105 protein-coding genes and 9 pseudogenes (1 of these 114 cut by a window edge) are annotated in these 105,282 nt (G+C 59.5%); 66 read left to right on the top strand and 48 right to left on the bottom strand.

Annotated elements, in window-relative coordinates; translation table 11 throughout:
- Positions 1–590: 590 nt before the first annotated feature.
- Entirely contained in the window at positions 591–1,400 is an 810-nt protein-coding gene (locus P1L41_RS18495; protein WP_419181092.1) for an alpha/beta fold hydrolase, read from the top strand.
- 292 nt (positions 1,401–1,692) lie between these two features.
- Here the strand turns inward: P1L41_RS18495 and P1L41_RS18485 are convergent, their stop codons facing one another.
- The 3 genes and pseudogenes from P1L41_RS18485 to P1L41_RS18475 form a co-directional block, all read right to left on the bottom strand.
- Positions 1,693–2,379, bottom strand: coding sequence for a PKD domain-containing protein (locus P1L41_RS18485; protein ID WP_276298627.1), 687 nt, complete (start codon positions 2,377–2,379; stop codon positions 1,693–1,695).
- 133 nt (positions 2,380–2,512) lie between these two features.
- Positions 2,513–3,217: pseudogene (locus P1L41_RS18480) on the bottom strand (PEGA domain-containing protein); the annotation flags it as partial.
- A gap of 154 nt (positions 3,218–3,371) precedes the next feature.
- Complete coding sequence (locus P1L41_RS18475) at positions 3,372–3,923, bottom strand: hypothetical protein (protein ID WP_276298625.1); 552 nt, start codon at positions 3,921–3,923, stop codon at positions 3,372–3,374.
- A 602-nt stretch (positions 3,924–4,525) separates the two neighbouring features.
- Between P1L41_RS18475 and P1L41_RS18470 the strand changes: the two genes are divergently transcribed.
- Positions 4,526–5,170: a DUF8071 domain-containing protein gene (locus P1L41_RS18470; protein ID WP_276298624.1), complete on the top strand. Its 645-nt coding sequence runs from the start codon at positions 4,526–4,528 to the stop codon at positions 5,168–5,170.
- A 327-nt stretch (positions 5,171–5,497) separates the two neighbouring features.
- On the opposite strand, the gene P1L41_RS18465 is transcribed toward P1L41_RS18470, so the two are convergent.
- A complete protein-coding gene (locus P1L41_RS18465) occupies positions 5,498–5,749 on the bottom strand; it encodes a hypothetical protein (RefSeq protein ID WP_276298623.1) in 252 nt (83 codons plus the stop codon).
- Between the two features lie 238 nt (positions 5,750–5,987).
- Between P1L41_RS18465 and P1L41_RS18460 the strand changes: the two genes are divergently transcribed.
- Complete coding sequence (locus P1L41_RS18460) at positions 5,988–7,892, top strand: ABC transporter ATP-binding protein (RefSeq protein ID WP_276298622.1); 1,905 nt, start codon at positions 5,988–5,990, stop codon at positions 7,890–7,892.
- A 232-nt stretch (positions 7,893–8,124) separates the two neighbouring features.
- Here P1L41_RS18460 and P1L41_RS18455 read toward each other — a convergent pair whose 3' ends face one another.
- Positions 8,125–8,871, bottom strand: coding sequence for an IclR family transcriptional regulator (locus tag P1L41_RS18455; RefSeq protein WP_276298621.1), 747 nt, complete (start codon positions 8,869–8,871; stop codon positions 8,125–8,127).
- Positions 8,872–8,983: 112 nt separating this feature from the next.
- On the opposite strand from P1L41_RS18455, the gene P1L41_RS18450 reads away from it, so the two are divergent.
- Together P1L41_RS18450 and P1L41_RS18445 are read left to right on the top strand one after the other, a co-directional pair.
- On the top strand, positions 8,984–10,069 hold the full coding sequence (locus tag P1L41_RS18450) for a zinc-dependent alcohol dehydrogenase (RefSeq protein ID WP_276298620.1): 1,086 nt from the start codon (positions 8,984–8,986) through the stop codon (positions 10,067–10,069).
- A gap of 2 nt (positions 10,070–10,071) precedes the next feature.
- Complete coding sequence (locus P1L41_RS18445; protein WP_276298619.1) at positions 10,072–10,476, top strand: cupin domain-containing protein; 405 nt, start codon at positions 10,072–10,074, stop codon at positions 10,474–10,476.
- A gap of 43 nt (positions 10,477–10,519) precedes the next feature.
- Here P1L41_RS18445 and P1L41_RS18440 read toward each other — a convergent pair whose 3' ends face one another.
- Positions 10,520–11,311 carry an SDR family NAD(P)-dependent oxidoreductase gene (locus tag P1L41_RS18440; protein WP_276298618.1) on the bottom strand — a complete coding sequence of 264 codons (792 nt, stop codon included), beginning with the start codon at positions 11,309–11,311 and terminating at the stop codon, positions 10,520–10,522.
- Between the two features lie 481 nt (positions 11,312–11,792).
- Between P1L41_RS18440 and P1L41_RS18435 the strand changes: the two are divergent.
- The 3 genes and pseudogenes from P1L41_RS18435 (at position 11,793) to P1L41_RS18425 (ending at position 13,643) form a co-directional block, all read left to right on the top strand.
- Positions 11,793–12,389, top strand: a pseudogene (locus P1L41_RS18435) (DUF5789 family protein).
- A gap of 149 nt (positions 12,390–12,538) precedes the next feature.
- Complete coding sequence (locus P1L41_RS18430; RefSeq protein ID WP_276298617.1) at positions 12,539–13,012, top strand: DUF7992 family protein; 474 nt, start codon at positions 12,539–12,541, stop codon at positions 13,010–13,012.
- A 202-nt stretch (positions 13,013–13,214) separates the two neighbouring features.
- Positions 13,215–13,643 (top strand): CBS domain-containing protein, encoded by a 429-nt coding sequence (locus P1L41_RS18425; RefSeq protein WP_276298616.1) that lies wholly within the window; start codon positions 13,215–13,217, stop codon positions 13,641–13,643.
- A gap of 20 nt (positions 13,644–13,663) precedes the next feature.
- On the opposite strand, the gene P1L41_RS18420 is transcribed toward P1L41_RS18425, so the two are convergent.
- The 4 genes and pseudogenes from P1L41_RS18420 to P1L41_RS18410 all read right to left on the bottom strand — a co-directional run bounded on the left by P1L41_RS18420 (position 13,664) and on the right by P1L41_RS18410 (position 16,097).
- Positions 13,664–14,017, bottom strand: coding sequence for a DUF6713 family protein (locus tag P1L41_RS18420; RefSeq protein ID WP_276298615.1), 354 nt, complete (start codon positions 14,015–14,017; stop codon positions 13,664–13,666).
- 215 nt (positions 14,018–14,232) lie between these two features.
- Positions 14,233–14,699: pseudogene (locus P1L41_RS18415) on the bottom strand (GNAT family N-acetyltransferase).
- A gap of 701 nt (positions 14,700–15,400) precedes the next feature.
- Positions 15,401–15,607, bottom strand: a complete 207-nt coding sequence (locus P1L41_RS18725) for a HalOD1 output domain-containing protein (protein WP_379789209.1) — start codon at positions 15,605–15,607, stop codon at positions 15,401–15,403.
- Positions 15,608–15,737: 130 nt separating this feature from the next.
- Entirely contained in the window at positions 15,738–16,097 is a 360-nt protein-coding gene (locus tag P1L41_RS18410; protein WP_276298614.1) for a hypothetical protein, read from the bottom strand.
- Positions 16,098–16,317: 220 nt separating this feature from the next.
- Between P1L41_RS18410 and P1L41_RS18405 the strand changes: the two genes are divergently transcribed.
- Positions 16,318–17,067 carry a DUF7847 domain-containing protein gene (locus tag P1L41_RS18405; RefSeq protein ID WP_276298613.1) on the top strand — a complete coding sequence of 250 codons (750 nt, stop codon included), beginning with the start codon at positions 16,318–16,320 and terminating at the stop codon, positions 17,065–17,067.
- Between the two features lie 171 nt (positions 17,068–17,238).
- Here the strand turns inward: P1L41_RS18405 and P1L41_RS18400 are convergent, their stop codons facing one another.
- Positions 17,239–17,631 (bottom strand): RidA family protein, encoded by a 393-nt coding sequence (locus P1L41_RS18400; protein ID WP_276298612.1) that lies wholly within the window; start codon positions 17,629–17,631, stop codon positions 17,239–17,241.
- 443 nt (positions 17,632–18,074) lie between these two features.
- Here P1L41_RS18400 and P1L41_RS18395 point away from each other — a divergent pair, with 443 nt between their 5' ends.
- The 4 genes from P1L41_RS18395 to P1L41_RS18380 all read left to right on the top strand — a co-directional run bounded on the left by P1L41_RS18395 (position 18,075) and on the right by P1L41_RS18380 (position 22,974).
- The gene (locus tag P1L41_RS18395; protein WP_276298611.1) at positions 18,075–18,941 is read left to right on the top strand and encodes a CPBP family intramembrane glutamic endopeptidase; all 867 of its coding nucleotides are present in this window, start codon (positions 18,075–18,077) and stop codon (positions 18,939–18,941) included.
- A 410-nt stretch (positions 18,942–19,351) separates the two neighbouring features.
- Positions 19,352–20,119: a CPBP family intramembrane glutamic endopeptidase gene (locus tag P1L41_RS18390; RefSeq protein ID WP_276298610.1), complete on the top strand. Its 768-nt coding sequence runs from the start codon at positions 19,352–19,354 to the stop codon at positions 20,117–20,119.
- A 205-nt stretch (positions 20,120–20,324) separates the two neighbouring features.
- Entirely contained in the window at positions 20,325–21,260 is a 936-nt protein-coding gene (locus P1L41_RS18385; protein WP_276298609.1) for a CPBP family intramembrane glutamic endopeptidase, read from the top strand.
- A 163-nt stretch (positions 21,261–21,423) separates the two neighbouring features.
- Positions 21,424–22,974, top strand: a complete 1,551-nt coding sequence (locus P1L41_RS18380) for an SLC13 family permease (protein ID WP_276298608.1) — start codon at positions 21,424–21,426, stop codon at positions 22,972–22,974.
- Positions 22,975–23,491: 517 nt separating this feature from the next.
- Here P1L41_RS18380 and P1L41_RS18375 read toward each other — a convergent pair.
- Positions 23,492–24,138: pseudogene (locus P1L41_RS18375) on the bottom strand (cyclase family protein).
- Between the two features lie 312 nt (positions 24,139–24,450).
- Between P1L41_RS18375 and P1L41_RS18370 the strand changes: the two are divergent.
- Complete coding sequence (locus P1L41_RS18370) at positions 24,451–25,410, top strand: acetamidase/formamidase family protein (protein WP_276298607.1); 960 nt, start codon at positions 24,451–24,453, stop codon at positions 25,408–25,410.
- 413 nt (positions 25,411–25,823) lie between these two features.
- Here the strand turns inward: P1L41_RS18370 and P1L41_RS18365 are convergent, their stop codons facing one another.
- Positions 25,824–26,993, bottom strand: a complete 1,170-nt coding sequence (locus P1L41_RS18365; protein WP_379789294.1) for a CaiB/BaiF CoA transferase family protein — start codon at positions 26,991–26,993, stop codon at positions 25,824–25,826.
- A gap of 187 nt (positions 26,994–27,180) precedes the next feature.
- On the opposite strand from P1L41_RS18365, the gene P1L41_RS18360 reads away from it, so the two are divergent.
- A complete protein-coding gene (locus tag P1L41_RS18360; protein ID WP_276298605.1) occupies positions 27,181–28,644 on the top strand; it encodes an aldehyde dehydrogenase family protein in 1,464 nt (487 codons plus the stop codon).
- Between the two features lie 138 nt (positions 28,645–28,782).
- On the opposite strand, the gene P1L41_RS18355 is transcribed toward P1L41_RS18360, so the two are convergent.
- The gene (locus P1L41_RS18355; protein ID WP_379789292.1) at positions 28,783–29,829 is read right to left on the bottom strand and encodes a glycoside hydrolase family 88/105 protein; all 1,047 of its coding nucleotides are present in this window, start codon (positions 29,827–29,829) and stop codon (positions 28,783–28,785) included.
- 93 nt (positions 29,830–29,922) lie between these two features.
- On the bottom strand, positions 29,923–30,690 hold the full coding sequence (locus P1L41_RS18350; RefSeq protein WP_276298603.1) for an IclR family transcriptional regulator: 768 nt from the start codon (positions 30,688–30,690) through the stop codon (positions 29,923–29,925).
- A gap of 524 nt (positions 30,691–31,214) precedes the next feature.
- Between P1L41_RS18350 and P1L41_RS18345 the strand changes: the two genes are divergently transcribed.
- The 4 genes and pseudogenes from P1L41_RS18345 (at position 31,215) to P1L41_RS18715 (ending at position 35,979) form a co-directional block, all read left to right on the top strand.
- The gene (locus tag P1L41_RS18345) at positions 31,215–33,467 is read left to right on the top strand and encodes a GMC family oxidoreductase (RefSeq protein ID WP_276298602.1); all 2,253 of its coding nucleotides are present in this window, start codon (positions 31,215–31,217) and stop codon (positions 33,465–33,467) included.
- A gap of 76 nt (positions 33,468–33,543) precedes the next feature.
- Positions 33,544–34,311 carry an enoyl-CoA hydratase/isomerase family protein gene (locus P1L41_RS18340; protein WP_276298601.1) on the top strand — a complete coding sequence of 256 codons (768 nt, stop codon included), beginning with the start codon at positions 33,544–33,546 and terminating at the stop codon, positions 34,309–34,311.
- An 80-nt stretch (positions 34,312–34,391) separates the two neighbouring features.
- Positions 34,392–35,481, top strand: a pseudogene (locus tag P1L41_RS18720) (class I adenylate-forming enzyme family protein); the annotation flags it as partial.
- A 183-nt stretch (positions 35,482–35,664) separates the two neighbouring features.
- Complete coding sequence (locus tag P1L41_RS18715) at positions 35,665–35,979, top strand: AMP-binding enzyme (RefSeq protein ID WP_379789308.1); 315 nt, start codon at positions 35,665–35,667, stop codon at positions 35,977–35,979.
- A 266-nt stretch (positions 35,980–36,245) separates the two neighbouring features.
- On the opposite strand, the gene P1L41_RS18710 is transcribed toward P1L41_RS18715, so the two are convergent.
- Both P1L41_RS18710 and P1L41_RS18325 read right to left on the bottom strand, forming a co-directional pair.
- On the bottom strand, positions 36,246–36,644 hold the full coding sequence (locus P1L41_RS18710; RefSeq protein WP_379789198.1) for a DUF6498-containing protein: 399 nt from the start codon (positions 36,642–36,644) through the stop codon (positions 36,246–36,248).
- Positions 36,645–38,626: 1,982 nt separating this feature from the next.
- Positions 38,627–39,247 carry an alpha/beta hydrolase gene (locus P1L41_RS18325; RefSeq protein ID WP_276298599.1) on the bottom strand — a complete coding sequence of 207 codons (621 nt, stop codon included), beginning with the start codon at positions 39,245–39,247 and terminating at the stop codon, positions 38,627–38,629.
- 382 nt (positions 39,248–39,629) lie between these two features.
- Between P1L41_RS18325 and P1L41_RS18320 the strand changes: the two genes are divergently transcribed.
- The gene (locus P1L41_RS18320; protein WP_276298598.1) at positions 39,630–40,322 is read left to right on the top strand and encodes a CPBP family intramembrane glutamic endopeptidase; all 693 of its coding nucleotides are present in this window, start codon (positions 39,630–39,632) and stop codon (positions 40,320–40,322) included.
- A gap of 575 nt (positions 40,323–40,897) precedes the next feature.
- Here P1L41_RS18320 and P1L41_RS18315 read toward each other — a convergent pair.
- Together P1L41_RS18315 and P1L41_RS18310 are read right to left on the bottom strand one after the other, a co-directional pair.
- Entirely contained in the window at positions 40,898–41,470 is a 573-nt protein-coding gene (locus P1L41_RS18315) for a PH domain-containing protein (protein ID WP_276298597.1), read from the bottom strand.
- A gap of 5 nt (positions 41,471–41,475) precedes the next feature.
- The gene (locus tag P1L41_RS18310) at positions 41,476–42,048 is read right to left on the bottom strand and encodes a PH domain-containing protein (RefSeq protein ID WP_379789289.1); all 573 of its coding nucleotides are present in this window, start codon (positions 42,046–42,048) and stop codon (positions 41,476–41,478) included.
- Positions 42,049–42,513: 465 nt separating this feature from the next.
- Here P1L41_RS18310 and P1L41_RS18305 point away from each other — a divergent pair, with 465 nt between their 5' ends.
- The 9 genes from P1L41_RS18305 to P1L41_RS18265 all read left to right on the top strand — a co-directional run bounded on the left by P1L41_RS18305 (position 42,514) and on the right by P1L41_RS18265 (position 51,989).
- Entirely contained in the window at positions 42,514–43,062 is a 549-nt protein-coding gene (locus P1L41_RS18305; RefSeq protein WP_276298771.1) for a DUF998 domain-containing protein, read from the top strand.
- 109 nt (positions 43,063–43,171) lie between these two features.
- Entirely contained in the window at positions 43,172–43,693 is a 522-nt protein-coding gene (locus P1L41_RS18300; RefSeq protein WP_276298596.1) for a serine hydrolase domain-containing protein, read from the top strand.
- Positions 43,694–43,712: 19 nt separating this feature from the next.
- Positions 43,713–45,128, top strand: coding sequence for a serine hydrolase domain-containing protein (locus tag P1L41_RS18295; RefSeq protein WP_276298595.1), 1,416 nt, complete (start codon positions 43,713–43,715; stop codon positions 45,126–45,128).
- Positions 45,129–45,184: 56 nt separating this feature from the next.
- Entirely contained in the window at positions 45,185–46,069 is an 885-nt protein-coding gene (locus P1L41_RS18290) for a CPBP family intramembrane glutamic endopeptidase (protein WP_276298594.1), read from the top strand.
- A complete protein-coding gene (locus P1L41_RS18285; RefSeq protein WP_276298593.1) occupies positions 46,069–46,932 on the top strand; it encodes a CPBP family intramembrane glutamic endopeptidase in 864 nt (287 codons plus the stop codon). The genes P1L41_RS18290 and P1L41_RS18285 overlap by 1 nt, the downstream gene beginning before the upstream one ends.
- 206 nt (positions 46,933–47,138) lie before the next feature.
- A complete protein-coding gene (locus P1L41_RS18280) occupies positions 47,139–47,567 on the top strand; it encodes a universal stress protein (protein WP_276298592.1) in 429 nt (142 codons plus the stop codon).
- Positions 47,568–47,669: 102 nt separating this feature from the next.
- Positions 47,670–49,880 carry a heavy metal translocating P-type ATPase gene (locus P1L41_RS18275; protein ID WP_276298591.1) on the top strand — a complete coding sequence of 737 codons (2,211 nt, stop codon included), beginning with the start codon at positions 47,670–47,672 and terminating at the stop codon, positions 49,878–49,880.
- Between the two features lie 313 nt (positions 49,881–50,193).
- A complete protein-coding gene (locus P1L41_RS18270) occupies positions 50,194–50,955 on the top strand; it encodes a DUF4386 domain-containing protein (RefSeq protein WP_276298590.1) in 762 nt (253 codons plus the stop codon).
- Positions 50,956–51,068: 113 nt separating this feature from the next.
- Positions 51,069–51,989, top strand: a complete 921-nt coding sequence (locus tag P1L41_RS18265; RefSeq protein WP_276298589.1) for an NAD(P)-dependent alcohol dehydrogenase — start codon at positions 51,069–51,071, stop codon at positions 51,987–51,989.
- Positions 51,990–52,666: 677 nt separating this feature from the next.
- On the opposite strand, the gene P1L41_RS18260 is transcribed toward P1L41_RS18265, so the two are convergent.
- Positions 52,667–53,704 carry a halocyanin domain-containing protein gene (locus P1L41_RS18260; protein WP_276298588.1) on the bottom strand — a complete coding sequence of 346 codons (1,038 nt, stop codon included), beginning with the start codon at positions 53,702–53,704 and terminating at the stop codon, positions 52,667–52,669.
- Positions 53,705–53,806: 102 nt separating this feature from the next.
- Between P1L41_RS18260 and P1L41_RS18255 the strand changes: the two genes are divergently transcribed.
- The gene (locus tag P1L41_RS18255; RefSeq protein ID WP_276298587.1) at positions 53,807–54,175 is read left to right on the top strand and encodes an ArsR/SmtB family transcription factor; all 369 of its coding nucleotides are present in this window, start codon (positions 53,807–53,809) and stop codon (positions 54,173–54,175) included.
- On the top strand, positions 54,172–54,468 hold the full coding sequence (locus tag P1L41_RS18250) for a DUF7521 family protein (RefSeq protein ID WP_276298586.1): 297 nt from the start codon (positions 54,172–54,174) through the stop codon (positions 54,466–54,468). Before P1L41_RS18255 ends, P1L41_RS18250 begins: the two co-directional genes overlap by 4 nt.
- A 22-nt stretch (positions 54,469–54,490) precedes the next feature.
- Here P1L41_RS18250 and P1L41_RS18245 read toward each other — a convergent pair whose 3' ends face one another.
- Complete coding sequence (locus P1L41_RS18245) at positions 54,491–54,895, bottom strand: DUF5518 domain-containing protein (RefSeq protein ID WP_276298585.1); 405 nt, start codon at positions 54,893–54,895, stop codon at positions 54,491–54,493.
- 386 nt (positions 54,896–55,281) lie between these two features.
- Here P1L41_RS18245 and P1L41_RS18240 point away from each other — a divergent pair, with 386 nt between their 5' ends.
- A complete protein-coding gene (locus P1L41_RS18240; protein WP_276298584.1) occupies positions 55,282–55,734 on the top strand; it encodes a DUF5518 domain-containing protein in 453 nt (150 codons plus the stop codon).
- Between the two features lie 14 nt (positions 55,735–55,748).
- Here P1L41_RS18240 and P1L41_RS18235 read toward each other — a convergent pair whose 3' ends face one another.
- Together P1L41_RS18235 and P1L41_RS18230 are read right to left on the bottom strand one after the other, a co-directional pair.
- The gene (locus P1L41_RS18235; RefSeq protein WP_276298583.1) at positions 55,749–56,075 is read right to left on the bottom strand and encodes a DUF7521 family protein; all 327 of its coding nucleotides are present in this window, start codon (positions 56,073–56,075) and stop codon (positions 55,749–55,751) included.
- A 3-nt stretch (positions 56,076–56,078) separates the two neighbouring features.
- The gene (locus tag P1L41_RS18230) at positions 56,079–56,426 is read right to left on the bottom strand and encodes a helix-turn-helix domain-containing protein (RefSeq protein WP_276298582.1); all 348 of its coding nucleotides are present in this window, start codon (positions 56,424–56,426) and stop codon (positions 56,079–56,081) included.
- 102 nt (positions 56,427–56,528) lie between these two features.
- On the opposite strand from P1L41_RS18230, the gene P1L41_RS18225 reads away from it, so the two are divergent.
- From P1L41_RS18225 to P1L41_RS18205, 4 genes are all read left to right on the top strand, one after another.
- Positions 56,529–57,410, top strand: coding sequence for a CPBP family intramembrane glutamic endopeptidase (locus P1L41_RS18225; protein ID WP_276298581.1), 882 nt, complete (start codon positions 56,529–56,531; stop codon positions 57,408–57,410).
- Complete coding sequence (locus tag P1L41_RS18220; RefSeq protein ID WP_276298580.1) at positions 57,407–57,769, top strand: hypothetical protein; 363 nt, start codon at positions 57,407–57,409, stop codon at positions 57,767–57,769. Before P1L41_RS18225 ends, P1L41_RS18220 begins: the two co-directional genes overlap by 4 nt.
- Before the next feature lie 72 nt (positions 57,770–57,841).
- Positions 57,842–58,771, top strand: a complete 930-nt coding sequence (locus P1L41_RS18215) for a hypothetical protein (RefSeq protein WP_276298579.1) — start codon at positions 57,842–57,844, stop codon at positions 58,769–58,771.
- Between the two features lie 1,992 nt (positions 58,772–60,763).
- The gene (locus tag P1L41_RS18205; protein ID WP_276298578.1) at positions 60,764–61,315 is read left to right on the top strand and encodes a hypothetical protein; all 552 of its coding nucleotides are present in this window, start codon (positions 60,764–60,766) and stop codon (positions 61,313–61,315) included.
- Positions 61,316–61,327: 12 nt separating this feature from the next.
- On the opposite strand, the gene P1L41_RS18200 is transcribed toward P1L41_RS18205, so the two are convergent.
- On the bottom strand, positions 61,328–61,840 hold the full coding sequence (locus tag P1L41_RS18200; protein ID WP_276298577.1) for a GbsR/MarR family transcriptional regulator: 513 nt from the start codon (positions 61,838–61,840) through the stop codon (positions 61,328–61,330).
- A 142-nt stretch (positions 61,841–61,982) separates the two neighbouring features.
- Between P1L41_RS18200 and P1L41_RS18195 the strand changes: the two genes are divergently transcribed.
- The 3 genes from P1L41_RS18195 to P1L41_RS18185 all read left to right on the top strand — a co-directional run bounded on the left by P1L41_RS18195 (position 61,983) and on the right by P1L41_RS18185 (position 63,212).
- Positions 61,983–62,354 (top strand): ArsR/SmtB family transcription factor, encoded by a 372-nt coding sequence (locus tag P1L41_RS18195; RefSeq protein WP_276298576.1) that lies wholly within the window; start codon positions 61,983–61,985, stop codon positions 62,352–62,354.
- A gap of 232 nt (positions 62,355–62,586) precedes the next feature.
- Positions 62,587–62,949 (top strand): Ig-like domain-containing protein, encoded by a 363-nt coding sequence (locus P1L41_RS18190; RefSeq protein WP_276298575.1) that lies wholly within the window; start codon positions 62,587–62,589, stop codon positions 62,947–62,949.
- 20 nt (positions 62,950–62,969) lie between these two features.
- Positions 62,970–63,212: a DUF8028 family protein gene (locus tag P1L41_RS18185; protein ID WP_276298574.1), complete on the top strand. Its 243-nt coding sequence runs from the start codon at positions 62,970–62,972 to the stop codon at positions 63,210–63,212.
- A 107-nt stretch (positions 63,213–63,319) separates the two neighbouring features.
- Here P1L41_RS18185 and P1L41_RS18180 read toward each other — a convergent pair whose 3' ends face one another.
- From P1L41_RS18180 to P1L41_RS18170, 3 genes are all read right to left on the bottom strand, one after another.
- Positions 63,320–63,928, bottom strand: a complete 609-nt coding sequence (locus tag P1L41_RS18180) for a PH domain-containing protein (RefSeq protein WP_276298573.1) — start codon at positions 63,926–63,928, stop codon at positions 63,320–63,322.
- Positions 63,929–64,256: 328 nt separating this feature from the next.
- Entirely contained in the window at positions 64,257–64,514 is a 258-nt protein-coding gene (locus P1L41_RS18175) for a hypothetical protein (RefSeq protein WP_276298572.1), read from the bottom strand.
- Positions 64,515–64,846: 332 nt separating this feature from the next.
- Complete coding sequence (locus P1L41_RS18170) at positions 64,847–65,176, bottom strand: hypothetical protein (RefSeq protein WP_276298571.1); 330 nt, start codon at positions 65,174–65,176, stop codon at positions 64,847–64,849.
- Between the two features lie 217 nt (positions 65,177–65,393).
- Between P1L41_RS18170 and P1L41_RS18165 the strand changes: the two genes are divergently transcribed.
- The 3 genes from P1L41_RS18165 (at position 65,394) to P1L41_RS18155 (ending at position 68,503) form a co-directional block, all read left to right on the top strand.
- Entirely contained in the window at positions 65,394–66,152 is a 759-nt protein-coding gene (locus P1L41_RS18165; protein ID WP_276298570.1) for a hypothetical protein, read from the top strand.
- A gap of 451 nt (positions 66,153–66,603) precedes the next feature.
- Positions 66,604–67,611: a DUF7544 domain-containing protein gene (locus P1L41_RS18160; RefSeq protein ID WP_276298569.1), complete on the top strand. Its 1,008-nt coding sequence runs from the start codon at positions 66,604–66,606 to the stop codon at positions 67,609–67,611.
- Between the two features lie 91 nt (positions 67,612–67,702).
- Positions 67,703–68,503 carry a 2-oxo acid dehydrogenase subunit E2 gene (locus P1L41_RS18155; protein ID WP_276298568.1) on the top strand — a complete coding sequence of 267 codons (801 nt, stop codon included), beginning with the start codon at positions 67,703–67,705 and terminating at the stop codon, positions 68,501–68,503.
- Positions 68,504–69,304: 801 nt separating this feature from the next.
- Here the strand turns inward: P1L41_RS18155 and P1L41_RS18150 are convergent.
- Positions 69,305–70,171 carry a polymer-forming cytoskeletal protein gene (locus P1L41_RS18150; RefSeq protein WP_276298567.1) on the bottom strand — a complete coding sequence of 289 codons (867 nt, stop codon included), beginning with the start codon at positions 70,169–70,171 and terminating at the stop codon, positions 69,305–69,307.
- A complete protein-coding gene (locus tag P1L41_RS18145) occupies positions 70,168–71,469 on the bottom strand; it encodes an MFS transporter (protein ID WP_276298566.1) in 1,302 nt (433 codons plus the stop codon). Before P1L41_RS18145 ends, P1L41_RS18150 begins: the two co-directional genes overlap by 4 nt.
- A gap of 679 nt (positions 71,470–72,148) precedes the next feature.
- Between P1L41_RS18145 and P1L41_RS18780 the strand changes: the two are divergent.
- A pseudogene (locus P1L41_RS18780) lies at positions 72,149–72,565 on the top strand (response regulator); the annotation flags it as partial.
- Here P1L41_RS18780 and P1L41_RS18135 read toward each other — a convergent pair.
- From P1L41_RS18135 to P1L41_RS18115, 5 genes are all read right to left on the bottom strand, one after another.
- Entirely contained in the window at positions 72,519–72,725 is a 207-nt protein-coding gene (locus P1L41_RS18135; RefSeq protein ID WP_276298774.1) for a hypothetical protein, read from the bottom strand. The pseudogene P1L41_RS18780 and the gene P1L41_RS18135 sit on opposite strands and share 47 nt — an antisense overlap.
- Positions 72,726–72,953: 228 nt before the next feature.
- Positions 72,954–73,775, bottom strand: a complete 822-nt coding sequence (locus P1L41_RS18130) for an ABC transporter permease (RefSeq protein ID WP_276298565.1) — start codon at positions 73,773–73,775, stop codon at positions 72,954–72,956.
- A complete protein-coding gene (locus P1L41_RS18125; RefSeq protein WP_276298564.1) occupies positions 73,772–74,776 on the bottom strand; it encodes an ABC transporter ATP-binding protein in 1,005 nt (334 codons plus the stop codon). Before P1L41_RS18125 ends, P1L41_RS18130 begins: the two co-directional genes overlap by 4 nt.
- 2 nt (positions 74,777–74,778) lie before the next feature.
- Positions 74,779–74,973 (bottom strand): hypothetical protein, encoded by a 195-nt coding sequence (locus P1L41_RS18120; RefSeq protein WP_276298563.1) that lies wholly within the window; start codon positions 74,971–74,973, stop codon positions 74,779–74,781.
- 299 nt (positions 74,974–75,272) lie between these two features.
- Positions 75,273–75,536, bottom strand: a complete 264-nt coding sequence (locus tag P1L41_RS18115) for a hypothetical protein (protein WP_276298562.1) — start codon at positions 75,534–75,536, stop codon at positions 75,273–75,275.
- Positions 75,537–76,020: 484 nt separating this feature from the next.
- Here P1L41_RS18115 and P1L41_RS18110 point away from each other — a divergent pair, with 484 nt between their 5' ends.
- Positions 76,021–76,356 (top strand): hypothetical protein, encoded by a 336-nt coding sequence (locus tag P1L41_RS18110; protein WP_276298561.1) that lies wholly within the window; start codon positions 76,021–76,023, stop codon positions 76,354–76,356.
- A 159-nt stretch (positions 76,357–76,515) separates the two neighbouring features.
- Here the strand turns inward: P1L41_RS18110 and P1L41_RS18105 are convergent, their stop codons facing one another.
- Complete coding sequence (locus tag P1L41_RS18105; RefSeq protein WP_276298560.1) at positions 76,516–77,538, bottom strand: two-component system sensor histidine kinase NtrB; 1,023 nt, start codon at positions 77,536–77,538, stop codon at positions 76,516–76,518.
- A gap of 162 nt (positions 77,539–77,700) precedes the next feature.
- Between P1L41_RS18105 and P1L41_RS18100 the strand changes: the two genes are divergently transcribed.
- The 4 genes from P1L41_RS18100 (at position 77,701) to P1L41_RS18085 (ending at position 82,987) form a co-directional block, all read left to right on the top strand.
- On the top strand, positions 77,701–78,117 hold the full coding sequence (locus tag P1L41_RS18100; RefSeq protein ID WP_276298559.1) for a DUF7522 family protein: 417 nt from the start codon (positions 77,701–77,703) through the stop codon (positions 78,115–78,117).
- A gap of 1,061 nt (positions 78,118–79,178) precedes the next feature.
- A complete protein-coding gene (gene rhcE, locus P1L41_RS18095) occupies positions 79,179–80,210 on the top strand; it encodes a 2-keto-3-deoxy-L-rhamnonate dehydrogenase (RefSeq protein ID WP_276298558.1) in 1,032 nt (343 codons plus the stop codon).
- Between the two features lie 79 nt (positions 80,211–80,289).
- Complete coding sequence (locus P1L41_RS18090) at positions 80,290–80,805, top strand: LUD domain-containing protein (protein ID WP_276298557.1); 516 nt, start codon at positions 80,290–80,292, stop codon at positions 80,803–80,805.
- Positions 80,798–82,987: an LUD domain-containing protein gene (locus P1L41_RS18085; protein WP_276298556.1), complete on the top strand. Its 2,190-nt coding sequence runs from the start codon at positions 80,798–80,800 to the stop codon at positions 82,985–82,987. The genes P1L41_RS18090 and P1L41_RS18085 overlap by 8 nt, the downstream gene beginning before the upstream one ends.
- A gap of 150 nt (positions 82,988–83,137) precedes the next feature.
- Here the strand turns inward: P1L41_RS18085 and P1L41_RS18080 are convergent, their stop codons facing one another.
- A complete protein-coding gene (locus P1L41_RS18080; RefSeq protein WP_276298555.1) occupies positions 83,138–84,097 on the bottom strand; it encodes an LLM class flavin-dependent oxidoreductase in 960 nt (319 codons plus the stop codon).
- A 234-nt stretch (positions 84,098–84,331) separates the two neighbouring features.
- Between P1L41_RS18080 and P1L41_RS18075 the strand changes: the two genes are divergently transcribed.
- Positions 84,332–85,540: a CBS domain-containing protein gene (locus P1L41_RS18075; protein WP_276298554.1), complete on the top strand. Its 1,209-nt coding sequence runs from the start codon at positions 84,332–84,334 to the stop codon at positions 85,538–85,540.
- Between the two features lie 28 nt (positions 85,541–85,568).
- Here the strand turns inward: P1L41_RS18075 and P1L41_RS18070 are convergent, their stop codons facing one another.
- Positions 85,569–85,856, bottom strand: coding sequence for an amphi-Trp domain-containing protein (locus P1L41_RS18070; RefSeq protein ID WP_276298553.1), 288 nt, complete (start codon positions 85,854–85,856; stop codon positions 85,569–85,571).
- Between the two features lie 310 nt (positions 85,857–86,166).
- Positions 86,167–86,340 (bottom strand): HalOD1 output domain-containing protein, encoded by a 174-nt coding sequence (locus tag P1L41_RS18065; protein ID WP_276298552.1) that lies wholly within the window; start codon positions 86,338–86,340, stop codon positions 86,167–86,169.
- On the opposite strand from P1L41_RS18065, the pseudogene P1L41_RS18060 reads away from it, so the two are divergent.
- The 3 genes and pseudogenes from P1L41_RS18060 to P1L41_RS18050 all read left to right on the top strand — a co-directional run.
- Positions 86,281–86,958: pseudogene (locus P1L41_RS18060) on the top strand (ATP-binding protein); the annotation flags it as partial. The gene P1L41_RS18065 and the pseudogene P1L41_RS18060 sit on opposite strands and share 60 nt — an antisense overlap.
- The gene (locus P1L41_RS18055; RefSeq protein WP_276298551.1) at positions 86,955–87,839 is read left to right on the top strand and encodes a bifunctional DNA primase/polymerase; all 885 of its coding nucleotides are present in this window, start codon (positions 86,955–86,957) and stop codon (positions 87,837–87,839) included. The pseudogene P1L41_RS18060 and the gene P1L41_RS18055, both read left to right, overlap by 4 nt.
- Positions 87,836–89,346: pseudogene (locus P1L41_RS18050) on the top strand (primase-associated protein). The gene P1L41_RS18055 and the pseudogene P1L41_RS18050 overlap by 4 nt, the downstream one beginning before the upstream one ends.
- A gap of 102 nt (positions 89,347–89,448) precedes the next feature.
- Here the strand turns inward: P1L41_RS18050 and P1L41_RS18045 are convergent.
- The 8 genes and pseudogenes from P1L41_RS18045 to P1L41_RS18010 form a co-directional block, all read right to left on the bottom strand.
- A complete protein-coding gene (locus tag P1L41_RS18045; RefSeq protein ID WP_276298550.1) occupies positions 89,449–90,042 on the bottom strand; it encodes a cupredoxin domain-containing protein in 594 nt (197 codons plus the stop codon).
- A gap of 7 nt (positions 90,043–90,049) precedes the next feature.
- The gene (locus tag P1L41_RS18040) at positions 90,050–90,418 is read right to left on the bottom strand and encodes an SHOCT domain-containing protein (RefSeq protein WP_276298549.1); all 369 of its coding nucleotides are present in this window, start codon (positions 90,416–90,418) and stop codon (positions 90,050–90,052) included.
- A 286-nt stretch (positions 90,419–90,704) separates the two neighbouring features.
- The gene (locus tag P1L41_RS18035) at positions 90,705–90,926 is read right to left on the bottom strand and encodes a hypothetical protein (RefSeq protein ID WP_276298548.1); all 222 of its coding nucleotides are present in this window, start codon (positions 90,924–90,926) and stop codon (positions 90,705–90,707) included.
- 424 nt (positions 90,927–91,350) lie between these two features.
- A complete protein-coding gene (locus P1L41_RS18030; protein WP_276298547.1) occupies positions 91,351–92,106 on the bottom strand; it encodes a plastocyanin/azurin family copper-binding protein in 756 nt (251 codons plus the stop codon).
- Between the two features lie 19 nt (positions 92,107–92,125).
- A complete protein-coding gene (locus P1L41_RS18025; protein WP_276298546.1) occupies positions 92,126–92,434 on the bottom strand; it encodes a thioredoxin family protein in 309 nt (102 codons plus the stop codon).
- A 124-nt stretch (positions 92,435–92,558) separates the two neighbouring features.
- Positions 92,559–92,912: pseudogene (locus tag P1L41_RS18020) on the bottom strand (SHOCT domain-containing protein).
- A gap of 5 nt (positions 92,913–92,917) precedes the next feature.
- Positions 92,918–93,334 carry a DUF302 domain-containing protein gene (locus tag P1L41_RS18015; RefSeq protein ID WP_092893753.1) on the bottom strand — a complete coding sequence of 139 codons (417 nt, stop codon included), beginning with the start codon at positions 93,332–93,334 and terminating at the stop codon, positions 92,918–92,920.
- Positions 93,335–93,429: 95 nt separating this feature from the next.
- Positions 93,430–93,765 carry an SHOCT domain-containing protein gene (locus tag P1L41_RS18010; RefSeq protein ID WP_276298545.1) on the bottom strand — a complete coding sequence of 112 codons (336 nt, stop codon included), beginning with the start codon at positions 93,763–93,765 and terminating at the stop codon, positions 93,430–93,432.
- A 73-nt stretch (positions 93,766–93,838) separates the two neighbouring features.
- On the opposite strand from P1L41_RS18010, the gene P1L41_RS18005 reads away from it, so the two are divergent.
- Positions 93,839–94,036 carry a heavy-metal-associated domain-containing protein gene (locus tag P1L41_RS18005; protein WP_276298544.1) on the top strand — a complete coding sequence of 66 codons (198 nt, stop codon included), beginning with the start codon at positions 93,839–93,841 and terminating at the stop codon, positions 94,034–94,036.
- A gap of 86 nt (positions 94,037–94,122) precedes the next feature.
- Positions 94,123–96,381 (top strand): copper-translocating P-type ATPase, encoded by a 2,259-nt coding sequence (locus tag P1L41_RS18000; RefSeq protein WP_276298543.1) that lies wholly within the window; start codon positions 94,123–94,125, stop codon positions 96,379–96,381.
- A gap of 125 nt (positions 96,382–96,506) precedes the next feature.
- Here P1L41_RS18000 and P1L41_RS17995 read toward each other — a convergent pair whose 3' ends face one another.
- Positions 96,507–97,241, bottom strand: coding sequence for a helix-turn-helix domain-containing protein (locus P1L41_RS17995; RefSeq protein WP_276298542.1), 735 nt, complete (start codon positions 97,239–97,241; stop codon positions 96,507–96,509).
- 88 nt (positions 97,242–97,329) lie between these two features.
- Here P1L41_RS17995 and P1L41_RS17990 point away from each other — a divergent pair, with 88 nt between their 5' ends.
- The 11 genes from P1L41_RS17990 to P1L41_RS17940 all read left to right on the top strand — a co-directional run bounded on the left by P1L41_RS17990 (position 97,330) and on the right by P1L41_RS17940 (position 104,142).
- On the top strand, positions 97,330–98,442 hold the full coding sequence (locus tag P1L41_RS17990; protein WP_276298541.1) for an MBL fold metallo-hydrolase: 1,113 nt from the start codon (positions 97,330–97,332) through the stop codon (positions 98,440–98,442).
- Positions 98,443–98,445: 3 nt separating this feature from the next.
- On the top strand, positions 98,446–99,738 hold the full coding sequence (locus P1L41_RS17985; protein ID WP_276298540.1) for an MFS transporter: 1,293 nt from the start codon (positions 98,446–98,448) through the stop codon (positions 99,736–99,738).
- A gap of 613 nt (positions 99,739–100,351) precedes the next feature.
- Positions 100,352–100,792, top strand: a complete 441-nt coding sequence (locus P1L41_RS17980) for a DUF8030 family protein (RefSeq protein WP_276298539.1) — start codon at positions 100,352–100,354, stop codon at positions 100,790–100,792.
- A gap of 158 nt (positions 100,793–100,950) precedes the next feature.
- Positions 100,951–101,478 (top strand): DUF7342 family protein, encoded by a 528-nt coding sequence (locus tag P1L41_RS17975; RefSeq protein ID WP_276298538.1) that lies wholly within the window; start codon positions 100,951–100,953, stop codon positions 101,476–101,478.
- 62 nt (positions 101,479–101,540) lie between these two features.
- Complete coding sequence (locus P1L41_RS17970; RefSeq protein WP_224338412.1) at positions 101,541–101,939, top strand: type II toxin-antitoxin system death-on-curing family toxin; 399 nt, start codon at positions 101,541–101,543, stop codon at positions 101,937–101,939.
- 33 nt (positions 101,940–101,972) lie between these two features.
- The gene (locus P1L41_RS17965) at positions 101,973–102,143 is read left to right on the top strand and encodes a hypothetical protein (protein ID WP_004060587.1); all 171 of its coding nucleotides are present in this window, start codon (positions 101,973–101,975) and stop codon (positions 102,141–102,143) included.
- A gap of 216 nt (positions 102,144–102,359) precedes the next feature.
- Positions 102,360–102,569 carry a DUF8069 family protein gene (locus P1L41_RS17960; RefSeq protein ID WP_276298537.1) on the top strand — a complete coding sequence of 70 codons (210 nt, stop codon included), beginning with the start codon at positions 102,360–102,362 and terminating at the stop codon, positions 102,567–102,569.
- Positions 102,569–102,895, top strand: coding sequence for a DUF7558 family protein (locus P1L41_RS17955; protein ID WP_276298536.1), 327 nt, complete (start codon positions 102,569–102,571; stop codon positions 102,893–102,895). The genes P1L41_RS17960 and P1L41_RS17955 overlap by 1 nt, the downstream gene beginning before the upstream one ends.
- Before the next feature lie 71 nt (positions 102,896–102,966).
- Positions 102,967–103,269 carry a hypothetical protein gene (locus P1L41_RS17950; protein WP_276298535.1) on the top strand — a complete coding sequence of 101 codons (303 nt, stop codon included), beginning with the start codon at positions 102,967–102,969 and terminating at the stop codon, positions 103,267–103,269.
- Positions 103,270–103,806, top strand: a complete 537-nt coding sequence (locus P1L41_RS17945; protein WP_276298534.1) for a PIN domain-containing protein — start codon at positions 103,270–103,272, stop codon at positions 103,804–103,806. It abuts the gene before it with no gap.
- A 6-nt stretch (positions 103,807–103,812) separates the two neighbouring features.
- Positions 103,813–104,142: a DUF8158 family protein gene (locus tag P1L41_RS17940; protein ID WP_276298533.1), complete on the top strand. Its 330-nt coding sequence runs from the start codon at positions 103,813–103,815 to the stop codon at positions 104,140–104,142.
- Between the two features lie 146 nt (positions 104,143–104,288).
- On the opposite strand, the gene P1L41_RS17935 is transcribed toward P1L41_RS17940, so the two are convergent.
- Entirely contained in the window at positions 104,289–104,780 is a 492-nt protein-coding gene (locus P1L41_RS17935; RefSeq protein ID WP_276298532.1) for a eukaryotic release factor 1 family protein, read from the bottom strand.
- Between the two features lie 67 nt (positions 104,781–104,847).
- Between P1L41_RS17935 and P1L41_RS17930 the strand changes: the two genes are divergently transcribed.
- A protein-coding gene (locus P1L41_RS17930; RefSeq protein WP_276298531.1) for a mechanosensitive ion channel family protein crosses the window boundary here: on the top strand, positions 104,848–105,282 show its 5' portion. Its footprint extends 375 nt past the window's final position; 435 of the gene's 810 nt are visible here — the first part of the coding sequence; the start codon lies at positions 104,848–104,850; its stop codon lies off the right edge, out of view.

The raw sequence follows: 105,282 nt of genomic DNA, 5'->3' as shown, positions 1-105,282 counted from the left end.
GTTAACCACTGTTCGTCCCAGCTCGTCGCCGTCCTCAGACGTTCGGTAACCACTCGACACATCGGCGCAACCAATGGTTTGCCCGCCATTCCATCTTCGCAGAGTAGATTGTAGCACGTATTCATTCAAAAACTGACTCGAATATTTAAAATCATCACTTAATTTGCCTATAATATTTTGAAAATTGGTCGAATATCCACATATGATTAAATAATTATAACACTTGTTCCAGCCTCTGCGGTCCGCTCAGCCGTCAGTCCGTGCCATCGGCCATCTATTGGTGTTTCGGCTCAAAGAAGTGGGTTACAACAACAACTGGCCCACGATTGGTGTATTAATAATATCGAGTAATCAGTATCCATAATCCAAAATATTTTTATAATATACTGTAATTTCGGACATTGAATGGAAATAAGACAAAAAAATTGCGCATTTGTGCTTAAAATACGATGACTGCATCGACAGACGCGGAGACGGACCTTTTCACCGACATCCCTGAGCATGCCGGTATCGACGGCTACGAGCCGAGCTTCGTCGAGGTCGATGGTCTCCGGACCAGGTATTACGACGTCGGCCGCGGTGACCCACTTGTGCTCATCCATGGGAACAACTGGAGCGGTTCAAGCAGCGCGAACTCCTGGTCCAAGACGTTCGAGTATCTCAGTGAAGAATTCCGGGTGCTTGCCGTCGATCGAATTGGTTGCGGATTGACCGACAACCCCGACGATCCGTCGGAGTTCCGGTATCAGTCGGACATCGACCACATCATCGGGTTCGTCGAGGCCCTCGAGTTGGACTCGTTCCATCTTTCAGGCTGGTCACGCGGCGGCGGTCTCGCGACCCGTGTCGCCGTCGAGATACCGGATCTGGTCGACTCGCTTATCATATGTAACAGCGCGACCCTCGGCCCGGCCGCTGGCGACGGCATGCATCGGCGCAATATCATCTTCGAGATGGACGAGTTCGGCCTGCAAAAAACCGACCCAGAGTGGATGGAATACTTCTATTCGCACTACTCCCACGAAAAAACGTACATCACGGACCTGCGGTGCCGCACCGCTGCCTATATGGAACGGCGGGAGAAGGCTCGAGAGACTGCTCGAATCATGGACGACCAGGGGGAGATGGAGCACTGGCAGGCTTCACTCGACGAGCACATGAACGAGACGCACCAGCGTATCAAAGCGGGGGTCCTCGACATGCCCGTTCTGTACGTTTTCGGACGCGACGATCCGACCGTGCCGCCGGTTATGGCGTTGGCCGCGTTCGACATGATTGGGCAGGAGAACGCCGACATTCGGATGAAAATCTTCAACCGATGCGGACATATGATATTCCTGGAGTACCCTGAGGAGTTCTCTCAGACAGTGACCGAGTTCATCACTCACTGGCACTCGTAATCGACTTCCGTCGAATTGCTCGAGTCACTGGGTGTCCAACCCAGTCGGAAAACCAACCACGATTGGGAGCAGAAAGCCGATTTTTTGGCGGTGAGATTCTCGTCGTGACTGCAAGCCGCGTCTCTCGTAACAATCCCTGCCATCTACTTGCTGTATCACGGTCCGTTCAGGCTCGTTGCGACATCGACCTGATGTAGCAACAGGATTGAACTCGACTTCGTCACCAACGGTCCGAAACTCAAGTCGGTTACGACGTGTGGCCAGTCCGTTGTTTGTTCGTTCAGAGCGAGTCCTATCCGAATACGTTGACAATCTCCTGGAGAAGATCACCCAGCGCAGCAAGTATCCCGTCGCCCGACTCCTCAGAGGTCGAAGTCTCAGTCATAGTCATTTCGGCGGGCGTCTTCTCCGTAGTGGCGGGAGCAACCGTCTTCGCTGTCTCGGTCTGTACTTCTTCAGTGTTGCTGACTGTCTTGGTTACCGTCGCAGACCCACCCGCGTCGTCGACGACCAGCAGTTCGACGTCGCGTGAGCCCGTCTCCGTTGCGTCGTAGGTGACTCGCTCGCCCGTCATCACCGTCCCGTTCTCGAAGGTCCAGACGTACTGGGTGATATTCCCGTCGTCGTCCGCGGACTCACTCGCGTCGAGCGTCACGGTACCGGCTTCCCGGTCGATTGACGAGGTGAAATCGGCAGACGGGCGCACGTTCGGAACAGTAACGTCGATACGCTTTTCGCGAACGGCGGTGTTCCCGCCATCGTCGGAGACCGTTAGCCGAACAGTGTAGTTCCCGCCACTGGTGTACGTGTGGGTCTGGGTCGCCCCGGTCGCACTCGACCCATCGCCGAACGTCCAGCGATACGAATCGATGGGGCCTTCGGCATCGGTCGACCCACGGGCATCGAACGACACCGCCTCACCCGTCTGTGAATCGAACGTGTTTGGAGCGAACGCGGCTTTCGGTGGTGTGTCTCTCACGGTTACTGTCGTCGTCGCAGTGTCAGTGTTACCATTCCCATCCCGGACTGTGAGCCTGACGGGATACGTCCCCGGACTGGTGTACGTATGTGTCCGACTGGCGGTTGTGGAGCTGACCCGTGGTGCTACCGTCGCCGAAGGACCATTCGTAGGCTGTGATACTCCCGAGAAGACTGTACGACTGTCCTGCTGTCAGCGTTACCGGTTCGCCGACGGCAACGGTCGCCTCGCTCGCCTCGAACCGCGAGGCGACGAGCTGGACATCTTGTATCTGGCTAAGGTCCGTTTCGAGCTGAGCGTCGGTGATGTCTGTGTTCGTGAGTAGAGCTTCCGGCTCTGAATCACTATCACCCGATGTCTCGCTCGTCGAGGTGTCAGTGGTTCCGTTGAGCGACGTGTCGTCCAGCGACGGCTCGGCGATGCTCGTGATGAGGCTGTCGTTCACCAGCTCGGTCGAGATGGTATCACCCGCCCTGACGTCGGTGAACTGACTCGGAGCCTTCCCGTCGGCACTGATGAACACGTCGTAAGTGCCTTCGACCCACCGCTCGCCGCTCCATGGCGTCACGCCGACGACTTCGCCATCGACGAAGACGGTCGCGCCCGGGGTCGCGGTGCGGACCGTTATCGGTTGCTCGATCTTTGACAGTCGTGTATCGATGTCACGTGGCTCGGACATGCGGCGCGTCTCAGGGAGATAGCCCTGGTCGGCCACAGTGACGCGGACTGGGCCGTCCCTCCCCACGTCGGTCGGAACCTCTCCGCTCCACGGCGTCGTCCCGACGCGCTCTCTGTCGATCGTGACGACGGCTCCGTCGACGTTCGACGTGACGGTCATCGTCTCGGTCTGGTCCTGCTCGGGGATTCGACCTTCAGCGGCTCGTCGGGGACGAACACGAACGGCGGTGTGCCGTATAGCGAGTCGAATATGGCGGCGAAGCCCTGGTCGGGGATGTCAGTCGGCTGGAGGCATGCATCGAAGTCTTTCCCCGTCAGTGATCCTCTCGCTTCTGGATCCCAGCAGGCTTCGAGCGTGACTGATTCGATGGTCGTTCGCTCCTCGTCTGGTCCGAGAAACTGCGACATTCCGATGGCGTGACTCTCGTGTGTCCACGCCGACCCTCGCGTGCGGTTCCGACGAAAAGCGGCGTTTCGTCGGCTTCTTCGCCGGGGCCGAGGTACTTTTTCGGGCCGATGGGCCGGTACGTCACAACATCGCGGGTCCCGTCGGCGGTAACCGCTCGCACCACTTGGCCGGGGGCGAAGAATTCATCCGACGCTTCTTTGGTGAAGAAATTATGCAGTTTCTTGAACGGACCCCCGATGAGGACCGAGAACAGTTTGGCTGTCGACCGCCCGGCCTGGCCGTTCTCTTTTGGGTCCTTCGGACGCGTGTCGCTGACGACCTTGAGGCGGAATCCCGATGCGTAGCCGTCACCATCACGGTCGACACGCTCGACAATGACGAGTTCCTGTACCGCTCCCGAGCCTTTCGTCTCGAATTCGACTTGCGCCGCCGGCGCTACTCCCCCACCCGTTCCCACAGACGGTCTCAGCCTCCGGCGACTCTCGGTGATCCGCGGGAGGGGGTGACGGTGTGGTCGCTCCCGTTGCTGGTCCGGCAGCGAAAACGACCATGATGACAAATAGGAACGTTAGCGTGGTATACAGTGGATTTTTCATACTAGTGCAGCTGATCATTAAATGCATTGAAACATCTGAAATATAGTTCTATGGGGTGATAGACAGCAGTTTCATCTCTGCGGATTCTGAAACCCCTCGGCACCCTCAGATTCGCGTGACGAATTTTTCGATGTTGGCTACTCAACGTCCCAGGGAGGGACTGGGTACGGACTAGGTATCATCAGGGAAATTGTCGAGGCTGATGGGTGGAAGGTCAACGTGACCGGCGGTGATGAGGGGGCGAAAGGTTCGAAAGTAGCGATGTAGAACGGGTAGAGTGATGATTCGCCCTCTCTGCAGCACGTCCTCGACGAACTACGCGAGTGCTGTCAGGGATAAGGTGACCGATTCAGAGGCTTTAATTTGCGTTTTAGTTTACCGCGTGGCTATGCCGATTCGGTAGTAATCCTCGAATATGCGCTCCGATTGGTCCTCCCTCCAGTCTGCGGCTACCGACGCGACTATGTTCCTCGTTGTGACGGTGGAACGAATAGCCGGTGCTATCCGTTCGATGACGCTGACGATATGGGACCTCCTTCATCGACTCACTCGCGCGGTCTGGTCGCTGGGAGCTAGTGCCCACAGCAAATCGAGGATGGTCCTCTCCGGGCCTGTCAAACAGTTCGTGACCGGGCCGCTACGAACCGTCGTCCTGGGGACGCGTCACGACGTTTCGCTGGTCATCGCGCTCTTATCCCCGGTATTGGCGCTCGTAACGTCCTGGGGAGTCGTCTCGACAGTCGGCTACGAGACATTGACCGTCTGGGTCCGTGGGACGTGGTTCGGCACCGACCCATCGCTGGCTATCTTCCTCGCCGTCGGCAGTTTGCTCGTGCTCGGAGCGATTAGTGCCGGTGCCAATTCGGGACTGCTCCCGACAGGCCTCCTCGTGAGCGCACCCATCTTTGGTGCAGCCGTTACCCGATACGGAACGACCGTCACCTACACGTGGGGAAACCAGGTCGTGTCGCTTCCAAACGCAGTGGGTATGGCGATACTATTCGCAGCTGGATTTGGACTCCCCGTTGCGGTCTGTGGGTTCGTTCTCGGGCGTACACTCCGTCACATAGTACGGATGAATGGCGTCCATCTGGGATGGCCTCGATAGTAGAACAGACTTGATTCTTCTCCTCCGCTTTCGAAAGTACTACCAGACTCTGTTGCCATCCCCTGCCTGGTACGAAACCGCACCGTAAGACGCGTCAATTTCAGGCGAAGTATCCGGCCGAGACGCGCGCTGTATTCAGCAGGTGTATTCTGCTGGCTTTGACAGGGGTTTCTCCTCTGCGTGATACAGCCTTGGACCCTATGGACCGGATTGTGACTTGTGAGAGAAGTCGCTACCGTTGTTTTGGTTCATCTCAAAGCGAGGGTGAGTGGTTACAGAAGTCAGTAGGTGTGCAGATTGATCGCTACTCCAAAGGTATGGTGAGAGTCAGGCGGTGTGGTGCCAGTAATCGGTGGCGCGGTACAGGAGATACAGGATAGCGTTAAGCACACCAGTAACAGCAAAGACCTGCCCGAGTTGGAGCCAGAGTTGCTCGAAGGGCAGTCCAAGATCACTCACTCCGTATGTGAACACCGCAGAGATAACTCCCCAAATGATGAGAATCGCCGCAATACGTGCGCCGTCTTCGATATATGACGATACCGCTTGTGCCTGAGGAATGGAGGGCTTACCAGACATGTCGGAACGGTTCTAACTTCACTGGTAAATATCCCCGGACTAGATAGACCAGTACGGTGCCTGTTCCCCGTCGAGAAGTGCTCCTCCTGCACGTATCGCCCATCAGCCTTCACTGATTACCCCCCGAGCGTGCTGACTCTGCGCTGTAAATACAGCAAGTTTGCAACGAACTATCAGCGACGGGTTTCAACAGCGTCATGTCACCGGATACTTGTATACGAGACCGTTAGCGAGCACAGTGACAGACGACCACGGCGGGTTCGAACACGTCCGGGAGAACGTCGACGGTCACCCGATGGTGAGCTTGCTCGGCTACGCCAAACGCTACTGGCCCACCCTCACGCTCGGCGTGCTCGCGGCGTTCCTCACGCGGTTCGCCCGACTCGTCCCGCCGATCGTCGTCGCGGCCGCTATCGACCGCGCGATTCGTGGCTCGGCCGACGCGGGACTGTTGACCGACCTGGGCTTGCTCCCGCCAGGTGAGATCACCGGCGAGGCGGCCCGCCTCGCGCTGCTCGAACAGCTCGTCCTCATCGCGGTCCTCGCGTACCTGGTCCGGTCGGTCGCCCGCTTTGCCTCCCGCTATCTGCTCCAAGCGACCGCCCAGAAGGTCCAGCGTGATCTTCGGAACGACACGTACGACCACCTCCAGCGGCTCTCGATGGATTTCTTCACCGACCACCAGACCGGCGGGATGATGTCGATCCTCAACAGCGACATCAACCGCCTCGAGCAGTTCCTCAATACGGAGTTCCGACAGCTCATCCGGGTGGTCGCGACGGTCGGCGGTATCGCCATCATCCTCTGGACGTACTCGCCCAAACTGGCGCTCATCGCGCTGGCACCGGTCCCGATCATCGGGCTGGCCAGCGGACAGTTTCTCACCTGGATCGAGCCTCGATACAAGTCAATCCGCGAGACCGTCGCCCGGCTGAACACGCGACTCGAGAACAACCTCGGCGGCGCCGCGGTGATCAAGGCGTTCGACCGCTACGGCTTCGAACACGGTCGGGTCGCCGAGCAGAGTGAGGCCTACCACGACGAGAAAGTCGCGGCGCTGCGAATCCGACGCGGGTTCTTCGCCACCCTCCGGCTGCTGACTGGCGTCGTGTTCGTCCTCGTTCTCTATATCGGTGGGACCGACATCATCACCGGTATTCCCGGCGAGGCAGAGGCGCTCACCCTCGGTGGGTTCGCACTCTTCTTCCTCCTGTTGCGGCGGCTCTACTCCCCGATGCGTCGGGTCGGGAAGTCGGCGAACAAGTACCAGCTCGCGAAGTCCAGTGCCGAGCGCGTGTTCGGGCTGCTCGGCCGCGAGCCCACTATCACCAGCCCCGACCCGGCACACGTCCCCGAGATGGTCGACGGGGACGTCACCTTCGAGGACGTCACCTTCTCGTACGGGGACCGTGAGCCTGTCCTCCACGACGTTTCGCTCGACGTCCCCGCGGGGACGACCATCGGGCTTGCCGGGGCGACCGGGGCCGGCAAGTCGACGCTCCTGAAGCTCATTCCCCGGTTCCACGACGTCGACGAGGGGGCAGTCCGGGTCGACGGGACCGACGTCCGGCAGTACGACCTCCAGTCGTTACGGGATACCATCGCCATCGTCGAGCAGAATCCGTACCTGTTCTCGGGGACCGTCGCGGAGAACATCGCCTACGGCGACCGCGAGACCCTTGAGGCCGAGTGGTCGGGAGCCGACGACGGGAGCGCCCGGGCCCAGGTTGAGCGGGCGGCCGAAGCCGCCGCGGCCGACGAGTTCATCGCGGAACTCCCCAGCGGGTACGACACCCAGATAGGCGAGCGGGGCATCAAGCTCTCGGGCGGCCAGCGCCAGCGCCTCGCCATCGCCCGGGCACTGCTCAACGACCCCGAGATCATCGTCTTCGACGAGGCCACCTCCGACGTCGACACGGAGACCGAGGAGCTGATCCAGGAGAGCCTCGAGCGGCTGGTCGAGGAGCGGACCGCGTTCATCATCGCCCACCGGCTCTCGACGATTCGGAACGCCGACGAGGTCGTCGTGATGGATGAGGGCCGTATCGTCGAGCAGGGGGCACACGAGGAACTGGTCGCGAGCGGCGGGACGTACGCGAACCTCTGGCAGGGGCAGGCCGAGGCTCCTTCCGCCGACGACTGACCTTCGATTGGCGTTTCCATTAGCACGCGGGACAGACTCTTCGCTGGTCGTCGAGCCGAACTGCCGAGCCGGTCGACCGGCGAGCAGGAGTGGACGAGCTCTCTCTGAATGGGTTCAGCATGAGCGGGGTTCAGTCGTCGACTCTTTGCCAACAAGTCAACGGCAATCCCTACTTCGGGGATCTGATTCCGTCTCCGAGCCACTTCCTATCGCGCTCACTCGTACTCAATTTTCAGCTCGGCTCGTTCGCGGTACCGAGCAGGAGATTGGGGATGTCCTCGCGCCAGACGTCGTCTTTCAAGCGGTGGGTCGGGCCCGCGACGGTCAGCGCCCCTAGGACCCGGTCGTCGGACCCGCGGATGAGGACGCCGACGGCGCGGAGCCCCTCGACCAACTCCTCGTCGGCGAAGGCGACCCCGCGTTCGCGGATATCGCCGAGTTCCTCGAACAGTCGCGCTTCGTCGGTGATGGTGTGCTCGGTGAATGCGGGCAGGCCACGCTCGGCGATGATGTTGCGGACCCGCTCTTCGGGGAGTTCGGCGAGGATGGCTTTGCCGGCGGCGACGGCGTGCATCCGCACCCGCTTGCCGACGCCGGAGGTTGTCTTGACCGCCCGGTCGCCCGTGGCGCGGTGGACGTAGCGGACGTACCCGTGTTCCTCGACCACGAACTGGGCGCGTTCGCCGGTCTCATCGGCGATCTCTCGGACCTTGGGTTCCGCGAGCCGAAATATCCCCTTGCGGCCCCCGACGTAGTCGCCGAGTTCGAGGAATTGGAGGCTGAGGACGTACTCGTCGCCCTCCCTGACGACGTAGTTCTCCCGTTCGAGGGTCGTGAGGTGGCGGTGGGCGGAGCTCTTCGAGACGTCGACGGCGTCGGCGACTTCGTCGACGCGCGCCCCATCGCGCTCGTACAGCGTCTCGATAACGGCGAGGGCGGTCTGGACCGACTTTATCCTCGCTGCACTGTTCTCGCTCATCCGTCTGTGTGATATGGTACCGCGTCGTGCTTAAAGTTCCGCATCGCGGGACGAGCGCGCGCAGTTTGCATCTTTAATGGTTGTTAATATCTCTCCCCCTCATGATACCTGTATGGCACAAGAGAGCCAACGAGGGATTCCGGACGAGATGGAAGCCGTCGTGCTACACGCCCCGGGCGAGTGGGCAGTAGAGAAAACCGAGACGCCAGCGGTCGACGAGGTGGAGAACGTCCTCCTCCGCATGCGCGCCGTCGCCATCTGTGGCACCGACCCGAAACTGATGAACGGCAAGTACGACGAGTGGCCGCCTTCCTATCCGTTCATCCCCGGTCACGAGTACGCCGGTGAGGTCGTCGACGTCCACGACTCCGTCAACCGGTTCGAGCCCGGTGACCGTGTCTTCGGCGAGACGCCCTCTGGCTGTGGCTACTGCCGGATGTGTCGTGAGGGCCGGTACAACCTCTGTGACAACTACGGCGACTTCGACTCCGGCCACCGCCAGATCGGTCATACGATGGACGGTGCCTACGCGGAGTACGTCACCGTCCCCGAAGACATGCTCCACCACCTCGACGACACCATCCCGTGGGGCGAGGCAGCACTGCTCGACACCAACGCGATCGCCCTGCAGTGCTCCCACCGCGGAGAGATAGACGCCGGCGACACCGTCGCCGTCATCGGGACCGGGACGATCGGTCTCTGTCTCGTCCAGCACGCCGTGTCGATGGGCGCGAGCGACGTCATCGCCATCGGGAACCCGTCGAAAAACGAGATGGCCGCCGAGCTGGGCGCCACGGACACCATCTCGTACCACGACGACGACGTGGTCGAACAGGTCCGCGAACTGACTGGCGGCCACGGCGTCGACGTCACCCTCGAGGCCGTCGGCATCGCCCAGACGGTCCGACAGGCCGTCGAGATGACGCGGAAGGGTGGCCGAATCAGCGTCGACGGCGTCCCGACGGAGGCGCTCAACGAGATCCCTGTCGCCCAGATCGCGCTGGACGAAAAGGAGTTCGTCGGCAACCGCGCCCACGCGAACAAGTCCGAGCCCAGCGAGCGCCTCGTCCGTTCGGACCAGGTCGACCTGACCCCGCTCATCACCCACGAGTTCGACCTCGAGGAGTTCGACGCCGCCTACCACGCGCGGACCGACCCCGACGAGAACGCACTGCGGGTCGTCCTGTACAACGAATGACCATGCCCCGCGAATTCGACCCCGTCTCCCCGCAGGAACCCGCGGTCGTCGACGTCGGACTGGACCTCTCGGTCGAGGCCGACGAGGTCGACTGGGACGACGCCGAGCTGCTCGGTCTCCCGGAGGGGTTGCAGGTCAAGATAATCAACGAGAACGAGGCCGAGGGACGCACGGACATGCTGGTGAAGTACCCCGAAGGCTACTTCGAACCGGAGCACACCCACGAGAGCGCCCACGCCTGCCTCATTCTCGAGGGCCGGATCCTCGTCGACGGCCGGGAGTTGACTGCAGGTGACTACATCTACGGCCAGCAGATTCCCCACGGTCCCTGGAAGTTCCCCGATGGCGGGATGAACTTCGTCTCCTTCGTCGGCGGGTCGCCCACCCACCAGTGGGACGAAGCGTAAGGCTAAATCGGGTCTTCCGTTCACCCGCTTCTCGTGTAGACCGTCACTCGCTCAGGTACTGGTCCCGGTACAGCACCGACGTCCGCACGGCGCCGCCGTCGACGGGCAGGTCCACACCGGTGACGTACGAGGCCAGGTCCGAGGTCAGGTAGAGAACGGCGTTCGCGATGTCCTCGGGTTCCCCTAGGCGGCCGAGCGGGATGGCGTCTATCTCGTACAGTTCGCCCTTCTCTTCGAGGAGTCGCTCGATACGCTCGACACGTGTTAACCCCGGGCTCACTGCGTTGACGTTGATTCCGTGATGTGCCAGTTCGCCGGCCAACCCCCGGGTGAGTCCGTACACGCCGGCCTTCGTCCCGCAGTACACCGGCATCGCGGGGACGCTGAGGTGGCCCACGATGCTCGAGATGTTGACGATGCTCCCGCCGGAGCCGTCGCCGTCTATCACCGCGTTCGCGAAGGCCTGGGAGAGCAGAAAGACGCCGCGCAGGTTGACGCCGAGCATGGCATCGATGTCCTCGACCGACCGCGAGAGTGGGTCGCCCGCGACGTGGACGGCGGCGTTGTTGACCAGCACGTCGAGTGTGCCGAAGTGGTCGGTCGCAGCGTCCACCAGTGCCACTATCTCCGCCGGCTCCCGCAGGTCCGTTGGGACTGCCAGACCTGTCGACCCGCGTTCCTCGATCCCGGCGACGGTCTCCTCGATCTCCGACTCGGTCCGCGCGGCGGCGACGACGTCCGCCCCGGCGTCGGCGAAGTGGTAGGCTATCTCGCGCCCGATTCCGCGGCCGGCGCCAGTCACGATCACCGTCTCGCCCGTGTGGTCGATTACCATGGAACTGGTTACTACCTTCGGTCAAATAAACCGCACCCAGTGAGCAAACTGCGGGTCGGGATTCCACGTCGCGGGACGGCGGCAACGCCGCCGACGGGCCGGATGGCAGAGAAACACGGAACCGACCAGCCGCCGGAAGCGGACGCCACACACCGCTACGATATCCCCGCCGCGCATCCAGCCCTGGATTTCCTCAATATCGAGGGCACTCCGAATCCGGGGTACCCGCGACTTCGGGAGGAGCTCTATCCAATTAGAGTACCGTGCGAACTTGTACCTCTCCGTGGATTCCAACAGAGCCATCGTGAGTAATGACTGCTTCGTCTCGATCACTCTCACCGACCACCAGACGCCTGCTGGCCCACGACCGATTCGCGCCCTGTATGCAACAAGCGCCGCTGCTCGATTTTCATTGGCAGGTGTCGCCCGAATTCCTGGTCCTGACAACAGGACTATCTGTCTGGAGCGTCATTGTTATAGGATGGCAGACAACAAATCGGGTCGAGACAAGCAAGCACGAGACGCTGACAGACGCCAACGAGAACGTGATATCGACACAGAGCTGGAGCGCGGTGACGAAAAACAGCCACCGGTGGACGATGCAGCACTCGTCGATTTGGATGCAGAACTCGATGAGTTACAATTCCCGACGACGGGAAGTGCGATCGTCGCGGCGATCGGCAATCGCGAGGTCGAATCTATCGAGGGAGCTACACTCTCAAGGAACTGATCCCGGAGACTGACGAGGAGACGTTCGACTCTTCGGACGCCGTCCGAGTGCAGGTACAGCGACCGACAGTTGCCGCGGCAATGAAACACATCGTGGAAGCCAGCAAGACGCTCTCGAATACGGAGTTCAGTTGGACACAGCGCAAAGCGTACGAAATGACGTTCAAGGAACTCAAATCGATCGACGCCGATGACGACGATGAAGGGATCCAAGCCATTCGCGATTGGGTCACCGAGCAAATCCGTGAGAAAGAAAGCCCCGTCGTCCCGAGCGGTGCGCCGACAGGCGGCGAAGTTCTGTCGGGCGAACGGATATCAAGTTCGGAACGACGAGTGGCTCGGGATATAGACCGACGATCCGGGCGATTGTTGCCCCGCCTGTCTGTCACGTGCTACGCGTAGTCGGTCTGCTCCCTCCATCCATACCGGTTTTGCGAGACCCGTCTGCCTCGTATCGAACTGCATGGGGTTTATCATGTCATCAGTGTAACTACTAGTATGGTGTTCGACATCGAGGTCCCGGAACCACCAGACCTCTCGAACCGAGGAATGCCGCGCGAGTTCGAGTGGCAAGAAGAGACGCTCGGATCAGAAGACTTCTACCGCGAGGACCTCGAAGACTTGCTCCAAGAGGGCGCGTGGAAGGAGGGATTCAACGAATGGACCGAGTACACGAATCTCAATGAAGAGCAGGTTCGGATCGTCAGCGATCTCGGCCTGTTCCAGGCGTTCGACTTCTACTGGGACCCAACTGAAGACCGCCTTCGTTTCGACGCTCCAACTATTTCGGACGCCCAGCGGGGGCGAAACGTGACTGAGTCGCTCGATTCGAGCACGATTTCGATGATCGATGGTGAGTTAGATGACCTCGGCCGAGTGGTACACGAGATGCTGGAGGACCGAATCGACCGCAACGGCGAACTGTCAAACGCTGGGTGGGCTGAGGAAACGGACGGCAACCGCGAGGAATGAGACCAGCCACACAGCCTGTTCCGGTGTCCGAGTTACTGACGTCCTCTGTAGTACGCATTTGTCTGTCAATCTCGGCGTGACTCATCCAGAGGGTGTATCTATCGTCATCGCCCCGATTATTGCAACATCTCTCAGACGAGCCAACCACCCAGCACATCTGCTTACTCGGTAAGGTTAACCGTCTCAAGCGGGAATTAGTTGTATGATTGAACAGTTCGTCGGTGATGTGATGACACAGTCAGCTCGAACGATTCCGCCAGAGACGACGGCCCGTGATGTGGTAAAACTGTTCGCGGATCACGGCATCGGATCGGCAGTCGTGGTGGACCCCGAGACGGGCGAGTATAGTGGAATCGTAACTGAAACCGATATCATGCAGCAGGTGGCAACCGGGGCTGATATCGACTCCGTACGTGCGGGTGAGTTTCTGAGTACGCCACTCGTCACGATCGCCAGCACGGAAGACATCCACGTCGCTGCCACACTGATGAAAGAGCACTCGATCCGGCGGCTCCCGGTCACCGAGGATGGTGAACTCGTCGGCATCCTCACGACATCTGATCTCACCCATTATCTGCCCCGGCTCAGGAACACAATCCTTCGTGAACGAAACGACCCAGCTACGCAGTGAGATTGTCTCCCCGAGGGGAGTCACAGTATGAAGAGTAGATGTAGAACTCCGAGTAGAGACGCGCCGAAGATCCAAAACCGTGAAAACCAGTTATCGAACTCAACCAGCGGGTGATTCCGGAAGGCGAGATGCAACATGCCATGGACGATTGCAAATCCGTCAAAGCCGATCTGGAACGCTAAGGAGTTCGCGTAAACCAGGAGCACCGCGAACAGCGGCACGTGCAGTGCCGTGAACACCCAATACGCACTCTCGTCGCCGATTGACATCGGTGCGAAGAAGAACCGCCACTCGTGTTGGCGAATCGCATCCAGTTCGTGTACGAGGAGAAACCCGACCGCCATTGAGAATAGAATCTCTGTGCCCCGTACCATAGCGAACACGCGAACACGACACCGAAAAAAGATTGGGTGGGGTGCGGGTGACGAACTCACCAGCTCAGACGCGCTCTGTATTCAGTAGACCATTGATTGAGCACTCAATATTTGACAGTAATAGTATGACCGATACAAAGAGTGTATGCGGCAGATGATTAGCGATGAAACAACTATCTGTGGGCTCAATTTCGCCACACTGAGCACGGGTTGAGTCACTCCAGTGGCTGTGCGAAGTCGACTTGCTTCGGTCGGAAGCCTGTTTCACGGTAGAATCGGCGTGCGTCCTCGTTTCGCCATTCACAGGAGACCTTGAGGTGGTCGCAACCTTGGTCACGGGCGATGTCTTTCACCCGTTCGATAATTTCTTCGCCGTGACCTTGACTTCGGTAGCCCTCATCGACAGCAAGGTTCACAATGCGAAGGTACTGCGAGTACTTCCGGGATGTGTGGTTGCCCTCTCGGAGCGTGACAAACCCGATCGTCTCCTCCTCGTGGACGACGAGGTAGTCGGTGACCGCCTCGTCGTCGAAATGAGTGCGAAAGCCATCGTGGGGACTTCGTCGACATCTGCGTAGACGAGTTCGTTCAATTCGTCGTGCGCTTCCATCGCTTTCGCGAGTGAATACCAGCGTTCGACGAGTGCATCGAGGTCCTCTGCGGTAGCTTCGACGAGTTCCATACTGTGACCCCTCAGCGTTCACCCTTTACGCTTTTCCGAGTGTGTTCACTACTAGCACTCCTCTAAGATACTGCGGACGCACAGAGCAATGCGTCTGGAAACCAGTATCCAGCCCACTGCTTGACCGACTCGCATTCTGTATGCAGTACGGCCGTCAAAACGCATCAGTCCTCAAGACGGGTGAATCCGTACATTCACACGACGACGACGGGTGCATCTCGAATCGTAGCGGAATCGATTTACGCAAATTGGACGAAACAGCCGTGTTAGGTCATCTACTGGCTAATATCTCGATAGATAATGTGTGGACTCAACGGGAGACTATGACACAGCGTGAACGCGTGAGCAAACCCCTGCACTAATCGGCGGTTTCGAGAACTCTCAGCGTCCCACCGGTCTCGCCAGTTTGCGTATTGCTCTTCGCCGCTGCTCCACTCGCCGCTGTGCCTCCGAGAACCAGTCCACCTGTTGCCAGTGTTCCTTTCTTTAATACGCTCCGTCGCGAGAGTTTGTTCTTTTCAGTCATCGTTTTCAACCACATCACGGTCCTCGGATATGCACACCATCTAAGCAGCAGGCTCGGTGAGATCTACGCTGAGGCTTTCAGTATCGGTGTGACCCACCGTTTTGCTCACGGCACGTGAGTTATGAACCAGGTGTTGCGATCTTCATGCCGACTGTTATCTGCCTAGTGGCTGGTCTCAGTCTGAGAGGGCTGAAAGCGTAACCTCTTCTCCACCGGTGACTGTGACTTCCAGACCTGCGTACGGAAAGGAAACCTCCAGCGAGTTTGGTCCAGAAGTACAGAGGCGGTCGAGTCCGACAGCGTCAATTGTCTCGTTCAGGGGCGGCAGTTCGTTCGGTGGCGTATCCAACCGCGAACTGACGGCTTCGACGACACGTATCATCGGCCCACTACTGCCAGTATTACTGTCTGTCGACATGAGGAGATAGCAAACACGACGCTGGGCGCCTATATTAAGATAATGGTGGTTATCCCACGAAAAATGCACATCCGCATCTCACGCTGTTGTTCGACTACTCTGAGTCAAACCAGTTCGCTGGGAGCTCGCTTTGGTGGTCATAGAGGACTGTGAGCAGGGGCGTGATCGTTTCGAAATCCGGCCCTCTGGAGAGTGTTCCGGTTTCTCGCTCCCAGTCGACGAGCCCGTACTTGTTGAGTTTGGGTAACTCCGTATGGTACAACGTAACCGAGTCAAGCGAATCCGAATCGGTGATCGCTCTGGCATTCACCGGGTCGTCATCCGTTGGGTCCCGGAGATACAACGCTAATAGCACCTGGCGCCGCAATCTTGTCCCGATTGCGTCTAACTTCTCTTCCGGAGTAAGTATCAGTTGTCCCACGTTCCCGATAACCATATATACAGTAAATAGCATTAATCTGCCGATTGTTTTATATTGATATGTAACTTTGACACTACTCTGTCAAATGTAGACCCAGCTGTATGATTTTGCGTCAGTATTCTGCTAATACGTCTCATCAAAGCATGTCTGAGTAGTTGTCTTTTGGTTCTACAGATATCAATAAAGTGTCAAACTGTAGGGGTGAGTGGTTCTCATACGAAGGTTTTTCAACACCAGCCTGAGCAAGAAATGTATGGCCCTCCAACTTGGCCGTGCGATTAGCAACGGCATTCGCCGGAGTCTCTCTCCGGTTGGTATCGCGCTGATGGGGCTCACTGCCCTCTACGTTGGGATATTCACCATCTCAGTGAACACGGTTGTCGCCAACCAGTTACCGCCGGCAGTCCGGCAACAAGCACAGGTGGGGTTGGCACTCCCCCTCTCCAGTGCTTTCGCCGGGATACTTGCCCTCTCGGCCCTCGTGTTTGGGATGGTGATTTACATCGCTGCCGCACGGGCTTTCACTCGCGAGGGGCCTGATAGTGGGGCGATCGACGGATCGCTGTTTACCAGGCGAATCGGTCGAACCGTCGTCTCGGCCATCGGCGCGAACATTATCGTGGGCATTTCGACGTCCATCGGACTGGTCCTGCTGGTGCTCCCTGGGATCTTCCTCATGGTGAGTTTCGCGTTCGTCCTGTTCGTGATCGCCGTCGAGGACGCACGTGTCATCGAATCGCTCCGACGGAGCTGGGGCCTCGCCCGCGGGAACCGGTTGCGCCTTGCGGCGCTGCTCTTGCTCATCGGAGTCCTGACTGGGCTCCTCAGTAGTCTCGGTTCGGTGGTCTCCATCGTGAACCCGGCGGCTGGCACGGTGGTCAGTCTTCTGGTGACGGCCCCGCTGGCGATCGTCGGGTACGGCATCATCGCCGATGCCTATCTGCAACTCCGGGACGCCGACTCGGATGTTGGTGAAAGCGAAGCGGCAGTCGAGGGTTTGTAGCGTTTGATATCCACCTAGGTACTGTTTTTCGGACTGTCGGCTACGGCTGACTGCGTTCACTGCCGTCGGCTGGCGGTAAAGCCCCCCGAATCAGGGGTATCGCGTTCATCACGAAGTGCATTATGAGGCCCATCCCGACGCCGCCGAGTCCGTCCCACGGAGCCGTCTCCTTCACTCCCTGGGACTGATCGCCTCGGATTCGATCTCGACCAACATCTCCGGTTGGGCCAGCGAGTCGACGCCGATGAGTGCGCTCGTGGTCAGATCGTCCCCCAACACGTCCCCACGGATGTCCTTGAACTCCCGTGCGTAACGCATGTCGGTCAGAAAGACCGTCATCTGCACCAAGTCCGACAGCTCCGCATCCGCCGCTTCGAGCGCGTACTCGATGCGCTCGAAACAACGTCTCGCCTGCGGCTCGAACTCCCTGGAAACGATCTCGTCCTCGCCCCAGCCAGTCTGGCCGGCGACGAGTACGCGGTCGCCTACTCTGATACACTGCTCGTACGAACGGGACTTGGACTCCTCGAGTTCCGGGACATCGATTACTTCCTGTTCTGTCATACCACTCTCTCGTAGGGATGGTGCATAAATCTGGTTCCCGACCCGTTGATGTTGGACACCTCCCCGTTGCGGATGACGTCTCCGACGTTCCGTCGAGGTAGATGCCGCTGTTCGCGAAGCACACTGAATGCGAAACTGTTCGTCAGGAACCCGTATCTGCTCTGTAGCGCCTTTCTGCGACGCTAGTCGAGATCTGGACTCATCGCTCTTTCACCATTCGACTAATCGAGTCTACTACTGCCTCTGCTGACTGTGCGCTCTCTATACCGCAGCGTCCTCTCGAACGACGCAGTCTCTATGAATACCATTGTGGCCGATACAGAGTATAGCGACAGTAACGAGGACTGCCTCTGAGCATGGCGGTCACGGCCGGTGGAGTCCTGGGTTCTCATCGAGAGAGAATCCGAGAAACCCTCAAATATATGTGAGATAGATTATATACTATGCCCTCCCGTATCCGTAGACGAATCAGTGACCGTCCCGTGACGACGTTCTTCGTGGTCGCGTACCTCGTTTCGTGGTCGGCGTGGGCACCGCTGGTCTTCAGCGACTGGTGGGCGACGTGGTCGCCACTGGTCCTGGCAGACGACATGCAGACGATGGTGTTCATCATGGTCGGTGGGTTCGGACCGCTCGTCGCTGCAGGGCTCGTCACCTGGGTCATCGGTGACAGTGTTCGCGAGTGGGCTGGTCAACTCTTCCGGTGGAACGTTTCCATCAGGTACTGGGTATTCGCCCTGCTGTTCCCTGCCGTTGCAGTCATCACGGCGAGTGCTGCCCACATCGCCGTCTTCGGCGGCCAGTTCGACCCCGAATCGACGGGCGTCTTAGTGCTCTATCCCGTCCTCTTCCTCCAGGTCTTCCTCGTCGGTGGGGGTAACGAGGAACTCGGTTGGCGTGGCTTCGCGCTGCCACGGCTTCAGGAATCGTACTCGGCACTCGCCTCGAGCTTGCTCATCGGCGTCGGCTGGTTCGCCTGGCACTTGCCGCTGTTCCTGGTCGGGGGGTCTTCCCAGGCTGGTGTCCCGGTCTACTACTACGGCGTCGCGGTCATCGCACTCTCGGTCGTGTTTACCTGGCTCTACAACGAGACTGGCGGGAGCGTCCTGCTGACGATGGTGCTCCACGCCTCAGTGAATACTGGCGGTATCCTGTACCTCGCTGGCGGTGGTGCCGCGCTCCAGACCAACCTGCCGAACGCGCTCTACGCGGTCGTGTTCCTCGCCGCTGCGCTGGTCCTCGTTGCGACATACGGCCCCGAACGGCTCGCCGACGCCGAGATTCCAACGCGACTGTCCGGAAGTCAGTAAGGTGCCGGGAGGAGCGCAATTACGTCGGCGGCCCGGCGTGAGCATCGGCGGCACCAGCGATGATGGCAGCGACGATTGTCACCCACCACGCTTCCCGAACCGCAACGAGGGCGAGTGTTTCGGTACCGAAGGGAACCCTCCGTTCGTGCGTTCCAGGTGGACAGTCGGAAGCAGGACTAGTCGAGCGACAGCTGAGGTGGGCGCAAGAACATCGGTCCTCGCTGAGGGAGGCTCCCATTTGACATTATATAACTGCGATTCGAACGGACACGTGTGAGTTAGCAATGGGATCGTTACGCCCGTTTGTCCGCCGCCATCGTTTCGCCACGTTCGTCTTCCTCACATTCGTTCTGACGTGGGCCCCCTGGGGAATCGTAGCCATAGACCTCCAGACAGGACGTTCGTCGTTCGTGACGCCACTCATCTTGACCGGGGGGTTCGGTCCCTTCCTCGCAGGTATCATCGTCGCCGTCGCTGGTGGGGACAGCCGCTCGTGGTTCGGAAACCTCGTCGACGTGAGGGCATCACCGTCCGTCTGGGCCGCCGCGGTGCTGATACCAGTGGTACTGTACGTCGGTGCGCTTGTCCTATTCGTCGCCGTCGGAGGCGGGTTCGATCGCACCAGCGTCCTCCCAGCCGCGGCGCTTCCGGCGGTCGCGTTCGCGACGCTCATCAGAGGGGGACTCGAAGAACCCGGCTGGCGCGGTCTCGCACTCCCTGTCCTCCAGCGGCAGATTGGCGCATTCAAAGCTAGCATCGTCATCGGCGTTATCTGGGCACTCTGGCACGTCCCGCTGTTCTTGCTGCCCGGGAGTTCACAGGCGGGGACACCTTTCGCGCTGTACGCCGGCGTCGTCGTCGGGATCAGCGTCATCGCAACGTGGCTCTACAACGTGGCTGGAGGCCGAGTGCTCATTGTCGTCGTCTTTCATACGCTCTCAAACGCGGTGTCGGTGACGACTGCGGGCGGCGTCATCGGCGACGAGGTGACGTCTCAGGTCGCACTCCTCGTAATCGTCTGGACGACAGCGGCGCTGCTGGTCTGGCGGTACGGTGCCGAACGGCTCTCGCCTGCCCCGCTCCCGAACGGTGGGCTGGACTTCACGGCCACGACCACGGCACCCGAACAGGCAGAGAGTCCGAGTGAAACGCCGTCCCAGTCGGACAACCCCAGGTGAGCTCTTCGGACGCTCCCAGCGTTCTGTCCCTCGTACTGGAACCGATTTTATTCCCAGTCGGAGATTCCTTCCGCGATTAGCGTTATCCGTGCTCGGGCGACTAATCATTATACTCGACCCCGAAGAGTAGTTGTCCTGAGGGATTCTGGGGAGTGAATGAGAACCATCGATAGATTTTACCACGGTGTCGTCGGACTGTTGTCATATGGGTTCCTCCGTTCGCGCCTGGATCGACCGCCATCGAATCGTGAGCTTCCTTGCGGTCACGTATGCGTTCACGTGGACGGTTCAGGGAATCGTCGCACTCTCGGGGATGGAGGCGTCGTGGACGATGTCGATCCTGATCGGCTTCGGTGGCTTCGGGCCGCCGATGGGTGCCGCCGTGGTCGTGTGGGCGGCCGGCGGCAGTCTGCGCTCATGGATCGGCCAGTTTTTCCGGTGGCGGATCGGCTCGAAGTGGTGGACTGCGGCGCTTCTGATTCCGCTGGTCGTTCTCGTCCTCGGCAGTGGACTCTACGTACTCCTGGGTGGACCCGTCGACCTCGCTTCGCTTCCCTTCCCTGGCATCTACCTGTTCGTGATGGCCTGGGGCACCGTCTGGGGCGGTGGGCAAGAGGAACTGGGCTGGCGCGGGTTCATGGTACCGGTGTTGCAGGAACGCTACAGCGCGCTGGGTACTAGCCTGCTCGTCGGCGTGGCGTGGGCTGGCTGGCACCTCCCGCTCTTCTTGAACGCCAACACAACGCACGGGAGCTGGCCGGTCTCCCAGCAACTCATCTGGGGTGCAACAATACTCGCAGGCTCGGTGTTGTGGACGTGGATGTACAACAACACCGGAAGCGTCCTCGCGGCCGCTGTCTTCCACGCCGGGATGAACAGCATCGGCGTCTTCCACCCGGCAGACAAGGCAGCGCTCGTTCCCGGAGGGATTCCTGACCCGTGGTTGAACTTCCTCGCCGAGATTTCCTCGGCCGTCGTGCTGGTCGGTATTGCCGTCCTTGTTGTCCTCGTGTTCGGAACCGACCGTCTCTCGAATCACACGGTACCTGACACCAGCGTGCTCGGACTGGGTGAGGACGGTTCACGATCAACTGGCTCACGAGCGGGAAGACGGAACGTCGGTCAGGAACAACAGAGATGAGAGAATCGTTCGGAATCCGTTTCCTTCCGGCGGTTCCGTCGTCGTTTCTTAGTCCACACGTCGATCTAGTTGTCCCCATTTCGTGAGTTGTGACGTCGCGAGCAGAGACAGATAGATAACACTAACACTGAACAACGTGCTTATAAGACCACAGGTAGACCCAGTGCCATCGAAGCACGTCAGCCAAGCCGTGGCGATTGCGATTGCCACCCTCTTACTGGGGGTTGTTGCGACGATCCCCACCACTGGGTCACTCACCGTTGCCGGCCAGTATGCGGTCGCGACGATGGTGTTCGCGGCAGTGCTCTGGGTCACTGGTGCACTTCCGCTTCCGCTCACGGCCTTGCTGATCCCGATCGTTCTGACGGTGTTCGGGGTCTATCCCGATTTCGGAGATGCGGTCGCAGGGTTTGCCGATCCAGTCATCTTCCTGCTCCTTGTGGGATTTATGTTCGCCGAAGCGCTCCAGAAGCACGCTATCGACCAGCGGATCGCGCTCTCGCTACTCGTCCGGTTCGGGACGTCAGCACGGGGACTGGTCTTGGGCGTCATGGTTGCGACGGCCCTTCTCTCGATGGTCATCTCGAATACGGCTACGGTCGCAATGATGGTGCCAATCGCGCTCGGGATTATCGAGATCGTCACCCACCTGACGAAAGCAGGCGAGGAGCGTCCCGCTTCGACTGCATCGAATCTGCAGGTCGGAATGTTACTCGGCATCGCTTACGCCGCGAGTCTGGGGGGTGTCGGAACGCTCATCGGAACCCCACCGAATGCAATCGTCGTCGGACAGCTGAACGAACTGCTCGGCTTCGAGATTACGTTCGTCGAGTGGCTCGCTATCGGACTCCCGATGGTGGTCGTCACACTCCCAGTCGCGTGGGTGCTGCTGACGTACGTCGTGTACCCACCGCAAGAGTACGATGTAAGCCGCGCTCGGGAGCATGCCAGTGACCGGCTGCACTCGATGGGATCGCTCTCGACGCGCGGGCGTCGCACCCTCGGGATCTTCGGCGGGACTGCCTTCCTGTGGCTTCTCGGCGGGCTCGAATTCCTGTTCGACGACATCCTCCCACGCGACTGGTACGTCACACTCTTCGGCGGGATGGGCCGAAACGTGTTTGGAACTGTTGGTCACGAGGGGGTGTTGTTCTACGTGCTCGTCGGCTTGCTCGCCATCCCCGTACTTGTTGTCACCGGCGCGACAGCGTGGGACGATATGATCGACATCGACTGGGGGACGTTACTGCTTCTCGGCGGCGGCATCTCGTTGGCGAACGCGTTGGCCGATACGAACGCGACCGTATGGCTCGCGGAAGTGACGCTCGGTTCGCTCACAGGCACGTCGATTCTCGTGATTCTCCTCGTCGTGGTCACGATGACGATAGTCGTTGGCGAGCTGGCCTCGAACACCGCGATGGCCGCGATTCTCGCTCCGCTACTCATCAACATCGGCCCGGCGTACGCCGAAGCGCTTGGCACGTCGGGAGAACTCGCAGCAGTGCTGCTCGCAGTAACCGGCGCAATCGCTGCCAGTTACGGGTTCGCGCTGCCAGTTGCGACACCCCCTAATGCGATCGTCTTCGGCGCAGGGTATATCGAACGCGAGCACATGCTCCGTGCAGGGGCGCTGCTCGACGCTATCGTCATCCTCCTGACGACAGGTGTGGCGTACCTCCTCATCCAGTTCTTCTGGCCGCTCGTCCTCGGATGACCGACATCTACTGAACGTGGCGCCCACCGAGCTCTGGTTCGAACTGAACAACTATCAGCTGCTGATGCTCAGCTGCTCCTGAATCAGATTAGCGACGCTCGTAGCTGGGGCGCGAACAGTGGTGTCTGCACACGCTAACATCTCAGGGAGCCCTTGGTCAGTCTCTGTCAGCAGCAGAAGTGACAACTGACCACTGTCATCCTCGGAGAGCGAACGGGGGCTGGCTGGCAACCCAGACTGGTGTTCTCGTCGAAGGCTACGGCGAGACTGTGGCCGACGCGGCGGCTGATTATCTTCGACTACTCTTGGAGACTGGCGATGAGTAAGGCGTCTTCCAGTACAATCGCCATCGCGTATCGGTGCCGAGCCTGTGACTACTCCCTTATCCGTGCGCTCGCCGGGGTTGTCGCTTCCCTCGCTGTCAGTCGATCGCAGACCACAAACAGATAGCCCATGGATTCCACTGAGCGTGAGTCGCTTTCTAGCAACAAGCGTCAAAAACTCAAATCAAGTGGTATCAAGGGTCGATGGTCTCAGCGACAGCACGGACCGGTGCTCCGTCACCTCCCCCGATGGGCATAGGGTGTGCGTGGAGTGTTCCCTGTTCGAAGCTGCCCAGATTGGTCAAGTTTTCTATAATAAAGCGGCCGTCGCCGAGCAATGCGCTATGGACTGGGACCCCATCTGGTTCGTCATCGGCCGTGTTCTCGGTCGGCGTCGGGTCCGGATTCAGCGCATCGATACCGACGCTCCATCCCCGTGATGCACAGTGCCTGGCTGCCTCGGGGAGAGGTACGGGTGATCCAGGTACCGGTCCGTTCCCCAAAATCGGTCCCAGCCGGTCCAGAGCAGAATCAGGTCTACAGCACTATCCTGTGGCAGGTCACTTGGCCCGATCGCTTCCCGGTCACCTTTGTCGCGAAGGTCCACGACGCGTGCGTCGAAAACGAATCTGTCGATGCTGAATTCGTCGATCGAGTCGCCATCTGGTTCCGTGTGACTCGGAGCGTCGATGTGGGTCCCAGTGTGACTCCCACAGCTAACGGCGGACACACGGGAGCCATCCGCAGCGAGCGATGAAACCTGGTGGACGTCGACGTGTGGGTCACCGGGGAAGACCTGCATTCCGGTCTCGATTGGATGAGAGAGGTCATGGAAGGCCATACACTGGCCAACGGGTGGGTCCTCAAAACCGTACGGTTTGCCATCCTATCCACGTCCGGGTAAGCGTGAATGGTGGTAGTCCGCAAGCCACTCCAGCGGGGGTAGCGACCTCCGGTACCCGACAGTACTGGCGTGCGAGAGATATAACGTGAGTCTAACACAGTACGTCGACCTCTCGATACCGTTCGTTCGAGCGGACGGCCTCTCCGTATAGTTACGGCCGAGTTCCGGATAACGATGTCGAGGATTGCACTTATTTCGTGGGCCACCCCATCCAAAGTTGTAAGCGCCTCACTCAGAACTAGCATATCGATGAACGTCGACAGAACACTCAGTCACGAATCAGCGTTGCACACGTCCTGGAACAACGACATTCCGCCAGCGCTCGAAGTGGAATCTGGAGCGGTCGTCCAGTTCGACTGTCTCAACGACAGTGGTCCCAATATCACCCCGGAGACGGACTCTGCCGACCTCCCAGACATCGAGTTCGTCGGCCACCATCTTACCGGCCCGGTCGCCGTCGAAGGTGCCGAACCGGGGGACGTCCTCCAAGTCGAGATTCTCGACGTCGACCACGCCGACTGGGGATACACGCTGATCCGCTCGGGTGACCGCAACGTCGGCTTGCTGCCCGAGATGTTCTCAGACCCGTATCTCTACCACTGGGACCTGGACGAAGACGTCGCGCACTTCGAGCAGGGCATCGAAGTACCAACCGCACCGTTCCCGGGGGTGGTCGGCGTCGCCCCAGCAGAGGCGGGTACACACGAGACTGGGCCACCGCGCGCCGTTGGCGGGAACATGGACATCAAGCACCTCTCCGCCGGGTCGGTTGTCTATCTGCCGGTTGCTGTCACGGATGCGCTGTTCAGTATCGGTGACGGCCACGCCGCACAAGGTGATGGAGAGGTCTGTATAAGCGCCATAGAGACACCGACGACGGTCACCACTCGCCTCACACTTCGCAAGGATCTGGACATCGACACGCCACAGTTCGAGACCAACGGTCCGTTCACACCCTCCGGCCATGACGAGAAGATGTACGCGACGACGGGCATCCGGGACGACCTCATGGCTGCATCGAAAGACGCTGTCCGTCAGCTGATCGAGCATCTCCACGACCGCCGCGGGCTCACCAAACAAGAGGCCTACGTCCTCTGTTCGGTCGCAGCGGACCTGAAGATCAACGAGGTAGTCGACGAACCGAACTGGGTCGTCTCAGCCTACATCGCGCAGAGCCTCTTTCCGGACGACCCAGCAGGGGGAGTGTGAGAGCGGTGACGCCAGCGTTTGCTTGCTAGATTAGGTGTGGCCGTTGTCTGCACAGTGGTTCAGATCGGATCCTATCTCTCGAAACCGGATACGGGTTAGAGCGCAATCGAGCATGACTGAGAATCTGTAGCAGTATCGCGGAATCGATTTTGAAATCTGCATCTCTATATGCCCCTATTTGGACACAAAGAAAATTGTTCAACCCTAATATGTATTCTAAACCGGACTTTTAAGCACGAAAGCACGGTTGCACCCACATAGTACTGAGTTTAAAGTTCAGCGCGCGAATACAAGACGGATTTCTGGGACGATTTTACGACATCCGATTAGAGAGCGATCGGACAACACAGTCGATACCCGCTCGATCAAATCTATTCTCTCACACTACTCCTTCGGGACAGTCCTCCGTGTCGCTATTCGTCATCTGTGGCTGAGAGATCTGTTGGATAGCCAAGCTCATCGAGTATCTCTTCCGTGTGTTCGCCAGCAAGCGGCGGATGTCGACGGATATCCGGCGGCGTTTCACTCATCCGTATCGGCGTTCCAGTCACTGTCAGCTCACCCAGAGTAGGGTGGTCGACGGTCTGGAGCATCTCGTTTTCTTCCACCTGCGGATCCTCCACGACGGCCGGGATATCTTGGACGGGACCACACCAGACGTCGTGTTCGAGCAGCTTGTCCATCCACGCTTCAGTTGTGTCCGTTCGCAACACATCCCCGATACTCGCCATTATCTGGTCTCTGTCGTCGTACGCCTCCTCCCAGGTGGTGACATCCTTTATTTCGTCAATATCGAGTATCTCACCAAGCTCCGACGGCATCACGAGAGAGAGGACCAGGTGGCCGTCAGCCGTTTCGTAGACGCCGTAGGGTGCTGGGTGATAGATGTTTCCGAGCCCATGTGCCCCTCTTTCGAGATCTGCGCCACTGTTCGCGTAGGTTCCAATCTCTTGTAGTTGGAGATCCACTGTCGCGCTCAACAGATCGCCTTCGATGCGTTGGCCCTCACCGGTCCGGTCTCGGTAGTGGAGGGCGGCGAGTATGCCGAAAGCGAGGTAGGTCGCGGAGTGGAGGTCGGCAATGGCGATACCCTGCGGAGTCGGCAGGTCGTCACGGTCACCGGTGATGCTCATCAAGCCGCTCATCCCCTGCACGATGAGGTCCTGTCCAGGTCGGTCGACGTACGGTCCAGTCGAGCCAAATCCGGATGCGCTTGCGTAGATTAGGCCGGGGTTCGAGTCGGAGAGTTCCTCGTACCCGAATCCGAGGCGGTCCATGACGCCCGGCCGGAAGTTCTCGACGACGACGTCGGCTTCCTCACAGAGGTCGTAGAGGACCGCTCGGTGTTCCTCGTCTTTGATATCGAGTTCGATACTGCGTTTATTCCTGTTGAAAAACTGAAAATGGAGACTCTCTCCCTCGGGATATTCGTTCGCCATCGAGAAGTTCCGCATCCACTCACCGCCGGGGCGTTCTATCTTGAGGACTTCGGCACCGAGGTCAGCGAGCATCTGTGTCGCGACCGGGCCTTGTGCGATTTGTCCGAAACTAACGACTGTCAGGTCATCTAGCGCTCGTGGCATGACTGAATGCTCGAATTGTGTCAAAATAGTCTTTTCCCTCATTGTGTGCGCCGGACTCTGAACTACCGGACCTGCCTGAACAGAGTACTGAACGGAATGTGGGTCAAGGGCACCAGCCAGCAGGTCGACACCTCGTCTGTGCCCCCATCGACGGTACACTTATCATTCGGACCGACGTGGGTCCGCTATGTCGTCAGATAGCACCGTTGATCGACAAGAGAAGTATCAACTGTTCGTCGACGGGGAACACGTCGACGCCGAGAACAACGGGACGTTCGACGTCAACGACCCGGCTACGACTGACGTGATAGCCGAAGTTGCGAGAGGACGTGAAGCCGACATAGAGTACGCTGTCGACGCCGCAAATGCGGCTCTCGATGACTGGAGGCGTACGAATCCAAAAGCGCGAAGCGAAACGCTTCGAGACATCGCGGTGGCGTTACGAGCGAACGTCGAGACGCTGGCGCAACTGACGACACTCGAGAACGGCAAGCCGATTTCGGAAGCCCGTGGTGAGGCTGAAGGATGTGCAGACGCCTTCGATTTCTACGCTGGCATCGCCGACAAGGTTCATGGTGAACAGATTCCCCGAGGACGGGAGTACGTCGACTTCACCTACCGGGAACCATTGGGAGTAACTGCGCACATCGCCCCGTGGAATTTCCCACTCTCGATTTTCGCTCGAAGCGTCGCCGTCGCACTAGCCACGGGGAACACAGCCGTGGTCAAGCCCGCCGAACAAACGCCGCTTGGTGCACTCACTATCGCCAAAATCGCCCATGAGGCGGGGCTACCCGACGGGGCCCTCAACGTCGTTACTGGATTCGGTGCCGAAGCAGGCGCACCACTCGCTGGCCACCCCAATATCGACTGCGTTACGTTCACCGGGTCCGTCGAGACTGGGCGGAAAGTCGCTGAACTGGCTGCCCAGCAGATAACCCCCGCTAATCTCGAACTCGGTGGGAAGGGACCGAACGTCGTCTTCCCCGACGCCGATATGGACCTCGCGCTCGACAACGCTGTCGCAGGTTTGTTCACTATGGTCAGCGGCCAGTGCTGTTCTGCCGGGTCCCGACTCCTCGTCCACGAGGACATCTACGACGAGTTCCTCGACAACCTGGCGGATCGACTCGACGCCCTCGAAGTCGGTCCTGGGTCAGAAGATCCGGATATGGGACCGATGATTGACGAAGGTCAGTACGAGAAGGTGAAGTCATATCTCGACGTGGGGAGAAAAGAGGTCGGCGAACCGTTCTATGGTGGTGAGGTACTGGACCGCGAGGGGTACTTTATCGGTCCGACAGTCTTCGCAGGTGCCAGTAACGACAGTCGTCTCGCACAAGAGGAGATATTCGGCCCGATTCTCCCTGCAATCTCGTTTTCTGACGAACAGGAAGCCATCGAGAAGGCCAACGACACTGAATTCGGACTCACCGCAGGCATCTTCACCGCAGACCTCAACCGGGCACATCGATTTGCTCGGGATGTCGAAGCCGGAGGCGTCTACATCAACGAGTGGTTCGCCGAGGGCATCGAGACGCCGTTCGGTGGGTTCAAAAAGAGCGGAATTGGCCGCGAGAAGAGCACCGAGGCGGTCAAGCACTACACGCAATCGAAAAACGTCTGTGCCAACATCGGCATCGGTGAGTAGAGCCGACGGCCATGCTCGAACGGGGTCACAGTTGCGCCATTTTTTCTAAAACCGCTTCCGATGAGCGGTGTCCGAATCTAGCTGAGCGCGAGCGGCCCGCGGGTTGCCTACGAGCGGCGACGGAATACGGCGAGTGACCTACGCGAGCTTCCCGTCCTCGAATTGGCTCGCTGCGAGCAAGAACCACCCCTGACCGTACGAGGTGACGCCCAGCGGCATTCGCTCACCGCCTGGTGGTTCCGAGATACGGTGAACGGCACCGTCTTCGTCGACTACCCCACAGCAGATATCGATACCGCGGCGAGCCGCTGTTGCATACGCTTCGTCTTCGAGAACACCAGCATCGTATGCCTGCTTGAATGCGTAACTGAACATGAGTGTTCCCGACGCCTCCAACGGAGTGGTCCGGTCGTCGATTATGTGATGCCAGTACCCGCTGTCGTCCTGTAACTCCAATGCGGCCGCAGCGAGTTCCCGGAATGCCGATTCGATGTCTGCACGCCCCTCGTGGTCCTCGGGCAGCAGTTCGAGGGTGTCGAGCATCCCAGCAGCGGCCCAGCCATTGCCGCGCGACCAGAACGTACTGGACGGATACATGTTGGGACACTCGCGCCAGGCGTGGCGGAACAGGCCAGTATGGGGGTCCTGCAAGTACTTCGACTGGAGGCGAATCTGCTGGACTGCTTCGTCGAATCCCGCCTCGTCTACGAGTTCACCGTAGCGAGCGAAGAACGGACAGACCATGTATATCGCGTCGACCCAGAGTTCCGTCCGTTCACGGATGTGCGGAATCCCACCTTCTTCGGTTCGCTCAACGTCGTCGAAGAACTCGAACTGTCGTCGTGCGGCATCGCGATACTCCGCCTCGTCGGTTTTACGGTAGAAATCGAGGACTGCGTGTCCGACCGCGGCAGGGTCTGACTGCCCCTTGAACGAGCTGAGTTCTGTGCGGTCGATCCACGGCTTGTAGTCGAGCGATCCGTATGTGAGCTGTCCAGCACTCGTCTGGGTCGCGATTGAGCGGTCGACGAGCGACCGGGCGGCGTCGACGTACGTCGCTTTCTCCGTAGCTACGAGGCCATTGAGAGCGACGGCTTTCTCCCAATCTTCGGCCTCCATATCACGCTCAGTCGTGTAGCGGGCGACTCGATTCACTAATTCTGGGGTAAGCGTCTCTGCTGACATCGGTATTTCACGTCTATGACTTGCGGCGGCTTCAATAAATCTATGGGTCACTCAGCAGGCTGATAGACCCGAGAAACGAGAGCCGCTTGGCTATCAGTAGGACAACTGTAGTTCTATTTGGTTCGTCGTCCTCAATAGTGCTTCGGGGATGTCTGACTCCAGCCGCGCTCCCTGCATCCGCGTTGCTGGCCCGCAGACGCTCACTGCTCCGACGACGTCGCGTCGGTCTTTCAGTATCGGGGCCCCGACAGTTTGAAGTCCAAGGACAGTCTCCTCGGTATTGAACGCGTATCCTCGTTCCCGCACAGTCGCCAACTCCTCAGTCAGTTCATCCACGTCGGTTACAGTGTTCTCTGTCTTCGCTGGTAGGGTGTCACCATCGAGTATCTCGTCGACGCGTTCCTGTGGGAGATGGGCGAGGATCGCTTTCCCCGACGCCAAGTGATGCAACTGCGACCGCTTTCCGAGCTCACCGTGAGTCTGGACACCGTGGTCGCCGACGGCTTTCAACAGATGAACAGCGTACCCGTGTTCCTCGACGAACACCCAGACGACTTCGCCAGTCGTGTTCGCGAGTTCCTCGATCGGGTCTTCCGCTATCTGTGCTAGTGGTGACGCTCGCCGGACTTTCTGCCCCTGCTCGTAGAATCGGAAGCCCAGACGATACTGTCTGTCCTCTTTAATCACATACTCCTGTGCGACGAGGGTCGTGAGATGTTTGTGGACGGTACTGGGGGCGAGGTCGAGCGCCGACGCGATATCAGTGACGCCGCTTAGGCTGTCTGCGTCCAAGAATTCGATAATCTCGAAGACTGTTTCTGTTGCCTTCACAGTCCGTCTCGGTGGCGTTTCTCCGGTCATCTGCCCTAATCTGGCACACGATTCCATATAATTGTTACTGATTTGTCGGTTGCGAATTTCTTCAGAAGGTCGAATTTTCTGTTTCAGGGGCTTGCTGTTTCATTATTCGCTATATCCGAATCTATTTACCGCTGTCTCGTTCCCCCGTTGTGTGGCCCACGGAAATAACATCCGTACGCATGTTACTATATTCTCTGGCTCGAGGTCGACGCCACGCGAATAGCACTGATACGGCTGTTAGTAATTTCCATAGCTAGTCCGACTGTCGAACTTCCCGCACGAAATCGCCGAAAAACCACACTCGTGGTACTGCCAACAGGATTCGTAATAGGCGAATCTGTTTCTTCGTATTTGACGGCCTTCGGGACTCCAAACGTATCGAGGCCACTGCGCTCGGAATCAGTGATTTCACAACTGACTATCAGTTATTGTCTGGTGAATTCACGTACACATCGAACCACGAAGTGGTTCGATTCGCCACAGCACCACGATTTAATACAGTGTAGACTCAGGTTGTAGGGTATATGAGTGACGTAGACACATTATTGACGTTCAATGCACATCGCTCTCGGACCGTCTCCGCGCTGTTCGAACGGATGTTTCCAGCTGACGACGATCCCGGTGCGACCGAGATAGGCGTCACACGGTACGTCGATCGAGCACTCGATGGGGAGTACGAAGAGCAGAAACGGTGGTATCAACTGGGTATCGATGCACTTGACCGAAATGCCGAGGCAGAATACGGCGCCCCGTTCGTCGAGTGTGCGCCGGAGGAGCAGGACGTACTCATCGGACGCCTCGAAACTGGTGACCTCTCGGATTTTCACACGCCGCCACAGGAGGAGTTCTTCGAATTGCTCCGTCAACATCTCCAGGAGGGGCTTTTCGCCGACCCAGCATACGGCGGGAACAAAGACAAGAAGGGGTGGAAAGTGCTCGGTCACCCCGGCGTACACCTCGAAAACTCCGCCGAAGAGAACCTTACAGATGAACCGGTGACCAAGGGCGGTGAGTATCAGTCGATGGCCGACCTTGGCTTCGACCCTGAGAACAGTTCCGACGGTGGCCCCCCCGATATCGACGGGTTCGATCCACAGGCGGGTGCGAAAGCACCAACCGACGAAGCCGACGTGGTGATGGTTGGGATGGGAGCGATGGGTGGTCTCGTTGCACCGGTGTTCGCAGAAGCGGGACTCGATGTCGTCGCACTGGAGGCAGGACCGTGGCGTACCAAGGACGATTTCATCCCCGACGAGCTCGGCCATGCCTACTACCGGCGTGCTGGAATGGGTGAGAAGTTCAACAAGGAGACGCCACAGTGGCGCAGGAGTGAAAACGACGAAACGCGAGAGGCGACCTTTTCGCTGGGCCGTATGATGAACAGCGTCGGCGGGTCAGTCATCCACTACGGGGCGTGGCTTCGGCGGTTCCACCCGCACCACTTTCGCTATCGGTCGTTCGTCGAAGAACAGTGGAGCGAAGACGCGCTTCCGGACAACTGCACGGTTGCTGACTGGCCTCTGAGCTACGACGAGCTCGAACCGTACTACACCCGCGTGGAACACGAAGTCGGTATCTCTGGGAACGACAGCAACCCCTACGTAGAACGGAGCGAGCCATTACCGAACAAACCGTTTCGACCGTTCCGTCAGGGCGAAATCTTCACTGACGTCGTCGAAGACATGGATCTCAACCCCTATCCGGTCCCGGTCGGCGTCAACAGCGAACCCTACGATGGTCGCCCGGGGACGACGTACTGCGCCTGGAACAGTGGTTTCGGGTCGTTCAACGACGCCAAGTGGCACCCGGGCTTGTCCAGCATTCCACGGGCGCTTCGGACTGGTAATCTGGACCTCCGAACGTACTGTCGAGTCGTCGAAATCCTGACTGATGACGACGGTGAAGTGACCGGTGTCGAGTACCTCGACGCGAACGGAGACCGCCGAACACAGCACGCGAAGACGGTCATCCTCGCCTCCTACACCTTCGAGAACATCCGTCTCATGCTGCACTCCACAGACGAGACCCACCCCGATGGACTCGGGAACAATCACGGCCAAGTGGGCAAGCATTTCATGACCAAGATGTTCTCGGACGTGAGCGGGTATTTCCCTGACACCGTGTTCAATCGTCACACCGGGCCGGCCGCTCAAGGCATCATCCTCGACGACTATGACTCTGCAGCGTTCGACTCCGCCAAGCACGGATTCGTCGGCGGGTCGACCTTGGGGACGGAGAACCAGCTCCTCCCGCTCCAGATTAGTCAGGCGACGCTACCCGAAGACGTCTCATCGTGGGGGAAAGAGTACAAGGACCACCTCAAAGAATGGAATCACTGGGGTGCCGTCCGGATCCAGTCGACGAATCTCCCGTACGAGTCGAACTACATCGAACTGGACCCGCAGAAGACCGACGAGAGCGGCGAGGGGATGCCGGTCCTCCGCATCACCTACGACTTACGGGAGAACGAGCGCAAACTCCACGAGTTCTTCCGCGGCAAGGCCACCGAGATCTTAGACGAGATGGGTGCGACGGAGACGTGGGGTGGACCCGCATTCACCGGTGTCGGAAGCAGCCACGACCTTGGTGGCTGTCGGATGGGGACCGAGCCGGAACAGTCCGTGGTCGACGCCGACCTCGAAGTACACGATACGCCGGGACTGTATGTCTACAGCGGGGCCGCGTTCCCGATGTGCCCGAGTATTAACCCGACGCTGACGATGTGGGCGGTCTGTCTGCGCGCCGCGGAGAATCTGGTCGCGAACTTCGAGGACTGAACTGATTCAAGACTGCTGTCCTTGATGCCAGCCGACGGAAGCTATTTACTCTCCATACCCGACCACCAACGTACGCATGAGTACAGAGACGGAATTCGAGTATATCGATTTCAGCGTCGAAAACGACGTCACCACCGTTCGGCTCCAGCGTCCGGAGAAGAAAAACGCAATTACCGGAGCGATGCGTGAGGAACTCGTCGAGGCGTTCGAGCGCTTCGATGACGGAGTCGGTACCGTTCTCGTTCTGACTGGCTCAGGCGACTCCTTTTCTGCGGGCACGGACATCAACGAACTGGAAGACAGACTGCCAGAGACAGTCACCGAGGCGGTCACTCTCGACCAATTTGCCCTCCCAGAGCGAATCGAGGCGCTGGACAAACCGACCATCGCACTACTGAACGGATTGACGCTCGGCGGCGGGTTCGAGTTAGCACTGGCGTGTGACATCCGTATCGCGTCCGAGGAGGCGTCTCTGGGCTTCCCCGAGATCTCCATCGGTGGCTTCCCAGGTGAAGGCGGGACCCAGCGACTCCCGCGCGAGACGAACCTCGGGACGGCACTGCTAATGCTACTTACTGGCGAATTCATCTCGGCCGAAGAGGCGAAGGCGCACGGTATCGTCCAGGAAGTCCATCCCCCCGATAGTGTGGAAGAACGAACGATGGAGATTGCGGAGGCGATCGCAGAGAAAGACGAGCTCGCACTTGTCTTGGCGAAACTGTCGACGAAGATGGCGGCAAAGACCGAATTCCAACAGGGACTCGAGCTGGAGGGTATCTTAGCGAACGTTATCGAGGCAACACCGGAACGCAAGGAGCGATTATCAGAGTTCCTCGACAGGTAATCGACTCCGGAGGAAGTCTCGTCGGGTCGGCCGTCGATTGGCGAAGAAGGGTTTTTCCCACACTAACTGTAGGGTCACACATGACGAGCGAATCAGGCGGCGTGACGAACCTCGGCGCGGTCTACGACGCGACAGCACGCGTCGACCCGAGCCGAGTTGCGGTCATCGACGATGCATCCGAAACTTCGATCACGTACGGCGAGTTGTCCGCTCGTGTCGCTCGTATCGCGACCAATCTCGAAGCACTCCACGTCGACGAGGGCGACCGAGTCGCGCTCTGTTACCCGAACGGCGTCGAGTACCTCGCGGCGACCCTTGCGGTCGCTCGCATCGGGGCCGTGCCGGTCCCTGTGAATCTCGAACTATCCCGAGAAGCTTTCCTACATCTTCGACGACTGTGGGTCGCGCCTGGTCCTCGTCAGTGACGAGTCTACAGTCGACGACGATGTCGCCTCGGGGCTCACACGGGCCGAAGTTGTCGAGACGGTCGCCGTCCATTCTGCCACTACGACGCTGTCGCTGGACCCGGTCACGGTCCGAACACTCGACGGGAACGCATCGGGCACGGACATGCATACTGCGGCCGACGTGGCTGCGTCGACCCCAGCGATGCAACCGTACACGAGCGGATCGACGGGGCGGCCGAAAGGCGTCGTCCTAACCCACGGCGGTATCGAATGGTGTACGAAAGCGTTCGTCGACCACCTCTCACTCGACGAGTCCGACCGTGGGCTCGTCGTGACGCCGCTCTACCACAAGAATGCGATGACCGGCGTGGTCAAGCCGATGCTGCTATGTGGGGGGAGTGTCGTCGTCCTGCGCGAGTTCGATAGCGAGGCGGCTATCGAGGCGATAGCCAGCCACGAAGTAACCTATATGACCGGTGTCCCGGCCATCTACAAGCGTCTGGTGACCGCGTTCGATGGCCATGGCAAGGGGGAGATGTCGAGTCTGTCGTGGGCAAGTTGCGGCAGTGCTGCGGTCCCGGATTCGTTGGTCGCTACTTTCGAGCAGACTTTCGACGCGGACCTACTGGAAGTGTATGGGCTCACGGAGGGTGGACCAGTCGTGACTCATTCACCCCGAGAGGGCGCTCGGAAACTCGGGAGTGCAGGCACTCCGCTCCCGGACGTCGACACACGAGTCGTCGACCCGGATACAGGTGACGAAGTGCAAGCCAACGACACTGGCGAACTTTGGGTATCGAATCCTGGTCTCGGGACCTACTACGAGCGGCCCGAGGCGAACGCGGAGCGCTTCGTCTCTCGAGACGGTCGTCGCTTCCTCCGCACTGGCGATCTCGTTCGGAAAGACGAGGAAGGGTATCACTACATCGTGGGCCGTCTCGACGACATGATGGTTGTCGGTGGAGAGAATCTCTACCCCGCCGATGTCGAAAACCGGTTGCTGAAGCACGATGCCGTCGCCGACGTCGCCGTTGTGAGTGTGCCACATCGTGAAAAAGGGGAGGTTCCCGTCGCGTTCGTCGTCAGAGATGGCCCGGTGAGTTCCGATGACCTCAAAACGTTCGCGCTTACAACCGGTCCGGCATTCGCTTATCCGCGCCGTATCTACTTCGAGTCACACCTCGAACTGAGTGGGACAGGGAAAGTGGACGTCGAAGCACTTCGCGAACGGGCTATCACGGATATCGGCGAGCAACTGTAGTCGGCCCGGCGTACCGTACGACGACAGGGACCAGACAGACCATCACCCGGCTGAATCCTACGACCAGATAGCACAGATTGGCTACCCATTGACATACACAGATACGCCACTTTCATTTTTGAATTAATACGTTTCATTCTATTGTCTCTGCATATGGAGTGGCGAATATGTTTATAATATTATAAGTGCGTCCTTTCTATAGATAGAATGGGGAATTTGAGACTGGTTTGGAAAATCGATCTCCAAATATCGACTTATTCCGGGAGTCAAAGTCGACATCCAAGAGTGAAAATCACCCGTACCCCACCTAGATAAGCACCGTAACTTCGCTGTTCCAGCACACGTATCGAACACCCGAACGTAGTGCGTCGGCAACGGCAGTGGACCGATCCATCGAGAACACGCTTCTGTTGCAGTGGCCCGAGCAGTTCAAATCGCCGTCGGGAGTCGTTTACCGCTCGTCTGAGGAAATTATTCGGGCGCTTTCGGGCGAACAGTGTCTGGACAGCGGCCCACAGGCAGATAGTCGCAAGCTCTGCCAGATACACGAACAGGAGGGTTTCTGGCTGCCACCCGGCAGCGACAACGCCGACGATCGGAATAAGATTGCCCGCGATAACCGCAATTGTGTCACTGTGCAGTGGGGACTCGGGGCGAATGCGCACGTCGAGAATAGCTAATGGGTTGCTATTAAATTGGGGGCCCTGTTGCCCCGTCCACCGACTGGCGGTATTGAGGTGCGAAATATATGAGAGAATTCAGTGAATTACCCCGGAGAACCGTCTTGACACCCCCACCTTGCTCATATATAGAGAAGCCGTGCCTTTGGAAAAGACACTTTTGTAGTGGTATTAACACATAGGTATGCGGAGAAGAGAATGCATCCGCGCGACTATCAGCTGTATTGGCGGTGTGTCGGTCGCTGGTTGTTCAGGGATTCTTCCAGGTAGTAATCAAAATCCCGCGTATCCAGGCGGAACCCTGGTTGTGGAGAATACCGGTGATAACCCTGTGCATATCTCGGTAAACACAAAATTACAGCAATACGATGCCTCACTTGACACCGAAGTCGATGGCGGGGAAACCATTGTTCGTCGTGAATTTGTCACCGCTGATAACGGAGATATCGTGACTCTCGAGGCCCGGCTCGGAGAGACTGGAGACCCACTCAGATTCCAATTTCTTCCCGCAGGTGGAGACGAAGACGCACCTCCAGAAGTAGCGCAGCTCACTTTCGAGAATGTGTCGAGGCGAGCGCAAGGTGGACCGCGACACGCGGGTCCTGACGTCGCGAGGCCTCCTTTCGGAGCTCCTTCCACGAAACAACGTCCCAATGTCCGGCTCATCGTACTGACAGCAGTGAAACACCTCGTAACCACCCACGTACCATCTGACACGTTTGTCTCATCTGTGTAGACCGACCTGTCCGAACTCACCTACCGGGCGGTAGTGCTGGTTGTTCGCAGTGTTCCGTCTAGTTGCTGCTTTCTTCGCGGTACTGGCATCGGGATGGGAGACGCACGGCCTGGTCGGGAGGTTCACGGGAGTTAGCTCACTCGTGATTCGTCCTCACCAAGAGAGCGACCCCCGTAACTGAAACCGACATCCCAAGGATAATCAGACCGAGGTATGCGACAGCTATCGACTCGATATCCTGAATGGCTGAGTGGTACCGGTTGGTCGTATGTAGGAACAGTAGCAGGGTGCCTGCGATACTGATGAGAAGACCGGCGGCGTTTACTTGCAGTCCTAACTTAGCCATGCTAGCAGCTCACCTGCTTCGGGCAATGGCAGAAAAATATCGCATTCGGTAAGATTCTTTTGGCTCGGTATCGCCTATCTTTCGGCCGGTCTGCTTCGGCCGATTATCTCGGGCTAACCGTTCTGTGTCTACCGATATCCGCTCTCATTACGGTCGAAGAACTCGAAACGAAGCAGGACTAGCGTCGAGGTACGTGCTTCCACCACTATGGGTAGTCGCAGTTCTTTATCCGACTCCAGCTGGTGAGTCAGCAGTGACGTTCCCACTTCTCATCACCCGTCAGTACCAGTGTGGGTGATACAGAGCACCCTTGTGATAGTGGCAGTAGTTATCGGACGCAGCTACACCCACGGCAAAATACCGAAAGCAATCCTGCTAGAGCGTGCCGACGTGACCACCCCCGGCTATCAGGTGGACGTTGGCCCCAGTCTGAGCGATGCGGCCGAGAAAGTATCCACCCGCTCCCGTCACGGAGACCGCGAGCTCATCGTCTACCGTTTTGAGTCATGCGGCACAGCTATCTACGACTATCCCCGTACTTTCGACGCGAGTCGTGTCCCCGTATTCTACTGCTATTTGCAATGGTGGTCTCCGTTCAGTCGCTTTCTGAACGTAACCGCTTCACGAGGAATCGCGACTGAGCAGACGACGCCCGGTCGAAGGTCTCACTCGGGTAATACAACAGCCCGAAGTGACCGCCCGGAATCTCCATCCGCTCCTTTGGCCCTGACAGGCGCTCGTAAGCGTCGCGTGCCACAGTAGGTGCCGAGCGCGGCATCTCGTCGTCAGGCGACACCACGAACAGGGCCGGACAGATAACGTCCGCCGCGCATAGTCCAGGCTGCCACGGTGGGCCTTTCGGCCGGACGATGGTGACCTCATTCGTCAGTTGGTGTCCGAGCGAGTTCCGTAGCCGTTGAACCATCGGAACGCCGTCTCGGGTTTCAACGCTGATGGACGCTGGTCCTGGTCGTCCCAGACGACAGGTATCGGACCGTGAACCTCGTCGGGGGCCGGTTTAACCGACCCGGTGTGGACCATCTGTTTCATCGCTTCTCGAGCGGAGCCATCGAGATCGTTCGACGGTACCTCCGCTCCGAGCGCTGGCACCTGGACGACCAGCGCCGCGACACGGGTATCCAGCGCGGTCACGACCAGTGCAGCGCCACTACTGTAACTATCACCCCACACGGCAATGCGAGCGGAATCGACGTTCTCGTGGGTTGTCGCAAACGCAATCGCGTCACGATATCCGCGTGCCTGAGCCCAGGGGTTGACCTGTTGTCGCGGTTCGCCACCGCTCTCCCCGAATCCCCGATGGTCGTATAGCAGCACTGCCACGCCCGCCTTGGTGAACACCTCGGCATATCTGTCGGCGACCATCTGTTTAGTAGCGGAGAACCCGTGAGCCATGACGACCAGTGGCCACGGTGGCGACGGGTCGGGCGAGTAGAACCAGGCACTCAGCTCCGCGCCCTCAGATTCAAACGATACGTCGCGTGCCATCTGTCACTGTATGTGACGGTTGGCGAAATAGTTGCCTGATGACTGACGGCTTTCGTGGGGTACGCTCTGGTCAGGCAGGGACGGTCCGGTTCGCAGGTTCCGTCTGGAGAGTCATTTAGTTTGCAGACTGTCTGGAATGAGGACGGTCGTCACCGATCGGCCTCGGAATGCGGCCACGACCAAACCGGTTGAGATGCCCGAAACGAATAGAGAGAGGTCACGTCTACGGGTCGTCAGTTCTCATACGGGGTGATACGGTCCGAAAAATACTGAACGACGAACAATCTGCTCGTCCTGTGAGCGACGACCCTATGGGCTCGCTGACATCGGTACACGGGAGCAGTCGAACGACTAAATGGTAGTTCACCGTACTGTCGTTCGTATGCCCTCCAGGACCAGAGAGAGCCGGCGGGCTTCACATCGTGACCGGCCCGTCCCAGTCGCGACTGGGTTACTCCTCTCGCTGTTCGGGGTGCCACTCCTCGGCCAGATAGATATCCCACGCTTGGTCGACGTGTCTGCGACGCGGTCGTTTCTCGCGAACTCGGTCGTCACCTGGGTGGTGGTCGGTGTCCTCGTGGCAATCGTCGTGTACTGGGAACGACGACCGCTGACATCTTTCGGGCTTCGGATTCCGAGTCGTAGGGAGGCCACTGTCGGCGTCGGCGCCGGACTCGTAGCTGTCGTCCTCGGTGTCGTCGCGATCGGAGTCGCCGTCGCTACGTTCCAGCTCGAACAACCGGAGACGCTGTCGGCGCTCGGTCGACTCTCTGTGCCAGTACAGTTCGGTATCGTCGTGACGGCTGTCGTCACTGAAGAGATACTCTGGCGAGGTTATCCTATCGAACGGTTGACCGAGTTGACGGGGAGCGTGTGGGTCGGCGCGGGCGTCAGTGGCGTCGTCTTCCTCGCCGTTCACTTTCCCGCCTGGGGCATCGTCGGAGCAGTTCCACAAGCGGTGTTTACCCTCGTCCTCGTGGGTGTCTACGTCTGGTCACGGAATGTAGTGGCCTGTATGATCTCTCACGGCGTCATCAACGTCCTCATGATTCTCGTGTTGCCCAGGGTCATCTAAGCGGTCAACGCGTCCCATTCCAGGCTATGAGAAATTCCACACGATTCTTGAAACGTCCCGGTGAATAGTGTCCCGAGAACCTATGCTCACTCGCCTCGAGAACCGCGTCCGGAACGGACAAACGGACCGTCGCCGGCTCCCGTAGCGGCTGCTCGAGTGGCTGGTTCTGCTCCTGGTCCTCGGTCTCCTTGCACAGTTTCTCATCGTCCTGGTTCGGAGTTTCTCAGTCGAACCGCTGCTCGTATTGGTCACGGCGGAACTGTCGCCCGACCGAGCGCTTTTCGCCGTTCTCAATATCGCATTCCTCGTCGCACAGTTAGTGGTACTGATCGGGAGCGTTTGCGTCGTCGCGCTCATGCTCGCTTGCGGCTACGTGTTGACCGATGAACTCACGATTCCGATTGGCCACATTATGTGGAACTTCTTTCAGAGAAGAATTTCTCGAATATTCGTCCTACAGTTAAGATAGCAATCGGGATTCCGAAGACCACGAAAATAGCCAAGAGAAATTCGCTGAGCCAACGACCCTGTTATCCCAGAGTACCCACATCCAACCCTTGGCTGTCCCTAAACGATTATCTTTCAAAAGTGCTGCGGATCGCTCGTATCTCGTCTCGAATTTGCTGCCACTGTGTCAGGTCTCCAGGGATAGCAGATTCCTCCCATCTACCCCCACCGAGACCATCGCCGTTCGATGCTGCTCGATCGACGAGTGCCCGGATTGCACGAGGGTCTTCGATCGCCCGGAATGAGAGATCGTCCCCACCAGCAATTTCGAACGTGACTGAACCGTATCCGAAGATTGATCCCGTGATGTCCTGCCCAAAGGAACTGTTCTGGACGGTTTCGAGGTTTGCCTGTGTGACAGACCGGGTCAACACACCGCGTTTCACGTAGAGTGCTTCGTCCGTTATCACGTACTGCACGCCTTGGAGCGCAATATACTTCCAGAGCGGGATGGCCACTCCGAGTGGAACAATTGCGAGAAACATCAGGCTTTCTCCAGAAACACTGACCACGATCCCGAAGACGAGGAGGAGAACGCCGATCACGACTGCTGGAAGGATGGTTGTGATCCGCGGGCGGCCGGACCACTCGACCGATTCAGTGGTGCCGAGCGGAATTGCCGGGTCAATTGACTCCGTCATGGTGGCTACCGTTCATCATCCGACTCTTGGTCGGGAGTCGCGTTTTCGCCACTCTGGTTGCTAGCTCCGAGCTGATTATGGGTGGCATCGTCCTCACCAGTCGATTGTTCGTCCGCCCCATTGCCGATGTTGGACGTCGTGGCCGATGTGTTTCCTGTAGTCTCCTGTTGTGCTTCGAGCGTAGCGCGAATCTCCCTGAGTTCGATGAGGATCTCGTCAAGTACGTCGCGCTTAGTTTCTCCCGATTCCGTCGTCGGTTCACCACGGCTGCCCTTCACACGTTTGTTGACGAGTTCCTGAACCTCTCTCGGTTCGGGGACTGACCGGAACTGCATCTCGATCCCAGAGCCGCCTGCAGTCGAGATATCGACGTTCCCGTAGCCGAATCGAGAGCCGAAGAATCCCTGGCTGTAGGAGGTGTTCTGGACCTTTCCGAAATCGATGCGCTGGACGTCACGTGAGAGGACTCCCGTCTTCTTGTACAGCCCATCGGTCGTCACAACGTACTGCGTATTCTCGCGCTGTAGATAGGACCCAGCGATGATGAATAACCCAATGAGGACGATAGAGAGCGGCACTCCGACGACGAGCGCTGGGATCAGCTACTCTCGTGGGGTTTCCCAGACCAGACGATCTCTTCATCCTCGTCAAGAGTTAACCAGTCTGTAGTTTCTGCGTCGATAGTAGCTGACTCAGACATACGAGTCACTTTGTCAGATGGCTGTATTAAAATCCCGACAGGATAGCGATGGCACCGTTCAGATAGACCGGTCAATCGAATGTTACGAGATACCCGATGACCGATTGCGTCACGGAGTTCGGAACACGTCCCTGATGACCAAAGTCCCGCCGCTCTCACTTGAATTTCTCGCCCGATGCGAACTGGCCAAGCGCTTTATATTATTACTAATCCAACAATAAGGCAGTGAACGACAGTGAATGAACTCGAATCCACGGCCGAACCGGTCTTCGCCCTCCGAGGGACACAGTTCGACAACGGGACGATAGCCGGCCTGCTCTTCTTCACGCTCGCCGCACAGTTCATGACCGTTATCATGCTCGCGGCGGCGATGGTCCCCGGCTACGACTTCCGCGCGGCCGCCATCAGCGATCTCGGCGTCGTCCCGGAGACGGCGCTGTTGTTCAACGTCTCACTGGTCCTCGTCGGCGTGTTCAATCTCCTCGGAGGATACTTCTTCTACCGAACCCACGGGCGGCGGTGGCTGCTTGCCGTCTTCGCGCTCGCGGGCGTCGGTGCCATCGGGGCGGGCCTCTTCCCGCTCGACACCGGAGGGCTTCACGGCATCGCAGCACTGCTTGCGTTCGTGTTCTTCAACGTGCAGGCCGTCGGGAGTGCGACTCGCCTCACTGGTATTATCCGGATTCTATCCGTCCTCGCTGGCGGGCTCGGTCTCATCTTCGTCGTGTTGATGGCGCTCGGTGACGCCGGGAACGCAACGGCGTTCGGGGCGATCGGTCACGGCGGGACCGAGCGGATGATTGTCTACCCCGTGATGCTCTGGCTCGTCGCCTTCGGCGGTTACCTACTCGGCAAAAGCGAGTACACCGACCACATTCAGGGGCCAGCCTGAGTGCCTGAGTGTAGATTCGTGGACTCCCAGATCCGATTCCGCGGGGACTCCCGCATTCGCTGGCATCGACTGTCCCATTCGAACTGACTACTGACACAGAGCCCCTCCAATGCAACACCGATTCGTTCACATTATCATCGTCGTGGTCCTGATCTTCGCGCTCGTGAGCACGCCGATTGGAACGGCGGCGGCGGAGTCTGACCGTTCGTTCGGGAGTCAGGCCGACCAGATCGACCTGTCCGACCGTGCGGAAACCGAGGCGTGGGTCGACGAGACGATGGCCCATCAGCTCGAAGCGTACCATATCCCGGGCGCGGCCGTCGTCATCGTCAGCGACGGCGAGGTGGTCCTGGCGAAGGGATACGGGTACGCGGACCTCGAATCCCAGCGCCCCGTCGACGCCGACGAGACCGTCTTCAGCGTCGGTTCGACTGGCAAACTCGTGACCTGGACCGCAGTGATGCAGGGTGTCGAGGAGGACCGGCTGGAACTCGACGACGACGTCAACGACTACCTGACCGACTCGGCCGTCACGGTCCCGGATACTTACGCCCAGCCCGTCACACTCGAACACCTCGGGACGCACTCGGCGGGTTTCGAGGACAGCTTTCGCGGGGATGGTCACCGATGACCCCAGTAAGAGACGACCCATGGAAGAAATCCTCGCGGACCACCAGCCAGCGCGGGTCAGACCCCCAGGACAATTCGTCGCGTACTCGAACTACGGGACGGCCCTGGCGGGCCACGCGCTCGCCGAACAGTCCGACGCGAGCTTCACCGAGCTGGTCGACGAGCGCATCTTCACGCCGCTTGCGATGGACGATTCGACCTACGCCCAGCCACTACCCGCCCGCCTGGAATCGCGGCGTGCAATCGGCTACACCTACCAGAACGGTGAGTACCGGGCCCACGACCCCGTCGTCTGGACGCTTCCACCCGAGGGCGGCTCGCTCCGCACGACGGCGACCGACATGGGGCAGTTCTTGCTCGCCCACCTGAACGAGGGGACCTACAACTCGGAACGTATCCTCGAGGCCGACACCGTGCGCGAGATGCACCGGCGTCACTTCACGAAGTCCGAGGCGGTCCCGGAACTCAACGGGATGGCCTACGGGTTCATCGAGATGGACCGTAACGGCGAGACCATCGTCGGTCACTGGGGTGACACGCCCCGATTCATGAGCCTGCTCGCCCTCTACCCCGAGCGCGACACCGGGGTGTTCGTCGTCTACAACAGCCCCGGCGGGAGTCCCGCGCGGTTCGAACTCCTCCAGGCGTTCACCGACCGATACTACCCGCGGTCGGATACCGCCGTCGTCGAACCGCCAGTTGGCGCAGCCGACCGAGCACTGGCACTGACGGGTGACTACCGGTCGCTGACTATCTCGGAGTCTTCCTGGGAGCGTGTCCTCGGCGTGATGACCCGGACGTACACCGTCGGCGCCACCGACGAGGGGTACCTGGCGACCACCCGGCTCGGTGAGGGGACTCGAACGTGGGTCGAGCGCCGCCCCGGTGTCTACGAGGAAGTAGGCGGGAGCGACCGCCTCGTCTTCAGGTTCGACGAGGACGGCCGGGCGACGCACCTGTTCCGCGGACACTTCGGGCCCGCGACGTACGAGCGCGTTCCGTGGTACGAATCGTTGACAGTCCTCCAGGGAATCCTCGGCGCGGGCGTCGTGGCGTTCGTCTCCGTCCTGGCCCTGTGGCTCGGCGGGTTCGTGTGGCGACGAGTCCGAGGTCGGGACCCACTCAGCGGCCCCGAACGTGCGGCTCGAACGTTACTCGGCCTGGTGAGTGCTCTCTGGTTGGCAGTGCTGGTGATATTCCTGCTCGCCTGGATCAACTTCAACGCGGAGGCTGCTTCGCCGTCGCTGACACTCCAGACCGGGAAGGGTCTGCGGTACGTCGCCCTCGCCGGGACGGTCGGCTCTGTCGTCGCGACCGGGTTCGCATGGCGCGACGCGTACTGGACTCGCTGGGTTCGACTCCACTACGCGGTGGTGACGCTCCTCGCGATCCTGTTCGCCTGGCAGTTGTCACTGCTCGGTATCCTGCCGCTGTAACAATAATCGAGACAGATGATTGTCCCACCACCAATCGGCCGTCGGAGTATCACACCATGAGACAGCAGATTCGCGAGCGTGTCGATGCGAACCCAGTCGTGGCGTTTTTCGTCATCGCCTATGCCATCTCCTGGGTGGCGTGGCTCGGGCCAATCCTTGCGATGCCCGAACCGCTGGGAACGCTCGGGTTCGTCGTCGGGGGCTTCGGCCCGTTCCTCGCGGCCCTCCTCGTCACGTGGCTCGGGAGTGATTCGGTCCGGGCGTGGGCACGCCAGATCGTCGACTGGCGCGTCGCGCCCCGGTGGTACGTCGCCGCGTTCGGTATCCCGCTGCTGCTCATCACACTCACGAGTATCGGCCTCACCGTCGCGGGCACGTCCGTCGACCCGGGACTGCTTCCCGGGCGCGTCTCGCTCGTGCTCGTCTCGTTCGTCGGTATCGCGCTCGTCGGTGGCGGGAACGAAGAACCCGGTTGGCGAGGACTCGCACTTCCGAAGCTCCAGGAACGGTTCGCCCCCGTGCCAGCGACGCTCATCCTCGGCGTGGTCTGGGCGCTCTGGCACCTCCCGCTGCTGGCGACTGGCAGCACCGAGTTCCACGGGCTGGCGTCGTTCGTTGAGCTCGCGCTGACCACAGCCGTCCGCCTCCTGAACATCGTCGGAGTCGCCTTCGTCTTGACGTGGATCTACAACGAGACCGGGAGCGTTCTGCTCGCTATCCTCGCGCACACCGGGTTCAACACGGCAAACAGTACGCTCGTCCCGCTTCCCCTCGACGTCATCAGCACCGGCGACTCCACGACGATTCTCGTAGTCACGACGGTCGCGATCTGGCTGCTTGTCGCCGTGCTGCTCGTCGCCACGCGCGGTCGGCTCGGGTACGATGACGAGACAGCTGCAGCACCGATAGCGACTCGCGGTCACAGTTCGGAGGCCAAATGATGGCCGAAGACGACAGGTCCACAATGCCTTTCTCTCCATCGGGAGTCGATTCAGCCATGTCCCCGACTGCGAACGGTCGGTCCTTCGGCAAGCGGTTCGGTGTGGCCCTACTCCTGGGCATACCCGGAATCGTGGCGCTCGTCGGTTACATTTACTTCACGACGCCGGTGACAGCTGTTCCGCCAGGCCTCTCACTCCCACTCCTCGCAGTCCTCTCGGCAATCAGTCCACTGTTACTCCTCGCCGTGGCATGCTTGCTCGGTGCCTACGCAGCACCACGAGTGGGACTGCAGTCGTACGTCATTGACCAGAGGACTGACGACGGTGTCTGGCAACACCTCCGTGAGGAAGTCAAACTGGCGGTCGGAGTCGGCATCCTCGGAGGCGTCTTGATCGTCGTCCTCGACGCGATGATGATGCCGTTCGTCGCACAGGACCTGCCCCAGTCAGTACTCGGTGCGACGAGGCCGTCACTGCTGGACGTTTTCGCGTACGTACCCGTCCGGTTCCTCTACGGGGGAATCACCGAGGAACTCATGCTCCGGTTCGGGCTCATGTCGGTCCTCGTGTTTGTCGGGTGGCGGATCACCGGCCGCCGGGCCGCTGGCCCCAGACCGGTTGTCGTCTGGGCTGCAATCGTCGTGGCCGCCGTGCTGTTCGGCATCGGTCACCTCCCCGCACTCGCCCAATCGGCCGACCTCACTCCGGCACTCGTCGCGCGGACGGTCCTTCTGAACGCGGTGGCCGGCGTCCTCTTTGGCTGGCTCTACTGGCGGCGGAGCCTCGAGGCGGCGATACTGGCTCACGCTTCGTTTCATATTCCGCTCGTCGTTCTGTCGGTCGTCCAGGTCGCCCTGCTCTGACGGGAGTTCGCTGCAGAGTCTGCGGAAGGACGCCCGAATCCGAACGGGTGAACAGAGATTTCGGCCGAAGGTTCGTCATTGGACAGACGACGGCCGCGATAGTTCCAGGGGAGTCGTCGAGTGAGGGGTGGGGTCGCAAATCAGCCGCACGATACGGACCGGTTCGGAGCGGTACGTTCATTCCGCTCTCCACCGAAATCAGTCGTATGCCTGACAACGTTCTCGTCGCCTTCGACGGTTCGCCCCTCGCAGAGCGTGCGCTCAGATACGCTCTCGATATGTTTCCGGAGGCAGTCGTCACCTCGATGTACGTCATCGATCCAGTCGACTCGGTCATCGACGTGGAGGCTGGGGGCTTACCAGTCGCCGAGGACTGGTACGACAACGCACAGGAGCGAGCGAGCACAATCCACTCGAGAGCTACGGATATCGCCGGGGAACTCGGGACGGATATCGATACGCTCACCGAAATCGGCAGACCGGCTACGACGATTCTGGGATACGCTGCCGACACTGACGTCGATCAGATTGTCATCGGCAGCCACGGTCGGTCAGGAATCGAACGAGCGCTCCTCGGAAGCGTTGCCGAAACGGTCACCCGCCGTGCGAAGATTCCGGTGACGGTCATCGCATGACCTGCATTCCTCAGGACTGCGACACGGCGAGAATCGCTTCCGGGTCAGCGTACCGCGTTCGCAGGCGGTCGGACGAAGCGGCACTGGCACATCTAAAACACGATGGCAACTCGGCCCGGAGGAACGACACACGTGGCCAGTACTGACCCTGCCTCGCTCTCTACGTGTACGATCAGCATCGAACGACGAGGAGGACGAGGCGAAGCGGGAGCGCGCGCACTCGAACGACAGTTGGCGAATATGCCAGGCGTCCACGACGCCGAGGTCTCGTTCCGAACTGGGAGCGTACGGGTCTCGTACGACGAGCGCATCACCGGCGAAGAGACGATCAGGCAAGCGGTCCACGACCGGAACGTCTCACTGAAGTCTGATCCCGAGACGGAGACGGATGAGGTGAGCAGCCGCTCGGAACTCAGACTCGAGGCGGTGTTCGTCGGTCTGACGCTGGTCGGCATGGTGACCGGCCTGGCGACAGGATGGCTCGACGGGCCACCCCTCCTCATGTGGGCCGCCTACGGCGTCGCCTACGTCCTCGGCGGCTGGTACGGGCTCAAGGGAGCCATCCAGACGCTGCGCCACCGCGCGGTCGACATCGACCTGTTGATGATCGTCGCCGCGCTCGGCGCGCTCTCCATCGGGGCCCCGTTCGAAGGCGCGATGCTCCTCTTCCTGTTCTCGCTGTCGAACACGCTTCAGCACTACGCGATTGGCCGCTCGCGGCGGGCGATCAAGTCGCTCGTCGAGATGCGGCCGGACGAAGCGCAGATTCTCCGTGACGGTGAGGAGGTCACGGTCCCCATCGAGGAGGTCGCCGTCGGCGACGTGTTCGTCGTCCGTCCAGGTGACAAGATCCCGCTCGACGGCGTCGTCGCGTCCGGCGAGGGAACGGTCGATCAGGCGTCGCTCACCGGCGAGTCTGTCCCCGTGCCGAAAGAACCCGGCGACGAGGTGTTCGGCGGGACCATCAACGAGAGTGGCAGCCTGGAGATCGAGGTGACACGGCAGGCCCACGAGTCGGCGATCAGCCGCCTCATCCACATGGTCGAACGCGCCCAGAGCGAGAAGGCCCCGACGCAGCGGCTCATCGACCGGCTCGAACAACCGTACGTCCTCGGCGTGTTCGCAATCACGATTGCGGCCATCGCGATTCCAGTCGGACTCGGGAGCGAGTTCACGGCGACGTTCTACCGCGCGATGACGCTCATGGTCGCTGCCTCGCCGTGTGCAGTCATCATCTCGACGCCCGCGGCAGTCCTCTCGGCGATCGCCTCTGGCGGGAGGCAAGGCGTCCTGTTCAAGGGCGGCGAACACGTCGAGACGGCGGCACGCATCGACGCGGTCGCCTTCGACAAGACCGGGACGCTCACACAGGGCGACACGCAGTTGACCGACGTGTTCGTCCGTGACGGGACGGGAGACGAGTCCCTGACCGAAGACAAGTTACTCTCCATTGCGGCCGCGGTGCAGGCTCGCTCGGAACACCACCTCGCTCGGGCGACTGTGCGGGCGGCAAAAACTCGGTCACTCGACGTCGCTCACGCGGGGGGGTTTCAGTCAGTCGCCGGGAAAGGGGTCAAAGCAGACGTCGACGGCCGACCGATACACATCGGGAACCGCAGTTACTTCCAGACCGTTCTCGGAGACGCAGCAATCGATGGTCTCGAAGGTGGTCTCGACCGGCTCGAAACGTTAGAGGCAGAGGGGAAAACAAGTGTCCTCGTCGCGCGGGAGAGTGGCGGCGGCGTCAGCATCCTGGGGTGGCTGGCGTTCACCGACACCGTTCGTCCTGACGCTGCCGAGATGGTCGACGACCTCCGTGACCTCGGCGTCGAGCACATCGTCATGCTGACCGGCGACAACGAGCGCGTCGCACAGCGCATCGCCGACGAAGTCGGTATCGACGAGGTGCAGGCGGAACTGCTGCCGGAGGAGAAAGTGGCGACCATCGAAGCACTGGTCGGCCGACACGAGTACGTGGCGATGGTCGGTGACGGCGTCAACGACGCGCCGGCGCTCGCCACGGCGACCCTCGGCATCGCGATGGGTGGGGCGGGAACTGACGTCGCGCTCGATACAGCCGACGTGGTGCTGATGGGCGACGACCTCAGCAAGATTCCCTACGTGCTCGGCCTCGGCCGCAGGACCCGCCGGACGCTCACGATCAATCTCGCCATCGCGTTCGGCGCGATTGCGCTCATGGTCAGTGCGATACTCCTCCGCGGCATTCCGCTCCCGCTCGCAGTGGTCGGTCACGAGGGCTCGACGGTCATCGTCTCGCTGAACGGCCTTCGGTTGCTCGGCTTTCGTGGGTGAGCAGTCAGAATACAAGACGCGTACTGGGGTTCAGAGGCGCTGTTGAAACCCTCCTGATTCGAGGCTATTTCCACTGAAACAGTCGTCAGGCAGGTGTAGGAAGTTACCAGGGATCATCAGAAGGGGCAATAGATTGTTACTCTGTATTTATGATCTCTCAATCAGATGTTCATCTGACACAAATGGATATGCCGGTTGCAGACTTCCGTACAATGGAACCTTACAGCGCTGCAGAGCTGACTGGACTGTGACTCTCGTCATATCGCCGGCCAGTCCTTGCTATCGTTCAGTCAGGATTCCAGAGGTACACCTAATGGCAACCACAACCGCCGATTCCGTCGGTGTCCAGCAGACGCCGAACGAGCGAACACTTCCGACCAAGACGATCGCCCGAATAACTGGGCTCCTCTATCTGGTGATCTTCGTCACCGCCGGCTTCAGCGAGGGATTTGTTCGCGCCTCGCTCATCGTCCCTGGCGATGCGACGACGACTGCCGCGAATATCATCGCCGCGGAGGAACTGTTTCGGCTCGGCATCGTCAGCGACTTGATCGCCTTTGCTGCTGACGCCGTCGTCGCTGTCCTGCTCTACGTCCTCCTCAGACCAGTGAGCCGAACGATTGCACTGATAGCCGCATCCTTACGGCTGATCGCCCATCCCGCGATAGCGAGCATCAACATGCTCAATCAGTACATGGCACTCCAGCTCTTGAGCGGGGACGAGTACCTGACTGCCTTCACTCCTGACCAGATTGACGCGCTCGCCTTACTCTTCCTCACCGCTCACAGCTACGGCTACCTGATCGGCGGGATATTCTTCGGACTGCACCTCCTGGTCTTGGGATACCTGCTCTACAAGTCCAGCCTCTTTCCAGCGATTCTCGGCGGATTGATCGCCATCGCAGCAATCGGCTACCTGACGGAGAGCTTCACGTTCTTCCTCGTCCCAACGTACGAACCGATCGCCTCGACGGTCGTCCTCGTGACCGCTGTCCTCGGTGAAATCGTCCTCGCGCTCTATCTCGTCGTGAAGGGCGTCAGGACTGATCAGTCTGTGACCTCGGAGGCAGCCTGATGGCAACCACGAAACAGGGACGTGGGACTCGGGGCTCGGTGACAGCGGAGCACGATTCGACCGCGATGAATGCCATCGTCTATTCGGAGTACGGGGGCCCCGAGGTACTCCAGATGGACGAGGTGGAGATACCCACGCCCAGCGACGACGAGGTCCTGGTCCGGGTCCGGGCACGGTCCGTCAACGCTGGTGATTGGCACCTGATGCGCGGGACGCCGTTCCTCGTCCGCCTCGTGTACGGTGGGTATCGCAACCCGAAGTTTCCGGTTCTGGGCGTCGATATCGCGGGACATGTGGACGCCGTCGGCAAGAACGTCGCTGGCCTCAAGCCGGGTGACGAGGTCGTCGCCGACCTCTCTGAGAACGGGTTTGGCGCATTCGCCGAGTACGTCTGTGTCCCGGAGACGATAATCGTAACAAAGCCGGCAGGGGTCTCGTTCGAAGCGGCAGCGGCGGCCCCGACGGCGGGCGTCGCCGCCTTACAGGCACTCCGGGATTCTGGACAGCTCCAAGCGGGTGAGCGGGTCCTCATCAATGGCGCGTCCGGTGGCGTGGGGACCTTCGCCGTGCAGATCGCCAAGTTCCTCGGGGCAACGGTCACGGCGGTCTGTAGCACTGGAAAGATGGAGATCGTTCGCTCGATCGGAGCGGATCACGTCATCGATTACACGCAGGAGGATTTCACCGAAAGCGCGAACCAGTACGATCTCATCCTGGACGCGGCAGGCTCCCATTCGATGAGAGAGTACGCGCGTGTCCTTCACCCGACGGGACGATACGTCTTCGTTGGGGGACCCACGCGACGATTCGTGACCGCGCTCCTCGCGGGTCCCGTTCTCTCTGTGCTGGGCAGAAAACGGTTCCAGACCTTCATGCTGAAGCCCGACCGGGACGATTTAGCATTCGTGATCGAGCTCCTCGACGCCGGTGATGTCGAACCGGTCATCGATCGACGGTTTGGCTTGCCCGAGGTTCCAGAGGCGATTCGGTATCTCGAAGCAGGCCGTGCTACCGGGAAGGTTGTCGTTACATAGGTGTTCGGTACGCCTCTGTGGACGGCCCCTCCAGAGCCGCCCATCGTCCCGATTGTAGTACATCGTCCGCGTTTCAGTGGGAGAAACCCCGGACAGCACAGTAAATTCACTCAGACACTATCGATGAAACGTATGAACCGGTGTCAATTCCTCTCGGCCTCGGTGCTTCCCATATCGTTCGCTGGCTGTATCGGGAGTGAATTCGGTGCCAAGACTGAAGAGAGTCTCACAACGCCGGAAATGAGAGAACCCGAGACTCCGATGACCACCGCGACTGAAACGGAAACGCAGTCTCCCCAAGATGGGACATCGGCCTGCTGGCCGTCGATGTGTCAGGGGACGACCCTCGTAGAAGTAGTCGTCGCGCGCGGCTTTTCAGGCGATGTTGTACTACAAGTTGACTGTCGCGGTGAGGAGTTCGCAATTCAATCAGCGACGAGAGAAACACGGCACCCCGCGTTATTATCTCAGGGGAACACAATCGATATGCCCGTCTTTCCCCCTGACGGGTAATCCACCGGCAGCTCCCTTCCTCTCCCACCCCCTGTTGGTACTCGGCCCGCCTTTCGGCCCTCCTTTCGAGACGTGCTGCGAAGTTCACGTGGAAGTAGGGCGCGACACAATTGGACGACCTAGAAAGCGTTGATGTCCAGGGGAGCAACCCGGCGCAGAACCGTTTAGTCAACGATGATTGCGCCTTTCTGGCCGAGTGCGCTGTGGGGTTGGCAGGTGTAGCGATACGTTCCACGTTCCTCGAAGGTATGCTGGAAGTGGATGCCGGGTTCGTGGGTGACCTCACCCGAATGGATACCAGCGTTCTCGAACACGACGTTGTGGGCACCGCCATCGCCGGTCCATTCGAAGTTGACGGTGGTCCCGGTCGTGACTCTCAGCACGGGCGGAGCGAACCCGAAGGAACCACCGTTACCCTCGACGCCGACCGTAATCGTCACGACGCTGGAACCGGTCCGGTCAGTCACTGTCCCGTCAAAGTTTTCGACGTCCCGCATCCACATGTCGACCGTTTGGTTACCGGTAGACGGTGGTTCGCGAACGAGGACTGCGCCTTTCATCCCGCTTTCCAGATCCGGTTCGGATACGAACGGGTATTCGCCGGTTTCGTCGAAGATGTACTCGTACGAGGTTCCCGCTTGTGCGTTCGGCTGGCCGCTGTCGAACGTGCTGTCGAGTGCGACGACATTATGCTGGCCGCCGTGACCGGTCCAATCCCAAGTGACGCGAGTCATCGGTGCGACCTCGATGACTGCCGGTGCGAAAGCCATCTCGCCGTCGACCGACTCACCAACACGGATGTCCACCTGGGAACCAGCCTTCCGTGTCGGCTCGCCGTCGTAGCCGTTGGCGTCTGCGAGCCAGTCGTCCAGTGATTCCGGCGGAGTCAACTGGGAAGGCGTGTCCGTCACCTGGCACGTGCTGTCCGAGGATACGTTGCCGTCGGCGGCAACGGGGCTGTCAGTAGGATTGGCTGTCGCCGCTTCGTCTCCTGGGCTGGATTCACTGCTACTGGCGACCGATAGACACCCCGCTGTGGCCGCGAGACCTGCGAGGGCGGTACTCTGGAGGAAGCGTCGTCGATCAGGGGACCGTGGCATTGCAATTAGTTCTTTTGTCAGATTGACACAAGAGCGCGGCGCTGCATTCCAGAATCTGAAATCCAGCGCCCACTCTTTTATATTGGCGGTGTTACTGTTCAAGCAGCGATCCGCCCAGTCCAATCGATGACAAGACCCGCCGACTTCCCTCCCTCCAGTCCCTGCAGTCGGCCCTGGTCGTTACCCTGAACGTCCCAGAGAATTATGACCGGCAAGCAGGCCGCCGAAACAGAGTTACAAGCAGTCCTAGAGACGCTTGCGGATCCCAAGTGTCGTGAAATACTTGAGGAACTCGAAGCCAAACACAGCTCACAAGAGATCTCTGAGCAATGTGACCTCCCACAGACGACCGCGTATCGAAAACTCGAAGCCCTGGCAGATGCAGGCCTCGTCACGGTAGGAACCCAGGTACGGCCCGATGGTCACCACGTGAAAACATATGAATGCGAGGTTCCCGGCGTGTTCGTCCTGATTGATGACGACACAGGATTCGATTACGAGTTCGTCGACGGATCTACCAGCGTGGACCAGCGGCTCGCACAGTTCTGGTCACGTATCAGTGATGAACTATGAACGACATCCCACCCATCGTCATTGTACTCAAGACAGCGACGCTACTGATTGGCGGCTTTATCACGTACATCGCGGCAAGCGCCGCCCGGAAAACCGGCTGGGAGGGGCTCTCATACCTCGCAGTCGGGTTTGGAACAGTTACCTTAGGCTCGCTGCTGGCTGGTATCGCTGACCAACTCCTCCTTATCAGTACCCACAACGCCTTAATCGTCGAAAATACGATGGCAACTGTGGGCTTCGCCATCATCGGCTACTCGCTGTATGCTACCCGACGGTCCTCGGGAGGGATCTGATTCCGCATATCACCCGAGTTGGTCAATCGAACCTGAGTCGTCGGATCCAGCCGCCGAGATAGCCGCCGATGGCGCTCAACCCGACGAAATAGGGTAATATCAGGAACAGGACAATACCGACGGCTGTAACGGCTGCAGCCGCGGTCTCGCTGGGAACGCTCAGTATCAGTCCAACGCTTGCGAAAATTATGACCACCAACAGCGGCAAGCTTCCGAATACCCCAGCGGTTGTTCCGATACCGAGACCGCTCGACTCCGGATTCGGATTGAGATAGCCGGCGGCTGCCCCACCTAGAATAGGCGATAGCGGTATGAAACTGAGGAGCGAGCTAATTAGAGCGCCGGCTACCCCCAGAATCCAGTGTGGAGTGCTGTGACGTTCATTTCGAGCCTGACGGTGACCGATCACGAGGGCGATTCCGAGCAACACAAGCAGTGCGCCGGCAAAGAGAAGGCCAATACCACCCCACTATCCGAGTGCAACGAGAGCGTCGATAGCTTCTCCGTCTGTCAATACGTCCGACTGGAACTCCGAGCTATGCACGTAGTCGGTGACGTCGGCACGGTTGACACTGTAGTAGAGTGATGTTCCACCGAGCGCGAGGAGGGTACCAGCGATCCCTAAGATCGCGCCGATTGCCCAATCAACCGGTCGACCGAACGCTATCGCGGTGCTCGCGGCGGTTTGATTGGATGCCGTCTGGTCTCCCATACGTGACCTAGCGAGTTCCGTGGTTGTGGTTGGAGTGTCTGTGTTTCTCGACCGGAAATACCGTTGAAAGTTCTTTGATGCTGCAGATTCGTTTTCGAACCATGTCCCGGAGTGGTCCCCTTCGACGAGGCGTCTCTCCGACGTGGAGATGTGCTCTCCTCGGTGGAATCGTCTCAATCCCCCTCACAGTCGGTCTCTACTGGCTGTCCGGAATGGGAAATGAACTGTCCCTCAATATGGTGTTTGTTGGTGGACTCATCGCGGGGTTTCTCGCGAAAACACGGGTAACTGACGCTGACGGTGCAGCTGCTGGTCTCCGTGCAGGAATTGTCGGAGCCGTCCCTGGGTTGTGGTTTCTCGTCGGTGTGTTTGAGGCTGCCACCGTGTTTTCCGGGCCCCTTTGGTTCCGTACTGCCGCACTCTTCCTCGTCGTCGGGACGGTCGCGGTGGTGCTCTTCGGTCTCGGTGCGCTCGTGGGCTTCCTCGGCGCAAAGGTCGGTGGGTGGCTCGCAGGGAGGGACCTCTTCCAGCGACATCCGTTTGTGAGTGATTGAGCCATCATACAGAACTACAATCGGAGGCCGTAGATGATACAGAGGAGGCCAACGATTTCAACTGTTTGAATAATGACCTGGAGGGGTACCTGCCAGCCGGTAATTGGCAAGGCGAAGTAGACTAGCGTAATCACGAGCGGCATCCCGAGTGCGAGAACGAATCCGAGCGAGACGAACAACATCGGGCGACTGTCGTTCCGGCGGTACCCACGGTAGGCCAGATACGCGATGAATACACCGAGTGCTGCGCCGACGAGTTCGTAGGCTTGGAGCGCGAGTCGAACGTCACCCGCCGGTTGCCCCGTCGTCTGTAGGATGATCTCGACAATCGGTTTTCGCATTGTTCACATCCCCTCCACGAGTCGAGTGAGGCGGTCGGGCATCGTCTCACGCCGCTCGATGCGTACTGACAGGGTTCCAGAATTCAGGTCGACAATGATGCGGTCGAGATTCGGTGCGTACACCTGTCGATGATGCCCGCCTTCCGGGTCCGGACGCGTCTGCTCGACGACGAGATCTGCCTCGCGAAGCCGTTCGAGACGTCGGTAGATCGTCGGGCCCGATGCGTCGCAGCTGTCTTTCAGACGGCGTGCTGACATGGGTTCATCGCTCGTTCGGATGAGGATCTCCCGAACCGTTTTGTCCTCTAACAGACCCGCAACGGTTTCTAAACCGGGATCATCCTCACTCATTGTTCAGTATTTCGGACAGGTATAGTATATGACTGCCGCCGCTTCAGCAGCTGAAGCCCTGCTGAACTCGCTATTTATGACCCGTTCGTATTGCCACACGTGATGACAGAAAGACCCGCAGCAACCGACCGTTGGCGCGTCGCATCGGTTATCCAATCACACCCGGTGATCGGGTTCTTCACGCTCGCACTCGCTCTTACGTGGAGCGCGTGGATTCCGTTATTCCTGATCGTTCCATCTCCAACGAGTGTCGTGATGATGCCGGGTGCGTTCGGACCCGCGCTTGCTGCAGCGTTGGTGCTTTGGCTTCGCGGTGCGTCAGTTCGAGACTGGCTGGTTGCAGGACTGGAATGGCAGATTGGGAGCAAGTGGTATCTGGTCGCTTTGGGACTGCCAGTCGGGCTTGCACTCTCACTCGGGGCTGGACTAGTTGTTGTTACCGGCCAGCTTCGGCTAGCCCGTCTCGCACAAGCGGTAACGATGTATCCCGTGCTGATACTTCTCACCACGGTACTGGGCGGTGGGCAGGAGGAATTCGGCTGGCGTGGGTTTGCACTCCCCGCCTTGCAGTCCCGCTTCGACGCTTTGACTGCGAGTATCGTTATCGGCATCGTCTGGGCAGCGTGGCATCTACCTGCGTTCGTCTTCGAGATTCCAGGGTACACCGGGTCGTTCGCAGTCTACGCGCTTCTCGTCGTGGGAATCTCGATCATTCTCACTTGGCTGTACAACAATACGGGCGGCAGCATCCTCCTGGCAATGCTTACGCATGGCGGCGTCAACGCCGCTCCGAGCATCGGAGCCACGCTTGGTGGAGAACTACCAACGTCGAGTGTCTCGCCGTATGTGCTTCTTGGTGCGGCGGTCTGGATCGTCGCACTGGCCTTGTTATTCCGGTACGGCCCTGAAACACTCTCGGCGGGACCCGCGGTCTCGACCATCGCCCAGGACACAGCGGAGAGAACCACGGAGGTCTCGGTATGACTACCGAAAGTCGCATGACGAAGACTCGGGTAAGTGACGTGGTTAGCCTCGCTCTCATCGGGTGTATCTTCGTCCTCAGCGGATACACCTACGACTTGTTGCCCCGTAATCTGGTGATACACTATACCCCGCCCGGCGGGGTGTACTACGGTCTCGAAACGCTCCCAAAGCCGGTCGCTCCCTTCGTCCTCCCAGTCACTGCCGCGATCGCGTTTGTGGTCGTGCGGATGCGACCACAAATTAGCAACTTCGGCGAGGAATTGGAATCGAACCGCCCGTACTACCACTACGGGACGCTTTTGCTCGTCGTGGTTTTGACCGGGGCCCACATAGCACTCATCCTCCTGAATCTGTACTGATCCGACCAGCAGTCCCTGGTGTCCGAATGTAATCAGATGAGTGGTTAAATATGTGCCATCTAATGGTAATGTATGTCCCTCCAGAACGACGCCTCCCCCAAAATCACCGCGAATCGTCCCATCCTGCTGGAGTTCGGGATTATCACAGCACTGCTCGTAGGGGTGTATCTCTGGCGAGAACTCGTCCGTGAAGTACTGACAGTTGTGTTCGGACGGCCGCCGGGTATAGACGGGGTGGTTCTCGGCGGACTGGTCAGTGGCGGTACCCTCCTGTTCGGACTGATCGGTTTCGCTGCTGTGTACAGTAGGTTTCGGGAGATAGATGTCGGTCTACGGCTTCCGTCTCGAACGGCAACGCCGCTGGTTGGGCTCGCTATTCTCACACCGATCAGTGGTGTCGCTCTCACCAAACTCGTCGGTGTCGTGACTGGCGTTCCGTACAACTCACTGATCAAGATATCAGTCGCTGCGGATGGGCCTGCACTGCCAGTCTTCTTCATCGCCGGCCTGGGGTTGATACTTGGAGTCCCGACGGTGGTCGTGATCTGCCACGTCTTCATCCAAGCGAGCTTTAATCAGGTCATCAGTGCCGACACTGCAATCGTACTGACAACCCTCGTTGCGGGGTTCGTGATGGTGAGCAACAGTGGCGGTATAGCGACCGTCCCGGACCTGGGGAAGCTCATTGGAGCGAGCGCGTTCACAGTCTCACTCGGCATAGCAGTCTATGCGAACGACCGGAGCGACGCTTATTGGCTTCGCTACCTTGGCTTCGCTCCTGTCGTAGTGGTAAGTGCGCTCATCATCTTTGCTGGTATTGCGGCGGTTGAAACGGTCGCTGGTGGGTTGTTTACGGGTACGCAGCTCGCTGTACTCGGTATCGCTGCCTACACGTATGACCGGACCGGCTCCCTCCTCACCCCGGCCCTCGCGTATGCAGCCCTCTTCCTGGCAAACAGGACTGTGGTGTTCGTGTTCGAGGCAGGTTTGCAAGGCTGGTAATGTGCACGTCTTCTTTGGACTGGCGATAGAGGCCCGTTGGGATACTTCGAACAAATCGACTGGGCCGTTGAACGCGGGCATCACGATCTATCCCGACATTCAGGACGGCCACAGAAACCTACTCGATATATGACTGCATCAGGTGCTGAATATCGGAATGTACGAACTGCCGCGCACCGGGAGTAGAGTAGCGATTCACTCCAGAAAGCGTCGGATTCCATAAATAACGGACAGGAGTAAACCCGCGGCTACACCGATCGCAATGTGACCGCGAATCAGTGGAAACAGGGTGTTTACCGCGATAGCAATCCCGATGAGCAAGACCGCAATTGCTACCCATTTCACGAGGTCCGTCAGCACAATTGAAGCGGAGTGGTCTGTATCCAATAACTCTTCGCCGCCTGTCTGGGCGATGTGTAGTTGGGCATGAAAAGTGCGCCGGGCGGATCTTTCGAGAGCTAAAACGACGACCCCCGTCGTTTTCGAACTGGTTCAGCCGCGTCGAACCGGAAACAGCCGAAATTAGTTGCAGTGTTTCGCTCGTTGTCGTACTGCTCCAGACAGATACCACCAGTCAATCTTCCGTTCGAGATGAGCCACTCGATTGATGCAACGCTTCGATATGAGACTCGATATCTGGGAGGTGTTTCTGCCCCTGTTGGGATGACGAGTTTCGTCGGAGCGCAAGATACAGGCCGCTGTGGGCTGTTGTAGCCGGTATGGACCAGCCGCGCTCTGATAGCGATACCGAAGAGGACGAGGAAAACAGAATCAACGAACGTCTGGACCGTATCATTGACTTCCTTGCGACGTACCTCCCGTGACCCGCTCCGCAATTCGGCTGAGCTAGTTCTGTTGGAACTGTCGATTTCTGAGAAGTATGGCTTGCACATTCAGCGGGGTCATTCAGCGGGCAGACACTGTTTCAACCTGTCGTTTTGGCCGTTGGTGAATGGCTGTGCAAAATCAAGTGGCTCGTCTCATACTACAAGTTTGGCTGCGGACAGGCTCTTTGTCCTACTCGTGTCCGTCCGTCTTTTGATGCCCCTGTTTACCGATGCGGTCGCGTTCAGTAATCGTGTTACGCATGGAAACACGGAAGAGGGGAACGTGAATCTGAAACAACGGGTCGAGGAACTCGAATCGAAGGTAGACTGATATCGAACGCCGCGCACACTGCCCAGATACCACTCTGGAGTGGAGACCGCTTCTCGCGGTTCTCGAACTCGGTTCAGTACGACGTGACCGGCCCACTCCGCGCCCGTCAGTATCCTCGTGACGGGCACAGAGAGTGCACTCAACAGGATCGCGTTGGTTCGTTCAGATGACTCCAGTCGACTCAGGTCCGCAGGTCGGGTGCCGATTGAGCAAAGCGACCGTTCAATCTACCATCAGAAATATCGGATTCTATCACGATAGAGTCGGTATGAGCGAGTCTGCCCTCCAACCCCGGCTCGATGCGATCGAACGACGCCAATCGTATATCATCTCATTACTCGTGATCGGGTACGTGTTTCTCGGAACCTGGCTTATAATCGATACAGTCCCCGCTGTCACGGTGTGGAACGCGAGTTTCGGGTTGATTACCGTCGGTGTCCTCGCGTCGATGGTCACAATCTACCGTCGCCGGCAGACGAGTTCCTAAGGACGTTCACTGAATCGACTGTCCGAATCAGGGCAATACAGTATCGACATGAGCGATACAAATTGTACACCGGATAATCGTCATGTTCCTCAAGAAACATAATTCCATAGAGCTATCGCCGAGGCGACCGAGCGATGACCGTCCGCAAAAATGGCCGCGCTGGATTAGCGTTGGGATGACCAAGGTCGACGACTGTGGAGACCCGGCCCGCTACGGACCTGACTCAAGTTGAGTCGGCGTCTGCAGATCACGTCATCGAAACACAAGCCAGTCTTGGTTAAAACAAAGTTCTCCGCGTCACCGCGTGTAGGGTAACATTCAAGTCGCCATGTTCTCCATCGCTTACAATGGCTCCCTACGATGCGTTCGATCAAAATGTCGAAATCAACGGGCAAACCGTGCTTGCAGTTGTCGATGGAGCGATGGGGAAGTTCTCTGAGAAATATTACGACCTGGCAATAGCTGCGCTTGCCGAAGAGGGAATCGACGACCCTGCCCCTGATCAGTGGTATTCACAACAGGCGTGGTTGAACGCTTTCGAGGGGATGGCTGCCGACCTTGAACCGCACGTCCTTGACCGCATCGGTGAGCAGATCCCGTCAGTGGCCGAATGGCCGAACGATATTGAGACCGTGCCCGACGCATTACGGTCAATCAACGACGCCTACCAGCGCAACCATCGCGGCGGGGAAATCGGATCGTATCAGTTCGAACGACTTGGCGAGCAGACGGGTGCGGTAACCTGTCACAATCCCTATCCCTGTCCGTTCGACCGGGGGTTGATTCGAGGCGTCGCGCAAAAATACGCCCACCTCGATGCGTTCGTGTTCCTCGAGGAAACGGGCGCAACGTGTCGCCGTGACGGCGACGATTCCTGCAGGTATACCGTCCACTGGTAATCCGCTTGCTCGTTACTGTCGGTCGTAGGTTTCGAGCGCGTCACGGAGTTCCGCAACGGAGAACTCCGCTGTGAGTTCGAGGACCTCCTGGAGATCAACGTATGCCTCGAGAAGTTCGTTGATCCGTTGGTGTTCGGGGTTGTCTGTGTCGTCCGGGAGGGAGTTCTCAGCGCGACGGAGCGTTCGAATCGTCGCTTGAGTCTCTCGCATGACGTACTGTTGGAACACGTTCTGGAGGATGAACCACACCTCCCGTTCGGCGGTAAACTGGACGCGCCTGCCGCCACCGTCTGAGGAGCGACGGTGAATAAGTCCGATCCGGGTCAGTTTGCGAGTGACGTTACTCACCGTGGACTTCGCGTACCCCGTTTCCGTGACGAGTTCCGGAATCGAGAGCGGGTCGGTAGCGAAGTACAACACCCCGTAGATACGTCCGGCACTCCGACTTAACCCGTAGACCTCGGCTGATTGCTCCATCGATTCGATGACACGCTCACGAGCAGCAGCCGTCTCCTCACTACTCATGCGTGTTTCTTGTAACCCTGTAGTATGATATTGTTCCGTTGACGCACACCTCACTCGTGGGCACCGTAAGTATTAAGTTGTTTGGTTTGTTTGTTCGGAGTGAACCGAACAGACAGAACAGTTCGAACCTCATCACCAACCCATGGCTAGCGCTCTTCCCCATCAACCCGCTGTCGAGCACGAACCCCAGCAACAGACAGATATCGTCGTCAAAGACGACGAGCAGACCGAGATCCTCCAGTCGTTGAGTTCGGAGACTGCCCAAGCAATCTTGGTGGAACTCCGCGACGAACCGGCAACTGCGTCGGAGATCGCCGATGCCGTCGATACGTCACTCCAGAACGCGCATTACCATCTCAAACGTCTCTCCGATGCGACACTCATCGAACCGGTCGATACGTGGTACTCCGTCAAGGGCACTGAGATGACCGTCTACGCACTTACCACTCGACGACTCGTCATTCAGTTCGGTGGCAAAGGGCGGAGAGACGCTGGAAGCGCAACTGACGGATAACGCGTCGCTCACACTTCGGTGTCCATGCCCAGCAAACCCAATCGGTACTGAGCGATCGCTGTGAAGCAACACGCTCGACTCGCCCGAGATGTGTGTCAGGAACCGTGGTGAGCTCACCGTTCGGCCTCGGGTTCGATTGGGTTCCGATCACGGCGTAGACTCGGCTCAAAACGCTCAAAACGTGGTTTAAGCGAAAATAGTCACTATATGCTCCCAGGGTCAATAGTCTCGTATGAGAGAACAGCAAACAACTGAATCGGACGGCTCGGTTGTCCGGACAAATTCACGAATTGCGGACCGACAGAAGGCCACACCGGTCATTCTGCGGAGCTACGACCACCAGTGTGCGTACGATGTGCACGTCGAAATCGTAGACGACGGTGAGACACTGTTCGAAAATCGGTACTATCTGCAACCGGTACAGACGAAGTGCGAGACGCGTTCCGTTCCGGATGGAACCTACGACGTTCACGTGTCGGTTGACAACACCGACAGTGCAGTCATGGAATGTCGCCTTGATTCGACAGCTGCCCACACTGCTGTCATTGAGGTTGGTAACGGGACGTTCGCTCTCTCCGAGGGACTCGCCAACTGATTGATTCGGGAAAGGACTAGATGCCCATCAACTACTCCGCACTCTGTGAGACAATAGGACCGAATCAGCCATTCATGTATCGGCTACGGACTGCGTTGACCGCCATAGCGTTCTGGCTCGCGATTGCCCTCCCAGTGTTCTACCTGCCCCTGTTGGTGCTTGGTCTCGAGGCCAGCACTCTACTGATTGCGTTTCTCGTACTCTTTGCGGGACACGTCCTCGCACTCGTCGGCGGAAAGGAGTATCACCGTTCAACCGACTGAATTGTTGATATCCTCCCCGCTGTGAAGCGCCTGGCGTTCCCCTCGGGTATCCGAAGATATCGTGACTCACTCGACAGTCGCGGTCGAAGACAGAAATACAGGCAGAGCTATGCAAATCGGGCCTTCTCCAGTAGTTCCCGGATACGACGGAGTTCACTGAGCATCTCGTCGGTTTCATCCGCTCTAGCCGGACGGCTACTGATTGTGTCTACAGCGTCCTCGCTTTCGGTTGCTGTTGCGGGTCGCTCTCTGACCCATCCGAGAATCTGCGCTTGAATCTCCGGGAAGTCGGTGACACCGCCGATAGTCAGTTCCGCACCCGTCTGGCCGCCGTACCCCGCGGTGTGAATCCCCACCGATCCTGCGTTCACCAGGCGCTGAATCGGCCCTTGCGAAGTCCCAACGTTCGTGATGCGGTTGTACGGGACGGTGGTCTGCTGCTGGAAGAAGACACCGCGACGGTACTCGACTTCGTCGTCGGTGAAGCGATAGTCTGCCGTCCGGTAGAACGCCGGAATCCACCACATCACGTAGCCAAAGCCGAGCAACAACATCGTGCCGCCGACCGCCAACACCCACGGTTGCATCGCAGTGAGAATGCCCGTGACAGCGAGCGCGCCGACGAGCACCAGTACGAGACTCAGCGTGAGAGATTCGTATGCGAAGTAGTAGCGCCGCAACTGTTCGGGCTTGAACCACTCGTTTTGGGGTCTCATTCGGAAAGAAGCGCGTCCGAGAATAATGAAAACACACCAACACTCTCGCAGCGTGAGAATCGACCGGGGAGAACCGAGAGGCGGTACATCGTACTCGCGCTGTACCAGTCGCGACTGGAGTACTGCTCGTCTTCGAGACCGCGACAGTACTGTCCGGGCCGCTCCGGTTTCAGGGTACGGCCATCTCGACGCTGGTCCGTCTCTTCACGTCGGTGGTACTCGGGGTCGGCGGTTGCGTAGGGAGTATCGGCGCAAAATCAGTGCCTGGGAAAGAAAACGCGCACAGGTCAGGCCTCGTCAGTCACCACGTAACGAGCGAATCGAGCGATCAGGCGTTGACGCTACCTTTGCTGACGGAAAGATCGCGTTTCACCTCGTAGCTGAGGTCGTATTCGACCATCGACCCGGACTTCTCGGTGGAGAGAACGCCCTCTTTACAGAGTTTTTCCAACAGGGGTTCGAGCATCGAATACGTGATTCGAACCTCCCACTGGTGGGCGAGTTCTCGGCGGATGAATCGCTTGTTCGTAGGTCCCGCAGTTGAGAGGTAATCGAGGACGTCTTCTTCGATCTGGGAGTGTGCCATGTACTACTCACTGAATCCCGTGGGATAATAAACGTGCTCTGACACGGATTCGAGTAAAGATATACGCAATCGTGGCTGTGTCCGCGATTAAATTAGCGAATATTAAATAAGACAAGCAATCGGTAGAGTCTGTTCGGTATTGCTGCGGTGATTGACTGGTCGACGTGTGCTGTTGGGAGACAGGCGGGGTAGTTCTGAAATAACGCGTCGGAATCGTCCTCTATCATGAGGGGCGTTCTCCTCGACTCTCCGTAGCCGAGGCTCACTTTGCAGTTGATTTCATCCCCGCCCCAAAGTTCGGGGGTCTGAGCCTGGGGGTTTCGATGATGAACTCAGAACCACGCTCTGATCGGTGGAATGATCTCAAGCGTCGCAGCCGCGAGATAGACACCGACGGCGGCCACACCGATGCCGGCGGCAACTGTCACGAGAGACATCGACGAGAATACGGCCTGGATGCCGGCGACGACAAGGACGAACGCGATACCGAGCAGCAACAACGTACCGATAACGTCATAGAGGGCGTCAGTGACCGCGTCTCGGACAACCCTGTAGAACACTGACTCGTCGAATCCGGGGTCGATAGCGTCACCCCCATCTGTAGTTACCCGCGTTTCGGTACTCGCTTCCGTGTCTCGCCGACGGTTTGTTCGGGGGACCATATTGAGGTATCCTCTCATCACTGTTCAAAAAACTAACCCCAGCAACGGCTGTGACTTCGACGAGCTGTGTCTCCCGTCACGGCGAAGGGGAACGTATGTCTGCCACGCCGCTGCCGGGCCAGCGGGTACCCAGCGTGCTTGGATGGTTTTCGAGAGTCCGGGCCTCGTCTCTAACGGTGGGGAAAAATAAGTATCAGTGGCCGATAATCGACCGAATATGGCCCGCCTTGCCCTCCACGCCCTGCTGGCCGTGTGTGTCCTGACATCGGGCTGTTCGCTGCTCGGTCCCGACTATACACGTGATGAGCGCGCCGTCGACGTACTCGACAACGCGACGGACAGCCTTGGAGCGAGCGAGACGTACCGCTTCGAATCACAGATGACCGTCACCGCCGCTACCGATAGCCGCACCGAGCGAGTCGACGTCGAGCTGACCGGTGCGGTCGATGTCGGTGATCGCAAGATGCGCGAGAACGCCACGATGAGAGGCGAATCACGACGCGCGTTCGTGGTGAATCGAACCGTCTACAGGGAGTGTGCGTCACCGTGGGACGGCTGGGCAGTCGACGAGTCTGCTGAGGAGTCGCAGTGGGTGAATCGGACCCCTGCCGCCCGACAGCTCACGCTGCTGCAGTCGGGGTCGGTGTACTGGAACGGCACACAAGCCGTTGATGACGAGCCGGCTGTGGTCGTCACGGGCGAACCGACTGTCGACGCGCTCACTGAGTACCAGGACGACCAGTCACAACCAGTGTTCGGCGGTCCAAGTATCGAGGACCCGCAACTGCGTGCCTGGATCGATGCCGACACTGGTCGCCTCCTCAGGACGGAACTACGCTTTACTGTGACGAGAGGAGACAATACGGCGACTGCGACCATGACGAACACCTTCGGTGACTACAACGAACCGGTCTCAATCGAGGTGCCTGCCGAAGCGCGAACGAATCAGTACGAACTGGGCTGCCCGGGAGAGTGACGGGCTCAGGTGTAGTACTTCCTCCCGATGGCGCAGGCGGGGGAGTTGTCACCGAGGGATATGTCGTCGTGCTGGGCGAGCATTACCCCCACGGCCGGAGTGGGCCCCCGTGGTCAGTGAGGTCCCTACCACGTACCGGTCGTGGACGAGACACACCCGTCGCGACCAGACCAGCTCCGATGCCAGCGACGCCGACCGAGCCGACGAGGAGCGCCCCTGCACCCGTGAGATAGATCAGCGAGAGGGACGCGACGGCGTTGAAAGACCCGTGCAAGAGCGTCGCGGCAAGCACCGAGCGAGCACGGACAGTCACGTACGTGAACACTGGCGTGACGGCCGTACTCGACGGACCGCTGCGCTTAGACCTCGGGTCACAAGAGCCGAGGGAGGCCACGAATGCAGCGACTACAGCGAGCGTAGTATTATGTAGTCTGAACAACACTTGTCCAGTATGCCTCTTCACGCCCTGGAGAACCTGGATGATGCCCTCGATGCGACGAGAGCATTCCTGTGGCCGTTCAACCGCTCGACGTGGGTCAAACTCGCAGTTGTCGTGTTCTTCGTCGGCGGCCCCGGTGCCAACCTGAACCTCTTTCAGTACAACGTTCCGGCCGACCAGGGACCAACATCCGGAGGATTCCCAACGCCGCCAGACATCGGTGCAAGCGTACTCCTCGTTATCGCTGCCGTCGTTGCAGTCGCACTCGTCGTCGGACTCCTCTTCTTGCTCGTCGGGTCGATAATGGAGTTCATCCTGGTCGAATCCCTCCGTCACGAAACGGTCGCGATACGCCGCTACTGGGGCGAGCGCTGGCGACAAGGGGCTCGACTGTTCGGGTTTCGAGCAGTGGTCGCGTTGCTTGTCTTCGGCAGTATCGCCGTCCTCGCCGCCCTCGTTCTCTTCCCGGTCCTCGTCCAGACGGGTCCCGGAACCCGTGGCGGACTCTCTATCATTGGATTCTTGCTGCTCCTGCCGGTCGTCTTCGTCCTCGCGCTGGTCGTCGGTGTGGTCAACGGATTCACCACCGTGTTCGTCGTTCCAGTCATGATCCGAGCTGACTGTGGCGTCCTCGGCGGGTGGCGTCGTCTCTGGCCGACCGTTACGGCCAACCCCTGGGAGTACCTCGCGTACGCCGTCGCTGGATTCGTCCTCAACATCATCGGTGGGATTCTGGTCGCCATCGTCGTCGGCGTAGGCGTGCTCGTCCTCCTGATTCCGTTCGGTATCCTCGGGGCCGTCGGGTTCTTCGTGCTCTCCGTCTCGCAGTCGTTCGGCATCGGTATCCTGCTGGTCGTCGGACTACTGTTCGGACTCTCGACGCTCGCGGTGGCCGCACTGGTACAGGTGCCAGTCGTGACGTATCTGCGGTACTACGCGTTGCTCGTGCTGGGCGACATCGACGACGACCTGGACCTCATCCCGGAACGGCGCGCCGCAATCCGCGAGGGCGATGTATGAGTGTCCTGGACCTGGCGTCCACCGTTTACAGCCCGGCGAGAGCGTATCGTGAGACGCCTCACGGTGACGGATTTCCAGATCGAGACGTCCTATGAGCGACGCAGGCGACCGAATCGAGCCGTTCCCCGCCCGCAGACGCGGGACGGTCGACTACATGCGGACGGCTGGCCGCCGGAGCAACGTCCACGGGCTCATAGCGGTTGACGTGACCCGAGCACGCCGCCGTATCGATGCCATCGAAACGGAGACGGGTCGCGAACCCTCGTTTACCGCGTTTCTCGTCGGCTGTCTCGCTCGTGCCGTCGCCGACCACCCGCACGTCAACGCGTATCGGGACTGGCGCGGCCGCGTCCACGTGTTCGAGGCCGTAGACGTGAACGTCCTCGTCGAGACAACGATCAAGGGCGACCGAATCGGGGTCCCACACGTCGTCAGGCGGGCGAACGAACGCTCCACCCGGTCGATTCACGACGAGATACGTGCTGCGCAGGACGCGGCGGACCCGACCGATCTCTCGCGGTGGGCCGAAGTGGCGTTATCACTCCCCGGCGTCCTCCGCCGGCTAGTCTGGCGGCTCCCGCAGTGGTTCCCCGGCCAGTGGCGGAACGTGGCCGGAACGGTCGCGGTCAGCGCGGTCGGCATGTACGGGCATGGAGGCGGTTGGGCAATCAGTCCGACGAACTACACGTTACAGGTCACCGTGGGGGGCATCAGCGAGCAACCTCGGCTAGTCGACGGTGAGATAACGAACCGGGAGTTCCTCAGCCTCACGGTGACGTTCGACCACGACGTCGTCGACGGGGCGCCCGCGGCCCGGTTCATCGACCGGTTACGAGAACGGATCGAGGATGCCCACGGGCTCGAACAGACCGACGACTGGCAGGTGGACTGACTCGGGGTGCGTCGCCGTCCAGGCACTGCTCAGTCGTCGTCACTCGTGTGTCCAAGCCACCCGAGACGGACGCGCACCCGGTCGTGGTACAGGTTGGTCCCCGCAACACCGACGATGGCGAACGGCACGAAGATAGCCGCGGCGTACCACTACCAGTCGACTCGGAATTTCGGGACGCTGCGGAACCACTCGCGAACGCTTTCTCCACTCGCGGCGACGACGAGGGCCGCCGCTGCGGATGGTGCAAGCGCGTTGAGGAACCCCGCGAAGAACCAGCTCGTCCACCGACGCCACTGTGTCGCTCTTCACCAAAAAACGCAGCAATTACCGACTCGAACGGTTCGTTTCGCGAACGCCGCGAGCGTCCCGGTCACGCATGGACGTCGTAGTCCGGTCGGACATCGATTCCCCCCTCTGGGCCCCCAACAGATAGACGAGACCGACCAGCACCACCACGAGCAAGATCGCCCAGATAATCGGTACGAGCAACTCGAAGCCGGTTCCGGCCGTGCTGCTCCACGGTTCGAGTCCGTTTCGCGCGACCCAGTCAGGCCCCATCGGCCCGTGGGGCCCGTGGTGTGGTCCCCACTGAGCGGAGCGGTGTAGTGGGATGTGCATGATCATCGTCCTCCGAGATAATATTGGATTTGTTAGAAGAAATAGCCCAGCGACGATTCTCATCCTTAGAGAATCGTATTGAACGGTATGGGAGTGACTGATGATGAAGCGCCGACGACCACCGTCGGGCCTCTCGAAACCGTGGTGTGTCAGCTGCTCCGTCGATCACAGTTGCGGGTTCGCTCACCCTGGTATCTCGGGCGGTTCGAACCGATGGACGCCGAAGTACGTAATGAGGACCGCCCCGAGGCCAACGAGGAGCAGAGACAGCTGAATCAGGGCACCGACGTACGGAACGCGTCCCAGCAGTTCCATGCAGAGCAGAAAGCCGGCCACCCCGAGCGCCGAAGCCACGTCGTCACGTTCGACCGGGAGCCGCTGCCCGAGGAGGTAGCCGTAGGCGAGGTAGCCGTAGCCGACGAGGAGGACCTCGACGAAGAGGCCCACGATACTCAGCGGGAGGAGGAGAAGGGTGAACGCCATGTATACGAACACGACGAGCATCGTGGTGCCAGCGATCGACCCGACGACACCGCTAACGACCGGATGGCCGGTGATAGCATCGCCCACGGTCGCGAGATAGTGCGGGATCCGCCGGGTGAGCACGGCGGCCACGCCGCCGAGGAGTACCATCTGCATCACGACGATTCCGACCGTCGCTAACGGTGTCCGTTCTTGCCGGGTGACGTCGACTGTAGTACGACGTCCGATATCAGCACCAGGGGCGACCGAAAGGTTCCCCGCAACGGCCTGGAGTTCGCCGGTGATGGTTGCGGTATCCGACACCGAGAGCGTCCCTGCGAACACCCGGACGTTGCCGTCGACACGTCCGTCGATTCGCGTGTCGCCACCGATGACAAAAAGTTGCCCTTGGACCACCGCGTCGGCTGGGACAGTTACGTTGCCCCCGGCGACGACGAACGCGTCGGGGGTCTCGTCGACCACCCTGTCGCCTTCGAAGACGACCTCCATCGACGAGGGGGAAACGCCACTTCCCGCAAGTAGGAGCAGGACGAGGACCAGCAGCGGGAGGGTCTCTGCGAGACTCATCCTGACTCGGCCTCCCGGGCGTACCGCACCAGCCGAGTCCCGTAGAGCGTAACGATCAAACCGACGAACAGGAGCAGGGCGAGCGCGTTGACGAGGTTGAGATGTGACAGCAGCCCGACGTTGGCATCCTCGAGAAACAGCGAGACAGCGGTACTCAGGAACGTCGCGAGCCACCCGGCCATCCCGATACCGATTGCCGAATGTGTACCCACGGTCTCGGCGGTCGAGAGATCCGGCCAGAGTGCGAAATTGAGTGTCGTATAGAAACTCACCGTCAGTGCGTACAGCAGTGGATTCAAGATGGCGGTGTCGTTGCTGACGAGTCCAGGAAACAGCGACGCCACCCGCAAATCGGTCGTATAGAGGACATAGGTCAGCGAAAAGAGCGCGAACACCCACAGAAAGAGCGCGTTCCGGTCGAAGTTGACGTAGAGCACGCCAGCCATCAACGCGCCCACGACGTGGACAAGGGCGATCGCGAGGCGGGTCGAGTACACTGGCGACTGCCAGGAGGAGAGCACGAGCGACGGCGTCTCGATGATGCGAAGGAAGCCCAGACTGTCGATAAAGAAGACCCCGAACATCAGTACGACCGGCGACCAGAGCGCGAGACTCCGTGTCCGAACCGGAGTCGGATGGCAGAACCGGCCTCTCCCGAACTGCTCGTGTTGCTCTGACAGGCTATCGAGTACGCCGTCGAGCACGCCGATCCGCTCGGAGACGAGGACGGCGAGGACGACGATGCCAGGAATCATCGCGATGGTCAGCAGTCGGCTGAACACGTCGACCGACCACTCGAGCGGATAGGCGTTCGCAGCAAAGTAGGCAACGGACGTGATAACTGCGGCCACGTACCCCCTGTCGGGGACCGGGATCAGGTCGATTGCAAGGCTAAACGAGACGGGAAAGCCGACCCCGAGCGATATCGACCCGACGATAATCCACGCGCCGAACGCTGGGACCGAGTGGATAGAGGGTGCGACCGCAGTCAACACGAATTGGACGACAACGACGCCGAAGAGAAGCCTGAGCTTCGTTCGAAGGTCCGAACTCCAGCCACGCCGGTCCATCGCTATCCCGACGACGACCGCGGTGACGAACGTCAGTAGCGCGAGCGCGGCCATCCACATCGACACCTGCACGCGAGTCATCCCCACGAGTCGCACGCCGAGGTCGATGAGGCCGAGCTGGACGAACGTGACGTTGTAGTAGTACCCCGCCGCCATCAGGGCGATGAACAGCAGATATCCGAAGACGGTCGCCCACTGGCCTTGCCGGACGTATCTGACGAAGCGCACGTGTTCGCGTTGCCCGCGGGAACTGCTTAAATTATACGACTATTGAAACGAATCGCTCGGGCCAAGCCAGGAACCTTTCCGAGATGTGGTCCAAGAATGAAAACACCACCGTCCCTCGATAACGGCGGTATACAACTATCACCCACGGAGTTGACCATCACTGCATATCGCGGTGTGCAGAGAGACGGAAAAGCGCCTCTGAGAGAGCCGGCTGATAGCTGTAAAAGGCAAAACTGCTCGCACGTACGGGTGCTAGCGAGGGTCGGACACGGTATCGACAGGACTGTGTACCAGACCGGGTCTCGATACGCGCATTCATGCCCAGATGCAAGGCCTCGAAGCCGCCACTCAGGGTTCTGAGGATGGCAAATCACGTGAACTCCGTAGATATCAGGACATGGAGCAAACCCACGAGTACATCGGCAACTGGCCGATGAAGATTCGGTTGCGAGAGTCAACTTCGTCGTGGCGACGATACTTCTTGCATCTCACACACCGAGATCTGGTCCTACTAGCTCCGGTTTGAAGCGCAGCCTGCATTCATTACGAAGATTCGCTGCTGGTGACTGTCCGTACGGCGTCGAAGCAGGGGGTAAACTTATTTCCAACAGGACTGTTACTGAGTTGCATGGTACCGTTCCTTTCGTTCTCCCAGCGATGGGCAATTCAATGATAGGCGATGACACTACCAGATAGCACGATCCGGGTCCTCCACGTGGATGACGACCCTGATTTCGTCCAGATGGCAAAGACCTTCCTGGAGCGGGAGGACCAGCGCTTCGACATCGAAACCGCGACGAGTGCGAGCGGTGGTGCGGCGTTCCTCGCCAGCCACGAGTTCGACTGCGTCGTGTCTGACTACAATATGCCCGGACAGAACGGCATCGAGTTCCTCGAAGATGTCCGCTCGGACCACCCCGACTTACCGTTCATTCTGTACACAGGGAAAGGGTCCGAAGAGGTCGCCAGTGACGCTATCTCGGCTGGTGTGACCGAGTATCTCCAGAAAGGAGCACTCGGTCGGGGCCGACGGCCACGCCGCTCCGGAGCTACGTCTCGGCGAACCACGCCCGCTCACCGTCTGACCGACGCAGTGTTCGGAGTCCGTCACACCCTGCGACGTAGAGGTGCTCTGCATCGATACCGAGGGCGCGCTGGAGACACAGCCGTGGGTCGAACTCCGCCTCGTCCCACGTAACCGTCCACTGGGTCGTCCCGTCCGCCGGTGTCAGCGCGTGTAATCGTAGCCGCTCCATCGCGTACAGCACCCCATCCGAGAGATGCGGTGTGCCCCCGATTCCCCGTCGCCTGCGACCACCGTTCCGATCGTGACCCGAACTGACCGAGACAGCCCGTGCTTGCACCCGCGAGTAGCGCGCTGACCGACTGGAGGGCGCTACGGCGAGAGACCATCCACGCCGTACCTATCTCCCCGCGACAATAACGCTTGTTCCGTCGTTCGACGAGGCCGCCAGAACACTACGCTAACCGAGGTCTGCACCCTGAAACAGTCGGTAGCCGACGAGCGGACCAAGCACGGCAACCAGTACAACACTCCCGACGGAGACGAGCACGGGCCCGATTCCAGCCTCGCTCGTGGCCGGACTCGTGGCCGCCAGCAACCACTGGCCCACGAAGCCGAGGGACAGCGTCGGGTTAAGTGCGGGCACGTACCCCTGGAAGGCCGACGGGAGTGCCGCTCGGAGGACTGGTTGCAAGACAGCCTTCCAGATGGGCGCGTTCCAGGCCAAGAAGACGTACGTGCCGGCGATGGCAGCCAGCGCACGATACTGCGAGTCGAACGCGGCCGAGAGCCCGACAGCGAACGCCGTCCAGCAAAGCGCGTAGACGACGACCCAGCCCGCGACCACGACGAATCCGGATGTCGGGACGCTGCCGCGGCCGACGAGGATGAGTCCGCCGAGGAGCGCCAGCAAGGCACCAACCACCCCGGTCAACAGGCCGCCGCGTGCGAGGAGTTTCCCGACCAGCACGTCACGTCGCGTCGCTGAGAGGCTCAACAGCAGGCGAACGCTGCCGGACTCCCGCTCGCTCGCTACCGCGGCGTACGCGAGCGCTGCGACGAGGATGAACAGGTACGTCGAGAGATACCCGGTAATCCGCCCGACCGCCCGGACCGCCGCCGGTGCGGCGTTCTCGACGGCGTGGAGACTACCGACCATCGACCAGAACGAAGGGACGACGAGGAGGAATAGCAGCCCGAGGGCACCCCAGAACAACCGACTCCGGCGGGCCTCAGAAAGGTCACGCCGGGCGACCGCGAGATGCCGACTGGAACGGCTCATCGGCCGGCCCCCCGGGGTTCGACAGCTGTCTCGACCGCGGTGTCCACGTGCTCGGTCCCGTCGTCAGTCAACGCCAGGAACAGTCGCTCCAGCGAGCCGCCACGTCCCTCGATGTCGAGAAGCGTCGCGCCGGACACGTCGAGTCGCGCGACGATACGCCCGGCGGCAGCCGGCCCGCGGCAAGTCACCCGGATACCGCTCGCCAGCTCGTTCACGCCAGTGACGCCATCGAGCGTCGCTACGTCGAAGTCAGCTGGCCGCTCAACAATCGTCAGGTCGATCGGCCTGTCGGCGTTCAACCGCTCACGGAGACCGACGACCGTATCGACCACGGCTAACTCCCCGTCCAGGAGGATACCGACGCGGTCGCAGAGCGTCTCGACTTGCTCTGTAATGTGACTCGAGAGCAGGACGGCCGCGCCCCGGTCGCGCTCCTCTCGCACGAGCCTCCGGACGCGGCGAGCCCCTGCAGGGTCGAGTCCGGCCAGCGGCTCGTCGAGCACGAGTAGGTCGGGCCGGCCGATCAGCGCCATCGCGACGCCGAGTCGCTGGCGCATCCCCTTCGAGAAATCGCCGACGGGACGGTCGGCCGATTCGACGAGCCCGACCCGCTCGAGCGTCCGCATGGGGTCTCGTTCGGCGTCTTTCATCTCGGCGGCGAATCGAACGTGCTCGCGGGCACTCGCACGAGCATAGTAGCCGGTCGCCTCCGGCAGGACACCGACCCGTCGGCGTACCGCGCGGGGGTCGGCCTGTGGGTCGTGACCACAGACGCGTACCGAGCCGCTCGTCGGCCGGACGAAGTCGAGCAAGACGTCGATCGTCGTGGACTTACCGGCCCCGTTCGGCCCGAGGAAGCCAAATACCTCGCCAGCCTCGATTCGGAGGCTAAGGCCGTCGACGGCGGTCACCTCGCCGTACTGCTTGGTGAGAGAGTCGACCTCGAGCCGAGCTGCCGTATCGCCAGAGAACCGGTCGGGCGACGAGTCCGTGCGAGTCACGGCTACTCACGCACCTCCTCCGGCGAACGCCGATCCGGCGAGTCCGCCCGGGGCGTGAACGCTCCACCGAGGCCAGGCGTGGACTGCAGCGTGAAGGACTGGAAGTCGCGATACGTCTGCGAGTGGAGCGCGGTGTCGCCGATGTGTTGGAGGGTCTGGAACGCACGAGGCGTCGACAGTAGCGTGTCCGTCGACATGGGTCATCCGTACCGAGATGCGACAGGTAGTTAGAATATTCTCACACTTAAACTGCAGTTTGTGTTATCTAATCGCAGATCGACACGGCCGATAGTGCAGACGACGTACCTGACGCGGTGGCCGGCGCTCAGTCACTCGGTGGACGACAATGCGCCGTCGCTCGTGCCGCTGACCTCGTCGCCGACTGCCGAAAGCCCCACGAGCACGACGCCGGAGACGAACACGAGAACGAGTAGCCAACGGCGGACCGACCGTAGAAGCGCCGCCGACCTGTTGTCAGTTGGCGTCGTCCTGAAACTCAGCCGGAAAGGAGGAGCACCTGGAGGGCGACAACGCTCGTCGCACCCACGGCAATCAGTGCCCGGCCGACGTCACCCGACTCCCGGTCGCCGAACCACACGAGGGTGGTGCCGACCACGATCAGGCCGACTGCGAGGGTGGGCAATTCGAAGTGGAGGAAAAACCGTTCGACTACACCGAGGGCCACCCCGAGGAGCCCACTACCGAGTACCGGATTGGTAGACCCAGCAGACAGTTCGTAAGCAGCCTCGGTAGTACTCATACGAGAGGGGTCGGTCGAGAGTCCGAATATGGCTGTGGAGAGGCAAAATTGACTTCGAGCCTCCGCCGTCGTTATTTACCCAGAACACGACGAAATGACCGATGATGGCGTTCTCGACCCCCGAGACGACCCGCCTGCGTCCCTATCCTATCGGTGGCCCGCCCGACGTCCACGAGGGACCGATACGCTCAGGTCCAGGCGTGGGGGAGCCGTTGGTCACCACAGGCCACTGGTCGACAGCGTCCGCCCAATCTACCCCCGATGTGGCGAGGAGTGAGACATCGTGACGAACGGCCGCCGTCATGTTGCCACCCGGCGTGGTTTCCTTGCCGCGCTCGGCACCGTGGCAGTCGCCGGCTGTTCGGAACTCGCACCACGTGACGCCCGCTACCAGCTAGTCGGTGGCGTGGAGCGAACACTGATTCGAGGCCACCGAGACGGGACAAACCGGAAGGTTGCCGAAACGAGACCGACGAACTCGTCGGTGGTCGACTCGGCCCCAACCGACGTGGAACTGCGCACGGTCGCCTACGACACGGCCGTCGTAGACTTGTCCGGCGAGGGAGACATGGCACTCGACGCTACGACCGTCGAAAGTATCGAAGACGGCTACGACAACCCGTACGGCGTCGTGGTGCTGACCCTCTACAACGACGACCCATACAACGAGACTCCGACAGGGAACAGTTACGGCTACCGCGTCTCACTTTCGCAACTCCGACGGGTGACCCCCGGTGACCGCGTCACGGCCACCGTCGACACTGACCGCGACATCGTCGCTATCGACGAGGTCCTGACTGTCAACACCGGTACCGAGTAGGGTTTTACCAGGTGTATGGAGCGGAAAATGCGGTTCGATACTCCCCAATAGTCCAGTATCCTAATCAGCAACGGCGCCCGAAACCACCAGAACGTCTGATTGAGCGCCCCCGTGCCCAAGCCACTCCTACGACACCCGACCTACTTGCGGCCGAGGCGTTCACCACGCAATCTCGAACCGTGCACCTCCCTCGGAACTCTCTGTGATCTCTATCTCCCACCCGTGGCCCTCGACAATTTGGTGGACAATCGAGAGGCCATACCCCGTCCCCTCCCGATTCGTCGAATACCCGTGGGTAAACACCTCTGAGCGAATTGACTTCGAAATCCCTGCGCCATCATCTGCAACGTACACACCTGGCTTTCCATCGAGCCGCCCCACACGAACGGTGACATCTTCGCCACCGTGGTCGATCGCGTTCCGGAAGAGATTCTCTAACAGTTCCTGGAACCGGCTCTTATCTGCCGTTATCGACCCGAGTTCGTCTTCGATCCGTAACGTGGCCCGGTAGGTCTCGACATTGTTCCACGACTCCCGGAGACAACCTTCGAGCTCTATCGGCTCAGTGTCACCGATGGACCGCCCCTCCTTTGAGAGTTCGAGAACATCGTCGACGAGATTGTCGATGCGCATCAGGGACTCTGAGATCTTCTCGAGTTCCGGTATCTCGTGGTCATCCTGGGCGATAGCGGTATAGCCCCGGGCGACAGAAAGTGGGTTCCGAATGTCGTGGGTGAGGATGTCGGCGAACTCGTTGAGCCGCTCTTTTTGATCTTGAAGCTGTTCCTCTCGTCGCCGCCGCTCGGTGATATCGCGTATGATCCCCGTAAAATACCGTTCGCCGTTGTGCTCGTGTTCGCGAAGACTGATCAGTGTCGGAACTTCGTGTCCGTCTTTATGCAGGGCGGGAAGTTCTATTCCATTCCAGTCGATATTCCGCTCCCCCGTTTCGACGTACGACTCGAGGGCTGCCGCGTGAACTGGTTCCAAACGATCGGGGATGATTTCCATCTTCGAACTCCCGATCAGTTCATCCGGAGAGTACCCCAGGATATCTTGTATCGCTGGATTCGCATACACAATAGTGCTCTGCTCGTCAATCGTCAGCATCCCCTCCGCTGCGTTCTCGACGAGTGTCTGGTAGAAATCGTCACCGATCGCAAGAGGCGAGTGGGATACCATTTCCAGAGTACTAGTAGTGGAGTGCTGTTAACGTTTTTCACACTGTGGTGGCCTCGGAATGAGGGGAAATCTCGACTTGAGTCTACAGAATAGGACGAAGTAGTGACAATTTTTCAGGGTCTTTCAGAATAGTAATATCCGCTGCGGGTAGATGGTTCTGCTATGCCGGAAGAATCTGCGACTCGTCTGGTTGAGTATCTCAAAAAGGAAGCGGGCGAATACTTGCGCGGTGCAATTCACTATTCTGCAGACGAATATGTTACGCTATACCTCCGAGACGATGTTGCGACGCTGTATTCAGCCGAGAAGATGGAGGAACTGGCAGCGTATTACCGACAAGAAACGTCGAATCAATCTTCCAGAGAGCCGTTCAATCTTGGAAACAATCACTGTACTGTGAATTTCTATGACGACGCAATTCTATTCCATTTCACACAGGGGGACGAACTTGGGACGGTGATTACCCTCGAACCTGAAGCAGGCCGAAATATTATCGGATTCATCACCGAGTGTCTGAAACAGCTACATCACAATTCTCCACAAGAGATATCAGAAGCACCTCGGTGGTTGGGAGAGTGACGCGCTCGGCTATTGTACGGACTGCACTGACGCATTCGAGTTGATTGCTCCGGCCGACGAACAGACAGTTGACTCGGATCCAGTTGTAACAACGACTGGAACGCAGCACAGTCTACGCTCTCGATACCGTGTGAAGCCATGCAGACCGTTTCACCCCCGAGACCGGTCGACTGTTCGTCTCGCACCTGGAGAGAGGCGTCGGCGATGATGCCGTACCCGAGTATGGCGAGCGGGGCAGTCACCAGGGGCGTGACGAGCTGGCCCATCGTCGGACTGACGAAGGACGCGATCGACCCGAGACTGCCACCGAGTCCAGTCACGGCCACCACGAGGGGGAGAATTACCGCCACCGCCGGCGGTTCCCACGTGCGAGAGCCCAACTGCGAGGCAACGATTCGATGAGCCGCCGGTCTTCGACTCCGACGGCGAATACGACGATGGCGAAATCACCGCAAGAGAGATTCCGGGAATCACCAGCAGAACGAATCCGATGATCGTCGCGATGCTGACCACGATATTCGAACCAACGGCCGTCAGAGACGCCCGACCGATTCGCCGGGTGAACAGAGACCCGGTGAACCTGCCACTATCAGGCCCCTGTCGAGTGAACGCTCGGGCGGCAGCGATGTAGATGACCACATTGACCACTAGCGCAGTAATCGCGAGCACGCCTGCGGTAACGCTACAAAGTGGGAGTGTCAGCCCGATCTGTGCGTCTTGCTGGATTGCTGGTTGGAGCGCTCCAGCGACTACCGTGTTCACCGAACTGGAGAACCTCGTCGTAGATAGCAATCAATAACATCAGCATAATATGGTCCGGAAATAAACTCCGGCCTATTGCGTTGCTAATCGCGGGGCCACTGTGGAGGGCTACAGATCGTCTGTTCAGGCTAGCGTCCAGAATCGTTCCCCTGACGCCCCCTCAAGCAGGACATTCTCCGGACGAGACGCCGTATCGATAATCCATATTCGTCGTAAGGTCCTACGATTTGCATCGACACATCCTGTTAGTTTGTCGAGAGGGGGTTCATTCATAATCCTTTAGCGTACTACTACCACCAATGAAAGCAATCGTTCAAACAGGGCCGCAGGCCGTCGAGACGCAGGAACGAGAGAAACCGACCATCAACGCCGACGAAGTCCTCGTAAAAGTCCACACGGCTGGCCTCTGTGGAAGTGACGCACACGCGTACAAGTACGACGGTGGGTACGAATGGATACCGATCCCGCGTATCATGGGCCACGAGTACTCTGGCGAGGTCGTGGAAGTCGGGTCGAATGTCACCGACTACGTTGTAGGCGACAAAATCATCGAAGAGCCGATCCACGACTGTGGCCACTGTTTCCAGTGCAAGAACGGCCAGGAGAACGTCTGCCAGAACTTCTCGATCACCGGGATGCACCGCGACGGTGCGTACGCCGAATACGTCGCTGTCGACCCCAATCACCTCCACGCCGTTCCCGACGGCGTTCCCCTCGATCACGCCGCGATTACCGAGCCGACAAGCATCGCCACACGCGCGGTACTCGAGCAGTCGAAGACCACGCCCGGTGACAACGTACTGGTCGAGGGTCCGGGGCCGATTGGCGTCCTCGTGGCAGCCATCGCCGATTCGCTCGGTGCAAACGTCATCGTCGCCGGTCTCGAACAGGACGCGACCTATCGGCTGCCCCTGCTCGAAGACCTCGGTATCGAGACGCTCAACCTCCAGTCTGACGACCTCGAGGCACGGGCCGAAACGTACACCGACGGAATTGGATTCGACGTCGTGTTCGACTCGACCGGCCACCACACTGGCATCAACACTGCACTCGACTACGTGCGAAAGGGCGGCCAGATCGTCATGGTCGGCATCCCCAACGACACCTCGGAGGTGACGTTCACCTCGACGGTCCGTGGCGAAGTCGAGGTCAACACCTCCTACGGCTCGACCTGGACGAACTTCGAACAGGCGCTCCGGCTGATGGAACGAGGAGAGATTGCTGTCGACGAAATCGTCGATACGTCCTACGACAAGGACGACCCGGCCGCCGCGTTCGAGGCGTTCCTCGCCTCGGAGACCTGCAAACCAGTCTTCCAGTTCTCTCAGTGAACCGCGTCGGGGGCCATCGGAGTCATACGTGCATAGGCGACCAGCAAACTACATCATACTAGGTTCGTAATCCTATGATATGTCCGCATCTTCGCTCGACACATTTGTCTCTGCGCTCGACACGCAGGACGTTCCCTGCGAACGGACGACGCGCTCGTCTTTCGTCGAGACGCTCGAGACACACATCCGAGGACCAACCGTCGGCGTCCCACTCGGAGACCTTGGCGTCGAACTGAGTGAGACCGACGTGACGGTCGACCCGACCCCTGCACAGTTGAAAGCCGCTCATACCGGGGTCACTCCGGCCTCGTTCGCCATCGCGGATTACGGGTCGGTGGTAATCCCCGACAGCTCGGATGGGGCAGAGCTGGTGAGTCTCTTCGTCAATCGTCATGTCGTCGTCGTCGAGGCGGAGGATATCGTCCCCGAGATGGAGGCCGCATTCGCGCGGTTCGGTGAGCAGTTCCGCACACACTTGGACAGTGGAATCATCGCGACTGGCCCGAGTGCGACGGCAGATATGGGAGACCTCGTTTTCGGGGCCCATGGGCCCAAAGAAGTCCACGTCATCATCCTGGAGCCCACCGATGAGTGACGCAGAAGAGCTGCGGCATCTGATGGCGACGGAAGGTGACGCGATAAGCCTGAACACGAAAGGGTTCAATCGGGGCCGATACGACTCAGTCAGTCGCCTCGACGACTACGACGAGCTGAAAGACAAAGCCCGCGCAATAAAGGAGGACGCTATCGAGCGGCTCCCCGAACTGATCGATCAGCTCGAGGAGACCATCGCCGAAAACGGTGGCACCCTGTACATCGCCGACGACGAGGACGACGCCAACGAGTACATCCGCGAGGTCGTCGCCGACCGTGAGGCAGAGCGTGTCGTCAAAAGCAAGTCGATGACCAGTGAGGAGATCGAGGTCAACGAGGCACTCGAAGCCGACGGGGTCGAGGTGGTCGAGACTGACCTCGGCGAGTGGGTCCTCCAGGTCGCCGACGAAGCACCGTCACACATCGTCGCCCCGGCGATCCACAAATCCAGAGATGCCATCGCGGAACTGTTCAACGAACGCTTCGACCTCGACGAGCCACTGGAGACCGCCGAGGAACTCACTCAGTTTGCACGCGAGCAGTTAGGCGAGCTGATCGAAGACGCCCAGGTCGGGATGACCGGTGCGAACTTCGTGACAGCCGATACGGGGACGATGGCCCTGGTCACGAGCGAGGGCAATGCCAGGAAGACCGTCGCCGCAACGGACACGCAGATCGCCGTCGCCGGCGTCGAGAAGGTAGTCCCGACTGTCGAGGATATGCAACCGTTCGTCGAACTGATCGGCCGTTCGGGCACTGGCCAGGATATCACCGCCTATCTCTCGCTGCTCACGCCACCTGTTGGGACGCCGAACGTCGACTTCGGCGACGACGAGACGCCACTCTCGGAACTGGACGCTGACCGGGACTTCCATCTCGTCTTGATCGACAACGGTCGGATGGCGATGCGTGAGGACGACGACCTCCGAGAGACGCTCTACTGTATCCGATGTTCGGCGTGTTCCAACTCCTGTGCCAACTTCCAGCAGGTCGGAGGCCACGCCTTCGGCGGGGAGACGTACTCCGGTGGCATCGCCACTGGTTGGGAGGCGGGCATCGAGGGACTCGACACCGCCGCCGAGTTCAACGACCTCTGTACCGGTTGCTCACGCTGTGTCGACGCCTGTCCGGTCAAGATAGACATCCCGTGGATCAACACGGTGGTCCGGGACCGGATCAACGGCGAGAAAGAGGGGCAGTTCGACTTCCTCGTCGACGGATTGACGCCTGACGAGGAGGACACGTCGCCGTCGCTCCAGAAACGCTTCTTCGGGAACTTCGAGACGGTCGCGAAAGTCGGGTCGGCGCTCGCTCCCGCATCGAACTGGCTCGCGAACACGACCGTCTCGCGCCAGGCCATGCAGCGCGTGCTGGGGGTCGACGCCCGCCGCGAACTGCCGAAATTCACCCGTGAGACGCTCGTCGAGTGGTTCGCCGACCGCGAAACAGCGGTCAGGAACCCAGACCGTCGGGCTGTCCTCTATCCCGACCTCTACACGAACCACGTCCAGGTCGAGCGCGGGAAAGCCGCCGTGCGGGTCTTGGAGGCGTTGAATATCGACGTCGTCGTTCCGAAAGTCGCCTCCAGTGGCCGTGCACCGCTCTCACAGGGGATGGTCTCGACGGCACGAGACCACGCCGAGCGCGTGTCCGCCGCACTGCTGCCCCACATCGAAGACGGCCGGGACGTGGTCGTCATCGAACCCAGCGACCTCGCCATGTTCCATCGTGAATACAAGCGCCTCCTCGACCAGTCGACCCACGAAAGCCTCGCCGGCAACAGTTACGAGGTCATGGAGTACGTGTACGGGCTTCTCGAGAACGGTGCGTCAGTGGACATACTCACGCCAGCAATGGGCGAACGCGTGGCGTACCACAGCCACTGCCAGCAGCGCACCCTCGGGCTCGAAGGTCACACGACCGCAGTTCTCGAGCGATGTGGCTACGACGTACTGACGTCGGACGTGGAATGTTGCGGCATGGCCGGCAGCTTCGGGTACAAGAGCGATTACTACGACGTGAGCGTTGCTGTCGGGAATGACCTCAGGGACCAGTTCACCGACGCGGATGCCAGCGACCGGACGGTCGTTGCCAGCGGGACGTCGTGTCTCGAGCAGCTCGACGACCTGTTGGAACGACCGACTCGGCATCCGATCCAGCTACTGGCAGGCGACCGACGATAGCAGTCGTTGCTACGGTCGATTGTGCGGATCGAAAATCAGGGCGGTTCTGAACAACGGATACGTGGTCCGATACTGATTGGTCTCTTCACTGAGAGTATTTGACACACTACGAAGCCCCAAGTCGGACGGTCAGTGACCAGTCTGTGGAACTCAGGAAATCGACGGTAGCACAGTATCGGCGAGTCGCTCGATCGTTTCGGGGTCGTTGCGCTCTGCCCGTACCATCACCATCTCAGCCCCCAGATTATCGAACTGCTCGAGTCCTTCGAGTACATCCTCGGGCGTGCCGACGAGTCCTCGGTGTTCGTCACGCGGTGGCGGGTCCGCAGCGGCAGTCTCACCTCGGAGTCGCTCGTAGGCACTGTGAGCTGCGTCGGTCGAATCACGGATTACTGCGGTCTGCAAGACAGTCTTCTCGATTGCGTCGAAATCCGTCCCGAAGGTCCCGCAGTACGCTTCGAGCAGCCCGAGTTTCCGCTCGAAGGTCTCGGGGCTCACGCCCGGGACGTTCCAACGGTCGGCCAGATGTGCGACTGCCTTCAACAGCAGGTCCTCGCCACCGCCACCGACCAACACGTCGGGACCGTCAGCCTGCACGGGCTTGGGCTCGAGATACAGGTCTTCCACGCTGTGATTGGGTGTCTCGTAGGTCAGAGGCGACGCTTCACGCCACATCGCCCGAATGAGTTCCACGGTGTCTCTGAGGTCGTGGACTCGGCGCTCTGGCTCCGGGTAGTCGAATCCGTACGCCTGGTACTCCTCTTCGAACCAGCCGGCACCGATCCCGAAGACCGCCCGCCCATTGCTGGCGTGGTCCAATGTCGTCAGTTGACGGCCGAGCATGGCAGGGTTCCGGTAGTGCGGGCTGGTAACCAGCGCGCCCACTTCCATTCGGTCGGTCTCCCTGGCAATGGCCGGCAGGGTAGTGTACGCGTCGAAGAAGGGTTCGTCGCGCTGGCCGACGAAGGGCAACTGCCAGAGATGGTCCATCGTCGAGAACCAATCGAAGCCGGCTTCTTCGAGCCGCCGTGCGAGTGCAATCGCCGCGTCGAACGGCGACGCTTCGCTCTCCGGGAAGTGAAACGACGCACAGTGATAGCCCAAGCGCATATCGAGACTACAGGTGGGTGATACATAATGGCCACCCTGGGTTTCAGAAGCTGCTGTCACTCATGGGACGCTATCTCGGGAATCCCGATGTAGTAGTTGAGACTGATGGTCTCAATGCATACGGCCGACACAGTATACTATCTCCCACAAACATCACTTCGCGCCTCCCTCCCTCTACGATCAGGGATGGGACAGGCATAAACGGCTAGCGTCCCTGACACTAGAGAGTTATCCATGGATATCACCGAGATACTCTCGTCGAAGTTCACCGAGTTCGATATCGGAACCCCCCTCTCGAAAGTCGCGGGGGCATTCGAGAATCAGGAACTCGATGCCGTCGTCGTAACGGACGGCGACGAATACCGCGGCATCGTCAGTCGTCGACAACTAGCCTCCTCGACCAACCAGCCGTCTGCGAAGGTCGGCTCACAGGTACAGCACGTTCCGACTGTCGAGCGCACCGAAGACGTCCGTGAGGTCGCGCGGCTCATGATCGGGAGCGACGCCAAGACGCTCCCCGTCCTCGACGACGACCGTGTCGTCGGTGTCGTGACCGGCGATGCGGTACTCGAGGCGGTCCGGCCGTTTCTCGACGCGGCGACCGTCGACGACGCTTACACGGCGAAATTGGTCAGCGCGACCCCTGAAACCACGATCGGGAAAGCACTCAATCTGCTTCGAGAAGCTGGCATCGCCCATCTCCCAGTCGTCGACGGGAACGAGGTCGCGGGAATGGTGAGCCTGTACGACGTCATCGAGTTCACGACGCGGGGCGGCAGCAAGAGCCAGGGTGGGTCGTCGAGCGGCTTCGGTGGCCGCAGTGGCGGGGGGCAGAACCGTGGCGGATTCGGCGCGCGCGAGGGCGATGCCGATCGGATGCTCGACCTGCCGGTCCGGAACCTGATGTCCGACGCAGTCGCGACAGTCGAGCGGAGCGCACCGCTCGACGAGGTCGTCGAGACCATGTTCGAGCAGGAGATATCCTCGCTCGTCGTCACGGCCGACGACAATGACGAGCCAGTCGGTATCATCACGAAAACGGACGTCATCGAGGCGCTCACCTGGGAGCGTGACGACCGGAACGCAGTGCAGGTGTTTGGGCTCGATCTGCTGGAGGGGATGACCTACGACGACGTCTCGGCGTTGATAGAGAGCATGGCCTCGAAGTACGGCGAGATGAGCGTGATCAAGGCCAGCATCGAACTCCAGGAGCACAAGGAACAATCGCGGGGCGTGCCGCTAGTGTTGGCACGGATCCGGCTGGTCACCGACCGCGGCTACTTTACTGCCGATGGAGAGGGGTACGGTGCCTCCCATGCCCTCCGTCTCGCAGCGAACGCCGTCGAACGCCAGCTGCTCAAGGGGAAGACCTACGGCCAGTCGAAGAAGCAGGCGGACACAGACGAGCAGGCAAGACTGTACGGCTGGTGGCTCGGTGGGTGAACCACCCGTCGGTGAACGTTAGGAGTGACTACTCGATTTCTAACTGGCCACTTCCGCTGCTCTCCTCACCGTCGTTCTCGTCCCATTCGAGTTCGAACTCGACACTTAACTCAGTCATATTGCCGGCCGGGCCTTCGCGTTCGGCTTTGACCTCGAAGGTCGGTCGGGCAGGAGGATTCAGGCTCACAGACTCGGAGCCTGCTTTCAGGGTGAGAGCGTTTCCGCTGTCCAGACTGTCCGCGACTTTCCGGAGGTACGATGCAATCTCTTCTCGACTCTGCTCGCTCTCGGATTTGAACAGGACTTCTTCAGGCATACAGAATACATTACACACCCGATACCGAAAAACCGCCCGCCGTATTGAGTCGATGGGTGTTTTCAGTGTCGGTCACCGTGGCCTGGTCAACTCTCACTCTCCGTACCACCCACTGCGTGTTGCTGAAATCAGTTAATTACACACCCGAATGCTATTCAGCGTCGCGTTTGAACGCTAATGCAGATCCCGATGGGAGACAATCGCTGTATCGGTATCTTGGGCAAAGAGAACAAGCCGGTGTTCAGCGACGTATCCGAGCGACTTCGGAACGCAGGCTGTCAGGTTCGATTCTTCCATCCTCAATCCACCGTCACACCAGATCATGTCGCCGACCACAATTATTATAAACGAACGAGAGGCGTCCGCCCGTCCGAGGTGTGCCATCGTACCGCGGGTCGAACAACGAATCTAACGCAGTCGGATCGACGACATCCGCTTCCTGACCTGCATCCTTGACGTGATGAATGGTGATGCACCGGATCATGGACTCTTGGATTCAATGAGTGCGTTCAAGAACGATTTTGACGACCTGGACGTGCAACGGCTCGTCGATCAAGACCTGCTGGAGGAAGGACGAGCGTGCGGTCGGAAGTACTACACCGTACTCCCGGCAGGGCGAGAACTGCTCGGCCAGAAACTCAAAGTCGGCCCTGGTCAAGGAGATGTCGGGGAGAAGACGCCGCACAAGGTCGGTGTGAAGCTGCTCGAACTGTGGCTAGACTCCCACGAAGACGTCGCACAGGTCGAATCCTACTATGAGTACAATGAGGAGACGGTGTTCGATGTTGCCGGTTTCGATGCTGACGGGGAACTCGTGTGGGTCGGTGAAGCTGAACTCGCGAGTAACAACAAACACGCGCCGGTTGACGACTACGACAAGCAAAGTGCGGTGGATGCGAACGCTGTCTGGGCGTTCAACAGACGCGAGACAGCCGTCGAGGTGCTGGACTGTCTCTCTGAGGCGGATCGAATTGAGAGCAGTGTGAGCGGGCGTGCAGCCCGGTCGTTTTCGGACATTCGAGAGGCCGTTGAATCGTTCGACGCAGCAGGGCTGACGACGATTCGGAGCTTCAACAAACTCGATCAGGAATGGAACACATGACGTGGCGTCACGCAACTCGCGAGGAGATCTACAGGTACTACGCCGAGGAGTTCCCCTCATACCGTGACGAACTCCCGTCGTTCATCACAGCGACGGGACCGAAACAGTACGCACTCGCGTTTCGGGAACCCCACCCAGTACGGAAAGACGGAGTCCCAGACAAGGACTTCATTCGCCGAGATACGTGGCAGACGAACACCTCCGGTGAGCGGACCACGGCAGCGTTTCAGGAGTTCGACGACGTCCTCGAGTTCATCCGGCATCCAGCACGGAATGATCCACTCGGTCGGAGTAACTTCGCGCTCGCAGATCCAGACCTGCTTGACAAACCAGACCCGTGTCCTGATGCAGTCTACTACGCGCTGGATCACTGGGAGCGGCCCTGGGTCCTCCTTGTCGACATCGATGCGAAAGATATCGCCAGGAACCGAGCAGCGGATACGGCCTCGGAGGACGTCGACGATCAGGACGACAATGCGCTCCTCAACGCCGCAGGAATCCTCGACGCCGCTCCCGAGGGGTATCCGTATGCCTTTGAGGATATCGAACGGGCCATCGAGTACGGCTTCGAGGTGCGAGATATCTTCGAGGACGACTTCAACGCCGAGGAGACGATGGTGGTGTACAGCGGCCAGGGCGTCCACGTCTACCTCCTCGATACGGACCCTGCCCATCGGTACGACGCCAAGAGTCGGGAAGTGCTGAACGACCTTCTGCAAGACACCTACGAGATCCCCATCGACCCAGTGGTTACCGCCGACCGTCGCCGGGTCGCCCGACTCCCCTACTCGTTGCACGCTGACGTCTGTAGCATCGTCACTCCGATCGAGAGCTCGAACTTCGATGTTCGGTCTGCGACACCGGAGGTGCTCAAGGAATGACTCAATCGACGCCTGTCGAGGACGAGCGTCCGCCTATCGCGTTGCGACGCTCCCGCTCGAATACGGCACGACCCGCATCAATCAGCTGTTCACGCGGGGCTACAATCGATACATCGTCGACGGCGAAGACCAACCCGAAGATTTGCTGAATGACCTCGAGCGGTTCGGGACAGCGGCGTTCAAAGAAGACATCAGGACAAACGCTGCGGAGGAACCGTTCGTCGACGAACCGGGAACACTCGCCGTCCTAGCGACATTGAGCGCGATCTGCGTCAAGGCACACCCGAAGTTCGAGCACGCCCCACCGCGAAAGGTGCAGGTCCTCTACGATATTCGCGAGCTCTATGTCAACAATCTCGCGTCCCTCCTTCGAGAATTCGGTGACGGGGGTCTTCAACAGGATATCGCAGAAGTGCTATACGCGAAAGGCCCCGGAGAGGATGGTCCGCACCCTGGTCGCGTTTGTACAGGGATCACGGAGATGCCCGAGTTTGGTGAGGGATTGTATCTCGAAATCCCGATGGCTGCGGCGTCGAGGGACTGTCTCGTTCACGCCGACCCCGAGCCAGGAGAGACCGGAGAACTGCTCACTCGCATCAAGGACAACTGCCTCTACGTACCGGTCGGTGATTTCGACACGAAGTATCGTGAGTACGCTAGACGTGCGTTCAAGAAGCTCCTGCGAGTACAGGAGGAGAATCTCTCAGAAGACCAGCTGACGTGGCTGAGCACGAATGAGTCGGCCATCACAGAGCGCATCGACCGCTTCATCGAGACGGGACACCACGAACGAATCTGGCGAGATTGGAACCCCGGTGAGCGGACCATCCGTGTGCTCCGGGACGTGATTCGAGACGTTCCAGATGAGGTCGTCTCACTGGGGGAGTTCCACTCGGCGAAGGAGCTGTTTGAAGCAGTGGAGGCGTACGACCCGGAAGCGGGCTGGAAGCAAGATGTGTGTAATCGTATCTCGAGTCCTCGCAGTCTTGGGAATCTCCTTGCATCTCAACGCGACCATCGGAATCTTACTATCCGACAGCACGGAAATACGAACCACTATCGGATTCAGGAGTCTTCGCGTGGCGTCCAGCCTCTTGATGTTGAGTCGATTGAAGATCTGTTCGAACTGCCCTGTATGGCGAACATGGCCGAACGCCTCTATGAAAAGAAGCCAGTCCGAAAGGATCTGTACAGCTTTGCTCGGATGGTGATGTGGCTGCCCCAGTACCAGGAAAGTGACCTCGAGACGATTGTTGCGGATCTCAAGGAGATCTTCTCACGATGGCCGTGGTACGACGAACAGGTCACCGACTACCAGATTCGCTACGAGTTCTCGAACACGATCGGGGGCGACACCCCGCTTCCGATGAACTGCGACAACGACGATATGAAGCGGTACTGCATCGGGCAGGAGCAGTGTCCATACTCAATCTGGGGAAGTCTCCCCTTCCCAGATGATATGTACGACCAACTGGATGGGGCTAAAACTACTAGCGGGGAGTTCTAATTTGATTGATTTCAGCGAACTCAATTCTTCATATCTTGAGAGACAAAGTCCTCGTGTGCGATACGGTGGTGTAATTCACGAGGTTGAGTCGCGAGGAGGGTGTCAAGTGATGATAATCTCTCCGTCGATTTCCATGTAGGGGTGCCCATAGCCGCAGTAGGTCAAACAGCTCAGTGTGTAGTCGCCCCGTCGCGTCGCACCTAACTGTCGAACGACGGGTCTGGTGGCGTTCTGGGGGAGCGCGACCGGGTGCATCATCATCATTCCACCACCCATGTGAACCTGTCCTGACGGCCTGATCGCGAGGCTGTGGTCGGGATACTGCTCGTTCGCTTCCTCTAGCAGTTCGTGGAAGCCGCCGCTAGATGGAGATGGGATGCGCTCCTCATTTCGTTCTTCGAGTGCCTCGTGGTCGGGGAGTGCCTCGCGGATCGACGATGGAAGGGATTGTATGGCTTGACTCGAGAGCGTGTTGAACGAAACGACGCGAAGAACATCGTTCCGTTGCAGGCTGACACGCTCCTGTTCCTCGCCGGATTCGTCGACGATGACGAAGCCCCAGTGGTAGGCTCCGACGTAGATCGTCTTGTCGACGCCATCGCCACTGCCAGGGAGATTTCCGACGCAGCCAGAGAGACCTGCGATGCCAGCTCCAAGCGCGGTCAGGAACTTCCGCCGCTGTACTGTTGGAGACATGATCGTGCTATTGCCACTCCTCGCGGCTGAGTTTCGCGCGGCGTTCCTCAAACTCCTCGTCGGAGAGATCACCGCGAGCGTACGCCACTCGGAGTTCCTCGAGTGCCCTGTCGCCGGTCAGCGATGACCCGACACCGCCGACGAGGCCGCGATAGAGGAGATAACCGATACCGACGAGGACGACGAGCCAGACGAGCATCATCCCGATACCCCACAGCGGCGAGAGACCGCCAGCCATCCCGCCGCCCCACCACCAGCCCATCATGCCCATCATCGGCATCGCGAACACCATCATCAACAGCGGGAACAGGACGATTACCGCCAGGACTATCAGGACGATGCGGAGCAAGCCGTCGGACGTGCGCTCTGTGGACATAGTGAACCACTAGGGAAGTTCGTCGACTGCGTCCATAAAGTTGGTCAGCCGCCAGTACTGCTCCAGTAATGTCTCCTGACTTGGTGGACAGCCGATACGTTGCTTCGTGTCGAGCGTGTCATACAATAGTTCTCAACCGGAACATTTCGCGTGGTCTAGTCTGAATTGAAACTGAATTGCGGTGTTTCTCTGAATCTGGGGTGAGATGAAGCTATTAGAATCACTGCATAGAGGGTGTGAGACGTATTCTATGACACGCTGTCGTGTCTTCAACATATGATTCCACTCAGCAGCAGTCGTTTTCGTCGGGTGACCACTCGCACGCGTTGCCCGTCGTCAGGTCGTTTTCGTCCACATAGGTCGAGAGACAGGCATAGTTACAGAAGTCCATTGATGAGCCACAATCGTCGTTACAGTCACGTACACAGATCGGGTCGTGGTCGAAGATACGTGACCCGCAGTATGCACAGGTCTCGTCGGCGTCGGGGAGTTCGACGGTCATAGACATACCTGGGCTACGGGCACGGGTCAAAAACGTATTTCGCCAGTCGACCATTCATATACTTCGACTCCGGGCTGTCCGCGGTGTAGGCGTGAGACGGAGCTACTAGAACTCTATCGCTCCGATCATCGGCTCGCCGACACACTTCGGGCAGACATCGGTGTCGTATTCCTCCATACAGTGCCGGTGACAGGAGATCCCGCAGTGCTCGGAGACGAACACTTCGTCGTCGCTGGTACACTGTGACTCACAGATGTAGCAGCGGACCATGGTTCGTAGAACGTACGGTGGCTATCGAGATAAATCGCTGTGCCCATGCATCTCTGCTATTGACACCTGATTTCGGCACGGATCGTCCCACATGGAGATTGGAGACTGGCTTGTGCTCGACGAGCGTCGGAACTTCCACACGCGCAGACCCAGACAGGCTTCAGTTCTCTTGATTCTGCACCAATCGCTCACGGCGTCGTTGGAACTCCGCTTCGTCGATCTCGCCTCGTGCGTATCGGCGTTGGAGGGTTTCCATCGCGGAATCATCGCTCTCGGGAGGTTCACCATCTCGACCCAGTGCCCAGTAGAGTAGTCCGGCAACCAGCCCCAGCATTCCGAGTACCCCGCCGACGAACGGCAGCCCGCTGAACCAGCCATCGTTTCGGCCGTTCATCATCCCTGGGCCAGACCCCATCCCTGGACCCATCATTCCGCCACCAGAGTTCCCGCCACCACCGGTGCTGGACCCATACGCTATTGCACCCTGTTCGACGATCGCGTCGCTCTCGGGCACGTTGCCGTCCGGGATCGGACTTTCTTCGGCTGGACCGCCAGGGTTGCCGACAACGATGCGACCGACCATTCCGATTGACTTGTGTGGGATACAGTAGTAGTCGTACGTGCCTGGCTCTTCGAACGTGTACTCGAAGGATCCCGACGAGATGGTCCCGCTGTCGAATGCGCTGGCGTCGGCCGGAATCCGGTTCTCGTAAGCGGTCGCCGAGTGGGCCCCGGCCGCTAGCTCGAAGCGAACGGTCGTGCCGGGTTCGACGTGGAGCCCGATCGGGTCGAAGTAGTTGTTCCCCATCTCGACGACGGGCGTTTCCTGTGCAGCAACTGGCCGGGTGAGTCCCGCACTTGCGACTGTGCCGGCACCGAGTGCTCCTAGGAACTGGCGTCTACTGTAGTCTGTCATTGTTGTTGTTTGACTGCTGTTAACTGCGGATGATGCTAGCGAGCCGTTGCGTGAGTCCGATCGATTGCTGGTCTGCACGTTCGATAGCCGCCTCCAGTTCGTCCCGGTCAACGATGCCGATGAACTCGTCAGTCCGCTCCCCGTTCGCATACACGAGCGTCGTTGGCGTCTTTCGGACGCCGTACTCCTCGGCCGTCTCCAGATCAGTCTGGTTGTCGACCTCGCGAAATTCGACATCCGGATACGCATCTTCGATGCCGTCGTTTTTCTCTCGTTGCGTTGCGCACGCCCCGCACGTCTCCTGTGTGAACAGGATTACTTCCGTCATAGTAGCTAGTATGGTCTTGTGACTTTAGCACATTTCTGTTCACATCCGAAAGCTGTGAGGGTCACAGATTTCAGAATCCAAGGGAAGCGGACGTGGGTAACGCGGGAGTTGGTGGTCGAGACGATTACTCCGACCGTTCGAGTCTCTCGTGGCGGGCTTCGAACTCTTCGTCAGTGAGGTCACCACGAGCGTATGCCGTGCGGAGTTCCTCCATCGCGGGATTTCGAGACGTCTGCGCTTCGTTCATGCGCCGGAAGACGAGGTAGCCACCGCCGAGGAGGATGAGGAGGAAGATCAGCGGGACGAGCATCCCGATGAACGGCTACCACCCACCAGTACCGCCATACTGACGCATCATCCCGCCGTACCCCATCATCCCGCCGAATCCCATTCCCATTGTGAGCAACGGGAGCAAGATGATCGCTCCCAGGATCAGGAGCACGATAGTCGTGGTGTCGAGCTGGTTCGATGAAGACATCGAGATCAGGCCTCCGACTTGGAGCCTAGTTCGTCGGTGACGGCCGAGAGAACACGCTCGAAACGCTCGTTGACCTCTGTCGCGATTGAATCGAGCGCGTCGTTGTCTGCGATGCCAACTAATTGCTGCGGATCGACGGCACTCACCATGACCTCGCCGTCGTCGGTTTCGTAGACGATGACGTTACACGGGAGGAGTGCGCCGAGTTCAATTTCTTCGGTCAGTCCCTCGTATGCCAGTGGGGGATTGCATGCACCGAGAATGCGGTACTGACGGAACTCTTCGCCGAGTTTTTCCTTGAGCGTCGCTTGGATGTCGATGTCACAGAGGACTCCGAATCCTTCGTCTTCCAGCGCAGCAATCGTCGTGTCGACGACATCGTCGAACTCGCCGGTGACTGAAGTCTGTATTGTGTATTCCATGGAATATCATATCCCGTCCACGGGGTTAACGGTTGGGTGCCGCAACGGCGGGCGTTGGGAGTGAGATGTATCGGCTGGAACAGTAACGGATCCGGTCATCCGGTACGTTCGAGCTGTTTTCGCCGTCGATCGAATTCATCGTCTGAGAGCTCACCACGGGCGTAGCGCTCACGGAGAACCGACAGCGACTGCGCATCGTTCTCGTCGGAACTTCGGTTGAGGAGCGCATAGCCGATGTAGATAGGCAAACCGATGATGAGGGCCATCCAGAGGAGTCCCCAGAGCCCCATCGCTCCGCCGAAGAGACCCCAGCCGCCGCCCATCATGCCGCCGCCGTAGCTCCCACCACCATGGGCAGCAGCCGTTCGAGTCGCCGCGACAAACAGCGACGAATGACTAAAACATCTAGGCAGGACACGCTTAGTTTCCAAGTTTTGGGGTGCCCACGACCCACTAGTTCAAAGGGAAAATCCGCATAAGACAGGGGAGCGTATGTATTCGTGTATGTTAACTACCATCACCGTCGAGGGAATGACCTGCGGCCACTGTGAGCAGACAGTAGAAGAAGCGCTACGAGACGTAAGCGGCGTGACCGACGCGACTGCCGATCGAGAGGCCGAACAGGCGAGCGTCGATGGTGACGCTGACACCACAGCACTCGTTCAAGCCGTCGAAGACGCTGGATACACGGCACACGCTTGAAGCACTGTCGTCACACGTCACACCTGACTCCCTGTCCCCTACATCCATCACTATCCGGCGCGTACTCTCAGAGACACCGATGAGCTATGGACGACCACAAACATTCAGACGACGGCGATCACACCCATCACGATCACTCCGACCACGGCGCGAGTGACGAACCGAATGAGATAGCCGACGACCGGGAGGTCGACCGGGTCGAACAGGGAATACTCGAGGAGGAAGGGGAAGACGCCGAAAAAGTCGAAGAGGAGATCCACGAACGAACCGAGCACGAGATGGGGAACGGAGCGGACGGTCACGGAGACGGTCACGACGGCCACGGCGGAATGCACGAGGGGCACGAGCAGATGTTCCGTCGGCGTTTCTTCGTCTCGATGCTTCTCTCAATCCCGGTCCTTCTGTACAGCGAAACCCTTCAGGGGTGGCTTGGATTTACGGTGCCGGCGTTCCCGGGCAGCGAGTGGATCAACCCCGTCTTCGCGGTAATCGTCTTCGCCTATGGTGGCGTCCCGTTCCTCCGGATGGCCGCTCCGGAACTAGAGGATCGCTCGCCCGGGATGATGACGCTCATCTCGATGGCGATCACCGTCGCGTTCATCTACAGCCTCGCGAGCGTCGTCTTCCCCACGCAGTCGGCGTTCTTCTGGGAGTTGGTGACGCTGATCGACATCATGCTATTGGGCCACTGGATCGAGATGCGCTCCGTACGCCGAGCTTCGAGCGCCCTCGACGAGCTGGCGAAGCTCATGCCCGACACGGCAGAGCGGATCACTGAAAGTGGGGATACCGAGGAGGTGCCGGTGAGCGAGCTGTCGGAGGGTGACCTTGTCCTTGTGCGCCCCGGCGCAAGTGTCCCGTCCGACGGCGTCGTTGAGGACGGTGACTCCGACGTGAACGAGTCGATGATCACCGGCGAGTCTAGACCCGTCTCGAAAGAACCTGGCGACGAGGTCATCGGCGGCACGGTCAACGGCGACGGAAGTCTCCGCGTTCGGATCGGCGCCACGGGCGACGAGACGACGCTGGCAGGCATCATGCGCCTGGTTGAAGAGGCCCAGGAGAGTAAGTCGAAGACGCAGGTCCTCGCCGATCGCGCCGCGGGCTGGCTGTTCTACGTCGCCGTTGCGGCGGCAGTCGTGACCGCGATTGCGTGGACGGTCGCGATCTCGTTCGATGCGACGGTAATCGAGCGTGTCGTGACCGTTCTGGTCATCGCGTGCCCACACGCACTCGGGCTCGCTATCCCGCTCGTCGTCGCGATCAGCACGTCGCTTGCAGCCCGGAATGGTATGCTCGTCCGAGACCGGATTGCCATGGAGGAAGCCCGGAACCTCGACGCAATCATCTTCGACAAGACCGGGACACTCACCGAAGGCGAACACGGCGTGGTCGGGATGGAGACCACCGACGGCGTCGACGAGGACGACGCCCTGGCGCTGGCCGCCGCCGTCGAAAGCGACTCGGAACACATGATTGCGCGGGCGATCCGGCATGCGGCCGACGAGCGGGGGATCGACGCGCCCGATGCTGATGACTTCGAGGCGATGAAAGGGCGGGGCGTCCGGGCGATGGTCGACGATGACGAGATATACGTCGGCGGCCCGAACCTCCTGAATCACCTCGACAGTGACGTTCCGGGTACGCTCCAGACCTTTGCCAAAGAGGCCGGTGAGAACGCACAGACGGTCGTGTACTTGGTTCGTGAGGGTGAACTGATCGCCGCGTTCGCGATGGCGGACGTGATCCGCGAGGAGAGTTACCGGGTCGTCGACGCGCTCCACGAACTCGGCATCGAAGTGGCGATGCTGACTGGCGATTCCCAAGACGTGGCCGACTCGGTGGCCGATGAGCTGGGCATCGACACGGTGTTCGCTGAGGTGCTGCCCGAGGATAAGGACGAGAAGGTTCAGGAACTCCAGGACCAGGGCAAACTCGTCGCGATGGTCGGCGACGGCGTCAACGACGCGCCGGCGCTGACGCGGGCGGACGTCGGTATCGCCATCGGTAGCGGGACGGACGTCGCCGTCCAGTCCGCAGACGTCATCCTCGTCCAGAACAACCCGATGGACGTGGTCCGCCTCGTGAAACTGAGCAAGGCGAGTTACCGGAAGATGCAGGAGAACATCGTTTGGGCCGCTGGCTACAACGTCTTCGCCATCCCGCTGGCAGCCGGCGTCCTTGCACCGATTGGGATTCTGCTGTCACCTGCAGTGGGCGCACTCCTGATGTCGCTAAGTACCGTCATCGTCGCGATCAACGCGCAATTGCTCCGGCGCGTCGATCTGTCGTTCCCAAACCTCCCAGAAGTATCACCACCTACTGACGCTCAAACTGCAGACTGAGATGTCCCCTTCTGCTCACGTCAGGAAGGGTTCTTTTTCGCGGACACCGATTTCTGGGCGCAAGATACCTTTTTAAGGACTCACAATCAGCTAACCGGAGCACCGTCCATCGTGAAGAGGGGCAGTTAGTCGGCTGCCTGCTCAGCTTGGCGAGTCTTTTCGACCTCTAATGGGTCTGCTGTCGATGTCGCTGTAACCAGTCGCAGGAACTGTCCCGCGTTCGTGAGAAGTTTGTTCTCCGCTTTCCGGAGGTGTTCTTCGTACGTCGAGCGAGCGACGGCCGTCTGGTCGGCCAGGTCACGGAGTGACGTCTTCCGGGGCTGTTCGTAGTAGCCACTCTCCAACGCCAACCGAAGTGCCGCCATCTGTCGTTCGGTCACGTCTTCGAACAACTGGTCGACCGGGGCCAGCATACTGTGTGGGATTCGTTGTTCAGTGATCGCCGTCTTCGAGAGAATTTCGATATCGCGGTCAGCTTCCAACTCGGGAAGGAGAGTTCTAATATCACTCTCATCGAAGGCAATCACGGAGTAGTGCTCCCAGCCCTGACGATGAATCGTCGGTGGCTGGTACAGGCAATTGTGTGTCTCGAACCGTTCGATGATAGAATCCTCTAGTGAGCAGAGGCACGATTGTGTGACGACGTGGAGGCCAGTATCGTCGATTGACTCGTGAAGAATTGTTCCTAAGCGGTCGATCTCATCGAGGAGATCGTCAGTCGGAGTCCCCGGCGCTGTGATTTCGATTACCTGGCAGTCGTCCAGATACCACTCACGAATCGTGAGATCCGGATACCGCTCGGATATCTCTCGATACGGACACTCGTGTTTAACCCGGAACGAGGCCTCGTAGAGACTCATAGAGACACATTCGTCTGTACATAATTAACAGTGCCGGTCATGTCCGGCAGTGCCTATATTCTACTACTACTCATACCGAATACCACTGATGTCGGATATTTCCCCCGAGGAACTCGGTGAACGACTGCAGGACAGCGAAAACAACCTGCTCGTAGTCGATATTCGCCACCAAGGAGAGTTCGATGACTGGCACGTTCCGGGTAGCGTCAACGTCGACGTCTACGACGAACTGGCTGGCGACCCTGACGAAGCCAAGGCCGCTCTTTCGGACCTCCCAGAAGCGAAAGAGATCGTTACGGTCTGTGGTGCAGGACTCGCCGCGGAGACGGCAACGGAAGTCCTCCAAGAGATGAACTATAACGCGGAAACGCTCGAAGACGGAATGAACGGATGGAGTCGCGTTCACCGCCATGCGTCGGTCTCTGTCGACCTCGATGGAACGCTCGTCCAGATCGCACGACCAGGGAAAGGCTGTCTCTCACACGTGCTTATTTCGGACGGTAAAGCCGCCGTCTTCGACCCGTCGCACTACCTCGAGGAATACGAGGGAATTCTCGACGAGTACGACGCCAAACTCGTCGGTGTCTTCGACACGCACGCCCACGCCGACCACGTTTCCGGCGCTGCAGAACTGGCCGATCGTCACGGCGTTCCCTACTACCTCCACCCGAAGGACGCACTTGCCATCGGTGCAACGCCCATTGAGGATGGACGGACTGTAGCGGTCGGCAGCCTCGATATCGAGGTCATCCACACGCCGGGACACAGCGAAGGAAGCGTCTCGTTCGATATCGAGGGGTCGGCACTGATTACGGGCGACACGCTCTTCCACGAGAGCGTAGGCCGCGTCGAACTTGGCGTCGAAGCCGGAATTGAAGATTCCAACGTTGAGCAGAACGCCGCGACGCTCTACGAGAGCCTCCAGCGACTTCAGGACCGAGCGGATGACGCGCTCGTGCTGCCGGCACACGACCCAGGTTCGCCGGAACCGCCAGTGACCGCAACGCTGAGCGAGGTCCGAGAGCGGAACGAGGACCTCGGCCGCGACCGCGAGGAGTTCATCCAGGAACTCGCGTCAGATATCCCGGATCATCCGCCGAACTTCGAGCGTGTCAAGCGAACGAACGTGGGGCAAGAATCAGTTCCCGCCGACGAACTGGCCGAGCTTGAACTGGGTCCCAACAACTGTGCAGCGGAGTGATCGATGAGTACAGAAACTGAACTCAAACAGGGTATCCGCGAGCACCTCGGGCAGTTCTCACTCCACGTTCTCCTGGTGTTCGCCACCGGGCTGACGATTGGTTCCGAACGCGCCGTCGTGCCCGTGTTTGGTCGTGACGTCCTCGGCGTCGAGTCGCTGTTCGTCATCGGGTCCTTCGTCATCTCGTTCGGCTTCGTCAAGGCGCTGTTAAACCTCTACGCCGGCAAGTGGGGTAGTGAATACGGCCGCAAGCCTGTGCTCATCCTCGGCTGGGTGACCGCGCTCCCACTCCCTATCATCCTCATCTTCGCGCCGAGCTGGGGCTGGATCACCGTCGGGAACATCCTGCTGGGCATCAACCAGGCGTTGACCTGGAGTATGGCCATCAACGCGAAGATCGACATCGCGGGGCCCGAGAAGCGAGGGCTGGCCGTCGGCATTGACGAGGCCTTCGGGTACAGCGGTGTCGCCGTCGGTGCATGGGTCACGGGCGTCATCGCCGCCCAGACGAGTCTCCGGCCTGAGCCGTTCTACTTCCTCGCCGTCGTCGTCGTGCTGGCGTTCCTCATCTCGGTCTTCCTGATCAAGGAGACGGTCCAACTCGCGGAAGCCGAAATCGATGATGAAGACCACCATGACGCGAACCTCCCGTTCAAAGAAGTACTGAAGCGGGCGACCTACGGGGATAAGACGCTGTTCGCTGCGGCACAGGCGGGTCACATCGAGAAGTTCGTCGATACGCTGTTCTGGCTCGCCGTCCCGCTGTATCTCACGAGCCAAGGGCTCGGCATCGCAGCAGTTGGGTTCATCGTCGGTGTCCACAGCGCGATGTACTTCCTCCAGATCGCAACTGGTGGGCTCGCCGATCGTATCGGTCGCCGTCCGCCAGTCGTTGCGGGAATGTTCCTCACCGGCGCAGGCGTCCTCGGGATGGTCCTCGTCGAAGGGTACCTCCCGTGGGCCGTGCTCTCCGGCGTGTCCGGGCTCGGGATGGCGTTGCTCTACCCGAACCTGATGACTGTCCCTGGCGACGCCGCCCACCCGACGTGGCGAGCGACCGGAATGGGCGTCTACCGAATGTGGCGCGACTCGGGGTATGGCGTCGGCGCAATCCTCATCGGCCTCTCTATGGAGTTCGTGAACGCCGAAGCCGCGTTCTACATGACCGCCGCCCTGATGTTCGTCTCTGGGGCGATCGTGTACGTGTGGATGGAAGAGACCCACCCCGAGTTTGGAACCCACGAACCACCTGCTCCTGCAACGGAGCAACCAGCCCGGTCGGTGGCACAAGACTAACTCGATAAAACAGCTGTTTCACCTTCAGGATATATTATCCCGTAAGGAGATAACTTCTCCAAGATCCTGCCGTTGACAGACCAACAGTCATATTTCCTATGATTCTATTCGAGAGGAAAAACGAGATTGTTAGAAAGGGCGTCATGCACTTTTCAGACCCTGTACTGCACGATTTGCGTAGAGAAGGCGAGTCATCAGCAGTTTCAGAATATGTGCCGCTATATGACGTCAACTGGTATTGACTAAAACCATTCTCAAATTTCCCCTCTAGTCCTCGATTTCGACGGTTTCATCCACTCGTCAAGCACAATTCCCGGTGATTGTCTCCGCTGCATCTCGTCGAGGACATCAATAGCTCCTTAGAACAGCCCGACGGAGCTATCGCCAAATCTAAGCAGGTTTCATTTCTCCCTGTACCTCCAGAATCATCCAAAGGAAGGCTAGGGTACACCGGTGCAAATGCCGCTGGCTCTCTCCGGCCGAGGGGCCATCAAACGACGAGCGTCTGTAGCAAATGTATCAGAAGTCACTCATTAGATGGGAATGCGATTCGTGGTGGAGTTTCTCACCCCCAAGAGGGGTGAGGGGTGCAGTGAGCGCCCACTGAACTACTATGTCTTCAGAACACGAGCGACAGCAATCGCGGCTACGTGGCGAACAGATAGGACAATCAAACGAAGCGCCGTGGGCAGATCTCGAACTGACGATTCCCAACGATCGAAGTCAACTCTCCATCGTCTCCTTCGTCGAGTGTGTCCTCGTGGAACTCACCCACGAAGAGGTCGGTGCGGAGTACGTCTCTGCGAACGTGTGGGGAGCAAAGCGAACCCAGTTCATCGCCATCGACGACAACGGCGAGATATTTCGGAAACGGCACTACGATGAACGACTTGGGTGGCACGAGTCGACGGTCAGTCGGCGGGCTGTTCGTGAGGATCTCATCACCCGGCTCACTCGGTCGTCGTCCCAGGCAACTGATCGCAGTCACGACGTGCCAGTCAACAACCCAGATACGTTCAGCGTAAAACCGGCTCGAAAGCTCCAGATGCGCTGACCGAACGTGAGTTAACCAACAACTCGCTGAGCCCGGGCAGACTGTTGGTTAAGGCGGTGCTCCTTTCGAAGCCAACCAGGCGGCACCCAGTACGCCTCACTTGTCGAGGAACTCTTCCTCGAAGTAAGAACGATATTCGTAGCCCCGTAAGAACACGTATGCCCGACACAGCGTCCACGGACGGTCCCCCTCCTTTCGACGACCCATTTAGCGAGGACGACGTCGAACAACGCATCTACGGCACCATCCTGCAGACCCGGGAGCCGACGACGGCAAGCGCGATCGCCGAACGAGCAGAGTGTGACCCGAAGACTACCCGGAAATACCTCAGCTGGTTCGGAGAACTCGGCATCGTCATACGCCATGACGGTCATCCGGCCACCTACAAGCGGAACAACGCGTACTTCGAGTGGCGACGCATCAACCGACTCGCCACAAACCACTCCGTCAAGGACCTCCAGCAGCACGTTGAGAAGTTGACCACGCACATCGACGGCTATGAAGAGGTGTACGACGCCAAGACGCCAGCGGCCGTCCACGCCGTCGAGGTTGCCGAAACAAGCGAGAAGCGGACAATTGACAACGTGTACAGTGATCTCGCTGATTGGGCGACTGCCCACGAGGAGCGAACACGCTACGAACGTGCTCGCCTACAACGCGCCAGTACCGACCGCCAAGAGATATAACATACAGCGAGCGACGCTGCAAGGAAGAAACGACTATTGGCTAGCGTGAGAGAGTCGCAAATGTGACTGACGACGTCGCGTATCCTTCGGTCGAGCTCATTCTCGATCTCCACGAGCAGATCGTTGAGGAGGGCGACGCCACAGAACCCGGAATTCGGTCGGAGGATGCAATCGAATCTGCAGTGCAGTACGTCTCTGAAGGCTACTTTGGGGAGGTTCCACAGACACTGCATGAAAAAGCGGTACATCTGATGCGTCTTCTCGTTGCAGATCATCCCTTTGTCGACGGAAACAAGCGGACTGCACTCCGAACGGTGGTTGTCTTCTACATGCTGAACGGACACACGTTTGATTACGGCGACGAAATTCGGGCCCTACTGCATCGCTTTGCGACCGATGAAGCCGCCGTCGACACTGAGACCGCAGTGATCTACTTCCGAGCGTGTGCTCGTCGCAACTGATAAAGGGACACAATGAGTAACTTCGATACAGAGATGGCGTCCAGCACCGATTCCTCGGCGACGGTCGACGAAGAAGTCCGCCGACTGTACGAGCGGTATCAGGCGGCCGAGAGCGACGCTGAACGCCACCAGATCGCCCTCGAGATGGGGGAACTTGACGGACGCCGCCACGCGGAGATCTACGCCGCGCTCGAAGACGAGTGAGTCAACAGGCTCTCAGCGGCTCCGTAGCTATTGACGACCGCTTTGCTATCCAGTGACGACGCATCGTGGTTAACCGACCATCACGACGTGCTGACGCTTGGAATCGAAGACCGGATCACGGCCCTCTGGAGCGAGTAAGGGCCGCGGTCTCGCGTGGAGTGTTTATCCGCGCCAGAAGGCGTGCAGCGCGCGACAACGTGCGCAGCGTGATTCACCATGGATGATCCCGATCCACATGACGACACGAGTGCCGACTATGAACAGTTCGAGACTGAGCTCCTCGACGCGGACGTCGTCACACCCGTTCCCGAGGACCGCGTTCTCGTTCACGAACCGAGTGGTACTGCGTTCGACTCACCGACGCAGCTAGCCGTCTTCCACCGTGGCTGGACGACCGCCTGCGATGCCGACGAGGAGGCCGAGTAATGCAGCAGACGCTCACGGGGTGTGCATTCTGCGACACTCCGCCCGGCGCCGAGGCTGGCGAGGCGCATACATGGGGTCAGGATGATCGGGTTACTCACCCCATCTGCGTCGACTGTGCGATCCAGTCGGGGCCTGATCCCGACGAGCGCGATCACCACGCCTGCGACGGGTGTGGGCTCGTCGTTGACACGCCTGCAGCGCTGACGCGGTTCCGCGTGGAACTGGGGCATCTCGAAGGCCCGTTGCAACTGTGCGAGCACTGTAGTCCAGGGGGGCTCGCAACGTACTGGACACGTGACCTCAAGGAGCATCTCGTGGCCGAGTGACGGTCGGCCGAGTGAGGCTCACATCGTACACACGAAAACGGCTAAGTGCGTTGGCTCACATCGTACACATCATGAGCACCGATAAGAAGCGCGTGCAGTTTCGGGCCCCCAATCGGCTCATCGACCGCGCCGACGCACTGGCCGCAGTCCTCGGGGAAGACCGAACAGATGTCCTCGTGACCGCGCTTCGGGAGTACCTCCAAGACGCCGCTCACGACGACGCACTCACCCAAGAGATCGCCGCCGCCTATTACGACGACGAGATCACCTTCAATCAACTCAAAGCACTCGTCGGCGCCGAGGAGGCGGCAAACCTCCGAGTGTTGAAACAGCAGTTGGACGAGGACTTCATCGACGAGGTCGCCGACGCATAGATGTCGCGGCTTATCGCAGACGCCTCCGCCCTCGTGAGTCTCGGGATCGTTACTGACGACGACCCCGATCCACTCGCACTCTGTCTCTCCCGGTACGAGGTCGTCGTCCCAACAGCGGTCATCGATGAACTCCAAGAGATCGCCTCCTACGATGACGTCCATGGACACGCCGCGTCCGCCGTACTCGACCAAGCAGAGTCATTCACGACACAGTCGGTCGACCTCGATGCCGAGTTCCCCCTCGATGACGGTGAGAACGCGGCGGTCACGCTCGCGAACGATCTCGATGCTGCGCTCTTCCTCTGTGACGAGTTCAACCAACTTGGCTTGATCCACGCCTCACTCGCTGATACCCGACTCGTCACGACACCGACGCTGCTCTCGGTTCTCGTTCGAACTGAACACCTATCAGCTGCCGATGCGCGGCTGCTCCTCGATGCGATTAGCGACGGCCGTAGCTGGGGCGCGAACAGTTACGTGCAGCGAGCTCGCTCATTGCTCAAGGGCCCTGACACCGTGGAGAATACTTCGAAGTGAACAGGAATGCCCGATAACGACGCTCTCTACGACGTTCGTGAACGAACCAAGAATCCCGAACACGCATCAGTTGACGATGTAGTCGAACTCGTGCTCGAACGCGCACAGGATCCCCGGACGGAGCACCGGGACGCGCATCTCGACGAGATGATGGCTACTGTCGTCGACAGGTACGGGACCGACCCCGTCCAAACCGTTATCCATCGCATCCTCGTCGACCACTACCCCTTTCCGACTGCCACGCACGATCTCGAGATGCGTAACGTAGATGGCATTCGTATCGGGACGGCGGCCGGCCAGGTCCTTACAGAATTGAACGCACAGGACGACGGTTGAGACCGGTGTAAGCGATTCGTGTCTCCAAGATCGACACCGCACTCGCCCGGTTTACGGCCATTCGAGGTCGTCTGCACGACCGATGACTGCCTCCAGACCCGTACATTGGGACGCTACGACAGCTATGGCGTCCAAAACTACTCGGCTTAGTTGATCGGAAACCGAAGGAGTGCTCCAAGGCCTCCGAATGCAGTATCGAACTGGGCACCTCGATCTGTGTCAGTCGACACAACGAGACACTCACCGCCTTGATCGGTCGTCGCTTCCTCCAGCTCACGAATCTCCGCTGGTGGCCGTGCGTCGGAAACGAGGAGGACGTCGACCGCTCCGTAGTCAAGAGCGGTTTGCATTTCCTCAGCACCGTAAGCGACATCTCCACCCTGTCCCAGCGCGGTGAAGAACCGATCGAGGGCTTCCCGTTCCCGTCGGCGCTCGGCATCAGACAGTACGTCCTCGGCACGCCCAACGAGCTGCGAGAGACCCTGCTTGGTCGCGTACTCAATCGGATAGACGCCTAGTATGTGGTCCCGCAACTCGTGGTGGAGATAGTCACCCTGCTGGAACTCGTCGACGGTGATCGTCGTCCCCCCGTCGAAATTCGCTTTGCCAGCCATCCCCAGGCCGGGTTTGTAACTCACATAATGAAAACTCCCGTGGTAGTGAAAATGTCGCCTCTTCATGGCTCTGAAGGCCGATATCGTAATCATGCTACAATCGTACGTGCTCCAACTAGGAGTTCCGGCGTTCCTCGAGGAGACGGTTGCGGAGATCGTAGCGGTTCTCCCCCGGCTGGTCGGAGCGCTCCTGGTCCTCCTGATCGGCTGGGTCCTCGGAGTTGCCGTCGCCAAGGTGGTTCGGAAGGTAGCGGACCGGGTCGAACTCGACCGGATGGTACTCGAAACGCCGATTGGACGCATTCTTGGGGGAACCGAGACTGCCGTCTCGAACGCGTTCGGGACGCTCGCGAAGTGGTTCGTCTATGCGCTGGCGATCCTCGCCGCCGCAAACGTGCTTTCGATTTCGCTGCTGTCGGAGTGGATCTCGACGGCGACCTCGTATCTACCGGCGTTCATCGCCGGACTGTTAGTAGTCGTCCTCGGGTTCGTCGTCGCGGACTTCATCGGTGACGCCATCATGCGG

Source organism: Haloarcula ordinaria (genome assembly GCF_029338275.1).
Taxonomy (GTDB): Archaea; Halobacteriota; Halobacteria; order Halobacteriales; family Haloarculaceae; genus Haloarcula; species Haloarcula ordinaria.
Note: the sequence above shows the minus strand (reverse complement) of the source record. Positions and strands in the feature narration are given on the sequence as shown.

Coding starts and splice junctions, on each gene's coding strand:
- P1L41_RS18270 (WP_276298590.1), top strand. CDS start 50,194: ATGGCAACCACAACCGCCGATTCCGTCGGTGTCCAGCAGACGCCGAAC.
- P1L41_RS18240 (WP_276298584.1), top strand. CDS start 55,282: ATGTCCCGGAGTGGTCCCCTTCGACGAGGCGTCTCTCCGACGTGGAGA.
- P1L41_RS18715 (WP_379789308.1), top strand. CDS start 35,665: ATGATGGTTGTCGGTGGAGAGAATCTCTACCCCGCCGATGTCGAAAAC.
- P1L41_RS18200 (WP_276298577.1), bottom strand. CDS start 61,840: ATGAGTAGTGAGGAGACGGCTGCTGCTCGTGAGCGTGTCATCGAATCG.
- P1L41_RS18080 (WP_276298555.1), bottom strand. CDS start 84,097: ATGCGCTTGGGCTATCACTGTGCGTCGTTTCACTTCCCGGAGAGCGAA.
- P1L41_RS17950 (WP_276298535.1), top strand. CDS start 102,967: ATGAGCACCGATAAGAAGCGCGTGCAGTTTCGGGCCCCCAATCGGCTC.
- P1L41_RS18220 (WP_276298580.1), top strand. CDS start 57,407: ATGACTACCGAAAGTCGCATGACGAAGACTCGGGTAAGTGACGTGGTT.
- P1L41_RS18120 (WP_276298563.1), bottom strand. CDS start 74,973: ATGTCGACGGACACGCTACTGTCGACGCCTCGTGCGTTCCAGACCCTC.
- P1L41_RS18015 (WP_092893753.1), bottom strand. CDS start 93,334: ATGGAATACACAATACAGACTTCAGTCACCGGCGAGTTCGACGATGTC.
- P1L41_RS17985 (WP_276298540.1), top strand. CDS start 98,446: ATGAGTACAGAAACTGAACTCAAACAGGGTATCCGCGAGCACCTCGGG.
- P1L41_RS18290 (WP_276298594.1), top strand. CDS start 45,185: ATGAGACAGCAGATTCGCGAGCGTGTCGATGCGAACCCAGTCGTGGCG.
- P1L41_RS18215 (WP_276298579.1), top strand. CDS start 57,842: ATGTCCCTCCAGAACGACGCCTCCCCCAAAATCACCGCGAATCGTCCC.
- P1L41_RS18350 (WP_276298603.1), bottom strand. CDS start 30,690: ATGACCGGAGAAACGCCACCGAGACGGACTGTGAAGGCAACAGAAACA.
- P1L41_RS18355 (WP_379789292.1), bottom strand. CDS start 29,829: ATGTCAGCAGAGACGCTTACCCCAGAATTAGTGAATCGAGTCGCCCGC.
- P1L41_RS18320 (WP_276298598.1), top strand. CDS start 39,630: ATGCCCTCCAGGACCAGAGAGAGCCGGCGGGCTTCACATCGTGACCGG.
- P1L41_RS17975 (WP_276298538.1), top strand. CDS start 100,951: ATGCCCGACACAGCGTCCACGGACGGTCCCCCTCCTTTCGACGACCCA.
- P1L41_RS18225 (WP_276298581.1), top strand. CDS start 56,529: ATGACAGAAAGACCCGCAGCAACCGACCGTTGGCGCGTCGCATCGGTT.
- P1L41_RS18370 (WP_276298607.1), top strand. CDS start 24,451: ATGAACGTCGACAGAACACTCAGTCACGAATCAGCGTTGCACACGTCC.
- P1L41_RS18455 (WP_276298621.1), bottom strand. CDS start 8,871: ATGAGCGAGAACAGTGCAGCGAGGATAAAGTCGGTCCAGACCGCCCTC.
- P1L41_RS17995 (WP_276298542.1), bottom strand. CDS start 97,241: ATGAGTCTCTACGAGGCCTCGTTCCGGGTTAAACACGAGTGTCCGTAT.
- P1L41_RS18250 (WP_276298586.1), top strand. CDS start 54,172: ATGAACGACATCCCACCCATCGTCATTGTACTCAAGACAGCGACGCTA.
- P1L41_RS18400 (WP_276298612.1), bottom strand. CDS start 17,631: ATGACAGAACAGGAAGTAATCGATGTCCCGGAACTCGAGGAGTCCAAG.
- P1L41_RS18425 (WP_276298616.1), top strand. CDS start 13,215: ATGATTGAACAGTTCGTCGGTGATGTGATGACACAGTCAGCTCGAACG.
- P1L41_RS18030 (WP_276298547.1), bottom strand. CDS start 92,106: ATGACAGACTACAGTAGACGCCAGTTCCTAGGAGCACTCGGTGCCGGC.
- P1L41_RS17940 (WP_276298533.1), top strand. CDS start 103,813: ATGCCCGATAACGACGCTCTCTACGACGTTCGTGAACGAACCAAGAAT.
- P1L41_RS18185 (WP_276298574.1), top strand. CDS start 62,970: ATGCCCATCAACTACTCCGCACTCTGTGAGACAATAGGACCGAATCAG.
- P1L41_RS18440 (WP_276298618.1), bottom strand. CDS start 11,311: ATGGTAATCGACCACACGGGCGAGACGGTGATCGTGACTGGCGCCGGC.
- P1L41_RS18465 (WP_276298623.1), bottom strand. CDS start 5,749: ATGTCTGGTAAGCCCTCCATTCCTCAGGCACAAGCGGTATCGTCATAT.
- P1L41_RS18420 (WP_276298615.1), bottom strand. CDS start 14,017: ATGGTACGGGGCACAGAGATTCTATTCTCAATGGCGGTCGGGTTTCTC.
- rhcE (WP_276298558.1), top strand. CDS start 79,179: ATGAAAGCAATCGTTCAAACAGGGCCGCAGGCCGTCGAGACGCAGGAA.
- P1L41_RS18395 (WP_276298611.1), top strand. CDS start 18,075: ATGCCCTCCCGTATCCGTAGACGAATCAGTGACCGTCCCGTGACGACG.
- P1L41_RS18450 (WP_276298620.1), top strand. CDS start 8,984: ATGGCACAAGAGAGCCAACGAGGGATTCCGGACGAGATGGAAGCCGTC.
- P1L41_RS18105 (WP_276298560.1), bottom strand. CDS start 77,538: ATGGTATCCCACTCGCCTCTTGCGATCGGTGACGATTTCTACCAGACA.
- P1L41_RS18315 (WP_276298597.1), bottom strand. CDS start 41,470: ATGACGGAGTCAATTGACCCGGCAATTCCGCTCGGCACCACTGAATCG.
- P1L41_RS18275 (WP_276298591.1), top strand. CDS start 47,670: ATGGCAACTCGGCCCGGAGGAACGACACACGTGGCCAGTACTGACCCT.
- P1L41_RS18045 (WP_276298550.1), bottom strand. CDS start 90,042: ATGTCTCCAACAGTACAGCGGCGGAAGTTCCTGACCGCGCTTGGAGCT.
- P1L41_RS18040 (WP_276298549.1), bottom strand. CDS start 90,418: ATGTCCACAGAGCGCACGTCCGACGGCTTGCTCCGCATCGTCCTGATA.
- P1L41_RS18170 (WP_276298571.1), bottom strand. CDS start 65,176: ATGGTCCCCCGAACAAACCGTCGGCGAGACACGGAAGCGAGTACCGAA.
- P1L41_RS18470 (WP_276298624.1), top strand. CDS start 4,526: ATGTTCCTCGTTGTGACGGTGGAACGAATAGCCGGTGCTATCCGTTCG.
- P1L41_RS18100 (WP_276298559.1), top strand. CDS start 77,701: ATGCCGGAAGAATCTGCGACTCGTCTGGTTGAGTATCTCAAAAAGGAA.
- P1L41_RS18165 (WP_276298570.1), top strand. CDS start 65,394: ATGGCCCGCCTTGCCCTCCACGCCCTGCTGGCCGTGTGTGTCCTGACA.
- P1L41_RS18285 (WP_276298593.1), top strand. CDS start 46,069: ATGGCCGAAGACGACAGGTCCACAATGCCTTTCTCTCCATCGGGAGTC.
- P1L41_RS18205 (WP_276298578.1), top strand. CDS start 60,764: ATGGCTCCCTACGATGCGTTCGATCAAAATGTCGAAATCAACGGGCAA.
- P1L41_RS18445 (WP_276298619.1), top strand. CDS start 10,072: ATGCCCCGCGAATTCGACCCCGTCTCCCCGCAGGAACCCGCGGTCGTC.
- P1L41_RS18065 (WP_276298552.1), bottom strand. CDS start 86,340: ATGATCCGGTGCATCACCATTCATCACGTCAAGGATGCAGGTCAGGAA.
- P1L41_RS18150 (WP_276298567.1), bottom strand. CDS start 70,171: ATGAGTCTCGCAGAGACCCTCCCGCTGCTGGTCCTCGTCCTGCTCCTA.
- P1L41_RS18365 (WP_379789294.1), bottom strand. CDS start 26,993: ATGCCACGAGCGCTAGATGACCTGACAGTCGTTAGTTTCGGACAAATC.
- P1L41_RS18025 (WP_276298546.1), bottom strand. CDS start 92,434: ATGACGGAAGTAATCCTGTTCACACAGGAGACGTGCGGGGCGTGCGCA.
- P1L41_RS18725 (WP_379789209.1), bottom strand. CDS start 15,607: ATGATACGTGTCGTCGAAGCCGTCAGTTCGCGGTTGGATACGCCACCG.
- P1L41_RS18175 (WP_276298572.1), bottom strand. CDS start 64,514: ATGGCACACTCCCAGATCGAAGAAGACGTCCTCGATTACCTCTCAACT.
- P1L41_RS18115 (WP_276298562.1), bottom strand. CDS start 75,536: ATGAGTACTACCGAGGCTGCTTACGAACTGTCTGCTGGGTCTACCAAT.
- P1L41_RS18410 (WP_276298614.1), bottom strand. CDS start 16,097: ATGCTATTTACTGTATATATGGTTATCGGGAACGTGGGACAACTGATA.
- P1L41_RS18055 (WP_276298551.1), top strand. CDS start 86,955: ATGACGTGGCGTCACGCAACTCGCGAGGAGATCTACAGGTACTACGCC.
- P1L41_RS18005 (WP_276298544.1), top strand. CDS start 93,839: ATGTTAACTACCATCACCGTCGAGGGAATGACCTGCGGCCACTGTGAG.
- P1L41_RS18340 (WP_276298601.1), top strand. CDS start 33,544: ATGAGTACAGAGACGGAATTCGAGTATATCGATTTCAGCGTCGAAAAC.
- P1L41_RS17955 (WP_276298536.1), top strand. CDS start 102,569: ATGCAGCAGACGCTCACGGGGTGTGCATTCTGCGACACTCCGCCCGGC.
- P1L41_RS18405 (WP_276298613.1), top strand. CDS start 16,318: ATGGCCCTCCAACTTGGCCGTGCGATTAGCAACGGCATTCGCCGGAGT.
- P1L41_RS18280 (WP_276298592.1), top strand. CDS start 47,139: ATGCCTGACAACGTTCTCGTCGCCTTCGACGGTTCGCCCCTCGCAGAG.
- P1L41_RS18305 (WP_276298771.1), top strand. CDS start 42,514: ATGACCGTTATCATGCTCGCGGCGGCGATGGTCCCCGGCTACGACTTC.
- P1L41_RS17945 (WP_276298534.1), top strand. CDS start 103,270: ATGTCGCGGCTTATCGCAGACGCCTCCGCCCTCGTGAGTCTCGGGATC.
- P1L41_RS17965 (WP_004060587.1), top strand. CDS start 101,973: ATGGCGTCCAGCACCGATTCCTCGGCGACGGTCGACGAAGAAGTCCGC.
- P1L41_RS18075 (WP_276298554.1), top strand. CDS start 84,332: ATGGATATCACCGAGATACTCTCGTCGAAGTTCACCGAGTTCGATATC.
- P1L41_RS18035 (WP_276298548.1), bottom strand. CDS start 90,926: ATGTCTATGACCGTCGAACTCCCCGACGCCGACGAGACCTGTGCATAC.
- P1L41_RS18130 (WP_276298565.1), bottom strand. CDS start 73,775: ATGAGCCGTTCCAGTCGGCATCTCGCGGTCGCCCGGCGTGACCTTTCT.
- P1L41_RS18230 (WP_276298582.1), bottom strand. CDS start 56,426: ATGAGTGAGGATGATCCCGGTTTAGAAACCGTTGCGGGTCTGTTAGAG.
- P1L41_RS18345 (WP_276298602.1), top strand. CDS start 31,215: ATGAGTGACGTAGACACATTATTGACGTTCAATGCACATCGCTCTCGG.
- P1L41_RS18180 (WP_276298573.1), bottom strand. CDS start 63,928: ATGAGACCCCAAAACGAGTGGTTCAAGCCCGAACAGTTGCGGCGCTAC.
- P1L41_RS18300 (WP_276298596.1), top strand. CDS start 43,172: ATGCAACACCGATTCGTTCACATTATCATCGTCGTGGTCCTGATCTTC.
- P1L41_RS18195 (WP_276298576.1), top strand. CDS start 61,983: ATGGCTAGCGCTCTTCCCCATCAACCCGCTGTCGAGCACGAACCCCAG.
- P1L41_RS18325 (WP_276298599.1), bottom strand. CDS start 39,247: ATGGCACGCGACGTATCGTTTGAATCTGAGGGCGCGGAGCTGAGTGCC.
- P1L41_RS18190 (WP_276298575.1), top strand. CDS start 62,587: ATGAGAGAACAGCAAACAACTGAATCGGACGGCTCGGTTGTCCGGACA.
- P1L41_RS18265 (WP_276298589.1), top strand. CDS start 51,069: ATGGACGAGGTGGAGATACCCACGCCCAGCGACGACGAGGTCCTGGTC.
- P1L41_RS18135 (WP_276298774.1), bottom strand. CDS start 72,725: ATGGAGCGGCTACGATTACACGCGCTGACACCGGCGGACGGGACGACC.
- P1L41_RS17960 (WP_276298537.1), top strand. CDS start 102,360: ATGGATGATCCCGATCCACATGACGACACGAGTGCCGACTATGAACAG.
- P1L41_RS18360 (WP_276298605.1), top strand. CDS start 27,181: ATGTCGTCAGATAGCACCGTTGATCGACAAGAGAAGTATCAACTGTTC.
- P1L41_RS18000 (WP_276298543.1), top strand. CDS start 94,123: ATGGACGACCACAAACATTCAGACGACGGCGATCACACCCATCACGAT.
- P1L41_RS18155 (WP_276298568.1), top strand. CDS start 67,703: ATGAGCGACGCAGGCGACCGAATCGAGCCGTTCCCCGCCCGCAGACGC.
- P1L41_RS17990 (WP_276298541.1), top strand. CDS start 97,330: ATGTCGGATATTTCCCCCGAGGAACTCGGTGAACGACTGCAGGACAGC.
- P1L41_RS17980 (WP_276298539.1), top strand. CDS start 100,352: ATGTCTTCAGAACACGAGCGACAGCAATCGCGGCTACGTGGCGAACAG.
- P1L41_RS18255 (WP_276298587.1), top strand. CDS start 53,807: ATGACCGGCAAGCAGGCCGCCGAAACAGAGTTACAAGCAGTCCTAGAG.
- P1L41_RS18070 (WP_276298553.1), bottom strand. CDS start 85,856: ATGCCTGAAGAAGTCCTGTTCAAATCCGAGAGCGAGCAGAGTCGAGAA.
- P1L41_RS18235 (WP_276298583.1), bottom strand. CDS start 56,075: ATGCGAAAACCGATTGTCGAGATCATCCTACAGACGACGGGGCAACCG.
- P1L41_RS18090 (WP_276298557.1), top strand. CDS start 80,290: ATGTCCGCATCTTCGCTCGACACATTTGTCTCTGCGCTCGACACGCAG.
- P1L41_RS18430 (WP_276298617.1), top strand. CDS start 12,539: ATGGTGTTCGACATCGAGGTCCCGGAACCACCAGACCTCTCGAACCGA.
- P1L41_RS18295 (WP_276298595.1), top strand. CDS start 43,713: ATGGAAGAAATCCTCGCGGACCACCAGCCAGCGCGGGTCAGACCCCCA.
- P1L41_RS18085 (WP_276298556.1), top strand. CDS start 80,798: ATGAGTGACGCAGAAGAGCTGCGGCATCTGATGGCGACGGAAGGTGAC.
- P1L41_RS18160 (WP_276298569.1), top strand. CDS start 66,604: ATGCCTCTTCACGCCCTGGAGAACCTGGATGATGCCCTCGATGCGACG.
- P1L41_RS18385 (WP_276298609.1), top strand. CDS start 20,325: ATGGGTTCCTCCGTTCGCGCCTGGATCGACCGCCATCGAATCGTGAGC.